103 protein-coding genes and 1 pseudogene (2 of these 104 running past the window's edge) are annotated in these 114,485 nt (G+C 66.1%); 62 read left to right on the forward strand and 42 right to left on the reverse strand.

The window, feature by feature from the left end:
- The 7 genes from AB4Y79_RS09920 to AB4Y79_RS09950 all read left to right on the forward strand — a co-directional run.
- A protein-coding gene (locus AB4Y79_RS09920) for a sugar phosphate isomerase/epimerase family protein (protein ID WP_441860886.1) crosses the window boundary here: on the forward strand, positions 1–480 show its final stretch. It extends 519 nt beyond the left edge of the window; only the last 480 of its 999 coding nucleotides appear in the window; its start codon lies off the left edge, out of view; it ends in the stop codon at positions 478–480.
- A gap of 46 nt (positions 481–526) precedes the next feature.
- Positions 527–2,248, forward strand: a complete 1,722-nt coding sequence (dhaL, locus tag AB4Y79_RS09925; RefSeq protein WP_441860889.1) for a dihydroxyacetone kinase subunit DhaL — start codon at positions 527–529, stop codon at positions 2,246–2,248.
- 10 nt (positions 2,249–2,258) lie between these two features.
- Complete coding sequence (locus AB4Y79_RS09930; RefSeq protein ID WP_441860892.1) at positions 2,259–2,753, forward strand: ribose-5-phosphate isomerase; 495 nt, start codon at positions 2,259–2,261, stop codon at positions 2,751–2,753.
- A complete protein-coding gene (locus AB4Y79_RS09935) occupies positions 2,750–3,703 on the forward strand; it encodes a 3-hydroxyacyl-CoA dehydrogenase family protein (protein WP_441860895.1) in 954 nt (317 codons plus the stop codon). Before AB4Y79_RS09930 ends, AB4Y79_RS09935 begins: the two co-directional genes overlap by 4 nt.
- A 33-nt stretch (positions 3,704–3,736) precedes the next feature.
- A complete protein-coding gene (locus tag AB4Y79_RS09940; RefSeq protein WP_441860898.1) occupies positions 3,737–4,504 on the forward strand; it encodes an SDR family NAD(P)-dependent oxidoreductase in 768 nt (255 codons plus the stop codon).
- 99 nt (positions 4,505–4,603) lie between these two features.
- Positions 4,604–5,950 (forward strand): MFS transporter, encoded by a 1,347-nt coding sequence (locus AB4Y79_RS09945; RefSeq protein WP_441860901.1) that lies wholly within the window; start codon positions 4,604–4,606, stop codon positions 5,948–5,950.
- Positions 5,951–5,993: 43 nt separating this feature from the next.
- Positions 5,994–6,809 carry a triose-phosphate isomerase family protein gene (locus AB4Y79_RS09950; RefSeq protein WP_441860903.1) on the forward strand — a complete coding sequence of 272 codons (816 nt, stop codon included), beginning with the start codon at positions 5,994–5,996 and terminating at the stop codon, positions 6,807–6,809.
- On the opposite strand, the gene AB4Y79_RS09955 is transcribed toward AB4Y79_RS09950, so the two are convergent.
- A complete protein-coding gene (locus AB4Y79_RS09955) occupies positions 6,761–7,249 on the reverse strand; it encodes an SRPBCC family protein (RefSeq protein ID WP_441860906.1) in 489 nt (162 codons plus the stop codon). The genes AB4Y79_RS09950 and AB4Y79_RS09955 overlap by 49 nt on opposite strands.
- Entirely contained in the window at positions 7,249–7,629 is a 381-nt protein-coding gene (locus AB4Y79_RS09960) for an ArsR/SmtB family transcription factor (protein ID WP_441860909.1), read from the reverse strand. Before AB4Y79_RS09960 ends, AB4Y79_RS09955 begins: the two co-directional genes overlap by 1 nt.
- Before the next feature lie 358 nt (positions 7,630–7,987).
- Here AB4Y79_RS09960 and iolC point away from each other — a divergent pair, with 358 nt between their 5' ends.
- From iolC to AB4Y79_RS09990, 6 genes are all read left to right on the forward strand, one after another.
- Positions 7,988–9,046 (forward strand): 5-dehydro-2-deoxygluconokinase, encoded by a 1,059-nt coding sequence (iolC, locus tag AB4Y79_RS09965; RefSeq protein ID WP_441860912.1) that lies wholly within the window; start codon positions 7,988–7,990, stop codon positions 9,044–9,046.
- Entirely contained in the window at positions 9,043–9,978 is a 936-nt protein-coding gene (locus AB4Y79_RS09970) for a Cgl0159 family (beta/alpha)8-fold protein (protein WP_441860915.1), read from the forward strand. Before iolC ends, AB4Y79_RS09970 begins: the two co-directional genes overlap by 4 nt.
- Before the next feature lie 29 nt (positions 9,979–10,007).
- On the forward strand, positions 10,008–11,960 hold the full coding sequence (gene iolD, locus AB4Y79_RS09975) for a 3D-(3,5/4)-trihydroxycyclohexane-1,2-dione acylhydrolase (decyclizing) (RefSeq protein ID WP_441861183.1): 1,953 nt from the start codon (positions 10,008–10,010) through the stop codon (positions 11,958–11,960).
- 31 nt (positions 11,961–11,991) lie between these two features.
- Positions 11,992–13,521 (forward strand): CoA-acylating methylmalonate-semialdehyde dehydrogenase, encoded by a 1,530-nt coding sequence (locus tag AB4Y79_RS09980; RefSeq protein WP_441860917.1) that lies wholly within the window; start codon positions 11,992–11,994, stop codon positions 13,519–13,521.
- Positions 13,522–13,607: 86 nt separating this feature from the next.
- On the forward strand, positions 13,608–14,519 hold the full coding sequence (locus AB4Y79_RS09985; RefSeq protein WP_441860920.1) for a sugar phosphate isomerase/epimerase family protein: 912 nt from the start codon (positions 13,608–13,610) through the stop codon (positions 14,517–14,519).
- 30 nt (positions 14,520–14,549) lie between these two features.
- On the forward strand, positions 14,550–15,563 hold the full coding sequence (locus AB4Y79_RS09990) for a Gfo/Idh/MocA family protein (RefSeq protein ID WP_441860923.1): 1,014 nt from the start codon (positions 14,550–14,552) through the stop codon (positions 15,561–15,563).
- A gap of 225 nt (positions 15,564–15,788) precedes the next feature.
- Here AB4Y79_RS09990 and AB4Y79_RS09995 read toward each other — a convergent pair whose 3' ends face one another.
- Positions 15,789–16,238, reverse strand: coding sequence for a MarR family winged helix-turn-helix transcriptional regulator (locus AB4Y79_RS09995; protein ID WP_441860926.1), 450 nt, complete (start codon positions 16,236–16,238; stop codon positions 15,789–15,791).
- A gap of 172 nt (positions 16,239–16,410) precedes the next feature.
- On the opposite strand from AB4Y79_RS09995, the gene AB4Y79_RS10000 reads away from it, so the two are divergent.
- Positions 16,411–17,613 (forward strand): MFS transporter, encoded by a 1,203-nt coding sequence (locus AB4Y79_RS10000; protein WP_441860929.1) that lies wholly within the window; start codon positions 16,411–16,413, stop codon positions 17,611–17,613.
- Between the two features lie 36 nt (positions 17,614–17,649).
- On the opposite strand, the gene iolB is transcribed toward AB4Y79_RS10000, so the two are convergent.
- On the reverse strand, positions 17,650–18,543 hold the full coding sequence (gene iolB, locus AB4Y79_RS10005) for a 5-deoxy-glucuronate isomerase (RefSeq protein ID WP_441860931.1): 894 nt from the start codon (positions 18,541–18,543) through the stop codon (positions 17,650–17,652).
- Positions 18,544–18,560: 17 nt separating this feature from the next.
- Complete coding sequence (locus tag AB4Y79_RS10010; protein WP_441860934.1) at positions 18,561–19,301, reverse strand: GntR family transcriptional regulator; 741 nt, start codon at positions 19,299–19,301, stop codon at positions 18,561–18,563.
- Positions 19,302–19,572: 271 nt separating this feature from the next.
- On the opposite strand from AB4Y79_RS10010, the gene AB4Y79_RS10015 reads away from it, so the two are divergent.
- Positions 19,573–20,709 carry an LOG family protein gene (locus AB4Y79_RS10015; RefSeq protein ID WP_441860937.1) on the forward strand — a complete coding sequence of 379 codons (1,137 nt, stop codon included), beginning with the start codon at positions 19,573–19,575 and terminating at the stop codon, positions 20,707–20,709.
- A gap of 41 nt (positions 20,710–20,750) precedes the next feature.
- On the opposite strand, the gene AB4Y79_RS10020 is transcribed toward AB4Y79_RS10015, so the two are convergent.
- Entirely contained in the window at positions 20,751–21,893 is a 1,143-nt protein-coding gene (locus AB4Y79_RS10020) for a VIT1/CCC1 transporter family protein (protein WP_308931966.1), read from the reverse strand.
- A 266-nt stretch (positions 21,894–22,159) separates the two neighbouring features.
- Between AB4Y79_RS10020 and AB4Y79_RS10025 the strand changes: the two genes are divergently transcribed.
- Positions 22,160–22,387 (forward strand): hypothetical protein, encoded by a 228-nt coding sequence (locus tag AB4Y79_RS10025; RefSeq protein WP_308931965.1) that lies wholly within the window; start codon positions 22,160–22,162, stop codon positions 22,385–22,387.
- A 77-nt stretch (positions 22,388–22,464) separates the two neighbouring features.
- On the opposite strand, the gene AB4Y79_RS10030 is transcribed toward AB4Y79_RS10025, so the two are convergent.
- Positions 22,465–23,985 carry a sodium:solute symporter gene (locus AB4Y79_RS10030; RefSeq protein WP_441860940.1) on the reverse strand — a complete coding sequence of 507 codons (1,521 nt, stop codon included), beginning with the start codon at positions 23,983–23,985 and terminating at the stop codon, positions 22,465–22,467.
- A 261-nt stretch (positions 23,986–24,246) separates the two neighbouring features.
- Between AB4Y79_RS10030 and AB4Y79_RS10035 the strand changes: the two genes are divergently transcribed.
- The 11 genes from AB4Y79_RS10035 (at position 24,247) to AB4Y79_RS10085 (ending at position 39,014) form a co-directional block, all read left to right on the forward strand.
- Positions 24,247–24,822: a helix-turn-helix domain-containing protein gene (locus AB4Y79_RS10035; RefSeq protein WP_308931963.1), complete on the forward strand. Its 576-nt coding sequence runs from the start codon at positions 24,247–24,249 to the stop codon at positions 24,820–24,822.
- 249 nt (positions 24,823–25,071) lie between these two features.
- Entirely contained in the window at positions 25,072–26,136 is a 1,065-nt protein-coding gene (gene speB / locus AB4Y79_RS10040) for an agmatinase (RefSeq protein WP_441860943.1), read from the forward strand.
- 4 nt (positions 26,137–26,140) lie between these two features.
- Positions 26,141–27,844, forward strand: coding sequence for a thiamine pyrophosphate-binding protein (locus AB4Y79_RS10045; protein WP_441860946.1), 1,704 nt, complete (start codon positions 26,141–26,143; stop codon positions 27,842–27,844).
- 159 nt (positions 27,845–28,003) lie between these two features.
- On the forward strand, positions 28,004–28,486 hold the full coding sequence (locus AB4Y79_RS10050; protein ID WP_441860949.1) for a MarR family winged helix-turn-helix transcriptional regulator: 483 nt from the start codon (positions 28,004–28,006) through the stop codon (positions 28,484–28,486).
- Positions 28,487–30,694 carry an MDR family MFS transporter gene (locus AB4Y79_RS10055; protein WP_441860952.1) on the forward strand — a complete coding sequence of 736 codons (2,208 nt, stop codon included), beginning with the start codon at positions 28,487–28,489 and terminating at the stop codon, positions 30,692–30,694.
- Positions 30,695–30,872: 178 nt separating this feature from the next.
- Entirely contained in the window at positions 30,873–32,606 is a 1,734-nt protein-coding gene (locus tag AB4Y79_RS10060) for an ABC transporter ATP-binding protein (protein ID WP_441860955.1), read from the forward strand.
- Entirely contained in the window at positions 32,603–34,684 is a 2,082-nt protein-coding gene (locus tag AB4Y79_RS10065; protein WP_441860958.1) for an ABC transporter ATP-binding protein, read from the forward strand. The genes AB4Y79_RS10060 and AB4Y79_RS10065 overlap by 4 nt, the downstream gene beginning before the upstream one ends.
- Before the next feature lie 38 nt (positions 34,685–34,722).
- Entirely contained in the window at positions 34,723–35,139 is a 417-nt protein-coding gene (locus AB4Y79_RS10070) for an acyl-CoA thioesterase (protein WP_441860961.1), read from the forward strand.
- An 84-nt stretch (positions 35,140–35,223) separates the two neighbouring features.
- Positions 35,224–35,481, forward strand: coding sequence for a PLD nuclease N-terminal domain-containing protein (locus tag AB4Y79_RS10075; RefSeq protein ID WP_308931955.1), 258 nt, complete (start codon positions 35,224–35,226; stop codon positions 35,479–35,481).
- A gap of 70 nt (positions 35,482–35,551) precedes the next feature.
- Positions 35,552–37,783 carry an McrB family protein gene (locus AB4Y79_RS10080; protein ID WP_441860964.1) on the forward strand — a complete coding sequence of 744 codons (2,232 nt, stop codon included), beginning with the start codon at positions 35,552–35,554 and terminating at the stop codon, positions 37,781–37,783.
- A complete protein-coding gene (locus AB4Y79_RS10085; protein WP_441860966.1) occupies positions 37,770–39,014 on the forward strand; it encodes a 5-methylcytosine restriction system specificity protein McrC in 1,245 nt (414 codons plus the stop codon). The genes AB4Y79_RS10080 and AB4Y79_RS10085 overlap by 14 nt, the downstream gene beginning before the upstream one ends.
- Here AB4Y79_RS10085 and AB4Y79_RS10090 read toward each other — a convergent pair.
- Positions 38,992–40,647 carry a sensor histidine kinase gene (locus tag AB4Y79_RS10090; protein WP_441860969.1) on the reverse strand — a complete coding sequence of 552 codons (1,656 nt, stop codon included), beginning with the start codon at positions 40,645–40,647 and terminating at the stop codon, positions 38,992–38,994. The two genes, AB4Y79_RS10085 and AB4Y79_RS10090, sit on opposite strands and share 23 nt — an antisense overlap.
- 94 nt (positions 40,648–40,741) lie before the next feature.
- Here AB4Y79_RS10090 and AB4Y79_RS10095 point away from each other — a divergent pair, with 94 nt between their 5' ends.
- On the forward strand, positions 40,742–41,506 hold the full coding sequence (locus AB4Y79_RS10095; protein ID WP_441860971.1) for a response regulator transcription factor: 765 nt from the start codon (positions 40,742–40,744) through the stop codon (positions 41,504–41,506).
- On the opposite strand, the gene AB4Y79_RS10100 is transcribed toward AB4Y79_RS10095, so the two are convergent.
- Positions 41,479–41,889 (reverse strand): Hpt domain-containing protein, encoded by a 411-nt coding sequence (locus AB4Y79_RS10100; RefSeq protein ID WP_441860974.1) that lies wholly within the window; start codon positions 41,887–41,889, stop codon positions 41,479–41,481. The genes AB4Y79_RS10095 and AB4Y79_RS10100 overlap by 28 nt on opposite strands.
- A 222-nt stretch (positions 41,890–42,111) precedes the next feature.
- Here AB4Y79_RS10100 and AB4Y79_RS10105 point away from each other — a divergent pair, with 222 nt between their 5' ends.
- A complete protein-coding gene (locus AB4Y79_RS10105) occupies positions 42,112–43,335 on the forward strand; it encodes a glycosyl hydrolase (RefSeq protein ID WP_441860977.1) in 1,224 nt (407 codons plus the stop codon).
- 27 nt (positions 43,336–43,362) lie between these two features.
- On the opposite strand, the gene AB4Y79_RS10110 is transcribed toward AB4Y79_RS10105, so the two are convergent.
- Genes AB4Y79_RS10110 through bioB form a run of 4 tightly spaced genes read right to left on the reverse strand, consistent with a single transcriptional unit; the run spans position 43,363 to position 45,618 of the window.
- A complete protein-coding gene (locus AB4Y79_RS10110) occupies positions 43,363–43,821 on the reverse strand; it encodes a very short patch repair endonuclease (RefSeq protein ID WP_441860980.1) in 459 nt (152 codons plus the stop codon).
- Positions 43,822–43,840: 19 nt separating this feature from the next.
- On the reverse strand, positions 43,841–44,275 hold the full coding sequence (locus AB4Y79_RS10115) for a pyridoxamine 5'-phosphate oxidase family protein (protein WP_441860983.1): 435 nt from the start codon (positions 44,273–44,275) through the stop codon (positions 43,841–43,843).
- A 51-nt stretch (positions 44,276–44,326) separates the two neighbouring features.
- Positions 44,327–44,602 carry a biotin synthase auxiliary protein BsaP gene (gene bsaP / locus AB4Y79_RS10120; RefSeq protein WP_441860985.1) on the reverse strand — a complete coding sequence of 92 codons (276 nt, stop codon included), beginning with the start codon at positions 44,600–44,602 and terminating at the stop codon, positions 44,327–44,329.
- Positions 44,599–45,618, reverse strand: coding sequence for a biotin synthase BioB (bioB, locus tag AB4Y79_RS10125; protein ID WP_441860987.1), 1,020 nt, complete (start codon positions 45,616–45,618; stop codon positions 44,599–44,601). Before bioB ends, bsaP begins: the two co-directional genes overlap by 4 nt.
- A 213-nt stretch (positions 45,619–45,831) precedes the next feature.
- Between bioB and AB4Y79_RS10130 the strand changes: the two genes are divergently transcribed.
- The 4 genes from AB4Y79_RS10130 to AB4Y79_RS10145 all read left to right on the forward strand — a co-directional run bounded on the left by AB4Y79_RS10130 (position 45,832) and on the right by AB4Y79_RS10145 (position 50,569).
- Positions 45,832–47,559, forward strand: a complete 1,728-nt coding sequence (locus tag AB4Y79_RS10130; protein WP_441860990.1) for a purine-cytosine permease family protein — start codon at positions 45,832–45,834, stop codon at positions 47,557–47,559.
- A 204-nt stretch (positions 47,560–47,763) separates the two neighbouring features.
- A complete protein-coding gene (locus tag AB4Y79_RS10135; protein WP_441860993.1) occupies positions 47,764–48,432 on the forward strand; it encodes a DUF6318 family protein in 669 nt (222 codons plus the stop codon).
- A gap of 68 nt (positions 48,433–48,500) precedes the next feature.
- Positions 48,501–49,382 carry a hypothetical protein gene (locus AB4Y79_RS10140; protein WP_441860996.1) on the forward strand — a complete coding sequence of 294 codons (882 nt, stop codon included), beginning with the start codon at positions 48,501–48,503 and terminating at the stop codon, positions 49,380–49,382.
- A 116-nt stretch (positions 49,383–49,498) separates the two neighbouring features.
- Positions 49,499–50,569 (forward strand): alkene reductase, encoded by a 1,071-nt coding sequence (locus AB4Y79_RS10145; RefSeq protein WP_441860998.1) that lies wholly within the window; start codon positions 49,499–49,501, stop codon positions 50,567–50,569.
- A gap of 233 nt (positions 50,570–50,802) precedes the next feature.
- Here the strand turns inward: AB4Y79_RS10145 and AB4Y79_RS10150 are convergent, their stop codons facing one another.
- Positions 50,803–51,120, reverse strand: a complete 318-nt coding sequence (locus AB4Y79_RS10150; RefSeq protein ID WP_441861001.1) for a hypothetical protein — start codon at positions 51,118–51,120, stop codon at positions 50,803–50,805.
- A gap of 128 nt (positions 51,121–51,248) precedes the next feature.
- Between AB4Y79_RS10150 and AB4Y79_RS10155 the strand changes: the two genes are divergently transcribed.
- Positions 51,249–53,678, forward strand: coding sequence for a Tex family protein (locus AB4Y79_RS10155; protein ID WP_441861004.1), 2,430 nt, complete (start codon positions 51,249–51,251; stop codon positions 53,676–53,678).
- Positions 53,679–53,702: 24 nt separating this feature from the next.
- On the opposite strand, the gene AB4Y79_RS10160 is transcribed toward AB4Y79_RS10155, so the two are convergent.
- From AB4Y79_RS10160 to AB4Y79_RS10185, 6 genes are all read right to left on the reverse strand, one after another.
- Entirely contained in the window at positions 53,703–54,518 is an 816-nt protein-coding gene (locus AB4Y79_RS10160) for a YqjF family protein (RefSeq protein ID WP_441861007.1), read from the reverse strand.
- A 52-nt stretch (positions 54,519–54,570) separates the two neighbouring features.
- A complete protein-coding gene (locus AB4Y79_RS10165) occupies positions 54,571–55,350 on the reverse strand; it encodes an isocitrate lyase/PEP mutase family protein (protein WP_441861010.1) in 780 nt (259 codons plus the stop codon).
- Positions 55,351–55,371: 21 nt separating this feature from the next.
- Positions 55,372–57,144, reverse strand: coding sequence for a DUF222 domain-containing protein (locus tag AB4Y79_RS10170; protein WP_441861013.1), 1,773 nt, complete (start codon positions 57,142–57,144; stop codon positions 55,372–55,374).
- 74 nt (positions 57,145–57,218) lie between these two features.
- Positions 57,219–57,614 (reverse strand): DUF1622 domain-containing protein, encoded by a 396-nt coding sequence (locus AB4Y79_RS10175; RefSeq protein WP_441861016.1) that lies wholly within the window; start codon positions 57,612–57,614, stop codon positions 57,219–57,221.
- 69 nt (positions 57,615–57,683) lie between these two features.
- Positions 57,684–58,541, reverse strand: coding sequence for an SDR family oxidoreductase (locus tag AB4Y79_RS10180; protein WP_441861018.1), 858 nt, complete (start codon positions 58,539–58,541; stop codon positions 57,684–57,686).
- 3 nt (positions 58,542–58,544) lie between these two features.
- Positions 58,545–59,459 (reverse strand): MSMEG_6728 family protein, encoded by a 915-nt coding sequence (locus AB4Y79_RS10185; protein WP_441861021.1) that lies wholly within the window; start codon positions 59,457–59,459, stop codon positions 58,545–58,547.
- Between the two features lie 182 nt (positions 59,460–59,641).
- Here AB4Y79_RS10185 and AB4Y79_RS10190 point away from each other — a divergent pair, with 182 nt between their 5' ends.
- Complete coding sequence (locus tag AB4Y79_RS10190; protein WP_441861024.1) at positions 59,642–60,229, forward strand: hypothetical protein; 588 nt, start codon at positions 59,642–59,644, stop codon at positions 60,227–60,229.
- A 161-nt stretch (positions 60,230–60,390) separates the two neighbouring features.
- On the opposite strand, the gene AB4Y79_RS10195 is transcribed toward AB4Y79_RS10190, so the two are convergent.
- Complete coding sequence (locus AB4Y79_RS10195) at positions 60,391–61,020, reverse strand: transglycosylase family protein (protein WP_441861026.1); 630 nt, start codon at positions 61,018–61,020, stop codon at positions 60,391–60,393.
- A gap of 168 nt (positions 61,021–61,188) precedes the next feature.
- Positions 61,189–63,765 carry an excinuclease ABC subunit UvrA gene (gene uvrA / locus AB4Y79_RS10200; protein WP_441861029.1) on the reverse strand — a complete coding sequence of 859 codons (2,577 nt, stop codon included), beginning with the start codon at positions 63,763–63,765 and terminating at the stop codon, positions 61,189–61,191.
- A 48-nt stretch (positions 63,766–63,813) separates the two neighbouring features.
- Between uvrA and AB4Y79_RS10205 the strand changes: the two genes are divergently transcribed.
- From AB4Y79_RS10205 to AB4Y79_RS10215, 3 genes are all read left to right on the forward strand, one after another.
- Entirely contained in the window at positions 63,814–64,875 is a 1,062-nt protein-coding gene (locus tag AB4Y79_RS10205) for an adenosine deaminase (RefSeq protein ID WP_441861032.1), read from the forward strand.
- 262 nt (positions 64,876–65,137) lie between these two features.
- Complete coding sequence (locus tag AB4Y79_RS10210; RefSeq protein ID WP_441861034.1) at positions 65,138–66,070, forward strand: pullulanase X25 domain-containing protein; 933 nt, start codon at positions 65,138–65,140, stop codon at positions 66,068–66,070.
- A gap of 103 nt (positions 66,071–66,173) precedes the next feature.
- Positions 66,174–66,488, forward strand: a complete 315-nt coding sequence (locus AB4Y79_RS10215; protein ID WP_441861037.1) for an acylphosphatase — start codon at positions 66,174–66,176, stop codon at positions 66,486–66,488.
- Positions 66,489–66,567: 79 nt separating this feature from the next.
- Here AB4Y79_RS10215 and AB4Y79_RS10220 read toward each other — a convergent pair whose 3' ends face one another.
- On the reverse strand, positions 66,568–70,227 hold the full coding sequence (locus tag AB4Y79_RS10220) for a TM0106 family RecB-like putative nuclease (protein WP_441861040.1): 3,660 nt from the start codon (positions 70,225–70,227) through the stop codon (positions 66,568–66,570).
- A gap of 125 nt (positions 70,228–70,352) precedes the next feature.
- Positions 70,353–71,078, reverse strand: coding sequence for a GntR family transcriptional regulator (locus AB4Y79_RS10225; RefSeq protein ID WP_441861042.1), 726 nt, complete (start codon positions 71,076–71,078; stop codon positions 70,353–70,355).
- 184 nt (positions 71,079–71,262) lie between these two features.
- Between AB4Y79_RS10225 and AB4Y79_RS10230 the strand changes: the two genes are divergently transcribed.
- The 6 genes from AB4Y79_RS10230 (at position 71,263) to eda (ending at position 78,002) form a co-directional block, all read left to right on the forward strand.
- Positions 71,263–72,636, forward strand: a complete 1,374-nt coding sequence (locus tag AB4Y79_RS10230) for an MFS transporter (protein WP_441861045.1) — start codon at positions 71,263–71,265, stop codon at positions 72,634–72,636.
- Positions 72,633–73,661 (forward strand): L-idonate 5-dehydrogenase, encoded by a 1,029-nt coding sequence (locus AB4Y79_RS10235; RefSeq protein WP_441861047.1) that lies wholly within the window; start codon positions 72,633–72,635, stop codon positions 73,659–73,661. Before AB4Y79_RS10230 ends, AB4Y79_RS10235 begins: the two co-directional genes overlap by 4 nt.
- A 94-nt stretch (positions 73,662–73,755) precedes the next feature.
- A complete protein-coding gene (manD, locus tag AB4Y79_RS10240; RefSeq protein WP_441861050.1) occupies positions 73,756–74,967 on the forward strand; it encodes a D-mannonate dehydratase ManD in 1,212 nt (403 codons plus the stop codon).
- Entirely contained in the window at positions 74,964–75,929 is a 966-nt protein-coding gene (locus AB4Y79_RS10245) for a PfkB family carbohydrate kinase (protein ID WP_441861053.1), read from the forward strand. The genes manD and AB4Y79_RS10245 overlap by 4 nt, the downstream gene beginning before the upstream one ends.
- Positions 75,930–75,934: 5 nt before the next feature.
- Positions 75,935–77,383 (forward strand): mannitol dehydrogenase family protein, encoded by a 1,449-nt coding sequence (locus tag AB4Y79_RS10250; protein ID WP_441861055.1) that lies wholly within the window; start codon positions 75,935–75,937, stop codon positions 77,381–77,383.
- On the forward strand, positions 77,376–78,002 hold the full coding sequence (eda, locus tag AB4Y79_RS10255) for a bifunctional 4-hydroxy-2-oxoglutarate aldolase/2-dehydro-3-deoxy-phosphogluconate aldolase (protein WP_441861058.1): 627 nt from the start codon (positions 77,376–77,378) through the stop codon (positions 78,000–78,002). The genes AB4Y79_RS10250 and eda overlap by 8 nt, the downstream gene beginning before the upstream one ends.
- A 1-nt stretch (position 78,003) precedes the next feature.
- Here the strand turns inward: eda and AB4Y79_RS10260 are convergent, their stop codons facing one another.
- Together AB4Y79_RS10260 and AB4Y79_RS10265 are read right to left on the reverse strand one after the other, a co-directional pair.
- A complete protein-coding gene (locus tag AB4Y79_RS10260) occupies positions 78,004–79,206 on the reverse strand; it encodes a TerC family protein (protein ID WP_441861061.1) in 1,203 nt (400 codons plus the stop codon).
- A gap of 36 nt (positions 79,207–79,242) precedes the next feature.
- Positions 79,243–80,925: a RecQ family ATP-dependent DNA helicase gene (locus AB4Y79_RS10265; protein WP_441861063.1), complete on the reverse strand. Its 1,683-nt coding sequence runs from the start codon at positions 80,923–80,925 to the stop codon at positions 79,243–79,245.
- Positions 80,926–81,093: 168 nt separating this feature from the next.
- Between AB4Y79_RS10265 and AB4Y79_RS10270 the strand changes: the two genes are divergently transcribed.
- A complete protein-coding gene (locus tag AB4Y79_RS10270) occupies positions 81,094–83,421 on the forward strand; it encodes an FdhF/YdeP family oxidoreductase (RefSeq protein ID WP_441861066.1) in 2,328 nt (775 codons plus the stop codon).
- Between the two features lie 139 nt (positions 83,422–83,560).
- On the opposite strand, the gene AB4Y79_RS10275 is transcribed toward AB4Y79_RS10270, so the two are convergent.
- Both AB4Y79_RS10275 and AB4Y79_RS10280 read right to left on the reverse strand, forming a co-directional pair.
- Positions 83,561–83,890, reverse strand: a complete 330-nt coding sequence (locus AB4Y79_RS10275; protein ID WP_441861068.1) for a DUF6457 domain-containing protein — start codon at positions 83,888–83,890, stop codon at positions 83,561–83,563.
- 28 nt (positions 83,891–83,918) lie between these two features.
- Positions 83,919–84,893 (reverse strand): aldo/keto reductase, encoded by a 975-nt coding sequence (locus tag AB4Y79_RS10280; RefSeq protein WP_441861070.1) that lies wholly within the window; start codon positions 84,891–84,893, stop codon positions 83,919–83,921.
- A gap of 320 nt (positions 84,894–85,213) precedes the next feature.
- Between AB4Y79_RS10280 and AB4Y79_RS10285 the strand changes: the two are divergent.
- The 4 genes and pseudogenes from AB4Y79_RS10285 to AB4Y79_RS10300 form a co-directional block, all read left to right on the forward strand.
- Positions 85,214–85,336, forward strand: a pseudogene (locus tag AB4Y79_RS10285) (formaldehyde dehydrogenase, glutathione-independent); the annotation flags it as partial.
- Positions 85,337–85,429: 93 nt separating this feature from the next.
- Positions 85,430–85,783, forward strand: coding sequence for a GNAT family N-acetyltransferase (locus AB4Y79_RS10290; RefSeq protein WP_441861185.1), 354 nt, complete (start codon positions 85,430–85,432; stop codon positions 85,781–85,783).
- 310 nt (positions 85,784–86,093) lie between these two features.
- Positions 86,094–87,026 carry a serine hydrolase gene (locus AB4Y79_RS10295; RefSeq protein WP_441861073.1) on the forward strand — a complete coding sequence of 311 codons (933 nt, stop codon included), beginning with the start codon at positions 86,094–86,096 and terminating at the stop codon, positions 87,024–87,026.
- A 68-nt stretch (positions 87,027–87,094) separates the two neighbouring features.
- Positions 87,095–88,456: an MFS transporter gene (locus AB4Y79_RS10300; RefSeq protein ID WP_441861076.1), complete on the forward strand. Its 1,362-nt coding sequence runs from the start codon at positions 87,095–87,097 to the stop codon at positions 88,454–88,456.
- 8 nt (positions 88,457–88,464) lie between these two features.
- On the opposite strand, the gene AB4Y79_RS10305 is transcribed toward AB4Y79_RS10300, so the two are convergent.
- The 3 genes from AB4Y79_RS10305 to AB4Y79_RS10315 form a co-directional block, all read right to left on the reverse strand.
- A complete protein-coding gene (locus AB4Y79_RS10305; protein ID WP_441861079.1) occupies positions 88,465–89,769 on the reverse strand; it encodes a hemolysin family protein in 1,305 nt (434 codons plus the stop codon).
- A gap of 75 nt (positions 89,770–89,844) precedes the next feature.
- Complete coding sequence (locus tag AB4Y79_RS10310; protein ID WP_441861081.1) at positions 89,845–90,597, reverse strand: ArsR/SmtB family transcription factor; 753 nt, start codon at positions 90,595–90,597, stop codon at positions 89,845–89,847.
- Between the two features lie 55 nt (positions 90,598–90,652).
- Complete coding sequence (locus AB4Y79_RS10315) at positions 90,653–91,888, reverse strand: mechanosensitive ion channel family protein (protein ID WP_441861084.1); 1,236 nt, start codon at positions 91,886–91,888, stop codon at positions 90,653–90,655.
- Positions 91,889–92,008: 120 nt separating this feature from the next.
- Between AB4Y79_RS10315 and AB4Y79_RS10320 the strand changes: the two genes are divergently transcribed.
- Complete coding sequence (locus tag AB4Y79_RS10320; RefSeq protein WP_441861087.1) at positions 92,009–92,344, forward strand: cupin domain-containing protein; 336 nt, start codon at positions 92,009–92,011, stop codon at positions 92,342–92,344.
- Positions 92,345–92,415: 71 nt separating this feature from the next.
- On the opposite strand, the gene AB4Y79_RS10325 is transcribed toward AB4Y79_RS10320, so the two are convergent.
- The 9 genes from AB4Y79_RS10325 to AB4Y79_RS10365 form a co-directional block, all read right to left on the reverse strand.
- Positions 92,416–93,657 (reverse strand): MFS transporter, encoded by a 1,242-nt coding sequence (locus AB4Y79_RS10325; RefSeq protein WP_441861089.1) that lies wholly within the window; start codon positions 93,655–93,657, stop codon positions 92,416–92,418.
- 100 nt (positions 93,658–93,757) lie between these two features.
- A complete protein-coding gene (locus tag AB4Y79_RS10330; RefSeq protein WP_441861092.1) occupies positions 93,758–95,005 on the reverse strand; it encodes an AGE family epimerase/isomerase in 1,248 nt (415 codons plus the stop codon).
- 42 nt (positions 95,006–95,047) lie between these two features.
- Complete coding sequence (locus AB4Y79_RS10335; protein ID WP_441861094.1) at positions 95,048–95,791, reverse strand: sulfite exporter TauE/SafE family protein; 744 nt, start codon at positions 95,789–95,791, stop codon at positions 95,048–95,050.
- Entirely contained in the window at positions 95,792–97,231 is a 1,440-nt protein-coding gene (locus AB4Y79_RS10340) for an NAD-dependent succinate-semialdehyde dehydrogenase (protein WP_441861097.1), read from the reverse strand.
- A 59-nt stretch (positions 97,232–97,290) separates the two neighbouring features.
- Positions 97,291–98,106: a carbohydrate ABC transporter permease gene (locus AB4Y79_RS10345; RefSeq protein WP_441861100.1), complete on the reverse strand. Its 816-nt coding sequence runs from the start codon at positions 98,104–98,106 to the stop codon at positions 97,291–97,293.
- A 4-nt stretch (positions 98,107–98,110) separates the two neighbouring features.
- Positions 98,111–99,067, reverse strand: coding sequence for a carbohydrate ABC transporter permease (locus tag AB4Y79_RS10350; RefSeq protein ID WP_441861103.1), 957 nt, complete (start codon positions 99,065–99,067; stop codon positions 98,111–98,113).
- A complete protein-coding gene (locus AB4Y79_RS10355) occupies positions 99,064–100,353 on the reverse strand; it encodes an ABC transporter substrate-binding protein (protein ID WP_441861106.1) in 1,290 nt (429 codons plus the stop codon). The genes AB4Y79_RS10350 and AB4Y79_RS10355 overlap by 4 nt, the downstream gene beginning before the upstream one ends.
- 95 nt (positions 100,354–100,448) lie before the next feature.
- Entirely contained in the window at positions 100,449–101,333 is an 885-nt protein-coding gene (locus AB4Y79_RS10360; RefSeq protein ID WP_441861108.1) for an aldolase, read from the reverse strand.
- Between the two features lie 12 nt (positions 101,334–101,345).
- A complete protein-coding gene (locus AB4Y79_RS10365) occupies positions 101,346–102,266 on the reverse strand; it encodes a PfkB family carbohydrate kinase (RefSeq protein ID WP_441861111.1) in 921 nt (306 codons plus the stop codon).
- A gap of 138 nt (positions 102,267–102,404) precedes the next feature.
- Between AB4Y79_RS10365 and AB4Y79_RS10370 the strand changes: the two genes are divergently transcribed.
- The 8 genes from AB4Y79_RS10370 (at position 102,405) to AB4Y79_RS10405 (ending at position 107,671) form a co-directional block, all read left to right on the forward strand.
- Positions 102,405–103,547: a Gfo/Idh/MocA family protein gene (locus AB4Y79_RS10370; protein ID WP_441861114.1), complete on the forward strand. Its 1,143-nt coding sequence runs from the start codon at positions 102,405–102,407 to the stop codon at positions 103,545–103,547.
- Positions 103,548–103,617: 70 nt separating this feature from the next.
- Entirely contained in the window at positions 103,618–104,400 is a 783-nt protein-coding gene (locus AB4Y79_RS10375) for a DeoR/GlpR family DNA-binding transcription regulator (protein WP_441861116.1), read from the forward strand.
- Positions 104,397–105,314: a 2-hydroxyacid dehydrogenase gene (locus AB4Y79_RS10380; protein ID WP_441861119.1), complete on the forward strand. Its 918-nt coding sequence runs from the start codon at positions 104,397–104,399 to the stop codon at positions 105,312–105,314. The genes AB4Y79_RS10375 and AB4Y79_RS10380 overlap by 4 nt, the downstream gene beginning before the upstream one ends.
- Positions 105,315–105,345: 31 nt before the next feature.
- The gene (locus tag AB4Y79_RS10385) at positions 105,346–105,813 is read left to right on the forward strand and encodes an SRPBCC family protein (protein ID WP_441861121.1); all 468 of its coding nucleotides are present in this window, start codon (positions 105,346–105,348) and stop codon (positions 105,811–105,813) included.
- Positions 105,814–105,819: 6 nt separating this feature from the next.
- On the forward strand, positions 105,820–106,164 hold the full coding sequence (locus AB4Y79_RS10390) for an iron chaperone (RefSeq protein ID WP_441861124.1): 345 nt from the start codon (positions 105,820–105,822) through the stop codon (positions 106,162–106,164).
- 62 nt (positions 106,165–106,226) lie between these two features.
- Complete coding sequence (locus AB4Y79_RS10395) at positions 106,227–106,550, forward strand: hypothetical protein (RefSeq protein WP_441861126.1); 324 nt, start codon at positions 106,227–106,229, stop codon at positions 106,548–106,550.
- Between the two features lie 246 nt (positions 106,551–106,796).
- Positions 106,797–107,183 (forward strand): VOC family protein, encoded by a 387-nt coding sequence (locus tag AB4Y79_RS10400; RefSeq protein ID WP_441861129.1) that lies wholly within the window; start codon positions 106,797–106,799, stop codon positions 107,181–107,183.
- Between the two features lie 137 nt (positions 107,184–107,320).
- Positions 107,321–107,671, forward strand: a complete 351-nt coding sequence (locus tag AB4Y79_RS10405) for a cupin domain-containing protein (protein WP_441861131.1) — start codon at positions 107,321–107,323, stop codon at positions 107,669–107,671.
- A gap of 59 nt (positions 107,672–107,730) precedes the next feature.
- On the opposite strand, the gene AB4Y79_RS10410 is transcribed toward AB4Y79_RS10405, so the two are convergent.
- Both AB4Y79_RS10410 and AB4Y79_RS10415 read right to left on the reverse strand, forming a co-directional pair.
- Positions 107,731–108,987 (reverse strand): MFS transporter, encoded by a 1,257-nt coding sequence (locus tag AB4Y79_RS10410; RefSeq protein ID WP_441861133.1) that lies wholly within the window; start codon positions 108,985–108,987, stop codon positions 107,731–107,733.
- Positions 108,984–109,445 carry a MarR family winged helix-turn-helix transcriptional regulator gene (locus AB4Y79_RS10415; protein ID WP_441861136.1) on the reverse strand — a complete coding sequence of 154 codons (462 nt, stop codon included), beginning with the start codon at positions 109,443–109,445 and terminating at the stop codon, positions 108,984–108,986. Before AB4Y79_RS10415 ends, AB4Y79_RS10410 begins: the two co-directional genes overlap by 4 nt.
- A 186-nt stretch (positions 109,446–109,631) precedes the next feature.
- Here AB4Y79_RS10415 and AB4Y79_RS10420 point away from each other — a divergent pair, with 186 nt between their 5' ends.
- The 4 genes from AB4Y79_RS10420 to AB4Y79_RS10435 form a co-directional block, all read left to right on the forward strand.
- Complete coding sequence (locus AB4Y79_RS10420; protein WP_441861139.1) at positions 109,632–110,210, forward strand: SOUL family heme-binding protein; 579 nt, start codon at positions 109,632–109,634, stop codon at positions 110,208–110,210.
- Between the two features lie 308 nt (positions 110,211–110,518).
- The gene (locus AB4Y79_RS10425) at positions 110,519–112,597 is read left to right on the forward strand and encodes a beta-galactosidase (protein WP_441861141.1); all 2,079 of its coding nucleotides are present in this window, start codon (positions 110,519–110,521) and stop codon (positions 112,595–112,597) included.
- 9 nt (positions 112,598–112,606) lie between these two features.
- Positions 112,607–113,587: an ABC transporter permease gene (locus tag AB4Y79_RS10430; protein ID WP_441861143.1), complete on the forward strand. Its 981-nt coding sequence runs from the start codon at positions 112,607–112,609 to the stop codon at positions 113,585–113,587.
- Between the two features lie 92 nt (positions 113,588–113,679).
- Positions 113,680–114,485, forward strand: the 5' portion of a protein-coding gene (locus tag AB4Y79_RS10435) for a carbohydrate ABC transporter permease (RefSeq protein WP_441861187.1). The gene runs 64 nt beyond the window's last position; 806 of the gene's 870 nt are visible here — the first part of the coding sequence; the start codon lies at positions 113,680–113,682; its stop codon lies off the right edge, out of view.

Raw genomic sequence — 114,485 nt, forward strand, 5'->3', positions numbered from 1 at the left:
GTCTCGCTGGAAATGTACGAGGACACCTACCTTGGCACCGCAGACTCCTCCGTCCAGCTGGTCCAGGACATCGACCTGCCCAACGTCGGCCTGAATCCTGACCTGGGCAACCTGATCCGCCTGCACCGCCCCATCGAGGACTGGCGCGAACTGGTGCACAAGACCCTGCCGTACTCCAACTACTGGCACGTCAAGAACTACATCCGTGATGAGGACCAGGCCCGGGACCACTACGTCGCCATGCCGGCACCCATGGAATCCGGACTCATCAGCTACCGCGAAGCTTTCCAGTTCGCCATCTCCGTGGGCTTCCAGGGCATCATCTGCACCGAGCACTACGGCGGCGACGGCCTGAGCGTCACCGCCGCCAACCAGGACTACCTGCGCCGCCAGGTCTTGCCCAAGCGCGACGGCTATGCACTGGGCACCAGTTTGGTGGCCCAGGGGCGGCAAACCCCGGCAGCGGTCCCGGCACGATAGGCAGCGGCAGGCATCCCAACCGACTCAACCGGTTCAACGAGGAATCATGACAAAGATATTTGACGACCCAGCGCAGTTCGCCGACGACGCCCTCGACGGCTTCGTTGCGGCCAACCGCCAGTATGTGGCGCGTGTTGACGGCGGCGTTGTCCGTTCCACCGAATCACCCGAGGGCCAGGTGGCGGTGGTCATTGGCGGCGGTTCCGGCCACTACCCGGCCTTCGCCGGGCTGGTGGGCGCCGGGCTTGCCACCGGAAGCGCCTGCGGCAACATGTTTGCTTCCCCCTCCGGCGGGCAGGTGTACCGGGTAGCCAAGGCATCCCACACCGGCGGCGGCGTCCTCCTCAGCTACGGCAACTACGCAGGCGACGTCCTCCACTTTGGCCAGGCACAGGAGAAGCTGAACGCTGAAGGCATCGAAACCCGCACCGTGCTGGTGACCGACGACGTCGCCAGCGCGCCCCTTGCGGAGATCGGCAAACGCCGCGGCATCGCCGGCGACCTCACCGTCTTCAAGGTTGCCGGCGCGGCCGCAGAGGCCGGGCTGGACCTGGACGGGGTGGAACGGCTTGCCATCAAGGCCAACCACCACACCCGCTCGCTCGGCGTGGCCTTCGCCGGCTGCACCCTCCCCGGCGCAGCCGAGCCCCTCTTCACCGTGCCGGAAGGCATGATGTCCGTGGGACTGGGCATTCACGGCGAACCGGGCATCTCCGAGCAGCCGCTGCCAACCGCCAGCGAACTGGCCAAGCTGCTGGTGGACGGCCTGCTCCAGGACAAACCGGAAACAGCAGGCACCCGTGTCGTGCCCATCCTCAACGGCCTGGGCACGGTCAAGTATGACGAACTGTTCCTGCTGTTCGGCAAGGTCGAGGCCCTGCTCACCGCCGCCGGACTTGAGATAATTGAGCCCGAATGCGGTGAACTGGTCACCAGCCTGGACATGTCAGGCCTGTCCCTGACGCTGTTCTGGCTGGATGAGGAACTGGAGAAGTTCTGGGCCGCCCCGGCCGACACCCCCGCTTTCCGCAAGGGCAACCTGGCGCCGCGCAAGGCACGGTCCGTTGAGGCACTGGCCCAGGCGGTCACGACGCCGGCGCTGGCCTCCACCCCGGCGTCCACCGCCCTGGCCGCCACGGCAGTGGACGCGCTGAAGGAGGCGCGCGCCGTCGTCGTCGAACATGAAGACGCCCTGGGAAAGCTGGACGCCATCGCCGGGGACGGCGACCACGGCATCGGCATGCGGCGCGGCGTGGATGCTGCCGTCGCCGCTGCGGAGAAGTCGCACGCCGGCGGCGCCGGCCTGGAGGAAGTCCTTGCGGCGGCGGGGGAGCAGTGGGCCGAGCGTGCCGGCGGCACCTCCGGGGCCTTGTGGGGTGCGGCCGTTTCCGCTGTGGGCAGGACCCTCGGCAGCAAGGAAACATATACGGCGGCAGACGCGGCCGCAGCGGTCAATGCACTTGTTGACGCCATCATCACCCTGGGCAAGGCCGAAGCGGGAGACAAGACCATGGTGGACGCGCTCCTTCCATTCGCTGACGCCTTCACCAAGGCAATTGACGACGGCGGCAGCGTGGCCGGCAGCCTCCACGCGGCAGCGGAGGCGGCCGCCAAAGCCGCCGACGCGACCGCAGAACTCAGCCCGAAGAAAGGCCGTGCCCGGCCGTTGGCCGAAAAGAGCCTGGGGCACCCTGATCCCGGCGCCGTCTCATTCGGCCTTATCGCCCGCAGGGTGGCCGATTACGCCGAAACCATCGAAAGCCATTAAGGAGAACCGCATGACCGAGCACACCCAGCCAGGCTGGCGCATCGTCGTCGGCAATGACGAAGCAGGCGTCGAATACAAGAACGCCCTGCGCGAGATGCTGGAGGCAGACCCCCGGGTCGCGTCGGTGGAGGACGTCGGCGTGGGCGCTGACGACACCACCGCCTATCCACACCTGGCCGTCGCCGCAGCGCGCAAGGTGGCCGCCGGGGAAGCGGACCGCGCCCTGCTGATCTGCGGAACCGGCCTCGGCGTCGCCATTTCAGCCAACAAGGTTCCAGGCATCAGGGCCGTCACGGCACACGACAGCTACTCCGTGGAGCGTTCCGTTCTGTCCAACAACGCCCAGGTGCTGACCTTGGGCCAGCGTGTCATCGGCCTGGAACTGGCCAAGAAACTCGTGGGCGAGTGGCTGGACCACCGCTTCGATGAAACCTCCGCATCCGCGGCCAAAGTAGACGCCATTTCCTCCTACGAGGACGCGTCGGAAGGACTTGAGGACAAATGACCACTCGCAACATCGCCGTCGTCGGCTCAGGCTACATGGGCGGCGGAATCGCCCAGGTCCTGGCGCTCGCCGGGGCCCGCGTCGCACTGGCCGACGTCTCCGCCGAAATCGCCCAAAACAACTACGAGCGCCTGCTGAAGGAGTCTGACGAGTTCGTCGCGGCCGGCCTGTTCCCGGCCAACGCCACTGACCTGCTCAAGGAAAACCTGTGGCCGGCCAAGGACATCGAAGAAGCCGTGGCCGGCGCCGAGTACATCGAGGAGGCAGTGCCGGAGGTCCTGGAGATCAAGCACGCCACCCTGGCCAGGATCAGCGCCGCCGCCCGGCCCGATGCCATCATCGGGTCCAACACCTCCACCATCTCCATCGCAAAGCTCGCCGAGGTGGTGGACAACCCGGAACGCTTCCTGGGCGTCCACTTCTCCAACCCGGCCCCGTTCATCCCCGGCGTGGAAGTCATCCCGCACGAAGGCACCTCCGCGGCCACCGTCCAGGCTGCCCGCACCATCGTCGGGGAGACCGGCAAGGAAACGGCCACCGTCAAGGACGTGACCGGCTTCGTGCTGAACCGGCTCCAGTACGCCCTCTTCCACGAGGCCGCCCAGGTGGTGGAGGAAGGCATCGCCACCGCGGAGGATGTGGACACGCTGGTGCGCACCACCTTCGGCTTCCGGCTGCCGTTCTTCGGGCCGTTCGCGATCGCCGACATGGCCGGCCTGGACGTTTACGCCTTCTGCTACAAGTCCCTGCAGACGGGCTTCCCGGAGCGGTTCGCCACCCCGCAGATCCTGCAGGAAAAGGTGGACGCCGGCCAACTGGGCACCAAGACCGGTTCCGGATTCCTGGACGTCCCCGCGGACCGGACTGCAGCCCTTGTTGCCTACCGGAACAAGGCCTACGTCGCCATGCAGAAGCTCATTGAAGAGCTGGGCCCGGCACCCCTGTCCTAGGCCGTCCAGACACTCCACAAGAAGGAAACAACCATGACTTCATTTCCCCCGGAACGCACGGTGATCGTTACCGGCGCCGTGTCCGAACGCGGCATCGGCCGGGCCACCGCGGAATACCTGGCCGAACGCGGCTGGAACATCGGTGTGATCGACCTTGACGATGCCGCCAGCAAGAACCTGGCCCGGGACCTCGCAGAAAAGCATGGCGTCAAGGCCCACGGTGCCGGCGCCAATATTGGCGACGAGGCCTCGGTACGCGCGGCCATCGACGAAATCGAGGCCGAACTTCCCCAGCTGGTGGCCTTGGCGAACATCGCCGGGGTCAGCTCCCCGGTTCCCTATCTCGAACTCGACGGCGCCGAATGGGACCGCGTGCTCAACATCAACATGAACGGCGTGCATTACGCTACCCGCCGGGCGGCCGAATCGATGGCCAGGAACCGGCTGGGGCGGATCGTCAACATTTCTTCCGTCTCCGCCCAGCGCGGCGGTGGAACCTTCAGCAAGACCCCTTACTCCGTGGCCAAGGCCGGCGTCATCGGCTTGACCCGCGCCACCGCCCGGGAACTGGGGGAGTACGACATCACCGTCAACGCCATCTCACCGGGCCCGATCGATACCGACATCATGGGCGGCACCCTCACCGAGGAACGCAAGGATGAACTCGTCAAGGACCTGGTGGTGAACCGGGTGGGCACCACCCGCGATGTCGCGGCAGCCATCTCTTTCCTGATTGGCGAGGACGCCGGGTACATCTCCGGCCAGACGCTGAACGTGGACGGCGGCCTGTACATGCACTGACGGCGCCCTTCCCGCCATCACAACGCGGGGTGCCACCACAAGCCCTGCGGGCCGCCGGCCCGCAGGCCCACAATCGTCACCCACTCGAAGGAGAGTGCTGTGTCTGAAACCACCGCAACATCCAAGGAACTCCTGGCCCGTCCGGTCCTGAAGTCCGCGATCTTCAAGGCGGCCCGCCGGCTCATGCCGATGCTGGTCATCCTGTACGTCGTTTCGTTCCTGGACCGCACCAACGTCGGCTTTGCCGAGGCGGCCCTGGGAGCGGACAAGGGGGTGTCCGCCGCGGCCTTCGCCCTGGGCGCGGGCATCTTCTTCATTGGCTACGCGATCTTCGAGATCCCCAGCAACCTGCTGCTCAAGAAGGTTGGCGCCAAGATCTGGCTGGCGCGCATCGCCATCACCTGGGGCATCGTTTCGGCGTGCTTCGCCTTCGTCCAGGGCGAAACCTCATTCGTGATCCTGCGGTTCCTCCTCGGCGTGACCGAGGCCGGGCTGTTCCCGGGCGTGATCATGTACCTGGCCGAATGGTTCCCCAACAAGGTGCGCGTCCAGATGTTTGCCATCTTCTACCTGGCCCAGCCGTTCTCCCAAATGATCGGCAACCCGCTCTCCGGCTGGCTGATCAACATCGGCGACCAGGTGCCCGGCCTGCGCGGCTGGCAGGTCATGTTCTTCGTCGAGGGCCTGCTCGCAGTCCTGGCCGGCATCGCCGCCTTCTTCTTCCTGATCAATGGCCCGGAAAAGGCCAAGTTCCTCAACAGCGAGGAAAAGTACGCGCTGAAGGAAGTCATGGCCCTCGAGGACACCATCAAGGACGAGACCGGCCCCCGGGGCATCCTCGCCGCGATGCGCAACGGCAGGGTCTGGTACTTCACTGCCATCTACTTCTGCCTGCAGATCGCCGTCTACGGCGTGACGTTCTTCCTACCGCAGCAGGTGTCGTCCCTGACCGGGCAGAAGGTGGGCCTTGCCGTCGGCCTGCTGATCGCCGTTCCGTGGTTCTTCGGCATCTTCTCCTGCTACTTCATCGGCAAGGCCGCCGACACGGTGGCCAAGCGGCGTAAGTTCGGCACCATTTTGTTCATCTCCACCGGCCTGTGCATCTTCGGCTCCGCGTGGGCGGGGACCAACCACCAGCCGGTCCTGGGCATGATCTTCATAACCCTGGCAGTCTGCAGCTTCCTGGCCGTGGGCCCCGTGGTCTGGGCCTATCCCACCGCCTTCCTCGCCGGGTCCGCGGCCGCGGCCGGCATCGGCCTGATCAATTCCCTGGGCAACCTGGGCGGGTTCGTGGCACCGATCCTGCGGACCGCGGTCAACGAGGCAACGCAGTCGCCCACCGGATCCATGGGCGTGTACGCCCTGGGCGTCCTGCCGTTCGTGGCCGCAGCAATGATGTATGCCACCAAGCGGTTCAAGAACAAGGCCGACGAGCTGCTCGACTGAGCGCTTGGCAACGCAACCCGCCGGCACCAACCCAAGGAAAACCATGAGCACCTCCGGCAGCAGCACAGGCAACGGCGCCCTCTACATCGGCGTCAGCACCAAAATGTACCTGGGCTACCAGGCAAGCCTGCGCTGGCTGTCGGAGGTGCGCTCCATCGTCGATGACAGGCCCGGACTGGCCGCACAGGATTCCCCGGTCCGGGTCTTCGTCATCCCTTCCTTCCCGGTACTCGAGCCGGCCGCGCGGATCCTGGCCGGCTCGCCCGTGCTGCTCGGGGCGCAGAACTGCGCCTGGGGAGACGGGCCGCTGACCGGGGAGGTCAGCCCGGGCATGCTGGCCGAGCTCGGCGTCACGTTCGTTGAAATCGGCCACGCGGAACGCCGCCGGTTGTTCGCCGAAGACGACGCCGTGGTGGCCCGCAAGGTGCGCGCCGCCGTCGGCCATTCCCTCACGCCGTTGCTGTGCATCGGTGAGCCGGACAGGCTCGACGCCGCGGCTGCCGCCGACTTCTGCGTGGGTCAGGTCCTGGCCGCCACGGGCGGCGACCCGGCGCTGCTGCCCCGACTGGTCCTTGCCTATGAACCTGTGTGGGCTATCGGCGCTGACCAGCCCGCCCCAGCCACGCATGTGAACGCCGTCCTCACACTGATTCGGGCCGCGCTGGGCCCGCGCTGCCCCCTTATTTACGGCGGCAGCGCAGGTCCCGGACTGCTGCCGCAACTGGCAGCCGCGGACGGGCTCTTCCTGGGTCGGTTCGCCCACGACGCCGCGAACCTGGGCCGCGTCCTGGACGAAGCGATGCTTTTGCGTCAGGCAGGAGCCGGCGCCCCGGCCAGCAGTTCTTCCAGCCGCTCATAGCCTTCGGACATGCCGCCCTCCATACCGGACTGGGCCATACCATCGCGCGCTTCCTGGCTGGGGTAGACAGAGTGTCCCCGCAGGCGGGTCCGTCCGTTGCCGAGGTCCTCAAATGTCATGAACTCAAGGCTCACGACATCCGGATATCCGCCGAACTCAAAGGTCTGGATGGCGAATTCGTTGTCCCGGACAGTGTGGAAGATGCCTTTGAACTCGTAGGCAACGCCGTCCCGTCCGGTATGCAGGTAGCTGTAGCTGCCCCCGGTGCGGAAATCGTAGTGGTCAATGTTCATCTTCATGCCCCGCGGGCCAAGCCACTGGACAATGAGGTCTGGTTCTTTATGCGCGCGGAACACGTCCGCGACCGGGAAATCGAACTCGCGCTCGTAATCGATGAAGGGGACGCCCTCGGGAACGCTGAGTTTCAGGGAATTGCTCATCATGACTCCTTGGTGGATTGGCTGCCATTGGATGGGTCGCCGCTGTGTGCGGCGCTTGATCGAAGAACGGCGTCGAGGCTCCGGAACTGGCCTTCGCGGACCAGCCGGTATTGGTCGATCCATGCGGTCAGTGCCTCAAGCCGCGCCGGGTTCAGATGGACGGGGCGGCGCTGCGCGTCCCTGGTTCGGGTCACCAGTTCCGCCTGCTCGAGCACCTGGATATGTTTTGAAACCGCCTGCTTGGAGATTTCGAAAGGTTCTGCCAATTCGTTCACTGTTGCCGGGCCCCTGCTGAGCCGGGCGATGATGCTGCGACGGACGGGATCGGCCAGGGCCATGAAGGCCCCGTCCAGCGCCATGTCATCGGAGATCACTGTCATTCTTCACCTAATCAACCTATATGTTTATCAATCTATCGGTTGATTAATGGTAGCCACTCCGGCGCGCCCTGCGCAAGGGTTGTTTCCTTCTCTCGGACTTTGTTAGTACGTCAGGGCAAATTGAGGAAGAGAGCGATCACGCCCCTGGTCCGGGCGGTCACCAAGCGGTAGCTTCCGGCCTGGGTGGGAGTGCAGTGAAGTGGATCAAGGATGTTGTAAGTATGTCATTACAAACTTTTGACAGGACATCTGATCTAGGGAAGAGTAGTGCCTGTGGCCCACGCCACGGCCCGCCAGTTCCGGAGCTCCCGCCCCTGCAAAGGATTGGAGTTCCACACCAGAAAGGTCCACGATTTCCGTGACCCACGAGCTTCTTACGATCGGGCGCATCAGCGTTGATATCTACCCGAACGACATCGGGGTTGGCCTGGAGGACGTTAACTCCTTCGGCAAATACCTGGGTGGTTCACCGTCCAATGTGGCTGTTGCTGCCGCCCGCCACGGCCGCCGGACCGGCGTCATCTCCCGGACCGGGGACGACCCGTTCGGCACCTACCTCCACCGCGAACTGCACAAGTTCAACGTCGATGACACCTTCGTCACGCCGGTAAAGGATTTGCCTACCGCGGTCACTTTTTGCGCGATCAAGCCCGCCACTGATGAGTTCCCGCTGTACTTCTACGGCCGGTTTCCGACGGCACCGGACCTGCAGATCAAGGCTGAAGAGCTGGACCTGGACGCCGTCCGGGAGGCCGGGATCTTCTGGTCCACCGTGACCGGCCTGTGCCAGGAACCGTCCCGCAGTGCCCACATCACCGCCCACCAGGCCCGCCCCCGTACCGGCCTTGCCCCCGGGCAGTTCACCATTCTGGACCTGGATTACCGGCCGATGTTCTGGGCTTCGGAAGAAGAGGCCCGCGCCGAGGTGGCCAGGATCCTGCCGCACGTCACCGTTGCCATCGGCAATGACAAGGAATGCGCCGTCGCGGTGGGCGAGGGCACCCCGGATGAGCAGGCGGACCGGTTGCTGGCCGCGGGTGTGGAGATCGCCGTCGTGAAGCTTGGTGCCGAGGGCGTGATGGCCAAGACCCGGACCGAGCGGGTGGTCTCCGCTCCTGTCCCGGTGGAGACCCTGAACGGCCTGGGTGCCGGGGACTCCTTTGGTGGCGCTTTCTGCCACGGTCTGCTTTCCGGCTGGCCGCTGACCCAGGTTTTGGATTACGCCAATGCCGCCGGCGCGATTGTGGCTTCCCGGCTGTCCTGCGCAGATGCGATGCCGACACCGGACGAGGTCACCTCGCTGCTGGCCGAACGCGGCCGCCCGGTTCCCGGCATTGGTGTTCCCGGCATTGGTGTTTTCGGCACTGGTTTTTCCGGTGCGAATGCGCAGCTTGCCAGCGAAGGAGCAGCACTGTGACCCTCACCCCGATTGCCTCGAACCACGCCGTGGATGATGATCCGCGCCGTTACGAACACCTGAGCACCATCCGGCTGGAAGACCCGGATGCCGTGGCCCGCGCGGCCAAGTCCCGCCGTCGCCATCCGGGCCTGAAGTCCGGACGGCAGAACTTCATTGTCGCCGCAGACCACCCCGCCCGTGGTGCCCTGGCCGTCGGCAGCGATCCGGTGGCCATGGCTGACCGCCGGCAGCTGCTGGACCGTTTGCAGATCGCCTTGGCCAATCCTGCCGTCGACGGCGTCCTGGCCTCCCCGGACATCATGGACGACCTGCTGCTGCTCGGCGCCCTGGACGGGAAACTCGTGTTCGGTTCGATGAACCGCGGCGGGCTGGCCGGGCTGGTCAACGAGATCGATGACCGGTTCACGGGCCACACGGCCGCTGCCCTGGAAGCCCTCGGGGCCGACGGCGGGAAGATGCTGACCCGCATCTGCCTGGGCGACCCGGACACCGTGGCCACCCTGGAGGCGACCGCTCACGCGATCGATTCGCTGGCCGGGCGGAAGCTGATCGCCATGGTGGAGCCCTTCCTGTCGGTCCGTGAGAACGGCCGGGTCCGCAACGACCTGTCCACCAACGCCGTGATCAAGTCCATCGCGATCGCCGAGGGCCTCGGTTCCACCAGCGCCTACACCTGGATGAAGCTGCCGGTGGTGGCGGAGATGGAACGCGTCATGGCGGCCACCACCATGCCCACGGTCCTGCTGGGCGGGGACCCGGACGGCACCCAGGATGAGGTTTTCGCCACCTGGGAAGCCGCACTGGCCCTTCCGGGCGTCCAGGGCCTCACGGTTGGGCGCACCCTTCTCTATCCCGCAGATGGGGACGTCGCCGGCGCCGTCGCTACCGCCGCCTCGCTGCTGCACCACACCACGGAAGCATCGGAGTAGTCCCCATGGGCACAACAGGAACGCGCAGGATGACGGTGGCCCAGGCCGTCGTCGGGTACCTTTCCAAGCAGTACACCGTCGACATGGTGGGCGGTGTTCAATACCGGGAGCGGCTCATCCCGGGGACGTTCGGAATTTTCGGGCACGGCAACGTTGCCGGTGTGGGCCAGGCGCTGAAGCAGTACCAGCAGCTGGATCCGGCCATCATGCCGTACTACCAGGGCCGGAACGAGCAGGCGCAGGTCCACCAGGCCGTCGGCTACGCCCGGCATACCCGCCGCCGCCAGACTTTCGCGATCAGCACCTCGATCGGCCCGGGGTCCTCGAACCTGCTCACCGGCGCGGCGCTGGCCACCGCCAACCGGCTGCCCGTCCTGCTGCTGCCGTCCGACACTTTCGCGACCCGCGCCGCTGACCCGGTGCTGCAGCAGCTCGAACAGCCCTATGCCTACGACCTCACCGTCAACGACGCGTTCCGGCCGCTGTCCAAGTTCTTCGACCGGGTCAACCGGCCCGAGCAGCTGTTCTCCGCGTTCCACCACGGCCTGCGCGTGTTGACCGACCCGGCCGAGACCGGGGCGGTGACCATATCGCTGCCGCAGGACGTCCAGGCCGAGGCCTTCGACGTCCCCGAGGAATTCCTGGCCGAACGGGAGTGGCGGATCCGCCGCCCCGAGGCCGACGACGACGACATCGCCCGCGCCGCGGCTGCCATCCGGGCTGCGAAGCGGCCGCTGGTCATTGCAGGCGGCGGCGTCCTCTACGCCTACGCCAACGACGAACTCGCAAAGTTCGCCGAGCTGACCGGCATCCCGGTAGGCAACACCCAGGCCGGCGTCGGCGTCCTGCCCTGGGACCACAAGTTCAGCCTGGGTGCCATCGGTTCCACCGGCACGACGGCGGCCAACGCCATCGCGGCCGAGGCGGACCTGATCATCGGCATCGGCACGCGCTACGAGGACTTCACCACCGCATCCCGGACCGCGTTCCAGAACCCCGACGTGAAATTCATCAACATTAACGTCGCCCCGCTCGACGCGTACAAGCACGGCACCAGCCTCCCGATCGTCGCGGACGCCCGCAAGGCGCTGGTGAAGCTCAACGCAGCGCTGGGCGGCTACCGGGTGGGCGCCGACCTGGAGCAAAAGGTCGCGGCCGAGAAAAAGCGCTGGAACGCTACCGTGGACGAGGCTTTCGACACCCGGTACACGCCGCTGCCGGCGCAGAATGAGATCATCGGCGCCACCAACCGGGCCATGGATGCCCGCGACGTGGTGATCTGCGCGGCCGGGTCTTTGCCCGGTGACCTGCACAAGATGTGGCGCGTCCGGGACCCGTTCGGCTACCACGTCGAATATGCCTACTCCTGCATGGGCTACGAAATCCCCGGCGGCCTCGGCGTCAAGCGCGCAGCGCTTGCTGAAGCCGCGGCGAGTACGACGGCGGCAGGCCGCTCACGCGCGGAGGCGCGGGACGTCGTCGTGATGGTGGGGGACGGTTCCTACCTGATGATGCACACCGAACTGGTCACAGCCGTGGCCGAACGCATCAAGCTGATCGTGGTCCTGATACAGAACCACGGCTACGCCTCCATCGGCTCCCTCTCCGAATCCCTCGGATCCCAGCGCTTCGGCACCCGGTACCGGGCACTGAACGAAGAGGCGCACAGCTTCGACGACGGCGAGACCCTGCCCGTGGACCTGGCCCTGAACGCCGAATCCCTGGGCGTGAAGGTCATCCGGATCGAACCGGGGGAGAAGGTCATCGCCGAACTTGAGCAGGCCATCCGCGATGCCAAGGCAGCTCCCGAGGGCAGCGGACCCATCCTGATCCACGTCGAATCCGATCCGCTCCTGGACGCACCGTCCTCAGAGTCCTGGTGGGACGTCCCCGTCTCCCAGGTCTCCGAACTGGACTCCACCAAGCAGGCCTTCCAGACCTACGCCGACCACAAGTCACGCCAGCGCAAACTGCTCGGCTAACCACACGTTCCACTACTCAAGGAAGAGTCCCATGACTGCCACCACCACCCAGACCACCGATACACAGACAACCGTTATCAACCACTTCCTCAACGGCGCCGAAACCGCCGGCGAGGGCGACCGCACCACGAACGTGTACAACCCGGCCACCGGCGCTGTCTCCGGTGAACTCCGCCTGGCCAACCGGACCGACCTGGACACTGCCGTCGCTGCCGCCCGCAAAGCCGCCGACACCTGGGGCGACATCTCCCTGGCCAAGCGCACCGCTGTCCTGTTCAAGTTCCGCGAACTCGTCGCCGCCCATGTTGACGACCTCGCGGCCCTGGTGACCGCCGAACACGGCAAGGTCCTCTCCGACGCCAAGGGCGAAATCGGCCGCGGCCTCGAAGTCGTCGAGTACGCCTGCGGGATCCCCACCCTGCTCAAGGGTGACTACTCGGACCAGGTCTCCACCGGCATCGACGTCTTCTCCTTCCGTGAGCCCCTCGGCGTGGTTGCCGGCATCACCCCGTTCAACTTCCCCGTCATGGTGCCGCTGTGGATGGCCCCGATGGCGATCGCCACCGGCAACGCCTTCATCCTCAAGCCCTCCGAACGCGACCCTTCCGCCTCCCTGCTGCTGGCCAAGCTCTGGAAGGAAGCCGGCCTGCCCGACGGCGTCTTCCAGGTCCTGCACGGCGACAAGGAAACCGTTGACGGCCTCCTGACCCACCCGGACGTGGACGGCATCTCCTTCGTCGGCTCCACCCCGATCGCCCAGTACGTCCACGAAACCGCCACCAAGCACGGCAAACGCGTCCAGGCCCTGGGCGGAGCGAAGAACCACGCCATCATCCTGCCCGACGCCGACCTCGACAACGCCGCCGACCACCTCGCCGCCGCTGCCTTCGGCTCCGCCGGGGAACGCTGCATGGCCATCTCCGTCGCCGTCGCCGTCGGGGACGCCGCCGACCTGCTGGTCAAAAAGGTCGAGGAGCGCGCCCTGGCCGTGAAGGTCAACAACGGCACCGCCCCCGGCGCCGAAATGGGCCCGGTGATCACCCCCGCCTCCAAGGAACGCATCGTCAGGATCGTCACCGAAGCCGAAACCGCCGGCGCCGCCATGGTGGTGGACGGCCGCGACCTCGTGGTCCCCGGCCACGAAAACGGCTTCTGGGTGGGTCCCACCGTCCTGGACCACGTCAAGACCGAAATGACCGCCTACAAGGAGGAAATCTTCGGACCCGTCCTCGTCGTGGTCCGCGTCGACACCCTCGAAGAGGGCATCAAGCTCATCAACGCCAACCCCTACGGCAACGGCACCGCCATCTTCACCTCCTCCGGAGCAGCCGCCCGCACGTTCCAGCGCTCCGTGACCGTCGGCATGATCGGCATCAACGTGCCCCTCCCGGTCCCGGTGGCCTACCACTCCTTCGGCGGCTGGAAAGCCTCACTCTTCGGCGACAAGCACATCTACGGCCCCGAAGGCGTCAGCTTCTACACCCGCGGCAAGGTGGTCACCTCCCGCTGGCCCGAAACCCACCACGCCTCCGGCGCCTCCTACAACTTCCCGTCGAACTAGAAACCATCACCATCGATTGCTCCGTACATGTCGTTTTGAACGACCAAAACGACAACTGCGGAGCAGTCGATGCAAAGGAACAGACAATGACTGAGAACAAACTGATCATCGGCACGGCGCCGGACTCCTGGGGCGTGTGGTTCGCGGACGACCCCAAACAGACCCCCTGGGAACGCTTCCTCGACGAGGTGGCCGAATCCGGCTACAAGTGGATCGAACTGGGCCCCTACGGCTACCTGCCCAACGATCCCGCCCGCCTGGCGGAGGAACTGAGGCAGCGCGATCTCAAAGTCACCGCAGGCACCGTCTTCACCGCTTTCCACCGTGGGCTGGACCAGTGGGAGACCGCGTGGGAGCCGGCCCGCAAGGTAGCCGAGCTCACCGCGGCCATGGGCGGCGAGCACATCGTGGTCATCCCGGCCATGTGGCGCGACGACGTCACCGGCGAGGCCGTGGAAAGCGGCACCTTGAGCGAGAAGGCATGGAGCGACTTGTTCGCCGGCCATAACCGCCTGGGCAAGACCCTGCTGGAGGACTTCGGCCTGCAGCAGCAATTCCACTCCCACGCAGACTCCCACGTGGGAGCCCAGGAGGACATTGAAACCCTTCTCGCAGCCACGGACCCGAAATACCTCAACCTGTGCCTGGACACCGGGCACGCCGAATACTGCGGCGCCTCCAGCCTGGACCTGATCAAGAACTACCCGGACAGGATCGGCTACCTGCACCTGAAGCAGGTCAATCCGGAGATCCTGAAGAAGGTCAATGAAGAGAACATGACGTGGGCTGCCGCCAACCTGGCCGGCGTCATGACCGAACCGCCCAACGGGCTGCCGGACCTCCGGGCTGTCATCGAGGCAGTGGAAGCCCTGAACCGGCCCATCTTCGGCATCGTGGAGCAGGACATGTACCCCGTTGCCTTCGATGTGCCCATGCCGATCGCCAAGCGCACCCGAAACTATCTGCTGTCCTGCGGCTCCCGCACCAGCATCAGCTAACCCACCCTGGACACCACAAAGGAGAGAACAATGACTGAAACCCTCCGCGTCGCCGTCATCGGTGCAGGCCGCATGGGCGCAGACCACATCCAGCGCCTGAACAAGCGCATCCATGGAGCAGAAGTTGCCGCCGTCGTCGACGTCGACCTTGCCCGCGCCCAGGCCGCCATCGAAGGCATTCCGGGCGCCGTTGCCCTCACGGACGCTGAGGAAGCCCTCAACAACGGTGGCGTCAACGCGGTCCTGATCGCCACACCCGGCTTCCTGCACCAGGACATCCTGCTCAAGGCGCTCGCCAAGGACATCCCGATCCTCTGCGAAAAGCCGCTCACCCCGGACGCCGAGTCGTCCTGGAAGATCGTCGAAGCGGAGGTCGCGCTGGGCCGCCAGCGTATCCAGGTGGGTTTCATGCGCCGGTTCGACGCCGAATACGCGGCGCTGGGCTCGATCATCAGGAACCAGGAACTAGGTGAACTGCTGATGCTCCACCACCAGCACCGCAACCCCACCACTCCCGAGGGCTTCACCAACGAGATGCTCATCAACGATTCCGTGGTCCACGAGTTCGATGCCATCCGCTACTTCACCGGCGAGGAAATCACCAGCGTCCAGGTCCGCCTGGGCAAGGCAACCAGGACAGCGCCCAACGGCCAGCACGATCCCCAGCACGTCCTGATTGAAACCGAGTCAGGCGTCCTGGCCGACGTCGAAATCTACGTCAATGCCAAGTTCGGCTACGAAGTGGCTACCCAGGCCACCTTCGAGGACGGCATCGTCAGCATCGGCGGGGACACCGGCCCCTACACGCGCAGCGCCGGCCGTTGGGGCGGCAACGTCACTCCCGGGTTCGAGGAGCGTTTCGGAGCCGCGTACGACGTCGAAATCCAGTCATGGGTGGACGCGGCACTTAAGGGCGGGATCGGCGGCCCCTCCGCCTGGGACGGGTACGCCACCGCCGCGTGCTGTGAAGCCGGCGTTGAAGCCCAGAAGAACGGCGAAAAGGTTGCCGTAAAGCTGGCGGCAAAGCCCGACCTCTACAAGTAGGACAGGAGGAGGGGGCGGAGCCATCCGTCCCCTGCTGTTCGGTTGGGCCTTCGGTGCATTGTGCCGGCGACCGAGGACAAGAGCCTGGAGGACCTGGAGCACTACTTCAAAAGCGTCGCCGGCGGCCAAACCACGGAAGCAGCAGCAACGATCCCCTGACCGGCCTCGACCGTTCCCGCGCACAAAGCAGCAACCCCCATGAAGATCCTTCCTGGGGTTGCTGCTTTATGCCGGCGCGTGCAACCGCGGCAGGGCGTCCACCAGCGGCGCCAGCTCCGGGACCGCTTGGGCCTCGTCCAACGCACGCTCCAGGGTGGCGTCGTGGACCGGCCGAGCCTTCGTTAGCAGGCTGATGCCGCTGGCGGTCAGCTCGGTGTAGATGCCGCGGCGGTCGTCGTCGCACAGGATCCGGGTCAGGAGGCCGCGGTCCTCCAGCCGGTTTACCAGCCGCGTGGTGGCGCTGGGGCTGAGCGCCGTGGCGCGGGCCAGTTGCTGCATCCGCATATGCCACCCGTCCTGCCGGCTGAGCGCATCCAGCACGGTGTACTCCACCACGGACAGCTTTGACTCGGCCTGCAGGGAACGTTCCAGCTCGCCTTCGATCAAGCCATGCAGGGCCGCCAACGTACGCCATCCCTGGGCGCGTACCTCAACGGCGTCGTCCTTGATGCCCATGGTTGCTCCTTCACCAAAATGGCGCCGAACGGGCGGCCATCGATCATTGAACATAGATAGTTGCTTGCGCGGTATATTTGCATGTGCAACAATAAATACCGCGCCTGCAACTATCTTAGGCGCCTTCCCTTCCGGGGAACAACCAACCACTTCAACTCGAAGGAGCTTTCCCATGCCTGTTGGCCTGATAGCCCTCGCCCTCGGCGGCTTCGGAATAGGACTCACCGAATTTGTCATCGCCGGACTGCTGCCTGAGGTGGCAGCGGATTTCGGCGTCAGCGAGGCTTCCGCCGGATGGTTCATTTCCGGTTACGCGCTCTCGGTCGTGGTGGGCGCACTCGGCCTCACGGCGGCCGTGACGAGGTTCGAGCGCAAGCCGGTGCTTGCGGCCCTGCTGGTCCTGTTCATCGCAGGAAACCTGATCTCCGCCACCGCGGGCGCCTACTGGCCCATGATGCTGGGCCGGATCATCGCAGCCCTTTCGCACGGCGCCTTCTTCGGAATCGGAGCGGTGGTGGCCGCGGGCATGGTCCCACCCAGCAAGAAGGCCGGTGCCATCGCGCTGATGTTCACCGGACTCACTGCCGCCAATGTCCTGGGGGTCCCGTTCGGCACACTGCTGGGCCAGGCCGCCGGGTGGCGGACCACCTTCTGGGCCATCACCGTTATCGGGGTGGCCGCGCTCGCCGGGATCCTTGCGCTGGTGCCCCGGCAGGCCGGTGAAGCCGACACAGCGGGAAGCCTTCGCTCCGAGCTGCGCGCCTTCCGCTCCGGGCAGGTGTGGCTGTCCATCGTGGTGACCATCCTTGGCTTCGGCGGCATGTTCGGCGCCTTCACCTACATCGCTTACACCCTGACGGAGGTGTCCGGCTTTGCTGCCTCCACCGTGCCGTGGCTGCTCATTGTCTTTGGCGTGGGCCTTTTCGCCGGCAACACGCTGGGCGGAAAAGCTGCCGACCGCAACGTTGACCGGACGTTGCTGGTGGTGCTCGTCATCCTGTCCGTAGTCCTGGTGGCCTTCGCCGTCACGGCCGCCAACCCGGTGCTCACCGTCATCTCACTGGTCCTGATGGGCGGCTTCGGCTTCGCCACCGTTCCCGGACTGCAGATGCGCGTCATGAAGTATGCCCCTGGAGCTCCCACACTTGCCTCCGGCGCGAACATTGGTGCCTTCAACGTGGGCAATGCCCTGGGCGCCTGGTTGGGCGGGGTCACCATTACCGCTGGATTCGGTTACACGTCGCCCATCTGGGCGGGGGCGGTCATCACCCTGGCGGGCGTGGCGGTCATGGCGTTCGCCGCGGCGGCCGCCAAGCGACGCGAACAGCGGCCGGGCAACGGGGTGCAGACGGCGGAAGAGGTTGCCGTCCGCTAGCGGCTGGGCCAGAGGGCGGCGCACCGTGGGCTCGCGTCAGGCTCCGAAAGGCAGCCGGGGATCGATGTTCTGGCTCTCCCAGGTCTGCCGGACCCAACCGTGGTGCGGGTCGTCGCTGATCAGCCATTCGCGCACCGGACCCGGGCCCGCCATGACGTTCAGGTAGTAGAGGTCGTACCCCGGGGCAGCCATGGCAGGGCCGTGCCAGCCGTAGGGCACCAGGACAACGTCGCCGGTGCGGACTTCGGCGGAGATGTCGATGGGCCGCTCGTCCGAGGCGTAGACGCGCTGGTAGCCAATGGCATCCGCATCGTCCGGTGCCGAAACCCCGGCCGCTACCTGCGTTTCGAAGTAGTAGATCTCCTCGAGGGACGTCTCGCCGTCCTTCTCCTCGTCATGCTTGTGCGGAGGGTAGGAGGACCAGTTGCCGGCCGGGGTGAGGACCTCGCAGACGATGAAGCGGTCGGCCTCAAGGGCTGCCGGCGTGCCGAAGTTGTGGACCTGGCGCGAGCAATTGCCCGCCCCGCGCAGTTCCACCGGGGTCTCGGCAGCCGGCACCAGCCGGGTGGGATAGGAGGTCCGTGCCGGGGCAGTGGCAATGGCCACCCGACCGCCGTCGGCTGATCTGATGCTGACGGCGCGTCCGGTGCCGGAATAGAGCACGTCGGCGGGGCCGGAGAAAACGGACGGGCGCCCGCCCAGCGGGTATTCGGTGCCGTCCACGGTCACGGTGAACGACCCGTTGAGTGGCACCACGATCCGTTCCTCGTCTGCGGCGGGAAGGTCGACGGCGGCGCCCGCCGGCAAGGTGGCCACCTTCAGTCCGGTGTGTGCCCAGCCGTCGACGGAGAGGGAGGAATCGGAGGTACCGATCGAAACGTCCCATTTCCCATCCCTGGCTGTGCCCAGGGGATAGACCCAGTTGGTCATGGAAGTGTTCCTTTGCGCTAGCGCTGTACGAGGGTCATTTCGAAGCTGTAGGAATCGGCCCGGTAGACGTGGTGGCCGGTCTCCACGCGCCTGCCGGTATCGTCCACGGCGGTGCGTTCCATGGTGACCAGGGCGGACCCTGCGGCAGTGTCCAGCATCGAAGCCTGGTAGTCGTTGGCGTTCACGGCACCAATGCGCTGGTTGGCCAGCCGGAAGTTCACGCCGCCGCGGCGCAGGATCGAGTAGAGGCCCTCGGCTACAAGCATGGCTTCGTCCATGTCGGCAATGTCGTCGCGCACCCAGTTCTCCATCAGGGCCAGCGGCTTGCCGCCCACCTTCCGAAGCCGGGTGAAGTGGTAGACCTTGGAGCCCGCGGGAAGCTGCAGCGTGGAGAGTGTGGCGTCGTCAGCTTCCACATGCGAAAAGCTGAGGACCTCGGTGGTGGGCTTCTTGCCGTTGTTGGTGAGGTCGTCGTAGAGGCTGGAGAGCTCCAACGGGCGGCGCACCTGGCTGGAGACCACCTGGGTCCCTACGCCACGCTTGCGCACCAGGAGGCCCGACCGCACCAGTTCGTCCATCGCCTTGCGCATGGTGGGCCGGGAGAGGTTGAGCTGGGCGGCCAGGTCGATTTCATTGTCCAGCCGGCTGCCGGGTTCGAGCACCCCGCTGTAGATCGCGGCTTCGATGCCCTGGACTACTTGGTGGTACAGGGGCACGGGGGAGGAGCGGTCGATGCTGAGTCCCAGGTTGTTCGCCACGGTGCGTTCCCTCGTCTTCGGTAACTGCGCAGCCGTCCGGTCCGGACAGGCGTGCCGGGGGACCGATTGCCGCTATATGTTCTCTTGATAGGACATACTTTCTTGCTCGATCGTAGCAGGCGGGTTCCCGGGGTCAAGGGACGTTGCGCCTGATGACCGACGGGACATCCCTGGCGCCCCACGCCGGGATGGCGTCTCGTACGGGATGGCCCCACCATCTACCTGCGGTGCCCTAGGCTGGCTCCATGACCAGGACCGGAGGGCTGCAGCCGTGAATTTCGCCGGAAGCCTGGGCCCCCGTCCACGCACCCTCGAAGTCCAGGACCTGGCCAGTTTCGACCGGCTGGTTGCCGGCGGCGCCGTCAATCTGCATGGCTGGCACGCCCAGTCGCTGGACCTCCGTGGGCGGACTCCGGCCCTGAAGAGAGTTGACGTTGAGGGCGCCATGTTCCTCGGCTGCCTCTTCGACGACGGCATGGAGGCCAACCTCCGCAGCCGCGGTGCCCTGATCTTTCCCCGGCTCGAAGGCGTCCCGTTCGATCCCTACCGCGCCACCCTGTACACCCCGGCGGAGCTCTACGCCGGGCTGGCGGGCTCCTCCTACGAAGAACTGCCGGACGCCCGCATCTACCACTGGAGCATCCAGCCCGGCCAGCGCCACCGTGTGGACGCGACCCTGGCCTCCGCCCTGCACGATCACGCCATCGGCGATGCCCTCGATGAACTCACCCGCTCCGCACCCTGGAACCGCCGGTCCATCGTCGGCGTCATGGGCGGCCATGCGGCGCCGCGCGGCAGCCGGGAGTTTGCAGACGCGGCCCGGCTGGGCAGGCTGCTTGCGCAGGCCGGCCATGTGGTCGCCACCGGGGGCGGACCTGGCGCCATGGAAGCGGCGAACCTGGGTGCATACCTGAGCGGGGCGTCCGACGGCGATGTGCAGTGGGCGCTCGCGGCGCTCGCCGCCGTTCCCGGGTTCCGGCCCTCGGTGTCGGCGTGGGCACGCGCGGCCGCCGCCGTCGTCGACCGCCATCCGGGCGGGACGCCGTCACTGGGGATCCCCACCTGGTTCTACGGGCATGAGCCGCCCAACTACTTCGCCACGCACATTGCGAAATACTTCGCCAACGCCATCCGCGAAGCCATCCTCCTGCAACTGTGCCACGGCGGCATCGTGTTCCTGCCGGGAGCCGCTGGCACGGTGCAGGAGATCTTCCAGGATGCCTGCGAGAACTACTACGGCGCCCGGGAAACGGTGGCTCCCATGGTGCTGGTGGGGCGCCGGCACTGGGAGCAGGAATACCCGGCATGGCCCATGCTGGCCAGCCTTGCCGCCGGGCGCACCATGGCGGATTACATCTTCCTGGTGGACACGGTGGACGAAGCGGTGGAGATCCTCCGGGAGCGCTGAGCGGCGCAGGAGAACCTCCACACGGGTTGAGCCGGCGGTGGCTAGCCCACCGCGGTGCCGAACAGCAGGCCCAGCAGGTACGTGATGACGGCGGCGCCGAGGCCGATGGCCAGCTGGCGCAGGCCGCGGGTCAGCGGGGACGTGCCGGACAGCAGGCCAACAGCAGCGCCGGTGGCCAGGAGGGAAATGCCCACCAAAGCCCCGGCCACCACGAGCGCGGTCACGCCAGTCAGGCCGAACAGGAACGGCAGGATGGGAACGATGGCGCCGGAGGCGAAGAAGCAGAAGCTGGAGAGCGCGGCACCCCACGCGGTGCCCACAGCCTCATGCTGGTCCGCTTCCTCGGGCAGTTCCGGCTGCAGCGACAGGCTCGGGTCGCAGTCGCAGGACAGCAGGCCGGTACGCTCGGCCACCCGGTGTTCGGCAGCCTCCCGGGACATCCCGCGGGCCAGGTACACCAGCAGGAGTTCGTTGTGTTCGAGGTCCAGCTTGGGCGCGACCGCCAGGGTGACCTGGGTGGGGCGCGTGGCTGCCAGCAGCTCCCGCTGGGACCGGACGGAGATGAACTCGCCGGCTCCCATGGACATGGCGCCGGCCAGGAGCCCGGCGACGCCGCTGAGCAGCACCACGCTGCTGGCCACGCCGGAGGCCGCCATGCCCATCACCAGGGAGAGGTTGCTCACCAGGCCGTCGTTGGCGCCGAAGACGGCGGCGCGGAACGTGCCGGCCAGGCGGTTGCGGCCGCGGGTTGCCAGCCCCCGGACCACTTCCTCATGGATCTGTTCATCGGCCGCCATGGCGTCAGTGGCGTTGGGGTCCTTGGCGTAGGGGGAGCGGCCTTCCGCGCGCTGGGCCAGGGCCAACACAAATACGGAGCCGAAGTGCCGGGCCAGGAACCCCAGGAAGCGGCTCCGGGCGGACGCCCTTTTTGGCTTGCCCGCGTGATCGCCCAGCAGGGCGAGCCAGTGCGCCTCGTGCCGGCCTTCGGCTTCGGCCAGCGCCAGCAGGATGGCCCGCTCTTCCCCCTCGCGGTTCTGGGCCAGGTCGCGGTAGACGGCGGCTTCCGCGCGCTCGTCCGCCAGGTACTGGCGCCATCTTTTGATGTTCGACGGCGAGGGCTGGCTTTGCGGGGTTGGGGCGGCCTCCGGGACGGTGTGGGGTTCGGGCTGGGCGTGCTGCGACACTGGTACTCCTGGGCTTGGAAAGGGCATGGTTACGGCGCCTTTGCCCTGCCAGCCTACTGCGGATTTCCGCGGTTTTTTGGCTGGCAAACCTCGCTGGGGAGTTTCGGTTGACCTTAAAACCGCACCCCGCCCTTCCTTAATTTCCGGCCCCCAACAGTCCCGCCCCGGCCCTTGACCCGTCTGCCCGGCCGGTGCTGTGATGAAGGTGTGGCGCGGCCTGCGCCCTACCTGAAAGAGCACGTCAGGCGAACAACGGAGGTTGAATCATGAGCACCACCGGACAGCACCCGGACATGCCGCACCTGGACGCCGTCGAAGCGGACCCCGCCTACGATTACGCCGAGGATGCACCGGTAGACGATGCGGACTGGGACGCGGAGGACGAATTTCTTGACGAGGAGGAGCCGGTGGTCCAGCCGCCGCCGGTGGTCATCGATGCCGAGGACCGCGAGGTCCCGCTGGATGACGACGAGCCCCGCGACACAGGGGAGTAGGACTTACGACGACGGCGCCTCCCTTCGCCTGGAAGCGAAAGGAGGCGCCGTCGTCGTGCGTTAAAGCAGGTGTCCGGTCAGCGTGCGGCGAGGATTTCCTCCGGAGCGTCCTCCGGTTCCTGCCCGGCCACGCGGCGCTGCCAGGCCCGCATGACCCGGGGGTCGGTGGGGCGGGTGAGCAGCGAAGCCGCGATGTAGACGACGGCTGAGGCGATCAGGCCGTAGTAGATGGGCTCATTCGCGTAGATGCCGTCCAGCGGGGCCTTGGCGTTGACTTCCAGGATGATCATGGTGCCCAGCGTCACCACCGACCCGACTGCCATGGATGCCGCGGCTGCCAGGCCGGTGCCGCGCTTCCAGACCAGGCCGCCCAGGATGGCCACCAGGAGGCCGCCCACCAGGATGTCATAGGCAATGGTCAGGGCCGCAACAACGTCCTTGGTGATGATGGCGATGACAATGGCCACGATGCCCAGTGCGAGGACCCATACCCGGTTGGCCTTGACATCGTGCTCCGGGTTCTCGGAATCGCCGGTGGAGACCTCCTTGCCGAACCAGCCGGCAACGAAGGGCAGGACATCCGCCCTTGCCACGGTGGCGGCGGCGATCAGCGCGCCGGAAGCGGTGGACATCATGGCGGCGACGGCGGCGGCCAGGACCAGGCCGCCAATGCCGATGGGCAGCAGGTTCTGGGCCACCTCGGCGTAGACGTCGTCCTTGGCGGCGATCTTGACGTTGGACAAAGCCACGTTGGCGGCCATGCCGATCAGCGCACCGGCCACGCCGTACAGGATGCAGTAGATACCGGCAGTGGCGCCGCCCCAACGGGCCACTGTGGGCGTCTTGGCGGTGAATACGCGCTGCCAGATGTCCTGGCCGATCAGCAGGCCCAGGGTGTAGACCACGAAGTAGGTGATGATCGTCTGGACGCCGATTCCGTCGATCTGGAAGAAGCTGGCATCAACGCGGCTGCGGATGCCGTCGAGGCCGCCGGCGGCGTTGAGGGTGAAGGGGAGCATGAGGAAGAAGATGCCCACGGTTTTGATGACGAACTGGACCTGGTCCGCCAGCGTGATGGACCACATGCCGCCGATGGTGGAGTACACCAGCACGATGGCTCCGCCGATGGCGATGGCCAGGGCGCGGTCAAGGCCGAAGAGGACGACGAAGATCGTCGCATACGCGCCGGTGGACGTAGCGCAGAGCATCAGGGTGTAGGCGAGCATGACGATGCCCGAGGCCTCCGTTGCCCGGCTCCCGTACCGGAGGGTGAGCATCTGGGACACGGTGTAGATCTTCAGCTTTTGGATGGTGCCGGCGAAGAGCAGGCTCAGGAGCAGGACGCCGGCGCCGATGGCCACCACGAGCCACATTCCGGAGATGCCGAACTTGTAGCCAAGTCCCACGCCGCCAACGGTGGACGCGCCGCCCAGGACCACCGCGGCCATGGTGCCGGTGTAGAGGAAGGGGCCCAGCCGGCGGCCGGCAACCAGGAAGTCGCTGTTGTTCTTGGTGCGGGATTTGCCCCACCAGCCGAAGGCCAGCATTGCGAGCAGGTACACCACCACGATGGCGATGTTGATGGCACGTGCATCCATATGAGGGGCTCCTTGGAGCTGTTGGGTGCCGGGTGTGGGCCCGGGGGCGACGGCGCCCGGAACCGCCGCGGACGAACGGAGAGGATCCAACTATTGCCCTATAGGCAACAGGAGTTTTCAAAGCCTAGGATGTGACGGCCGCAACAGTCAAGAACGATCGGCGCCGCGCGGCCTGTGTGTGGCATGCGCGCGTCACAAAAGCGCCGCGGATTAGGATGGCTCGAGAGCGGAGCCGGGCTGCCGGCCATGAAAGGTTCGTAGATGAAGGCACTGCCAGTTGAGCCGAGCAACGTCCCGGTTGCCATCGGTTCCAGGATCCGGGCCGCCCGGCAGTCCCAGCGGCTCACCATCGAGCAGGTTGCGGACGCCACCGGGCTGACCAAGGGGTTCCTCAGCCGAGTTGAGCGGGACCTGACCTCACCGTCAGTGGCCTCGTTGGTGACGCTCTGCCAGGTGCTCTCGATCTCCATCGGCGAGCTCTTTGCCGCACCGGAAACCCACCTCACCAAGCGGAATGACGGGCCGCGTATCTCGCTCGGCGGCCAAGGCATTGTGGAGCGGTTGCTGACCGCCCGTTCGGAACGCCGGGTCCAGATCATCCAGGCCGTCATCGAGCCGCACGGCCGCGGCGAGTCCGAACTTTACGCCGTGGACTGCGACGTGGACGTGCTGCACGTGATCAAGGGGTCCATCAGGCTGATCCTCACCAATGAGGAATACGACCTCAGCACCGGCGATACGGTGACGTTCCCGGGCCGCGAACCGCACACCTGGGTCAATCCCACGGACAAGCCCGTCGAGGTGCTCTGGGTCCTGGTGCCCGCCGCCAGCCGCTGACTCGGTTCGGCGTGTTCATTCCCGCCCGGTTGGCCCGGCGTCACGCGGAGCGGCTTTTGGGCGGCTGCCGGCAGGCGGCTCCCTGAAAACATGCGCTTCCGGCCGCTTTCGGCTGCCCAAAACGTGCCGTGCGTGACGCGGCATGCCACCGGCGACCAGTCCAAAGTAAACATCTGATGCTCATTGGAAAACTACGGTGTATGATGGCAGTCACACAGTCCCCTCAACTCCTCGAAGGAGAGGCCTCCATTGGAAGAGCTGCGCATCGAAGCCAACGGCAACCTTGGCCCCATTGATTCATCCCGGATCCCGCGCTACGCCGGAGCCGCCACCTATGCCCGGCTGCCCCGCCTGGAACAGGTGGCCAAGGCCGACGTCACGGTGGTGGGTGTCCCCTTCGATTCCGGAGTTTCCTACCGGCCCGGCGCCCGCTTCGGCGCCAACCACGTCCGCGAGGCCAGCCGGCTGCTGCGTCCGTATAACCCGGCCTGGGACGTCAGCCCGTTCGAGAACATCCAGGTGGCAGATGCCGGGGATATGGCGGTCAACCCCTTCAACATCAACGAGGCCATCGAAACCGTCCAGCAGAACGCCCTGGACCTGACTGCGGCCGGCAGCAAACTGCTGACCCTTGGCGGCGACCACACCATCGCCCTGCCGCTGCTCCGTGCCGCCGCAGAGCGGGCCGGCGAACCTATTGCCATGCTCCACTTCGACGCCCACCTGGACACCTGGGACACCTACTTCGGTGCCGAATACACCCACGGCACGCCATTCCGCCGGGCGGTGGAGGAGGGCATCCTGGATACCGAGGCCATCAGCCACATCGGCACCCGCGGCCCGTTGTACGGCAAGAAGGATCTCGACGACGACCACCGCTTCGGGTTCGGCATCGTCACCTCTGCGGACGTCTACTACCAGGGCGTCCTGGAAACTGTGGCCAAGGTCCGCGACCGGATCGGCAACCGCCCGCTCTACATCTCCGTGGATATTGACGTCCTGGATCCGGCCCACGCGCCGGGTACCGGCACCCCCGAGGCCGGTGGCATCACCAGCCGCGAACTCCTGGAAATCATCCGCGGCTTCCGCGGCATGAACCTGGTGGGGGCCGACGTCGTCGAGGTCTCCCCGGCCTACGACCATGCCGAGATCACCGGCGTCGCCGCCAGCCATGTCGCCTATGAACTGGTGACCCTGATGGCGGACAATGCCGTACCGGGGGACCGGTTCGGAGCGGCAACCGGCTACGAGGCCCAGGCCCTGGGCCGGGAAATCCACCGGCCCGCCGGTTTCGCTGCCGCCGCCAAGGAGTAACGCCGTGACCGAACCTGCACCCGCCACTCCCGCCGCCACGCAAGGGGGAGGTGCCCGCAACGGCGGGGACCTCGTCGTCGAAACCCTTGAAGCGCTGGGCGCCAAGACGGTGTTCGGCATCCCTGGCCAGCACGCCCTGGGACTCTTTGATGCGATGGGCCGCGGCAACCTGCACTTCGTCTCCTCAAGAGTGGAGAACAACAGTGCGTTCGCCGCGGACGGCTATTCCCGCGCCACGGGCGAGGTGGGCGTGCTGTTCCTCTCCACCGGCCCTGGCGCGCTTACGTCCCTGGCCGGCCTGCAGGAGGCGTATGCCACCGGTGTCCCCATGGTGGTGGTGGCCAGCCAGATTCCGCTCGAGGGCCTCGGGGCGCGCCGCAAGGGCATGCTGCACCAGCTTGATGACCAGAAAGCTTCCGCCGCGAACGTCACCAAGAGCCAGCGGCTGATCCAGCACGCCTCCGGCATCCCTTCCGCCATCCAGGACGCCTGGACCGAAGCCATCTCCTCCCCGCAGGGACCCGTGTGGCTGGAAATCCCGCAGAATGTCCTGCTGGATCCCATCATGGTGCCGCCGGTGGAGGATGCGCTCGCCGAAGCCGCTGACAACCCGCCGCGCGTTGAACTGGTCCGCGAGGCGGTGACCTGGCTTTCGGAGGCGAAACGCCCGGCGATCATCGCCGGCGGCGGCACCAGGCGCGGCAAGGCGGAGAAATCGTTGTTGTCCCTGGCTGAGAAGCTGCGCGCCCCGGTCATCGGCACGCCCGGTGGCAACGGCGCGTTCCCCTGGAACCATGAGCTCTCGCTCCAGTCCTGGATCGAGGACCAGTACATGACGGAGCTGCTCGAGGATGCCGACGTACTGGTGGTCATCGGCTCCTCGCTCGGCGAAGTGACCTCCAACTACTTCACTTTCGAGCCGCGCGGCAGGATCATCCAGATCGACGCCGAACCCCGGGTCCTGGAGTCCAACCGGCCCGGCCTGGGCATCCGCGCCGACGCCGGCCAGGCACTGGCGGCGCTCGACGCCGCCCTGATGGAGCCGCATGGCGAACAGGCGGACTGGCACGGCACCTCGCCCGAGGACCTGGTCAAGGACACCCTCGCCAAGGTGAAGGCCCGGCTGGAATCGCAGGACCTGGCCAAGGAACTGCGCTTCATGGCGGACATCCGTGAGGCGGTCCCTGCGGACATGCAGACGTTCTGGGATATGACCATCAGCGCCTACTGGGGCTGGTCCTGCTGGGATGCCCGACAGGGCCAGTTCCACTCGGCCCAGGGTGCCGGCGGCCTCGGCTTCGGCTTCCCGGCGGCAATCGGCGGTGCGGTGGGCCTGGAAACCACCGGCAAGGGCGGCAACGCCGCCCGGGTGCTGGCCGTGTCCGGCGACGGTTCGGCGATGTACTCCATCGCCGAGCTCGCCACGGCCAGGCAGCACAATGTGCCGGTCACGTGGCTGATCGTGGACGACGGCGGCTACGGCATCCTGCGCGAGTACATGGTGGGCTCGTTCGGCAAGGCCACGGCCACCGAACTGGCCCGTCCCGACTTCGTGAAACTCGCCGAATCCTTCGGCGTGCCGGCCACCCGGGTGGCCCCGGAGGATGTGGGGGACGCGCTCCAGGCCGCGTTCACCGCGGACGGACCCAACGTCGTCGTGGTTGAAACACTCCTGAAGATGTTCGCGCCCACCCATCTGGATCTCTGACCGCGCAGGCTTCTGCGCAAGCGCTCCCTCACGTGCCGGCAAAGCAACGGCTGCGTGGGGGAGTGCCGTCGTTAACAGGGCTACCGCTTACACTTCGTTTCCCTAAGCAACCTTTTTCTGATACAGTTGCTTGCAGCAACTAATTCTTTAGGGAGGATCATGTCTGTCGCACCGGCCACCGCAGCCGACCTCGTCAGCCATATCTATGACCTCCAGCGCGCACTGCGCTGCGTCACCATGGTCAACGTCAAAGGTCAGGACACGGGCATCGCACTCCAAGGGGTGCTCAAGTTCATTGGCGAAGGGGAAACCCGGGCCGCGCACCTCGCCGAACGGCTCGGGGTCAGCGCGCCGGTACTCAGCCGGCACATCGCGGAACTGGCGGACGCCGGCCTGGTGCTTCGCACACAGGACCCCGACGACGGCAGGGCCCAACTGCTGGCCCTTTCACCCAGGGGAAAGGAAAAGCTCGCTGAGCTGGTCCGCCACCGGGCAGAAACCCTGCAGGGCTACCTCGCCGACTGGAACGAGGACGACGCCGCTGCAACCGCGGCGATGCTGAGCAAGCTGACCGCATCCCTGAAGAATTCCATCCGGGCAAGGGCGGCCGGAACCACCAACGAACACGCAGGAGTCAACTAGATGGCCAACGTCACCGCCGCCGCGGACCAGGAGCAGGAGCGCCAGCGCCAGCGCTCCGCCAAGCAGGAATCGCGGCAATCCAAGCGCCACGAGCCGGGCGCGCCCATGAACCACCGCCAGATCATGGAGGCCCTGACCGGCCTCCTTGCCGCTTTCTTCACCGCGATCCTCAGCAGCACTATCGTGGCAAACGCGCTGCCAACCATCATGTCCGAGCTCAAGGGCACGCAGACCGACTTCGCCTGGGTCATCACAGCCGCCCTGCTGGCCAACGCAGCCACCACCCCCATCTGGGGCAAGCTCGCCGACCTCTTCGACAAGAAGGTCCTGGTCCAGCTCAGCATCGTGATCTTCGTTGCCGGCTCGGTCATGGCAGGTTTCTCCGAGAACATCCCATTCCTGCTCACCGCCCGCGTGATCCAGGGCATCGCCATGGGTGGCCTCACCGCCCTGGCGCAGGCCATCATCGGATCCATCATCCCGCCGCGCGAACGCGGCAAGTACTCCGGCTACATGGGCGCCGTCATGGCTGTCGGCACCGCCGGCGGCCCGCTGCTGGGCGGCTTCATCGTGGACAGCTCCCTTGGCTGGCGCTGGACGTTCTTCGTCTGCGTGCCGCTCGCCGTCGTCGCCCTGATCCTGCTCCAGGTGACGCTGAAGATCCCGCACGTCCGGCGTCCTGCCAAGATCGACTGGTTCGGTGCGGTGCTGCTGACCTCCGGCGTGAGCCTGCTCCTCATCTGGGTCTCCTTCGCCGGCCAGCCCGACTACTACGACTGGTGGTCCTGGCAGTCCGCAGTAATGGTGGGCGCCGGCGTCCTCCTGCTCGCGCTGCTGGTGCTGGTGGAATCCAAGGTGTCCCAGCCGATCATCCCGCTCAAGATCATCTCCGAGCGCACCACCGCACTGGCCATCGTTGCGTCCGTGGCCGTTGGCGTGGCCATGTTCGGTTCCTCCACGTTCCTGGGCCAGTACTACCAGGTGGCCCGCGGCGCCACGCCCACCGAGGCCGGCCTGCTGACGCTGCCCATGATCGCCGGCAACCTGGTCGGTTCGGTGGTGTCCGGCCAGCTCATCAGCCGCTACGGCAAGTGGAAGCGGTTCCTGATCGGCGGCACCATCCTCCTGATCGGCGGCCTGGCGCTGGCCGGAACCATGGACCACACCACCGAACTCTGGCTGACCGGCCTTTACACCGGTATCTTCGGCATCGGACTGGGCATGCTGATGCAGAACCTGGTCCTTGCCGTCCAGAACACCGTCCAGGCCAAGGACATCGGCTCGGCCAGCGCCTCCGTTGCGTTCTTCCGCTCGGTGGGCGGCGCGATCGGGGTGTCCGTCCTGGGCGCCATCATGGCCAACCACGTCAAGGACCTGGCTACCGACGGGCTCACGAAGCTGGGCGTCCAGGCCACCGGAGACGGCGGCGCCAGCATGGACCTCAAGGATCTGCCTGCCCCGATCGCGGACATCATGCGTGCTGCCTACGGTGACGCCACAGCCGGCATCTTCATGATCTCCGCCATCGTCAGCGCGGTTGCCCTCATCGCCGTGATCTTCATCAAGGAAGTGCCGTTGCGCAAGACCGTTGACATCACCCCCGAGTCCACGCTGCAGGCCAACGCCGCCGGCGAAGCCGGGATGACCGCCATGACCGGGCAGTTGCCCCTGGTATCCGCCGCCACGCCGGAACGCGTTCCCGCCGGGCCAGGAACCGCGGCACGGAGCTCGGCGCATGCGGGTTCCGGAGCTGCCCCGGCCAAGATGTACGACGGCGGAGCTGCCGCTGCGGCAGCGGCGACCGGCAGGGTTGCCACGGAGGACTTCGAGGAAGCCTTTGCCCGGAGTTTCCGCTCCGAGGGGCTGGACCTCCGGTCCGCCGACAGCGTCGACAAAGCTGCGGACGCCGTGGCCAGCGCCGCTGACACGCTCCGGAAGCTGCAGGACACCCAACAGCTGCTGGCCCGCCAGCAGGTGGAACTGGGCGGACTGGTGCTGGACGTCCAGGAGCAGCTCCGCTCCCAGCGGGAGGTCGCAGCCAGGCAGGCGGCCACGGCCGCAGAGCTCAGCAGGCTCCAACGCAAGCTCCTGAAGGAACGCAAGCTCCAGGCTGCGGCCGCGCTGTACTTGGCAGGCCACGGCAAGCACAGTGCCGCCGCCCCCGCACAGTCTCGGGCGGATGGTTCGGAGCCCGTAGAGGGACCGTAGGCCGTCCCCGGCGGACCAGCCACGGCCTCCGCGCCCGCGATCCAACATGCCGCAGCCCGCGCCCGGAAGATTCTCCTGGTGCGGGCTGCGGCATTTCCCCATGCTCCACCGCCACAATTTCGGCAGAAAATGCGCCCCGTCCGGCCTCAATGTCAGTGGGCCTCGCTAGAGTGAAACCATGCTCCTGACCCTTATTCGGCGCTACTCCAAACCGTATTCGCCGTACATCCTGGCTGTCATCGTTTTCCAGCTCGCATCCACCATCGCCGCCCTGTACCTTCCCAGCCTGAATGCGCAGATCATCGATGAAGGGGTGGCGCGCGGAGACACCGATTTCATCTGGCGTACCGGTGCCATGATGCTCCTCGTGGCCTTCGCCCAGGTCGCTGCAGCAATTGCCGGCGTGTATTTCGGCTCCCGCACGGCCATGGCGGTAGGCAGGGACCTGCGGCGCGCTGTGTTCCGGAAGGTCACCAGTTTCTCTGCCAAGGACGTCAACGGCTTCGGAGCTCCAACGTTGATCACCCGCGGCACCAACGATGTCCAGCAGGTGCAGATGCTCCTGCTGATGGGACTGAACTTCATGGTTGCCACCCCCATCATGTGCATCGGCGGCATCATCATGGCACTGCGCGAGGACCTTAACCTGTCCTGGCTGGTCTGGGTGTCTGTCCCGCTGCTGGCGGTGGTGGTGGGCTACCTGGTGGTCCGGCTCATGCCGCTGTTCCGCACCATGCAGCGGAAAATCGACCGGATCAACGCCGTGCTCCGCGAACAGATCATCGGTATCCGGGTGGTCCGGGCCTTCGTGCGTGAACCGTACGAAACGGAACGTTTCGGTGGCGCCAACAAGGAACTTACTGACGTTTCGCTTCGAATCGGGGCACTGTTTGTCCTGATGTTCCCGGCCATCAGCATGATCCTGCACCTGTCCACCGCCGCCGTGCTCTGGTTTGGCGGCCAGCGCGTGGACGCCGGGGCCATGCAGGTGGGATCGCTGACGGCGTTCCTGCAGTACCTGCTCCAGATCCTGATGGCCGTCATGATGGGCACCTTCATGGCCATGATGATCCCGCGCGCCTCCGTCTGCGCTGACCGCATCGGCGAAGTGCTCGGTGTGGAGCCCTCCATCCACGATCCCCAAAGCCCGCAGGCCCCGGCCTCGCTGGCCGGCGTGGTGGAGTACCGCAACGTCACCTTCGCCTACCCGGGAGCCGAGTCCCCGGTGCTCAGTAACATCAGCTTCACGGCCCGGCCCGGACAGACCGTCGCGATCATCGGTTCCACGGGTGCCGGCAAGACCTCGCTGCTGTCCCTCCTCCCTAGGCTGTACGACCCCGTGGACGGCCAAGTGCTGCTGGACGGCGTTCCGGTGGACCGCATGGACCGTGCCGACATCACCAAACGCGTGGCCCTGGTGCCGCAGCGTCCCTACCTCTTCTCAGGCACCATCGAGCACAACCTCCGGTTCGGGAAAACCGAAGCCACGGACCAGGAGCTGTGGGACGCCCTCCGCGTCGCCCAGGGAGAGTCCTTTGTCCGGGAGAAGAAGAACGGGCTGGACTCGCGGATCGCACAGGGGGGAACCAACGTATCGGGCGGCCAGCGCCAGCGTCTCTGCATTGCCCGTGCGCTGGTGACAAAACCGCGGGTCTACCTTTTCGACGACTCCTTCTCGGCCCTGGATGTGGCCACTGACGCCCGGCTCCGGGCCGCCCTCAAGGGCACAACCTCGGACGCCACCGTGATCATCGTGGCCCAGCGCATCTCCACCATTACCGACGCCGACCAGATCCTGGTGCTGGACAATGGCCGGATCGTGGACCGGGGCACCCACGAGGAACTGTTGGAAACCTCGCCCACGTACCAGGAAATCGTCGAATCCCAGCTGAGCGTGGAGGAAGTGGCATGAGCGCCCCGAAGAATGACTCCAGCCCGGTGGAAGAAAGCCCGCTGACCGAGCAGCCCGCGCCCGACGCCGGTCAGGTCCCTGCCGCGCAGCCCGCGGACGACGATTTTGTTGAGGAGGAGTTCACACCCACCGAAGCCGACGGCGGCATGTTCGGTGCAATGCCCGCCAAGAAGGCCGAACACTTCTGGCCCTCTGCCAAACGGCTCATGGGCCTGCTGAAGCCCGAAGCCGGTGGCATCTACGCCGTGGTGGGCCTGGTGGTGGTCTCCGTGGTCCTGAACGTCATCGCCCCCAAGATCCTCGGCCAGGCCATGGACGTGATCTTCGCGGGGGTAGTGGGCAAGCAGCTGCCCGCCGGGGCCAGCAAGGAGCAGTTCGTCGCCGGCCTGCGCCAGCAGGGCCAGGACAACTTGGCGGACATGCTGTCGCGGATGGAGCTGGTACCGGGCACCGGCATCAACTTCGACAAGCTCACCACACTGATCGCCGTCGTCCTGCTCATGTACTTCGTCGCCAACATCTTCATGTGGCTGCAGGGGTACGTGCTGAACCGCATTGTCATGAAGGTCATCCGGCGGCTGCGTGACGATACCGAGAGCAAGCTGAACCGCCTTCCGCTGAACTACTTTGACACCCGGCAGCGCGGCGACGTGCTGTCCCGGGTGACCAACGACGTCGACAACATCCAGCAGGCACTCCAGCAGGCCTTCGCACAGCTGGTCAACTCAGTGCTGACGGTGGTGGGCATTGTGATCATGATGTTCATCGTTTCCTGGCAGCTGGCCCTGATCGCCCTCATTGCCCTCCCGCTGTCCGGTGTGGCCGCCGGCATGATCGGGGTCCGGAGCCAGAAACTCTTCGCGGCGCAGTGGAAGAACACCGGCACCCTGAACGGCCAGATCGAGGAATCCTTCTCCGGACACGACCTCGTCCGCGTGTTTGGCCGCGACGCGGACATGCTGGAGCGGTTCGAGGAACGCAACGAGGCACTCTACAAAGCGAGCTTCGGGGCGCAGTTCGTTTCCGGAATCATCTTCCCCGTCATGCAGTTCGTGTCCTACCTCAGCTACGTGGGCATCGCTGTGGTCGGCGGCCTGCGGGTGGCTTCCGGTGCCATGTCCCTGGGCGATGCGACGGCGTTCATCCAGTACTCCCGCGAGTTCACCCAGCCGCTGGGGCAAATGGCCGGCATGGCCAACATGCTCCAGTCGGGCGTGGCGTCCTCCGAGCGCGTCTTCGAGTTCCTTGACGCCGACGAAGAGGAAGCGGAAACCGCCACAGAGCACCTGCCCGCCAAGACCGACGGGCACGTGGACTTCAAGAACGTCACCTTCAGCTACACCCCCGACAAGCAGCTCATCGAGAACCTGTCCTTCACCGCCGAGCCAGGAAACACCGTCGCGATCGTGGGTCCCACCGGTGCAGGCAAGACCACCCTCGTCAACCTGGTCATGCGCTTCTACGAGCTCAACTCGGGCTCCATCATGCTCGACGGCGTGGACGTGACCCACCTCAGCCGCTCGGAGCTGCGCTCCAAGGTGGGCATGGTTCTCCAGGACGCCTGGCTGTTCGGCGGGTCCATTTATGACAACATCCGGTACGGCAATCTCGACGCCTCCGAGGAACAGGTCATGGCCGCTGCGAAGGCGACCTTCGTGGACCGCTTCGTCCGGGCCCTCCCCGAGGGCTACGACACCGTGATCGACGAAGAGGGCAACAACGTCAGCGCCGGCGAGAAGCAGCTGATCACCATCGCCCGTGCCTTCGTGGCCAACCCTTCGTTGCTGATCCTGGATGAGGCCACCAGTTCCGTGGACACCCGGACCGAACTGCTGGTGCAGAAGGCCATGGCGGCACTGCGCAGCGACCGCACCAGCTTCGTGATCGCGCACAGGCTCTCCACCATCCGTGATGCGGATACCATCCTGGTCATGGAGAACGGACGAATCGTGGAACAGGGCAACCATCAGGTGCTGCTCGCGGCCGGTGGCGCCTACCACCGCCTGTACATGTCCCAGTTTGCCGGTGCGGACGCAGGCGAGATGCCGGTGGATGATTCGACGGCGGTGCACAGCTGAGCGCGCACGGCGGCGGCCGGATCGAGGTCCTGGTGCCCATGCGGTGGGGTGACATGGACGCCTATGGCCACATCAACAACGTCCAGATCGTGCGAATGCTGGAGGAGGCGAGGATCGCGGCCTTCGGACCGCCCCGGGGCGCAGGCCTGCCCGGCATCGAACCGCACGTGTCCCTCTTCAACGACGTGCCGGCCGGCACCCTGGCCCTGGTGGTGGACCACAAGATCCGCTACGTCAGGACCCTGGAGTACCGCAACGTCCCGGCTGTGGTGCAGGTATGGATCGGCGCCGTCAAGGGTGCCAGCTTTGACATCCACTACCTGCTCCAGGACCCTGTCAGCAGGGAGGATTGCGTGAAAGCCAGCAGCCACCTGGCGTTCGTGGACGAAGCCACCGGCCGGGTGCTGAGACTCACCCAGGAGCAAAAGGACCGGATGGCCCCCTACAGGCACTAAGCCCCTGTACAAGGCCGGCCGGACCTACTGGACTGGACCTACGAGTTGGACTGGACCTACGAGAAACAGCGAAAGGAAGCCCCGATGGCCACGAACAAGAACCGCGCCGCGCGGAAGAAGAAGACATGGAAGGAGATGTCCCCTTCCGGCAAGGCGGGCACTATCCTGACGGCGATCGTGCAGGTGTCCCTGCTCATTGCCGCCCAGCGGGATATCTCCCGCAGGCCCGCTGAGCTCATCAACGGGCCGAAGGCTGCATGGCGGGCGGCATCCTTCGTCAATTTCATCGGACCCGTGGGGTACTTCGTCTTTGGCCGGAAGCGGTCTGCCACCGGCGCATAACCCCGCGAGCAGGGACAGCGGCCAAGCGGCGTGCAGCGGCCGCCCAGCTTGACCCTGTAAATTTGAGGGCATGACCCCCACCGCCACTGTTGCCATGACCCGCGCCCTCGGCATCTCCAAGGAGATCGAGGACGCAGCGTGGTTCGTACTGGGCCCGGGCCTGCAAGGGAAGGCGTCGCCGCTGGATGGGCGCACCCGGACGTGGTCGGTTGCGGCGGCCTCGGAACTGCTGGACCGCCTGGATCGGGGCATTCCGGATCCCAAGGCCCCGATGATGACCAACCTCCGCGAGAACCTTGACGGCGCCACCCGCGGCGCCAAGCAGCTGGCAGTGGAACTGCTCTTCCTGCAGTCCCTTCCGCTGGCCCACGAAGTGAAGTCCCTCAAGGTCAAGCGCGCCCGGGTGGCCGAGGCCGCCGGCTGGCTGGAGCCGCCGCTGGAGCTTCCCGAAGAGCTGTACGCGGGCATGACGGACCACGGAGTGATCCGCGACCGGACGGCCGAATTCAACTGGACCATCTGGGACCACCTCAAGTGGCTTTGCAGGTTCGTCCGGAATGTCGCGCAGCGGCCGGCCGCCGTGGTGCAGGCCGCCATCAAGGATCCGCTGCAGTTCCACCGCCTGGCAGCATCCACACCGGATGACCAGCCCGCCATCCGCCGCAGCATCGAATTCCTGGCGTGGCCCAGCTACTTCGAACCGGTAGTCGCGGACGTGGAACGGCAGGAAATCCGGGACGCTTTCGCCTCGCTCGTGGGCGGGGCCAAGGGCGACAGCGAAGAGGACATCACCGCGGACATCCACCGCATCCGCCTGCACCTCGACGAGCAGGCGGGCCAGCGCATCGACTGGTACTCCCGGCAACTGGTCAGCCAGTGGCGCAAAGTGGGCGACCCCGGACGTCGGGCCTGGCTGCTCCGGACCCACGGTGACCACACCGAGCTGCTCGCGGCCTGGCACGCCGAGGAGAAGGTGACCCTCGACGTCGAACATCTCCGGCCCCTGGAGCCCGGGGTCGCCGCCGGGGTGGTCCAACACGCCGTGGACGAGGATTACAAGCACCTGGGCTACGTGGAGCGCGAGGACACCAAGACCGCCGTCCTGGCCTTCCTCACCGTCATGAAGCCCGGCGACCTGGTGCTCTACCAGCACGCCGGCACGGTGCGGCTGGGCGGCGTGCTGGGCGAGCCGGAGTACAACGACGACAACCGCCGGCTGCGGCGCAAGGTGCGCTGGTTCGACGACGGCCACACCACCACCAGCCTTCCCCGCCACGTCCAGCGCCAGCTCAGCACCCCCGGCATCGTGGTGGACGCCACCAAGGTGGTGCAGGAACTGCAGGCGCTGCTGCCCGCCGAGGCGGAAACCGAGCCCGACGCCGACACGGACGGCGCCGCCGTCGTCCCTCCTGTCCAGGAAGGCTTCCGCCCGCTGACGCCCGAATTCGCGGCGTCCCTGCACATGGAGCTGGAACCGCTCCAGGAGATTGCCGAGCTGCTCGAGGAAAACCGCCAGCTGGTCCTCTACGGTCCGCCCGGCACCGGCAAGACCTACCTGGCCAAGCATCTCGCCGCGGAGCTTGCGGATGACACCACGGACGAACGCGTCAAACTGGTGCAGTTCCACCCGTCCTACGCCTACGAGGATTTCTTCGAGGGCTACCGGCCGGACAAGACGGACGAAGGCCAGGTGTCCTTCAAACTGGTGGCCGGCCCCCTGCGGCGGCTGGCGGAAGAAGCTGCGAAGCCCGGCAACGAGAGGAAGCCGTACTTCCTGATCATCGATGAGATGAACCGCGCCAACCTGGCCAAGGTCTTCGGCGAGCTGTACTTCCTGCTGGAGTACCGCGATGACCGGATCTACCTCCAGTACAGCCCCAACGAGCCCTTCACGCTGCCGGACAACCTGTACATCATCGGCACCATGAACACCGCGGACCGGTCCATTGCGATGATGGATGCCGCCATCCGCCGCCGTTTCTCCTTCATTGAGCTGCACCCGCAGACCGAGCCGGTGAAGGGCTCCCTGCTCCGGTTCCTGGAGGCCCGGCAGCTGGACACCACTCCTGCTCTGTTGCTGGACGCGCTGAACGGGGCCATTGACGAGTGGGACCGGGACCTGATGATCGGGCCGTCCTACTTCATGAAGCCGGCGGCCCAGAACCCGGCCGGGCTGCGCCGGATCTGGAAATACGAGCTGATGCCGCTGCTGGAGGAGCACTACCACGGCCAGCTGACCAGGGCCCAGTTGGAGGAACGCTTCGGACTGGACCAGTTGCTGGGACGCATTGCAGCGCGCTGACCCCCGGGTGTCCGTGCGGCACCTGGTCCTGGACGAGCTCTCCGGCGGCATGGTGGAACGGCTGGACGCGCCAAGCGCTTCCTTCCTGAACTCCAGTGGGCTGGCCAAGGCTTCCCCCATGGGCCTGGGGTTGTACCGGATCGAGCCGGTGGGCAAGGTGGGCTCCGTGCGGACCTCTACCGTCCAGCTCGACGTCCGGCCCAAGGACCGGCTGGGGCTGGGCAGGCTCCTGTTCCTGCTCAGCTACGCGGGGGAGCAGGGCTTCCGGCCGGACGCGGTGGCCGCTGATGAGGAACGGGAACTCTGGAGCGCGCTGGCGGAGTCCTTGGCGCAATTGGCCGAACGCGCTCTGGGCCGCGGCGTCCTGCAAGGCTATCTCACCGTGGACGAGTCCTTGCGGACCGTGAAGGGGCGGATCCGGATTTCGGACCAGATTTCCCGCCGCCCCGGAATGCTGGTCCCGTTGGAGGTCTCCTACGACGAGTTCACCGAAGACATCGCCGAAAACAGGATCCTGCGTGCGGCCTTGGAACGGATGGGGAAGGTACCCGGCGTGCGGCCGGAGGTGCTTGGCAGGCTGCGCCAGCTGAAGGGAAAGCTCGACGCCGTCACCCGCCTTCCAGCCGGCAGCCCGGGGCCGCCGTGGAAACCCACCCGGATGAACCTGCGCTACCACGCCGTGCTGCGCCTGGCTGAGCTGATCCTCCGGAACGCATCCGCGGAAGCCGGCGAGGGCAAGCAGCAGACCGCGTCGTTCGTGGTGGACATGGCCCAGGTGTTCGAAGACTTTGTGGGAACCGCGCTGCGCTCGGCGATGGCGGCGTACCCGGGGGAGTTGCGGCTGCGCTACAACGCCCTCCTCAGCGAGGCGGTACGCGATTCGGACCGGCTGTCCGTCCGCCCGGACGCTGTCCATATGCTGGGTGGACGCCCGGTGGTGGCCTATAACGCGAAATACCGGGCAGCTTCCGACGCCGGTGCTTCCCTGACCGCCGACCATTACCAAATGCTGGCCCACTGCACCGCGCTTGCGGTCCCCACCGCCTGGCTCGTCTACGCCGGAAAGGGCGAGGTCAAACTCCGCCGGATCCTGAACACGGACATCGATATTGTGGAGTTCCCGCTGGACCTCAGCCAGCCGCCGTCTGACATCCTGGGCTCCATCCGGGAACTCGCCCGGCAGTCTTGGGGCGAAGTAGTCCGCACCGCTAGACGGGCACCCGGAACGTAAACGTCGTCCCCTTGCCAAGCGTGCTGTCGACGTCGATGGTCCCGCCGTGGGCCTCGACGATCGCCTTGCTGATGGGCAGGCCCAGCCCCACCCCGGGAATGGCCGTGCGCCGGACGTTGCTGGTGCGGAAGAACTTGGCGAAGACCTCGGAGACGTCCTCCGGGCTCATGCCCATGCCCGTGTCGGCCACGCGGCAGGCCAGGTGTCCGTCCTCCTGTGCCAGCGTCACCACCACCTCGCCGCCGTCGGGGGAGTACTTGATGGCGTTGGACACCAGGTTGTCCAGCACCTGGGAGATCCGGGCGCTATCCACGTGCGCCTCGAGCTGCGGCGGCGTTTCGGCACGCAATTCCACACCGGCGGCGGCAGCCCGCGGCATCGCCGAGGACACACTGCTTTGCACCAGCTCGGCCACGTCCACAGTGTGGGGCGTGACGATCAGCTGGCCGTTCCGGCTGGCCAGCAGGTCCGAGACCAGGGTCAGCAGCCGCTCGGAATTGCGGTGGATGATCTCCAGCATTTCGCGCTGTGACTGGTCCGGTTCGTCGGCGAGGAGGATTTCCACGTACCCCAGGATGGACGTCAGCGGGGTGCGGAACTCGTGGGAGACACTGGAGACGAAGTCGTCCTTGGCGGCGAGGGCGTTTACCAGGTCCGTTACGTCGCTGAAGACGATCACGGAGCCGGCAAAGCGGCCGTCGGAATCCTTCATGGCGCGCGCTGTGGTCACCAGGGCCCGTTGCCGGCTTCCCTCACCCAGCCACACCAGGTAGTCCGTGAACGTTTCCCCCAGGACGGCGCGGCGGACCGGACGCTCCTCCACGGGGACCAGGGTCTTCCGGTCCGGGCCGAAGACCAGGAGCTGCGACTCGTTGGGGTCCGCAATGTCCTTTGGCCGGGCGAGCTCATGGTTGGCCCGCTGCTTCCGGTTCATCAGCACGTCATGGCCGTCGGCGTCCACCGCCAGCACACCCAGGTGGACGGTATCCAGGATGGTGTTCAGCAGCGCCTCCTGCCGCTTGCTGGTATGGAGGCTGGCCCGCAGTTGTTCGTCCTTTTCCTCCAATTGGTTTTGCTGGCGCATCATGCTCAGGGTCAGGACGCTCACGGAAACGCCGATGCCCAGCATCATGACGGGCAGCAGGAGGGACCGGGCGTAGTCCTGCGGGGTGTCGTTGCCTTCCAGGAACAGGGGCACCCAGATGATGGCCAGCGGACCCAGGAAGGAGAACCACAGGGCCGCCTTGGGGTAATACCCCGAAGCGCAGAGCCAGATGACCGGAAATACGGCCAGCAGGCTGATGCCGGTGAGGCTTTCCTGGCCACCTTCGCGGCCTGCGCCGATGGAGATGAAGTCCAGCACGGGAATGGCCAGGAAGCTGGTGTAGGGCAGCCGGTCCCATGGAACGGCGTAGCAAAGCCCCATCAGGACCAGCTGGGAAATGAGGAACGTGACAAACAGGGGGTCGTCCATCGTGTCCGGGAAAAACGCCCACACCAGGAACGCCGTAAGGATGGTGGTCACGAACAGTGGCATCTGGCTCAGGGCCACCCGGTCCGTCAGCCGGTATTCATGGAAGGGCCGCTTGAAAAACCGCAGCCGACCCGAGGACCAGGCCGTGGGGTTGCTCATCGTTCGGTAGACGCAGAAGTCGGGGTGTTCGAGACCATACCAGCAGGATATCCGCAGCCAGCTATACTTCTGACGTTGGCACTGAGGGGGCTCTATGAGTGAGGCACGTGTGGGTCTGGTCATCGAAGATGACCACGACATTCGGGAACTGGTTCGCACTGTGCTGACCCAGGCTGGATTTGACGTTACCGTCGCCAGCGGCGGCGCTGAAGGCGTGCTGATGGCCAAGAGCCTGAATCCTGACGTTATTACGCTGGATTTGGGACTGCCGGACATTGACGGCTTTGAAGTTTCCCGGCAGATCCGGGAGTTTTCGGACGCGTACATCGTGATGCTGACGGCGCGTACCGAGGAACTGGACACGTTGATCGGGCTCGAATCGGGGGCGGACGACTACCTCACCAAACCCTTCCGCCCACGGGAGCTCCGTGCCCGGGTCGCGGCCATGATGCGACGCCCACGGTCCGTCCCGGACCCCGGCGAGGTCGCGGTGGATCCGTCGGCCGACGGCGCTGCCCACCCCGAGCGTGGAAACTTCAGCCACAACGGCCTTGAGTTGAGCTACGCGTCCCGCACCGTGACCGTCGACGGCAAGGAAATGAACCTGACCCGCACCGAATTCGAGCTCCTGTATGCGCTCCTTGAGGCGGGCCGCACGGTCCGGACCAAGTCGGACCTGGTGCGCAGGCTCCGGGACGAGGATTACGACGTCGGCAGTTACATCAGCGAGGCTGACGAACGTTCCGTCGAAGTCCACATGGGAAACCTGCGCAAGAAGCTGGGTGACTCGCCACAGCAGCCGCGGTGGCTGCAGACGGTCCGCGGCGTTGGTTACCGTTTGGCGCCGGGACAGCACTGAGCCTGCAGCCGGTGGATGGTCTGCCTGCTGCACTGGGTGATGGGCCGCAGGAACGTAGCCGCCAGCCGCGGCAATGCCACCGACATGTCGGCGTGGCGCGCTTCTGCCCTGATCTCGGCTTCCAGGTCCTGGGCCATGCCCGCCAGGCGTTCAGCGCCAACCATTTGGCTTGCCGTCTTCAGGCTTAAGACCGCGTCCATGGAACCCTCCAGGTCACCGGTGGTGAGGGCGAGCCGCAGCTTGTCCAGCCGCTCCGGCAGGTAGTCGATGAAGTTCGCCACGAAGACCCGGCTGTAGCCCTCTTCTTCCTCAAGTTCCTCCCGCAGCCGGTCCAGGACCGAGGGGTCCACCAGCGGTCTGGGTGCATCATCTGGTGTGCTCATGACACTCCTTTCGGCTGAACGTGCGGACCATGGAACCAGCCGGATACGCGAGGGAACCGGTATTTGTTCAGGTTAGGTCTGTTCCCGTACGGCTTCCGTGGTTGGGAATTTAATTGCGGGTTTCTTGATGAGATTGCGGTTTTTGGCCCTATCATCAAGCCAGTGCTTTTTGCGCTACCACACCAGCGGCCTGGCCGCCTTCAAATCTGGGGATAGATTGCCGTGTTTCGTTCGCTGAAGACCCTTGTCCTTGCTTTGTTGGTGGCTTCCGGATTGGTCTTTTCCGTTGTCCAACCAGCCAGCGCGGCCACATCGCCGCAAATCACGCTCAACCCTGCGTCCGGTCCGGCCGGTTCCGCAGTGACGGTCGCCGGAACCGGGTTCAAAGCGTCCACCACCGGGACAGTAATTGTGGGTTCGGCAACGTTCCCGTTCCAGACCACATCAACCGGGGCGTTCAGCACCGGCATCACCATTCCGGCCGCGTCCACCGGAAGCATCGGCATTACCACCAAGACCTCATCCATCAAGGCATCAGCCACTTTCGTGGTGGAGGCGGCCCCGGCTCCGGCTCCTCCCGCCGTCAGTACCGCGGCCTTGCGCTTTGGCGTTGCCAACCCCGGGGGCCCCTTGGCCAGCACCGAGTTGGACGAGGTGGCCACCCTTGCCGGTGAAAGTCCGTCCATCCTGATGATCTACAAGGACTTCCTGCAAGCGCCGCCGGTGGCTGAGATGGACGCCGCCCGCTCGCGGGGCGCCACCCCCTTGGTCACGTGGGAGCCGTGGGCGTGGGGCGGTGGCGTGGATCAGCCTGCTTACGCCCTGGACCGGGTGGCCGCCGGCGATTTCGACGGGACCATCACCCAGTGGGGGCAGTCAATCGCTGCGTGGGGCAAACCGGTCATGTTGCGTTTCGCCCATGAAATGAACGGCAACTGGTACCCGTGGGCGGAGGGCGTCAACGGAAACCAGTCCGGCGACTACGTCGCCGCCTGGCGGCATGTGCACGACGTCGTTGCCGCCACAGGTGCCGTCAACGTCCAATGGGTGTGGTCGCCAAACGTGCCCTACTGGGGGTCGACCGACCTGGCAGGCTTGTTCCCCGGCGCAGGGTACGTCGACGTTGTGGCACTGGACGGCTACAACTGGGGCACGTCGCAAACCTGGAGCAGCTGGATTTCCCCGGTTGACCTTTTTGCCCCTGGAATCTCCCAGCTCCGCACCCTGGCCCCGGGAAAACCGGTCCTGATCGCCGAGACCGCGTCCAGCGAGCTGGGCGGTTCCAAAGCGACATGGAACACGGACCTCGTGTCCTACCTGGCCGCCCAACCTGACGTCATGGGCTTCGTCTGGTTCCATATGCAGAAGGAAACCGACTGGCGCATCAACAGCAGTGCGTCGTCGGCCGCCGCCTTCAAGTCAGCCCTGTTGGCCCGGAGGAGCTAGGGGATAGGGGTTGCTGCTCCAATACCGTCAGGGGCGTGCCTCCAGGAAGTGGAGGAGGTGGGCTTCGAGGGCTGAGGGGTCCTTCATTTCGCACTCCCAGACGGTCAGGACCTTCCAGCCGGCGTCTTCCAACCGGCGGAGTTGTTCGGCGTCGCGTTCCCGGGTGCGGGTGCGTTTTGCCTCCCAAAAGTCAGCATTGGCCTTGGGCGCATGCTGACCCACCCGGCAGTCATGGAAATGCCAGAAGCAGCCATGCACGAAGATCACCTTGTGGCGGCCGGCGAAAACGAGGTCCGGATTGCCGGGGAGCCTGGAGCCGCCCGACGTGCCGTGGAGGCGGTACCTGTAGCCCTTGGCATGCAGGAGCCGCCGCACCAGCAACTCCGGTTTGGTGTCCTTGCCGCGGATCCGGGACATGTTCCAGCTGCGCCGCTCGGGGGTGAGTTTGTCCGCAGTGGGTTTGGCTTCGCTGGAAGTGTCCGGCATCTTTCCAGTCTAGGAGTGCCTAGATCTCCCGTTCCGGCTGTTCGCCGAATACGAAGTGCCGGCCGCTGACGGAGGTGGGGTCGATTTCCACGTAGAAGTCCTTGAGCGTGGGAACCCAGGTCTTCAGGCCGAGCTCTTCAATGGCGGCGAGCTCGTCCGAGTTGCTCAGCACCCGCGCTGTTCCCCGCAGCACAACGGACCACGCTTCCGTGGAAAGGATGCCATCGGTCTCAAAAAGGACCCGGGCATTGATGGTCAGCTGCGCGAGTTTGTTCCCCGGCGCCGTGCGGAGGTAAATCTTCCGGTTCGACGTCACGTAATTCACCGGGAAAATGTCGGGTTCGCCCGCAACGGAAACCACCAGCCGGCCGTGTTGCGTTGCCGCCAGAAGCCGCCAGGACTGCTCACCGTCGAGTTCCAGGACGGGATTGCCGTCCGCATGTTCAAACATCATGCCGCCATTGTTCTCGTCCGGGTAGGAACGCGCCAGGGTCCGGAGTCCCCTTTACGAAGCGTGCAATCCGTGCCGGGAGCACGTGGCCCACCAGCCCTGCGGGGAAACCTGGACCTTGAGCCTGCGGCCGCAGGACGCGCAGAAGCGCGGCGGTTCCAGCTGGAGAAGGACCGCGCACCTGGCGTGGTGGTACGACGGCGGTGCGTCGCCGCCGTCGTACTCCTCCTCGGTGGGCGCGACCCCTTGCAGGGAATGAGCCTGCAGCGGAAGTCCGCAGAGTTCGCAGTAGGGCGTTTCAGCCGGCGGGAGCAGGTCCGGGCTGCTCATAGGGTTTTCTGCAATTCCTTGATGGGCATATTCAGCTCCACCAGGAGGTTGAGGTCGGCGGTGGCCGGGCGCCCCAGGGTTGTGAGGTAGTTGCCGAGGATGACGGCGTTGATGCCGCCCAGGAGACCGTCACGGGTGCCGAGGTCGCCGAGTGTGAGTTCGCGGCCGCCGGCGTAGCGCAGCACGGTGCCGGGCATGGCCAACCGGAAGGCCGCAATTGCGCGCAGGGCGTCTTTTCCGTCCATGAGCGGCTGGTCCTGGAGGGGTGTGCCCGGCCTGGGGTTGAGGAAGTTGAGCGGAACCTCGTGTGGTTGAAGGGCCGCCAGTTGCGCGGCAAGTTCGGCGCGCTGCTCAAGGGTTTCGCCCATCCCGATCAACGCCCCGCAGCACAGTTCCATGCCGGCATCCTTGACCATGGCGCAGGTTTCCAGTCGCTCCTCGTAGGTGTGGGTGGTGACCACTTGCGGGAAGTAGCTGCGGGCGGTTTCCAGGTTGTGGTTGTAGCGGTGGACACCCCAGCCGGCCAGTTGGTCCACCTGCCGCCGGGTCAGCATGCCCAGGGAGCAGGCGATATTGATGTCCACTTCCTGCTTGATGCGGTCGATGGCGAACTTGACCTGGTTCATGAGCTTGATGTCGGGGCCGCGGACGGCAGCCACGATGCAGAATTCCGTAGCGCCGGTGGCGGCGGTTTCCTTCGCGGCCTTGACCAGTTCCGGAATGTCCAGCCACACGCCGCGGACCGGGGAATCGAACAGCCCGGACTGGCTGCAGAAATGGCAGTCCTCGGGGCAGCCGCCGGTCTTGATGGAGATGATGCCCTCCACTTCCACCTCCTCACCGCAATGCCGCAGCCGGACTTGGTGGGCCAGGTCCAGGAGTGCCGGGAGTGCGTCGTCAGGGAGGCGGAGGACGTCCAGCAGTTGTGCCTGGTCGAGGCCGATGCCCTGCTCCAGGACCTGCCTCCTGGCTGTTTCCAGAATGGAGTGGTCCTGCAGTGGAGGGGAATTCGTCATCGCTGTCCTTTGGCTCGCCGGTATGTCCCTTCGACGCTAGTTCCGTGCGCGGTTGCCATTTTTGTGGACTGCCCACAAGGCCGGAACACGGACTTTGTTGACACCTTCAGTCAATACTTAACGCCGCCGAAACAGTTCCGTGACCGCCCTGTCGTTTCGGCTGGATAGCGTCGCTTCGAGACATGACCCTCCCATCGGAAGAGACAGGCATACATGAGCCAGGACCTGGATACCCAGCAGTTGCTGGAACCCGCGGCACCCGCGGGGGCCGCCGTCGTCGGACATCCTCCGGCAACCCCGACGGCGGGCAACACCGCCGCCCTCAATGCCACCAAGGAAAGCCTGGAAGACTACACGCTCCGGTTCGCACCGCGCTCATACCGCAAGTGGAGCGCCGGGGTGGTGGCAACCAGCGCGCTGGGCGGCATCGCGTACCTGGCGGACTTCTCGATCGGTGCCAACATCGGCATTTCGTACGGCACCGTCAACGCGATCCTGGGAATCGTGGTGGCGGCAGTGATCATCTTCGCCACCGGATTCCCGCTGGCGTACTACGCTGCCCGCTACAACATCGACCTGGACCTGATCACCCGCGGCTCCGGCTTCGGGTACTACGGGTCCGTGGTCACCAACGTCATCTTTGCCACGTTCACTTTCATTTTCTTTGCCCTGGAAGGCTCCATCATGGCCCAGGGCCTGGAGCTGGGGCTCGGTATTCCGCAGTGGATGGGCTACGCCGCGTCCACAATCATCATCATTCCGCTGGTGATTTACGGCATGAACACCCTTGCCAAGCTGCAGGTGTGGACCACCCCGCTCTGGCTGCTCCTGATGGTGGTCCCGGTGGGGTATCTGCTGATCTCCCACCCCGAGAGCATTGACAGCTTCTTTACGTACACGGGGGCGACCGGTGACGGCGGGCCGAACCTCGCGTCAGTCATGCTTGCCGCCGGGGTGTGCCTGTCGTTGATGGCGCAGATCGCCGAGCAGATCGACTACCTCCGGTTCATGCCGCCGCGTACGGACGCCAACAGGGGAGCCTGGTGGCGGGCTGTAATCCTGGCTGGGCCGGGCTGGGTGATCTTCGGTGCCATCAAGCAGACCGTGGGGCTATTCATCGCCATCTACCTGATCGCCACGCTTGACCCGGCCGCTTCAGCCACCGCCAACGAGCCGGTGCACCAGTTCCTGGGCGTCTACCAGGAGATGATGCCGGCTTGGCTGGCCATGACCCTGGCGGTGGTGCTGGTGGTCATCTCACAGATCAAGATCAACGTAACGAACGCGTACTCCGGCTCGCTGGCGTGGACCAACTCCTTCACCCGGATCACCAAGACCTACCCGGGCCGGATGGTGTTCGTGGTGGTGAACCTGCTGATCGCCCTGGTGCTGATGGAAGCGAACATGTTCGATTTCCTGAACACCATCCTTGGGTTCTACGCCAACTGCGCCATGGCCTGGGTGGTTACGGTGGCGTCGGACATCGCCATCAACAAGTACCTGCTCAAGATCTCGCCCAAGGTGCCGGAGTTTCGGCGCGGCATGCTGTACGCCGTGAACCCGGTTGGATTCGTGTCCATGCTGGTGTCCGCGGGTGTTTCCATTGCGGTATTTTTTGGCGCGTTTGGTTCGGCGATCCAGCCGTACTCGCCGATCTTCGCGGTGGGCCTGGCGCTGATCCTTCCTCCCGTCCTGGCGCTGCTGACCCGCGGGCGGTACTACCTGCGGCGCACGGGCGACGGGATTGACCTGCCCATGTTCGACGCCGACGGCAACCCCAGCGATGCCAAGCTTCTTTGCCACGTGACCGGGATGGAATTCGAACGGCCGGACATGGTGCGCTCAGCACAGGACGCGCCCGACGGCGGCCCGCAGTATGTTTCGTCGCTCGCCTTGTCCACCGACAAGACAGGGGAATTGGTACTTCCGGCCGGGAAATAGCGAGGTTTCTTTATTTGGGTCTTTTCTAAAGGAAGCCGGTGCCAGCGGGCACCGGCTTCCTTTATGACTTTTTTGCCGTGCGCGGCGGTGGTAAAACCGTTGGCGAGCCTGTGGATAAGTCTTAGCGCCACATTGTGACCTGAGCTACCCTTAAGTCACTGTTCGGAGCAAGCCGTCTTGAAACTATTGGGGGAATAGCGGCCCATGACATTACAGAACCTCTTTACGCGGCGCGCTTTTTGGTCCCGTCCGCAGCGGCTCAGCGCGGGAGCCGTTGTGGTCGCGGGCTCGCTCCTGCTGGCCGGCTGCGCGGGCTCGTCACCTGCAGATCCAGGCACAACCTCCCCGGCGGCATCAGAGAGCGGCACATCGAGCGCCTCGGCCAATCCAACGCCCACGCCCAGCGCCGTCTACAAGCCGGCCGACGCATCCGGCCCCGCCCAGAACGTCCCCGTCCCCGTGCTTCCGGAGGTGGCGAAGACTGAGACGAAGGAAGGCGCGGAAGCCTTTACCAAATATTGGTTCTCGGTTCTTAGCTATGCGTACGAGACCGGTGACACTGCTTCGCTATCGAAGTTTTCGAAAGCCGAGTGCTCATTTTGTCAAGGACTTGTCAACGACATCGGAGCTGCTTGGGCTGAAGGCAAGTGGATCTCTGGCGGGCAAATCGAAATTCCGGCCGCAACCGCCAAACCTGCCACCGACGGTTCTATGCAAGTGATTCTGCAGGTACTGCAAAAAGAATTGGTCATCCGTAACCAAGACGGAAGCCCGTATCAAGAGAAGACAGCGGCAACGAATACGGGAAGCGTCGCGATGGTGAGGTTTGGCGATGCGGGGTGGGTAGTCGACGACCTAGGGTTGATCCGGTAGCCATGGGTTACATGGGCAGGGCCCTCGCAATCTTCGCCAGCTGTGGACTGTTACTGAGTACGTCAACTATGACTGCCTTGGGAGAAGACGGGTCGAACTCAAAGCCGCGGATCGGTGGTGGGTTTGTAGATAGTGGGCTTCGGATAGGAGCCGACAACTGGGTACCTGATCCTGATACAGGAGAATTCAGCCGCGCGGAGCCGGTTTCTGTTAGCACTGACCCCAACGAGTACAAGTACGAGCTCCAGTGCCACCTTGGCGGCGGTGACTTCGACACTCCGTGCCTTGGCCGCCAGCTCGACTGCAAGGACCGTGCGGACGGTGCCAAAGGTATTCCCGTCATGTGGCTCTCGCGGCCTCGAGGTGTTCCTGGTGCAGTCTGGGCACACCACTCAGGCCCCACCTGCCTTTACGACCCCAAACCCGAGAACCTCCTGCCACGGATCGCCGCCGATATTCAGCGGCAATTCCAGAACCTGCCCGTGAGTGCCGGGAGTGTGGTGGCTCAGCCGAGCCCCAACACGCTGCGTGGCGCCGAAACCAACTTCTACGCCGAAGCAGCTGAGCAACAGTTCGACGTCACCATGTTCGGCCAGCAGGTCCACGTCGTCGCAACACCGGTCCAGTACACCTGGAACTACGGTGACGGGACTGTCTTCGGCCCCCAGCCGTCAATGGGCGGCCCGCTGCCGCAGGACCGTTGGGGAGAGAAAACCCGCACCAGCCACGCCTACGGCGCCACGGGAGACTTCCAAGTAGTGCTGACAACGTCGTTCCAGGGCACCTACTCGGTGAATTCCGGCCCACCGCTGCCCATCCCCGGCCAAGGCCAGTTCAGCACCCCACCGCAAGGCATCAGCGTATGGCGCTCGCTCACCCGAAACTACGCCGACGACTGCAACACCAACCCCCAGGGCCAAGGCTGCCCGGGTGCGGTGACGCCGCGTTGAGCCAGCCAGCGGTATGGGATGGCGGGGGTGTGTGATCCCCGTCCCATCAGGAATAGTTGCACGCGCCCCACAGTTGGCATGGACAGTACGTCTCCAGCCTTCGAAAGGAACTGCGCATGCTGTTTTCCCCACTCACCCTCGGCGAACTTGAACTTCCCAACCGTCTGGTGATGGCACCCCTGACCCGCCTCCGTGCGGGCGAAAAGGGCGTCCCGGGCCCGCTGCTGGCCGAACACTACCGCCAGCGCGCTTCCCTTGGCCTCATCGTCAGCGAGGGCACTTACCCCACCCCCGCCGGTCAGGCTTACCCCGGCCAGCCGGGAATCGTCACTGAAGAGCAGGTTGCCGGGTGGAAGAAGGTTACGGACGCGGTGCACGCCGAAGGCGGCCACATGTTCGCCCAGATCATGCACGGTGGCCGGGTTTCCCATTCGGACATCACCGGTGGCGTGGAAATCGTCGCCCCCAGTGCCGTAGCCATTGACGGCGTCGTCCGGACTCCGGCCGGCAAGAAGCCGTACCCTGTGCCGCACGCCCTGACCACCGACGAACTCCCCCTGGTCATTCAGGAAATCGTCAACGCCTCGCTGAACGCCATCGAGGCAGGGTTCGACGGCGTGGAACTGCACTCGGCCAACGGTTACCTCCTGCACGAGTTCCTGGCTCCCAACTCCAACGTCAGGACGGACAGCTACGGCGGATTGCCCGAGAATCGCGCCCGCTTCGTCATCGAAACCGTCAATGCCGTAGTGGCAGCCCTCGGCGCCAACCGGGTGGGCCTGCGCATTTCCCCCGAGCACAACGTCCAGGGCATCGCGGAGACGGACGCAGCGGACGTCCGCGCCACCTACGAGGTCCTCGTGGACAGCATTGCCCCGCTCAACCTGGCGTACCTGAGCATCCTGCACCACGAGCCCACCGGCGAACTGGTGCAGGACCTCCGCGAACGCTTCGGCGGCCCCTTCCTGGTCAACACCGGCTTCGGCGTGATCACCACGAAGGAAGAAGCCGTGACCCTGGTGGCCGACGGCCACGCTGACGCCGTCGTGGTGGGCCGCCCCGCGATCGCCAACCCGGACCTCGCCCGCCGCTGGAAGGAAAGCCTTCCGCTGAATGAACCGGACCCCTCCACCTTCTACGCAGAAGGCGCCACCGGCTACACGGATTACCCGGCGTACCAGGCCTAGGCATTTCCCGGCCAACCCGAACCAAAACGACGACGGCGGCACCCAGCGTGGGTGCCGCCGTCGTTGGCTGTCAGGGGTGCTGGTCCCGGGCAGCAGTGCCGTCAGGCCATCCGACGGCCTTCGGCTGAGATTCTATGTGGCCCGCCGGACTCCCTCGGGAAGCCGGCGGTGATCAGATGATACTCCAACGAATGGACTCTTACCAGAGCCAGGTTGAGGGCCGAACACCCTGCTCACAACACAGCCTCGCGGCCGGTGCCTTCCCTCATCAGCAGCGTGCCGTCCTCGATGGAGACCAGCACGCTCTTGGGCCTGCCGCTGACCTTTGTGATGGCTTTGAGCCCGCGATTGGTGACCTCAACTCCCACTTGTGCGCCCTTCGCCGGAAGCTCCACGGAAACTTCCGACGCGATGCCGAGCAGCGGATTGGTGGAAACGTCCAGGTCCCTGCGCACGACTTTCCCGTTGACCGTCACGGTGATGTTGGCCTCGTCGAACCCCTCCTGAAACACGACAAGCAGTTCCCGCATGGTGGCCTCTTCCTCGAGCATGGTGCCAGTGACTGCAAGTCCACTACAGCACGTTGCGGGCCCCAGCGGAATACTCCCTTTTACCCGGCCCATACCCATCAGCGCAGGCCGCGGTGGAGCCATGCTGGCCGGTAGGGCAAGATGTTCTGGTGACCCAACTGCCTGTGCCTCCTCCCGCTTCCACCCCCTCCGGCGCGTCAGCCGAAGACCCCATCTTCGGCCAGATCGCCGATGAACTGGGGGTCAAGGCCTGGCAGGTGAAGGCGGCAGTAGGACTGCTCGACGGCGGGTCAACCGTTCCTTTCATCGCCAGGTACCGGAAGGAAGCCACAGGGACGCTGGACGACACCCAACTCCGCGACCTCGACGAACGTCTCCGCTACCTCCGCGAACTCTCCGACCGGCGTCGTAGTGTCCTTGAAGCGGTTGAGGCGCAAGGCCAGTTGACGCCCGAACTCCTTAAAGCGATCCTTGCGGCTGACACCAAGTCCAGGCTTGAGGACATCTACCTGCCGTTCAAGTCCAAGCGCCGCACCAAGGCCCAAATCGCCAGGGAAGCCGGGCTGGAGCCGCTCGCAGATACACTGCTGAAGCGGCCGGACCTCCACCCTGAACAGGAGGCCACGAAGTACCTCAGCGGCGAGCACTCCATTGGCGATGCCGCCGCTGCACTCGCCGGCGCCCGGGCCATCCTGGTGGAGCGCGTCGCCCAGGATCCTGACCTCGCCGCGACCCTGAGGGACCGTCTGTGGACCCAGGGCCGGATGGTGTCCCGCGTCAAAAAGGGCAAGGAAACCGAAGGCCAGAAGTTCTCTGACTACTTCGAGTTTGCGCAGGCGCCGGACCGGATGCCGTCCCACCGGGTGCTGGCGCTGCTCCGCGGCGAAAAGGACGGCATCCTGGACCTGGACCTCGCCGAGGCCGATCCTTCGGACGACGCCGGACTGGCCGCCGCCCGAGTACGGTACGAGTCCGCGGTGGCCAGGTTCCTCGGCGTCGCCGACCGCGGCCGTCCCGCTGACGCCTGGCTGATGCAGACCGCCCAGGTGGCGTGGCGTTCCCGAGTCCTTGCCCGACTCACCGCTGACCTGCGAGGCCGGATGTTTGCCGCTGCGGAGGACGAGGCCGTTCGGGTGTTTGCAGCAAACCTGCGCGATGTCCTGCTGGCTGCGCCCGCCGGCAACCGTGCCACGCTGGGACTCGACCCCGGGCTGCGGACCGGAGTGAAAGTCGCGGTAGTGGATGGTACCGGCAAGGTGGTGGCCACGGACACGGTGTACCCGCACGCTCCGGCGCGAAAGTGGGACGAAGCCCTGTCCACCCTGGTGCAATTGGCGCGCCGGCATTCGGTCGAACTCGTGGCGATCGGCAACGGGACAGCGTCGCGCGAGACGGACAAACTCGCCGCGGAACTGATCAAGTTGCTGCCGGATGTCGACCGCAAACCACAGAAACTCGTGGTGTCAGAGGCCGGTGCGTCGGTCTACTCCGCCTCGGCGCTCGCCGCCGCCGAACTCCCGGGGATGGACGTTTCGCTCCGCGGTGCCGTGTCCATTGCCCGGCGTTTGCAGGATCCGCTCGCCGAACTCGTCAAGATCGATCCCAAGTCCATCGGCGTGGGCCAATACCAGCACGACGTGACAGCGTCCAAACTGGACCGGAGCCTCGACGCCGTGGTGGAGGACTGCGTGAACGCCGTGGGCGTGGACGTCAACACAGCCTCACCCGCGCTGCTGAGCCGGGTGGCCGGCGTCGGACCCTTGCTGAGTGAAAACATCGTGGCTTTCCGCAACGAACACGGACCTTTCGCCAAACGGACCGACCTGAAGAAAGTCCCGCGGCTTGGCGCAAAGGCCTTTGAGCAGTGTGCCGGCTTCCTGCGGATCACCGGGGGAGCGGAGCCGCTCGATGCCTCGAGCGTGCATCCGGAATCCTACGCCGTGGCGAGGAAGATCCTGGTGGCCGCGGGGTCGGCGCCGGCGTCATCCTTGGACCCGCGGAATTTCGTTGACGATACCTTCGGCCTTCCCACGGTTAAGGACATCCTCGCCGAGTTGGACAAACCCGGCCGGGACCCACGTCCCGCATTCGCGGCGGCTACGTTCTCGGAGGGGATCGAGAAGATCTCAGACCTAAAGCCCGGCATGGTGTTGGAAGGAACCGTGACGAATGTTGCGGCCTTCGGGGCATTCGTGGACGTCGGCGTGCATCAGGACGGGCTGGTGCACGTTTCGGCGCTGGCCAACCGATTCGTGTCCGATCCCCGCGAGGTGGTCAAGTCCGGCCAGGTAGTCCGGGTCAAAGTCCTGGAGGCCGATCCGGAACGGAAGCGGATCTCGTTAACGCTCCGGCTCGACGACGAACCAACCGGCGGCGGTACATCTTCCGGGCGTCGCGGCCCGGGCGCCGGAAAGTCGGAGGGTAGCGGAAAGCCTGAGCGCAGTGGACGCCCCGATCGCCAGCAGCCAAAGCAACAGTCGGGCACTCCCGGGAGTGGCATCCGGTCAACTCCCAAACCGCAGCCCGGCGGCAACACGGCAATGGCCGAGGCGCTCCGGAAAGCCGGCCTGGCCAAGTAGCCTGCGGGGTGCCGGGACAGGCTTCTATCCGGGAGTACCGATTACGCGTGGCCGTCCGAATCTGGTCCGGACTCCCGGCGAATAGAGCACTGACTCGGGCGGCCCGTCGACGCTGATCCCGGCAGCTCCGATCAATCCGTCGCTGAGTTGCCGGACGTCCGCGTGGAACAGCGGCCAAGCCTGGTGGGTGTTCGGCACATAGGCGGTCTTTCCAAAAAAGCGGCCGTGCATGCCGAACCTGGCAGTCAGGAACACAGACAGAGGATCAGTGGCGGGCTCCCGCAGCTTGGGGACCACCGTAAAGTCGCTGCGTGCCCCGGTGCTGCCAAACCTTCGAACGGAATAGCCCACAGGAAATTCATCCGTGGAGCCGGCAGTTGCGGTCCCGTCGGCGGGAAGCTGCGTTCGGCCCTTGCTGCCAAGAAAAGGCGGCTGCTGCCGGATACGCGACCATACGTACGGGATTCCTGCAGCCCTTGTTGCCAGAACAACAGGCAGGCGGTCTGCATCCAGGCTCAGGAACACCACCCCGCGGGTCCCATCCGGCTCGCGGGAGTAGAGCCGAACGTTCACCTCGTTGAAGCTTCCCAGGTAGGGAATGCCGGGGCCGCGTCCAAGCGCGGCTTGCTCCATGCGAAAGCCGATCAATCCCACCCAGGAACTGCCGTCGAACACATCCGGCCGGATTCCCTCGGGCATGAACGTGGCTGCCCCCTCCTCCGGGATGCGCCAATGAAGGAAGACGGCGTCCAGCCAGCGTTGGTCAGAGAACACCGGCGCGGGCAGTTCCGGCGGCCGTGGCCACGCTGCCGCGGCAGTTATATTTCCGATCAAGGTCATTCACCTCCTTCGTTGGGCCCGCCCGCGGACGCGCCACGTCAAGCAGGAACTCCTAGTTCAGGGGACGGGTGCCTTCCGGAAGCTGCCCGCCGGCGAGGAGATTGGCCGCGGTGTCAGCCAATGCGGTCAGCGCCGCGCGCTGTGTCCACGGACCGTAGGAGATGCGGGCGACGCCCAGATCCTGCAGCTTGGCCGGGGGAAGGGAACCGGGGACGTTGATGACAGAGATCTTGTTCCAGCCAATGCCTTCCACCAGTGCGGTGACCGTGGGTTCATCCAATAGACCAGGCACAAAGACGGTAGTGGCACCCACGTCCAGGAACGCCCTGCCGCGGGCGATGGCATCCGCCAGCACCTCCGCCGGATCACGGTCCTTCCCCTTGAGGAAGGCGTCGGTCCGGGCATTGAGGACGAAATCGATTCCTTCGGTCGAAGCGGCGTGAACCACGGCTGACATTTGGTTGACCGCTTCGGTCAGCGGCCGCATCTGGTCCTCGATATTGGCCCCCACGATGCCGACGCCGATGGCCTTGCGGGTGGTCTCCCCGGGATTGCCGTAGCCGGACTCAAGATCGGCACTGACGGGCAATTGCGTGGCCGCGGCGATGCGGCCGACGACGTTGATCATCTCGTCGACGGGAATGTTCTCGCCGTCTTCATAGCCCAGGGAAGCGGCGATGGAATGGCTTGCCGTGGCGAGGGCGGTGGTGCCCGGGACCTCCGCTATGACTTTGGCGGTGACGGCATCCCACACGTTGACCACCTGAAGGATCTCCGGAGCCTGATGGAGACGGAGCAGTTCGGACGCTTTGGTGCGAATGGTTTCAGTCATGGCTGAAGCCTAACGGACGTTTCAGGGGCAAGCCCGGGTAGTGGGGCGTACTACTTCTGCTGGGCTGGGACTGCCGCCTGCCCGCGACAGAACCGGTTGCGGGGCTTCGTGTTTTGCCTGTTGGTGGGGTGGGGGCGGGGGTTTGAAGTAGTGGTTTTGCTGGGGTGTTTGGGTGGGATCGATGTGGGGTGGGGGGATGAATTTTGGGGTGTTGTGGGTGGTGGTGATGGTCCAGTTTTCTTTGTGGATGAGGTGGTGGTGGCTGCAGAGGAGGACGCCGTTGTTGGTGGTGGTGGGTCCGTGGCGTGACCAGTAGGTGATGTGGTGGGCTTCGCACCAGGGGGCGGGGATGGTGCAGTTGGGGAAGGCGCAGCCTTGGTCGCGGGCGGTGAGGGCGGTGCGTTGGGCGGGGGTGAAGAGGCGGGTTTTGCGGCCGAGGTCGAGGATTTCGCCGTGGGTGCCCAGGAGTGCGGGGATGATGTCGGCGTCGCAGGCGATTTTGCGGAGGGTGGCGGCGGCGACGGGGCCGGTAAAAGCGAACGTCCCGGTCCCTGCTGGTGTCCCGTGCTCTGTGCCTGTGCCTGTGCCGTTGGTTGTGGCTGGTTCGGTGGTGGTTGGTTCCGTGTGCGGGGCTGTGTTGTCCCCGGGGTTGTGGGTGGGGAAGAGGTCTTGGTAGTAGATGGTGGCGATGATTTGGGGCCGGTTGCCGCCGGTGGTGGGCAGGGTGTTGGTGGCGAGGGCGGTTTTGGCGGCGGTGATGAGGCCGTCGAGTTGTTTTTGGGCGCGGGTGCGCCGGTCCAGGTCTGTTCCGGATGTGGCCGTGCGGGGGTTGGTGGCGGTGTTCATGACGGTGAGGAGGTGTTCGTATTGGTCGGTGGTGGCGAAGATTTCGAGGTGGTGCAGTCCGTGCCGTGGTTTGCGGATGAAGGCGCCTTGGGTGTGGCGGAGGGCTTCTTCGGTGGGTTCGGTGCCGTTGGCGTCGATGGTGTCGGTCCAGCGTTGGGCCAGGCGTGCAAGGAAGTCTGGGTCGGTAGTGGCTGCTGCGGCGGTGAGGTGGTGCTCGATCCGGCGGAGGGTTTCGGGGCTGGTGTGGTGTTGGAGCCGGTCCAGGGTGACGGTAATGAGCGTCGCGGCGCAGGACGACAAGGCTGGTGGCTTCACGTGGGTGTTTTGATGGGCGTCACCGCTTGGTAGGGGTTCCGTAGCGGGTGTGAGGGCCGTGGCAAGGTGGGGCCGGGCTGGTGGGAGCGGTTGGCCGGTGAGGGTGGTGCCGGGGAGGGTGTTCTGGGCGAGGGTGAGGCGTCGGCGGGCTTCGCGGATGGGGATGCGGAGCCGGAGGCGGAGGAACTCTGCGGTGTTCCGGCAGCCGTCATCGGCCGGGGAGAACACCACAGGTGCCGGGCACGCCCGGGCCGCCCTGGCTGTGGCTGTGGCGGTGTCGGTGGTGGCTTGGGCGCGGGTCCGGTCCAGGGCGCCGGCGCAGAGGATTTGGAGGTACTCCACGGTCCGGGACAGGTCCTCGACCCCGTCCGCGAAATCGGCCGCCTCCGCATAAGTGGCGCCGGCCAGCAGGTCGGGGGCGGCCACGGCAGTCCCGGCCAGTTCTGCGGCCAGCTTCCGGGCAAGCTCGTTGAGCGCCACTGACGCGCCGGGCGTGGGTGGAAGCGGAGGCCGCGGATCAGTGCCCGCACCGCCGGGGACCGTGTGCAGCCGGCCCGGGCGCGGCAGCCGGCCGCCGGCGTCGTCAGCGATCCCGCCGAACGCCTCACCGAACTGCTCCCCAGTAGCCTCCATAAACCCACTCTGCCAGCCACCACTGACAGTAAAGAGCCCCCAAAACCCCTATGTGGAAAACTGGTGGGGCGCCCTTACCCGGCGGGGGCGTGGGCGCCGGAGCGGGCTGCCGCCGGGTCCTTTTGCCATGGCCAGCGCCCCGTGATCTCCAGCTCGAGGGAGAAGCTGAGGAACGTCCTGATCAGCACGATAATGGCCAACACCCCGACGCTTTCGAACGTCGGCGTGACAGCAACAGTGCGGATGATGTCCGCAGCGACGAGCAATTCAAGGCCCAGAAGGATCGAGCGGCCCAGCGACTGGCGGTACGAGCGGTAGAAGCTCAATCTCTCCGCGCCGGCCGGGAGCTGCCGCGGCTGGTACCCCCGGATTGCCAGCGGGAGTGACACCAATGCCCCGATCACCATGACCGCGACCCCTGCGAAGTCGACCAGCTGACCGGTCGCTTCAATGATCTGCCTGAATTCCATTCCCTGCCTTACTTTGGGCCAGGCATGTGCCGCCCGGCGTGGAACCGCCTGGGGTACGGGGGTCCCTGCTTACGGATGGCGGCTGCCGTTCCCCGCGATGACGTCCCTGTACCCTTCCCTGAACGTGGGAAACGTGAAGCTGACCCCGGTGCTTCGCAGCAGGTTGTTCCGGCAGCGCTTGTTGCCGCCGCGGGCGGGACCGGCATCGCCCACACGGGGCTGGGGCAGCCCAAGTTCGGACGCCAGGAAGCGCAGTACGGCGCCGAGATCCGCCGGCTCGTCGTCCACGCCGATGTAAACCGGAGCGGGAGCATCCGCCATGGTGGCAAGGTGCACGATCGCCGCCGCGGCGTCATCCCGATGGATCCTGTTGGTATAGCGCACGTCTTCCGGAATGACGGCGGAGCCGCTCCGCACCTGGTCGATCAGCCTGGTCCGGCCCGGCCCGTAGATGCCGCCCAACCGAAGGGACGTGGTGGTGCTTGTTCCGGAAAGCCGGCTGCGCAGGAGATCCTCCGCCTCCACCAGCACCTTCCCCGAGAAACCACCGGGATTTGGTTCCGTAGCCTCATCCACCCAGCCGCCGGCGGCGTCGCCGTAGACAGCCGTGGAAGAAACAAAGAGGACGCGTTCCGGGGTTACGCCATCCCGTTCCAGTGCATCCAGGACATGTGCCACTCCGCGTACATACGCGGCACGGTATGCCTCCTCCGAGGGGGCATCGGCTGCTACAGCTATGACGACGGCGGTGGTATCCGCCGGGATCAGCGGCAGGTCGGGGGATCCCAGGTCTGCCGCGGTGCCTTCGATGGCCGCCGGCAGTTTTTCGGGGGACCGCCGCCACCCTATGACCCGGTGGCCAAGGGCAGCGAACCGCAGTCCCGCCTCGGTGCCCAAGTCGCCGCACCCCGCCAGGAGAATCGTCATGGCCTACGGGGCCTCGACGGGGAAGAACACGCGCGGGTCCTGCAGCAGGGCCGGGTAAGCGAATGCTGAACGGTCAATGACCTCCAGGACCTCGAAGTTCCTGCCGAAGCGGCCGTCATCGAGCGTGATGGGACGGCCCGCCACGTGGCCCACCGCGAACTTTGCGCCGTGTTCGAACGGCACAGCAACAGGGGTCTTACCCGGAAGGGTCCGGAATGCCTCCTCCTGCGCTTGGCGTTTGCGGGTGGGCTTCTTCACCTGGGGCTTGGGGGGCGCCTTCTTCGGGGCGCGGGACGGCCGTCGGGAGCCGTCCTCAACATAGACAGGGCTGTAATCGTCGTCCCCGGCGGGCGCCGCGGCCGAAGCGTTCCGGTTCACTGCCGGTAGTGCCACTGTGGTGAGCGATTGCGGGTCGACGTCGTCGTGCGGATCCCGGAGGATCCACAACAGGTCGCCTTCCGGCTCCTGCGGCAGGAATTCGTGCCGCGGCTCGGGCCAGACGTAGTCCATCCCCGCTATGGCGTCCGGGAAAACGGAAGTGTAGAACTTCGGTTCCTTGTGTACCAGCTTGGACCGGTGGCTCAGGTGGAAGTCGGGGTCCCCGAGCCACGGCGGCATGATGATCTTGGCGGCGTAGTCCGGGTGGGCTGCCTGCGGCGCGAACTCGGCAATGTTGGCCCGTGTATTGTCCGGGTGGCCCCGCTCCACCCACTCGTCCACCATGGCGAGCCCGTACATGGTGAGGGCAGGTACGTGGCCCATCCACATCCTGATCGCCGGGTGGGTCTGCCAGCCGTACTCGGGAATCACCAGGGCACGAAGGGTTTGCAGCGCTTCAACCCGCTGCTTGCCCAGCCGCGCGGTGTCCAGGGCTGCGGCGCTTTGGCGGAAGTCAGGGTACGGGAGGAAAGTTTGCATCCATTCAGTCTGACGGCAGCCGGCGGAAGTGCCAATTGCTGTGCCGGCGGCCACATCCGGCGCCTGGCTGCCGGCATGATCTTTGCCGGGATGTATGTCCAAATAGTGGACGCATACATACGGCTCCCAGGTTAAACCACTAAGATCTCGGCAACCACCCCCCGCGTTTTGGAAGCTCACTCATGACATCTACAGCTGAAAAGTCCACCGCCGACGCCCGCACCTCGCTGCCCCGCTACGGACAGATGCTCGGCCCCGAGGCCCGGGGCATCCTGGTCCTCGACGAGTTCACCATCGATCCTGCGGCCGCACGGAAGGACCAGCACCGTTTCCGCGACGGAATGGCCGCCGTTGCCCGGACCGTCCGCAGGATCTCCGCCCTGCGCGTGGTGATCGCGCTCGTCGCGATCGGAAACCTGCCGCTGTTCCTGCTCTCGAGCGGCTGGTGGATCTACGGCGTCTCACTCACCCTCGTGGTCGCAGTGCACAGCGCCGTCACCCTGCTGAACCGGCACGAGCCCCGGCTCAAGCAGCGCTCGGCACTGGAGTTGCACATGCACCGCGAACGCAGCGCCAACTACCGCAAAGTGCGCGACGCAGTGAAGTACATGATCGACACCCCCAGCCGCATGAACGAGCACCTCTACCTGGAGCTGCTCGCCGCCAAGCGGGTCGCCCTTAACCTCGCGCACGGCACGGTGGCGCTGCTGGACACCAGCGACGAGTCCGCGTGGAAGGTGCAGATCGTCCGCGAGCTGCCCGTCAGCTGACCGGCCGTTCCCTACTGGCCGCGGCGGCAGCACTGACTTAAAAGAACGACGCCGGCACATCCCTTGTGGGGTGTGCCGGCGTCGTCTTTGGTCAACGGAATTTGTCTATCGCCGACCTGTCTGTGGCGCCTTGGGAGGCGGAGCGGCCAGGGCCGCTGCTGCTAAGCGGGGAGCTGGATGACCTGTCCTTCGAACACCAGGTTCGGATCGGAAACGGTATCCAGGTTGGCGTCGGCAAGATGCTGCCAGCCGCCCTGGATCCCCAGCTTCTGGGCAACGATGCTCAGGGTGTCGCCGGCCTGCAGGGTGTACGTTTCACCGCTGAGGGGAACGGAGGTTGCATGCCGCGGTGCGGGCGCCTGCTGGACAGGCGCGCTTTGGACTTGGGTGGCCTGCTTGGCCGGGGCACTTTGGACGGGTGCGCTCTGCACCGGTGCTCCACCACCGCCGCTCAGGCCGAGCTGCGACGCGCAGGAGGGCCAGGCGCCCCAGCCCTGGGAGGCCTGGACCCGTTCGGCTACCGCGATCTGCTGTTCGCGGCTTGCATCTGCGGGCGAGCCGGTGCCGCCGTAGGCAGCCCACGTGCCGGACGTGAACTGCAGGCCGCCGGAGAAACCGTTGCCGGTGTTGGTGGACCAGTTGCCGCCGCTCTCACACTGCGCCAGGGAGTCCCAGGTGGAGGTAGGGGTGGCCGCGTTGGCTGCCGTGGCCGAGAGGGCCAGTCCTGCTGCTGAGACGGCGGCCAGGGTGACTCCGCGGCGTGCGGCAGTACGGAATTTGGTGTTTTTCATGATGTGATGCTCCCGAGGGCCACCAGCGCTGGTTCCGTCCCCGGAGATCGTCGCGCTACTGCCCACCCCTGACAAATAGAGGTCAACGTCGGTGGCTGCCGCTGGGCAGTTCTGGTGGAGGCAGCACCGGGCAATCAAAAAGCCCGCCGTGCGGGCATGTATTTCACGCTAGGACATCGCCTTGGTGTTATCAAATCGGGACTTGCCCGGGTGTTGGCTGGCGGTTGCCTGACCGAGCGCGGCCGCCAGGTATGGAGCGGTCCGGCTCCCGGCGGACATGGCGACGACGGCGGGTGTCCCGGCGGCCATGACGGCGCCGCCTTTGTCCCCTCCCGATGGCCCGAGATCAATGACCCAGTCGGCTCCGGCAACAACGGCCATATCGTGTTCAACCACCACCACGGAGTTACCGGCGTCCACCAGGCCATGGAGCTGCGCCATCAGCAGCTGGACGTCTGCAGGGTGCAGGCCGGTGGTGGGTTCATCGAGCAGGTAGAGGGTGTGGCCACGTTGCGCCCGCTGGAGCTCTGTGGCGAGTTTGATGCGCTGCGCCTCGCCGCCCGAAAGTTCTGTGGCAGGCTGTCCCAGCCGCAGGTAGCCCAGGCCAACGTCGCGCAGGCTCTTGAGGCTCCTCGCCGCGGCGGGCACGTCGGCCAGGAATTCGGAGGCGGCGTCCACCGTCATGGCCAGGACCTGGGCCACGTTCAGGCCGCGGTACTCCACCTCGAGGGTTTCAGGGTTGTACCGGGACCCGCCGCATTCCGGACACGGGCCATAGCTGCCGGGCAGGAAGAGCAGTTCCACTGCCACGAAGCCCTCGCCCTGGCAGGTCTCGCAGCGTCCGCCGGCCACGTTGAAGGAGAACCGCCCCGCACCGAAACCGCGGGCCCTGGCTTGCTCCGTGGCGGCAAATTCCCTGCGGACGGCATCGAAGAGCCCCGTGTAGGTGGCCAGGTTGGAACGCGGCGTGCGGCCGATGGGTTTCTGGTCCACGGTCACCAGCCGGTCGATGCGGTGGCTGCCCGCCACGGTTCCCGGCCCGGGGGCTTCCGACGGTTCGTCCTGCCCCGCCTGGGCCTGGAGGCCGGAGCCCACCAGCCCGCCGAGCACCCCACCCACAAGGGTGGATTTTCCGGAGCCCGAAACGCCGGTGACCGCCGTCAGCACGCCCAAGGGAAACCGGACGTCCAGGCCGCGAAGGTTGTGCCGGGTGATGCCGCTCATCTCCAGCCACTCCGTCGCATCCCTGGCCGGGCCGGTACCGGCACGGCCGCGCGGGGGCTGCACGCCGTCGTCGAACAGGTACGGCCTGGTGACTGACTCCTCAACCTCTGCGAGGCCGTCCACCGGGCCGCTGTAGAGCACCTCGCCGCCGCCTTCCCCGGCGCGGGGTCCCACGTCCACCAGCCAATCCGCCTGGCGGACAACGTCCATATTGTGCTCCACCACGAACACTGAGTTGCCGGACGATTTCAGCTGCTCCAGGACCGCCAGCAGGGGCTCGGCGTCGGCCGGGTGCAGCCCGGCGGAGGGCTCGTCCAGGACATAGATCACACCGAACAGGCCGGACCGCAGCTGGGTGGCGATCCGCAGCCGCTGCATCTCGCCGGGGGAGAGCGTAGGGGTGGAGCGGCCCAAGGCCAAATAGCCCAGCCCCAGGTCCAACAGCACGGTAACGCGGTGCAGCAGGTCGCGGGTGATGGCGACGGCCACCTCGTTGGACTCGCCGGAGGACTGCTTCCGGGACGCCGTCCCGGCTGAGCTCAGCTCGGTGGTGGGACGGATGATTTCCGCCAGCTCGGTCATCGGAACGGCATTGAGCTCAGCGATCGTGCGCCCCGCGAAGGTCACAGCCAGGGCCTCCGGGCGCAGGCCGCTGCCGCCGCAGCGGGGGCAAGGGCCGGATTCCATGTACGCGAGCACGCGGTTGCGCATGGAAGCGCTCTGCGAATCGGCCAGCGTGTGGAGGACGTAGCTGCGGGCGCTCCAGAACCGGCCCTTGTACGGCTTGGCCACACGGTCGCGCTGCGGAGTGACTTCAACCACCGGCTGTTCCTCGGTGAAGAGGATCCAGTCCCGGTGCTTCTTCGGGAGCTTCCGCCAGGGGATGTCGACGTCGTAGCCCAGGTGGGTGAGGATGTCCCGCAGGTTCTTTCCCTGCCAGGCGCCGGGCCAGGCGGCGATGGCGCCGTCGCGGATGCTCAGCGACGGGTCCGGGACCAGCGAGGATTCGGTCACGGTATGCGCGACGCCCAGGCCGTGGCATTCCGGGCAGGCGCCTGCGGCCGTATTGGGGGAGAAGGCGTCCGAGTCCAGCTGCGTGCTGCCTTCAGGGTAGGTGCCCGCGCGCGAGAAGAGCATGCGCAGCGAGTTGGAGAGCGTGGTGACCGTCCCCACCGTTGACCTGCTGCTGGGTGCGCCGCGGCGTTGCTGGAGCGCGACGGCGGGTGGCAGCCCGCTGATCAGCTCCACCTTGGGGTTGTGGCCCTGCTGGATGAGGCGGCGGGCGTACGGGGCGACGGATTCGAAGTAGCGCCGCTGCGCCTCGGCGTAGATGGTGCCAAACGCCAGGGACGACTTGCCCGAGCCCGAGACGCCCGTGAACGCCACGATCGCATCACGGGGGACATCCACATCGACATTCCGGAGATTGTTCTCGCGCGCTCCCCGGACCCGGACAAAACCGTCCGCAGCGGGGGTGGGAGCCGGGTCCTGCAGGTCATCAGTGTGCTTGGCATTCCGCATTGGTTCGACTCTAGTGGTGATTCGGCCGCCGGGCATTATCCTGTCCGGATGGAAACCTACGCCGGTGGCAGCACCATGCCCGAATCCGAAGCGGACACCACGGAACCCGCGGTCCCCGCCAAGCCCCTCCCGGTGGCCGAACTGCACCTCCACATCGAAGGTACGCTTCAGCCCGAACTCATCTTTGCCCTGGCCGAGCGCAACGGCGTTGTCCTGCCGTACTCCGGGTTGGAAGAACTCCGGGAAAAGTATGAGTTCACGGACCTGCAGTCTTTCCTGGACCTCTACTACGCCAACATGGGCGTCCTGCAAACCGAGCAGGACTTCGCGGACATGACCCGTGCCTACCTTGAGCGGGCAGCTGCCGCCGGCGTCCGGCACGCCGAAATCATGATGGACCCCCAGGCGCACTTGTCCCGCGGGGTCCCGCTGGAAGCATGCGTCAATGGTGTGGCTTCCGTCCTGGCCACGTCCCGGGAGGTGTACGGCATCTCCACCGTCCTCATCGCGGCCTTCCTGCGGGACCTTCCGGAAGACTCAGCCCTGGAAGTCCTGGACCGGCTGCTGGCCATGAACGCGCCCATCGGAGCCATCGGCCTGGACTCGGCCGAGGTTGGAAACCCGCCTTCGAAGTTCGAGCGGCTCTATGCGAAGGCCCGCGAGGCCGGACTGCGGCTGACGGCGCACGCAGGGGAGGAGGGCCCGGCGTCGTACATCATCGAGGCCCTGGACCTCCTGGGCGTGGAGCGCATCGACCACGGAATCCGCTGCATGGATGACCCGGACCTGGTAGAGCGCCTCGTCGACGCCCGGGTTCCCCTCACCGTCTGCCCGTTGTCCAACGTCCGGTTGCGTGCGGTGGACACCTTGGCTGACCATCCGTTGCCTGCCATGCTGGCCGCGGGACTGAACGTCTCGGTCAATTCGGACGACCCTGCCTACTTCGGCGGCTACGTGGATGACAACTTTGCGCAACTGACAGCCGTGTTTGAGCTGTCCGACTTTGACAGGGCCCGCCTGGCTGCCAACTCCATCCACTCTTCCTTCGCATCGGAGGAACGGAAAGCCGAGCTCCTGGAAGAATTGAACGGCCGGGAAGTCACCGCCTGAGTACCCCCTGTGTCAGGGGCAACAGCGCGGCTCCCGGGCCGGTAAACTGGGAGCCGCAGGCGTGTCTGGGGAGTGCAGGGCAGCACCCATGTCGGCGCTTGGGGGTTATGCAGCCGGCCCTTACCCGAGACCTCCGCCTCACTTGGGGCACGATCCGCTTCATAGTCGGTCACGACACGCAGAGTTAACCAATTAAAGTCGCGCGATTTAATAGGCAGTTGGCAAGATGCCTAAGACCGATCGCTTTTATATAAGGGGAATCATGGCCAAGTCCACCGCAGAAAACACCTATCTTCGTCTCAAGACCGTCCTGGATGTCCTGACCGAAGGCGTGTGGTCCGGCGATGCACTGAATGCTGGCCAGGTCCTGGCGGAAGCGACAGCCCGCGTGCCGTTCAACGAACACGAGGCCGAGCTCCTCAGCGGCGGCATTCCCCGCGGCCACAAGACCCTTACCTCGGCGACCGCCAAGCTGGTCAAGGCCGGCTGGCTGGTCAAGGGCCGCACCGGCTGGACCATTACCGAGGACGGGATGCGTGCCACAGTCGCCTTCCCCGACGCGGTTTCGTTCGCATCAGCGCTCGACGCCGGCACGCCCGTTCCTGCCGACACCCCGGTCCCCACGGCTCCCGAAGGCTTTGTCCGCCCGGTCTCCGCCGCCGCCTCCGTCCTGGAGGTCCCGGCCAAGGATGACGCCACGGCAGCGAAGAAGGCTCCTGCGAGGAAAGCGCCGGCAAAGAAGGCGGCCGCCGCGGTGGGCAAGGCAGCCAAGGCCATCGAAGACGCCGTCGAACCGGTGGTGAAGGCTGTCCGGAAGAAGGCCCCAGCGAAGGCCAAGGCCGAAACCGCCGGGCCTGCAACCGAGCCGTTCGAAGGTCCGGACGTCGAAACCCTCCCGCAGCCGGAGGCCGTGGCCTTGGCCGGCGACTTCAACACCATCCTGGGTGCCCCCGAGAACTGGGCGCCGCAGTACGACGAAGCGCAGATGGAGTTCGATTTCCTGGACCAGCTGTGGAAGAAGAGCGCCGAGCTTCCTGCCGGCTACTACACCTTCAAGATCGCCCTGAACCGCTCCTGGGACGAAAACTACGGCGCCTTCGGGGCATTCGATGGCCCCAACCACGAACTGCACCACGCCGGCGGTACGGTGACCATCCGCTACAACCACGCCACCCGCGACATCACCATCAACTAGCTGGTACCTCCTCCCGGCCGGGGCACGCAGCGTTAGGAACCGCGGTTTCAGTACGTGCGTGCCGCCCGGCCGGGAGGGGTTGCCGGTCCCGAGGAGGAACGCCATGGGCAGGCACGCAGGTTCACCGCAGGACGGTTCGGCGCAGGATGCCGTGCGGCTGGACGCGCGGGTGTTCGGCATGGTCCAAGGTGTGGGCTTCCGGTACTGGACCATGGCCAAAGCGGAGGAGCTGGGGTTGTCCGGTGAGGTGACAAACCTCGACGACGGTTCAGTGTCAGTCCTTGCCGAAGGCCCCGAGTCCAAGGTTCGGCAGCTCCTGGAATGGCTCAACTCCGGCAGCACTCCCGGCCGGGTGGAGCGGGTGGACGGGGCGACGTCACAAGCCGGGGGACACTTCCGCGGTTTCCGGGCACACTGACCGTCCAACAGACAGGCCCGCTGCTGAAAAAACAGACAGCGCTGGACAAGCAGGATGCACTGGACAAAAAACGCCGGGCCTACTCCCGCGGGCTGAGGCCGATGAATGCGCCCAGCTCCTCCAGTGCCGCCGGTTTGTGCGGCATATAACTGGTGAGTTCGGGGGAGCGGATGATGACGGCCCGCCATTGACCGCGTGACACTGCCACGTTGATCCGGTTCCGGTTCAGCAGGAATTCCGCGCCGCGTGGAGCCTCCGCTACTGCCGAACAGGCCATGGAGACGAACACCACCGGCGCTTCCTGGCCTTGGAACTTGTCCACGGTGCCCACCCGTACCTTCGGCAGCCCGGCTTCCGCCAACGCTTTCCGGACCAGGTGCACCTGGGCGTTGTAGGCGGCCACCACCAGCAGGTCCTGTTGCTCAAGCGGACGGGACCCTGAATCCGGGCCGCACGTCCACTTCAGGCCGAGATGGCGTCGGGCCTGGCGCACCACCTCCTCTGCTTCCTCCTTGGAAGCAGTAGCGTTGCCGCTGTGGTTGACGAACACCGTCTCCACCCCGGGCGGCAGCCCGTCGAGTTCACGCAGGCCCGCGGCCGGTGCGGACTGCAGCTTTCCGTCGTAGCTGAGGTTCGATACCGCCCTGCACAGCTCCGGGTGCATTCGCCAGGTATCGGCGAGGAAGTAGCCCAGGCTCGCGGGAAGCGTTGCATGCCCGGCCGCGAGCCAGCCCAGGGCAGACTCGTCCACCGGCTCCGGATGAGCCCCCTGGGTGACCTGCGGCAGCTGCTGGGGATCACCCAACAGGAGCAGCCGGTTTGCAGCGCGGGACACGGCGAGCGTGTTGGCCAGCGAGAACTGCCCGGCCTCGTCGATCACCAGCAGGTCCAAGGACCCTGCGGGGACTTCCTTGCCGGTCATGGTCCACGCGGTGCCGCCCACCAGGCAGCCGCCCGGTGTGGCCAGCAGGCGGCCGACGTCGCTATCGTCCGTTGCTGCCCACGGGACCGGGTGGGGCGCGGCGAGCTTCTTGGCAACAACGCAAGGGTCGACTCCGCCGGCCTCGATGGCGCGGCAGAGCAGGTTTTCAACCACGTTGTGCGACTGCGCGACCACGCCTACCTTCCATCCCTCCCGCACCAACTGGCCGATCACGTGCGCACCGATGTGGGTCTTGCCTGTACCCGGCGGCCCCTGGACAGCCAGATACGAAGCATCGAGGTCCCGCAGGGATTCGGCAATGGCCGCGGCATAGTCGGCCGCCCCGTCCTCCCGGTGGCGGACTTCAGCGGGGGCGCCCAAGCTGCCGAACCGCGGGGGCACCTTGCGCAGGATGTCCAGGCCCGGCTGTGCGGGCAGGCCCGGCACGGTGGATCCGACGGACCGGGCAAGTTCCGCGATGGCGGCCTCGATGTTGTCTGTTGGTATGGGCGTATCCTCGGTCAGCGCTATCGGGAGGTGTGGGTAGGCCGCGACCTTCCTGGATTCCCGCTCAGAGATGGTGATGATGGTGTGTTCCGGGTTGTCCGGAGCCGCCGTGAGATCGTGGATGCGGGTCTTGAAGGCATACGCCCGGGCCTGTGGAGCCGCGTTTGGGGCAGCCATGCCCTCGGGGCCCGGAGCGTCATAGAGCCGGCACCAGGTGGAATCGACACGGAAATCGGAGCCTTCCGTCATGGTTCCGCGGAGCTTCAGGACCCGGGTGCGCATCCGTTCGCGTGGTTTGGCCAGGGCCCAGTCGGACATGACTTCCGCCGATGACACCACGAACACGTTCCGCTGGTCCGACCAGTTCTCCACGGGCGCTTCGACGCGGTCGAAGTGCTGCCACCAGAACTGTTTCCGTTCGCGCCGGTGGTACCCGGTGGCCGCTGCAACCATGGCGATGGCCCGCTCGTCAGCGGTCCAGGGCCGGTCATCAGGGAGGCCCCCCAGGTACTCGCGCAGCTGCACTTCCTCCGGGGTTTCGTCCGGCGGATGCGGGCGGTCGTCGTCGGCGGGAGGTCCGGCCGGCGCCGCCGTGGCCACCGGCAGTCCAGCGGCGTTCGCCGGCTGCCCGGCGGATCCGGTGTCCTTCAATGCTTGGGGGGCGATTTCCAGCAGCCAGTCCCGGAGCCGAAGGGTGGAAAGGCAGTCGTACTGGTTGTAGTCCGAAATGGAAGCCAGGATCGCGTCGGCTTCCTCGTGTCGGCCGGCATCTCGGGCGGCACAGTAGGCGGCATAGGCCACCACGGAGGCGCCGGCGTCCTTGACGTCCCCGGACCGCAGGTTGTCTCCCATGTACAGCGGTTCCAGTTTCTTGATGGAATACGAGGCCTCGGAGATCCGGATGGAATGCCGAACGGTGGCGTACAGGTCCACCAGCAGTCCCTGCCGGAGCCAGTGGTCCACCGTGTCCTCGCCGGCCTGGTGCACGAGCGAAAGGTTCCGCAGGGCTGTTTTTTCGTAGGCCGCGTAGTGATAGACGTGCATTTCCGGGTACTGGGCGCGCCGCTTCTCCACATATTCCAGGAACTCCAGGAAGGCGCGGCGTTCACCGGATCGGGAATGCGCCCAGAACGGACGGAATACCGGCGCTCTTCCGGTGTCCGCCGCAGGGGCCTCGACGACGCCGAAAAGGTATTCGATGCCCCACGCGCCGGTGGCTGGATCCTGCCAGAGCGGATCGCCTTCGAAGTCGAAGAAGATGTCTCCGGCGCTCGGAGCGGGAAGCGAACCGATCGCGTTGTCCGCAAGGACTGTGTAGGAGACCGTGTGGGGCTGCCCGTCCTTGGTGAACGTGCGGGACCCGGCGGCGGTGTCCATGCCCAGCTGCATCCGGGCCTGCGCACGGAGGCGGGCCAGTGAGCCTTGTGCATCCGGGGCGGGCATCGCCGCAAGCTGGTCGATTGTGGTGATGTTGGCGGCGTGAAGTTTGCGTCGTTGCACAACGGACATCCCCGCCACCATCAGCAGGTCCCGGTGGAGCGTCACCTGCTCGGCGCAGTAGTCGCAGCGGCCGCAATGCACGACGCCGGGCTGTTGCCACTGCGCGGGGGCGTCTGCGGCGCGGTGGCCGGCCGTAAGGTGCCGGAAACGGCGGCGCCGCTCACGGAAGACGGGAAGCAGGTCCGGCAGGGAATGGCTGCTTCGGAGCCAGTCCTCGCCCACCTTGGTGCCGAGCACCAGTGTGACAACGGGCGAGGGTTCCAGCCCCATTCCCAGCAGTTGGTCGCCGTATGCGGCGAGTTGCAGCAGCGCTCCTACCTTGGCGTGGCGGGCAAGTTTGGTGTCCCATACCTCATAGCGGCCCGGGTTTCCGGTGCCCGCGGCCTCGTTCACCAGGAAGTCCGCGTAGCCCAGGAACTCGCCGTCGAAGAAGGTTGCCTGGAACACCACGTCTGCGCCGGAGCGGAGGGCAAGTTCGGTTTCCGCGTGCTTTGCCTGCAGCTCACCGCGGAGGTTCTGGCCGCGCTCCAGGGAGTAGACACCCGCTCCGCGGCTGGCATCCCACTGGCCATACTTGGCCAGCAGGCTCGCAAGTACGGTCTGCTCATGCTGGTCGCCCAACCGGCCTGCCCGCTGCTGCATCTCGTCAGCAGGGAACTCCGCTTTGGCTGCGCGGCCGAGTTTTTCGTCCAGCACGCGGAGCGTGCGGTACTCGCATTCGCTGGCGGCCACGAGGTCGCTGGCTGAAAAGACCAGGTCCGGGGCCACGCGGGAACCGCCGTCAACACCGGCAGCTTCAAGCAGGAACACAGTGCCTCCCCATCGATGGCCTGGGCAGGGAACGCTTTCCTGGCCAAGTTTGAACCTGCTCCAAACGTAGCAAGAGGGTCGGACAAACGGGCACTACCAGCTTGCCGGACCTCCCCCAAAGGAGGTTAAGCCAGCCGTGCCACGCTGCGCCGGGACGGACGGCGTGCCTCGCCGTCGGAAAACAGCTCCGGTGTGGCTTCCTGGATCCGCTGGACGTCCTCGAAGACTGCGCGGAGATGGAGGCGCAGGCTGCTGTCCGCATCCCGGAGGTTGTTGGCCTCCAACGCGTCGACCACGGCGGTGTGCTGCTCGATCAAGGTGGACACCGGCCGTGTATCCAGCAGGCTCATCCGGCGCGCACGGTCCAGGTGCGCCTTGGCGGAGTTGACGGCGGCCCAGGCTGATTCGTGTCCCGCAAGGCGCAGGAGCTCGCGGTGGAAATCTTCGTCCAAACGGAAGAATTCCTCCACGTCGTCCTTGGCGTCGGCCTCGGACTGTGCCTGCAGGATGGTCCGCAGTCCAGCGATGCCGTCACTGTCAACAGCGAGGTCCCGCAGGGAGGCGCACTCGATGGCCTCCCTGACGAACTGCGCTTCCGAGACACGCCCCAAGTCGACCAGGGAGACGAACGAACCGATCTGGGGGAACACCTGAACGAGCCCTTCCTCACGAAGGAGGATGAGGCTTTCGCGGACCGGAGTGCGGCTGACGCCCAGCTCCTGGGCCAGTTCGTTCTCGGACAACGGCTCGCCAGGGGGCAACTGCAGCGAAATGATCCTGCGTCGGAGCGTTTCAAGGGTTTGGTCGCGCACCGAAAGCCGGGGGGTAGCGCCTCGTTTATCCGTTGCCATGCATTCAGTCTAGCCCGTTGACACACTAGAATGGTAGTGCTTGTATGGTAGTAGAAATCGTCCGGCTGCCGGTCCCTGTTGTCCGCACTCAGCGGCGCCGGATACGGCAGCCCCAGCTACCCCGGTAACGCTTCATCCCCATCCACAGCATCACCTGCAAAGGAGCAACTGATGACCGAAAGCATTGCGCCTCCCACCTCCCGCCAGGGCGGAGGCCGCACGCACCCGCGACCTCGCCAAAGTCGCCGTCTCCGGCTGGCTTGGCACGGCCATGGAGTTCATGGACTTCCAGCTGTACTCCCTGGCGGCCGCCATCGTCTTCAACAAGATCTTCTTCCCGGACGTCAGCCCCGTCATCGGCTTGATTGCCGCCATGGCCACCTACGGCGTCGGCTATGTTGCCCGCCTGTTCGGGGCCGTGTACTTCGGTCGCATGGGTGACCGGATCGGCCGCAAGAAGGTCCTCTACATCACCATCGCCTTGATGGGCGCCTCCACCACCCTCATCGGCGTGCTGCCCACCTACGCCATGGTCGGCATCTGGGCCCCCATCCTCCTGGTGGCCCTGCGCCTCATCCAGGGCTTTGGTGCGGGCGCGGAAATCGCAGGTGCCACGGTCATGCTCGCGGAATTCGCCTCCGCCCGCCGCCGCGGCATCATCTCCTCGCTGGTCTGCCTGGGCACCAACTCCGGAACCCTCGGCGCCTCCGCCCTGTGGGCCATCCTGGTGTCATCGCTGTCCCAGGACCAGCTCCTGAGCTGGGGCTGGCGCATCCCGTTCCTGGCCAGTTTCGTCATCATGCTGTTCGCCATCTGGATCCGGCGCTCCATCAAGGAAAGCCCGGTCTTCGAAGAGCGCGTTGACGTAGTGGACGGCGTTGCACTGTCCAAGCGCGAAATCGCCGCGGCAGAGGAACTCGCCAAGACAAGCACCATCGAAGCGGCCCTGCACCAGAAGAAGGGCAAGGCGTTCCTGATTGCCTTGGGCCTGCGCTTCGGCCAGGCCGGCAACTCCGGACTGGTGCAGACCTTCCTGGTGGGCTACCTGGCCACGGTCTTGCTGGCAGACAAGAGCGTGGGCACCAACGCGATCATGTATGGCTCGCTCCTCGGCTTCGTCACCATCCCCTTGGTAGGCCTTCTTGGAGACCGTTTCGGCCGCCGCCCGCTGTACCTGGTGCTCAGCGCCCTCACCGTCGTCTACGCCATCCCCATGATGCTCATGATCACCAGCGGGAACAACGCACTGATCACCATTGCGATGGTGGTCGGACTGAACCTTGGCGTCCTGGGCCTGTTCGCCATGGAAAGCGTGACCATGGCCGAATTCTTCGGAGCCCGCACCCGTTTCACCCAGCTTGCCCTGGCCAAGGAAATCGGCGGCATCCTGGCCACCGCCATCGGTCCGTTGCTGGCAGCCACCCTCACCGCAGTCACCGGACACTGGTGGCCGCTCGCCGCGATGCTCATCGGCTACTCGCTGATCACCCTGGTTTCCGCCGCCGTCGGCCCGGAGGTCCGTGGCCGCGACATGGTCCGGCTTGAGGACGCAGTATGAAGGCGGTCGTCGTCCACGGCGCCAACGACCTGCGCATCGATGACCGGCCGGAACCGGTTGCCGGGCCGGGGGAAGTAGTGCTCGACGTCGAATGGGGCGGCATCTGCGGAAGTGACCTTTCGTACTGGCGCCACGGAGCATCCGGGACGGCGGCGCTGAAGTCACCGCTCGTCCTGGGCCACGAGGTTGCCGGCCGGATCGCCCAGCTGGGCGCCGGCGTCGACCATCTCGAGGTGGGCCAGCCCGTCACGGTGCACCCGGCCGAACTGGTGGGGGACGGCACCATGCCGGAACGCCTGCGCGGCCGGACCAACCTGTACCCGCAGATCCGGTACTTCGGCTCGGCGGCATTCGATCCGCACACGGACGGCGGCTTCAGCGAACGGAAGCTCGCCAAGGCGTTCCAGGTCCGTGCCCTGCCCGACGGAGTGGACACCCTCCGCGGTGCCCTGGCGGAACCACTCGCCGTCGCCATGCATGCCGTCAGCCGTGCGGGCAATCTCCAAGGGCGCGACGTGCTGGTCAACGGCGCTGGACCCATCGGATCGCTCGTGGCCGCGGCCGCCAAGTACGCCGGGGCCCGGACCGTGACCGCTACCGACATCAGCGACGCGTCGCTGCGGATTGCCAAGGCCATGGGTGCAGATGAGGTCCTCAATGTCTCCGGCAATCCGCTGCCGGCCGACGTGGAAATCGTCTTCGAAGCCACTGGCCTCCCGGCAGTTCTGGGCGGGGTCCTTCGCGCCACCGCCCGCGGCGGGACGGTCATCCAGGTGGGCAACCTGCCAGGCACGCCGGCGCCGGCGGCGCTGGGCGACCTGGTCACCCGGGAGATCACCTGGATCGGGTCCTACCGGTTCGTGGACGAAATCACCGACGCCCTGCACGCCATGGCAAACGGGCTGGACGTCTCGCCCGTCATTACCCACAAATTCGGCATCGACGAGGCACAGCAGGCCATGCAAACCGCCGCGGACCCCGCCGCGGGCAGCAGCAAGGTCATGCTCCACCTCGGCGGATCCTGAACCACCACCCACCCCGCAGCCGTTGCCGTCCCGGTCCGCCGGAACGGCAACGGCCGCGATCCAGCTTGCCCAACCACCACCTGAAGGACTCCCAGTGAAGATCACCGACGCACGGGTTGTGGTTTCGTCACCCGGACGGAACTACGTCACGCTCGTTATCGAAACCGAGGACGGCGTCACCGGCGTCGGCGACGCCACCCTCAACGGCCGCGAGCTGGCAGTAGCCTCCTACCTCTCCGAACACCTGTGCCCGCTGTTGATCGGCCGCGACGCCCGCCGGATCGAAGATGCCTGGCAGTACTTCTACAAGGGCGCCTACTGGCGCCGCGGTCCGGTGACCATGACCGCCATCGCCGCGATCGACGTCGCGCTCTGGGACATCAAGGGCAAAGCGGCCGGCATGCCGGTCTACGAACTCCTGGGCGGGGCCGCGCGGGAGGGCGTGATGGTGTACGGCCACGCCAGTGGCACAACCCTGGAGGACCTCAGCGCCGACTTCCAGCACCACCTGGACCTTGGCTACAAGGCGATCCGCGCCCAGGCAGCCGTGCCGGGCCTGGACAAGACCTACGGCATCGCCCCGGTGGACGGCAAACTGTACGAACCGGCCAGCGGCAACGTGCCGCAGGAAGACACCTGGGAAACCACTGCCTACCTGGACTTCGCGCCGAAGATGATGGCGCACGTCCGCGACCAGTTCGGCTACGGCGTCCACGTCCTGCACGACGTACACCACCGGCTGACCCCCATCGAAGCCGGCCGGCTGGGCGCCTCGCTGGAGCAGTACCGGCCGTTCTGGATCGAGGATCCGACGCCGGCCGAGGACCAGTCGGCGTTCCGCCTGATCCGCCAGCACACCACCACGCCGGTTGCCGTCGGCGAAGTGTTCAACTCCATCTGGGACTGCCAGCAGCTCATCACCGAACGCCTGATCGACTACATCCGCACCTCCGTCTCGCACGCCGGCGGCATCACGCACCTGCGCCGGATCTTCTCCCTCGCCGACCTCTACGGTGTCCGTTCCGGCTCGCACGGTGCCGGCGATCTGTCCCCGGTGTCCTTCGCCGCCGCGCTGCACGTGGACATGTCCATCCCGAACTTCGGCATCCAGGAATACATGGGCCATCGCGACCCCGCAGGCGACGTCTTCAAGACCTCGTACACCTTCGCGGACGGCTACATGCATCCGGGCGACGCCCCCGGGCTGGGCGTAGAGTTCAACGAGGAAGCCGCCGCGCGGTTCCCCTTCGACCCCAAGTACCTGCCGGTCAACCGGCGCCTGGACGGATCGGTGCACGACTGGTGAACACTGCAGCCCACGAATCCTATGACGTGGTGGTGATGGGGGAGATCCTCATCGAAGTCGCCACCGACCAGCCCTTCGGCCATGGCGTTCCAGCCCGGCTGGGCATCTCCGGAGACGCCCTCAACGTTGCCGCGGCGGCCGCTGCCGCGGGTGCCAGGGTGGGCCTGCTGTCCGTGCTCACCGACGACGACCTGGGGCAGGCCATCGCAGCCCGGATCGCCGAGTTGGGCATCTCCACCGATCTGTTGACGTACCGGCGTGGGCAACAAGGCGTCTACCTGGTGCACAGCGACCCCGACGGCGAGCGCGAATTCTCCTACGCCCGCAGCGGCAGCGTCGGCTCCAGCTTGGGACCGGACGACGTCGACCCGGACGTTTTCGCCGCGGCCGGCGCGGTGGTGGCTGGCGGCATTGCCTGCGCCATTTCGACGACGGCACGCGCCGCCGTCGTCAAGGCCGCCTCCGTGGCCACACGCTTTGTCTACGATCCCAACTTCCGGCCCCGGCTCACCACCGTGGCGGACGCGGCGGCGGCACTGACCGAACTTGCCCCGCAGGCCTTCCTGGTGACGCCCTCGTTCCCGGGCGAGACGGCTGCCCTGCTGGGGGTGTCCACTCCCCAGGAAGCCGTGGCCAGACTGCGCTCGCTGGGCGCCAACGCGGTGGCCGTCACCTGCGGTGCCAAGGGGGTCCAGCTCGACTCCGGCGTGGACTCCGTATGGGTGCCGGCGATTCCGGCGCCCGCGGTGGTGGACCAGACCGGCGCCGGAGACGCGTTCGTGGGCACGCTCACCGCACGCCTGGTGCTGGGAGACGACTTCCCGACGGCGGCACGGTACGGTGCTGCCGCCTCCTCGCTGGTGGTGGGGGGCAAGGGCGGCACGGGCTTCATCCCCACGTTCGAGCAGACCCGTGCGCACGCCGCGGCCTCCTCAAAGGGGGCCGTGTCATCGAACGCCTGACCAACTTGTCACTGGCGGCCAGCGGCCGGAAACCTGCCCTGGAGAGGAACCGGCTGGAACCCGGGATCGTCCACCTCGGCCTGGGCGCCTTCGCCCGCGCCCACACCGCCGTCTTCACCGAGGACGCGATGCTGGCTGCCCACGATCCCCGGTGGGGGATCGTGGGCGTCACCCAGCGCTCGGATACCGTGGCCCGCCAGTTGACACCGCAGGATGGCCTCTTCACCGTGGCCGAACGCGGCGAAGGCGCCGCCCCGCTGCGGGTGGTCTCCACCATCGTCGAAGCCATCTCCGGCCGGGACAACCCGGAACTGGTCGTGGAGCGCATCGGCACCCCTGCCACGAAGATCGTCACCCTCACCATCACCGAGAAGGGCTACCGGTTCGATCCGCAAACGCGGACGCTCGACCTGAACGATCCCGACGTCCAAGCCGACCTGGCCGGCCGGCCGCCGGTGACCGCCATCGGGCAGATCGTCCGCGGCCTCCAGCGGCGGGCAACCACCGGCGCCGGACCCGTCACGGTGCTCTCCTGCGACAACCTCCCGGCCAACGGGGAACTGACGGAAACCCTCGCCACGGACTTTGCGGCGGCCCTGCCCGCGACTGAAAGCGGGTCTCTTCTGGCCTGGATGCGGCAAAACGTGGCGTTCCCGTCCACCATGGTGGACCGGATGGTGCCCGCCAGCACGGAAGGCGACCTGACCGCCGTCGAACATCAACTCGGTGTAAGGGACGAGGCCGCCGTGGTGGCCGAACCCTTCAAACAATGGGTCATGGAGGACAACTTCCCCGCAGGCCGCCCGCGCTGGGAGGTTGCCGGCGCCCTGTTCAGCGACGACGTTGCCGCCTGGGAATCAGCCAAACTGCGGCTGCTCAACGCCAGCCATTCGATGCTGGCCTACCTCGGCCTCCTCGCCGGCAAGGACACCATCAGCGATGCCGTGGCCGTGGCGCCGTTCCGTACCGCCTGCCGGCGCATGATGCTGGAGGAAGCCCTGCCCGGCATCACCCTCCCGGCGGGGCTCGACGGGGAGCAGTACTGCGATGAGGTGCTCCGCCGGTTCGCCAACCCGGCGCTGGGCCACACCACGGCCAAGGTGGGCAGCGACGGCTCACAGAAAGTCGGACTGCGGCTGCTCACCACTGTCCGGGGAACGCTCGACGCCGGCCGCGCACCACGGTGGGCAGCGCTCGCCGTTGCCGCGTGGATGCACCACGTGGCCGGCACTCCGGCAGCAGACCTGAACGATCCCCTGGCGCAGGAGCTGCAGGCCGCGCTCCCCGAGGACCGCACCGCGGACACCGTGGTGCCGGCACTGCTGGGGTTCCGGCCCGTCGTCGACCCTGCCCTCGCGGGGAACAAGGACTTCCGGGACCTGCTGCTGCACTGGTACCGCATCATCGAAACCAACGGGCCGGACGGCCTGGGAAATGAGATCAACCATGGCTGACGCATCAGGTGTCCTCAGCGTTTCACCGGTCATCCCGGTGGTCACCATCGACGACCCGCAGGACGCGGTGCCCCTGGCACGGGCGCTGGTGGACGGCGGGGTGAAGATCATCGAGCTGACCCTGCGGACCGAGTCCGCCCTGACCTCGCTGAAACTGATCGCCGGCGAGGTCCCGGACATCCTGGTTGGTGCCGGCACCATCCTCACGCCCGCCCAGGCCGATGCCGCAGTGCAGGCGGGCGCCAAATTCCTGGTCAGCCCCGGCATCACCCCCGCGCTGCTCACCCACATGCTGTTGCTGGACGTCCCGGTGCTGCCCGGCGTCGCCACCGTTGGCGAAGTCCTGGCCGTCCTGGAAGCCGGACTGGACGCGATGAAGTTCTTCCCCGCCGGGCCGGCAGGCGGTCCGCCCTACCTGGCCGCCATCGGCGCGCCCATCCCGCACGTCCAGTTCTGCCCCACCGGCGGCATCAGCCTGGCCACCGCTCCGGACTACCTCAAGCTGGCCAACGTGGCCTGCGTGGGCGGCAGCTGGCTGACCCCGGCAGACGCCGTCGCGGCCAAGGACTGGGGCCGGATCACCGGCCTGGCCAGGGGCGCTGCCGCCCTCACTCCGTAGGTCAGCCCTCGGCCGCGGCAGCCCGCACCTGGGCCTTGTCGTGCTCGTCATGAGCGTTCCGCAGCAGCTCCAGAAACTCGGTTTCATTGCGGACCAACCGCTTGTACTTCTCGGGAAGCTTGCGGATCTGGTCTTCTTCGCGGCACATCTTGGCGAAAATCTTGTCCCGTTCCGCCATGTCCGTCTCATAGTTGAGGTCAAGGTACTCGACGGCGTGCCGCCTGGCCCCGGAGACGGCGTTCTTGGCGTTGCCCTTGGGGCTGAAGATGGATGCCAGGATGGTCACCACCAAAACGCCCAGGATCACGCCCAGCGACACGGCGGTGCTGACTTCCACCACGTTGACGTGCTTGCCGTCGTTGATGAACGGCAGGGTGTTCTCGTGCAGGGCGTGCAGGATCAGCTTCACGCCGATGAAGCCCAGGATGACCGCCAGCCCGTAGGAGAGGAAGATCAGCCGGTCCAGCAGGCCGTCGATCAGGAAAAACAGCTGGCGCAGGCCCATCAGCGAGAACGCCGTGGCGGTGAAAACGACGAATACGTTCTGGGTCAGGCCGAAGATCGCCGGAATGGAATCCAGGGCGAACAGGATGTCCGTACCGCCGATCGCCACCATCACCAGCAGCATGGGCGTCAGGACCCGTTTGCCGTTCTCCAGCGTGAACAGCTTGTCGCCGTCATAGTGTTCCGACGCCGGCAGGAACTTCCTGGCGAGCCGCACCACCAGGCCGTCGGAGTCGTCGTCGTGGCTGTCCGGCTTGAGCAGGTTGCCGGCCGTGACCAGCAGGATGAGCCCGAAGATGTAGAAGACCCAGGCGAAACTGTTGATCAGCGCAGCGCCCAGGAAAATGAACGCGGTGCGGGCGATCAAGGAGAAGATGATGCCGAACAGCAGCACCTTCTGCTGGTCCGCGCGGGGCACCTTGAAGCTGGCCATGATGATCAGGAACACGAAGAGGTTGTCCACTGACAACGCCTTTTCCGTCACATAGCCTGCGAAGTATTCGGTGCCCATGTCCGGCCCGCCGAAGACCAGGACCGCAAGCCCGAACACCACCGCGATGCTCACATAGATTGCGGACCAGACGGCTGATTCCTTCAGCGACGGGGTGTGGGCCTTCCGGACGTGGAAGAAGAAATCAAAGGCCAGCAGCCCTGCGATGAGCACAAGGGTCAGGATCCAGGCGTAAGCAGGGGTTTCCACGCGGCGGGCCTTTCGTCGGAGGTTACCCCAGCCTACCTAAGCGGGCTTCAGGAGTTCGTGCTCCACGACGGCGGACCGCGACAACGTTTTGTACCCCTCCTGCTCGAAAAGCACCGTCATCACGTCACCCTCGTGCCGCATCACCAGGCCGTGGCCCCACTCCTTGTGGACCACTGCGGACTGTGGGGGGAACGGGCCGTTGGCGCTGGAAGCCGGGCCGCCGTCGTCGTCCTCGTCCTTGCCGGCGGCGTGCGCGCCTGCGTGGGGGGCAGCCGCCGTGCACGCGTCGCAGTTTCCGCACGGCTCCGGCAGGTCCTCACCGAAGTAGCCCAGCAGGAACTGCCGCCGGCAGCCGTCCGCCTCGGCGTAGGCACGTATCATGTCCAGCCGCGACTGGTCCACGCGTTGCCGGGCCTCGGCGAGTTCCACGGCGTCCTGCACCAGCGCGGGCAGCTTGGCTTTGGACATCAGCCTGATTCCCCGCTTGCCGCTGCTGACGGCACCGATCTCTTCCAACTGGTTGACCAGCCCGGTGATGCGCCGCGGCGGGAGGCCCGTCAGTTCCGCCAGGGATGACTTTGGCGCGGGAGCCTTGGCTGATTTGAGGACCTTCAGGACGGCCAGCAGGGAACCGGGATCCGGGGATCGGGTGCTGAAGAATTTCCGCAGCCCCAGGTCCTCCGAGCGGTAATGCAGCACGGCGGACGCGGGATCTCCGTCCCGGCCGGCCCGGCCAATCTCCTGGTAGTAGGCGTCAATCGACTCCGGAATGTCGGCATGGACCACGAAGCGGACATTCGGCTTGTCGATGCCCATGCCGAAGGCCGTGGTGGCAACCACCACATCCAGTTGGTCGTCCAGGAACAGCTCATGGACGCGTTCCCGGTCCGCGGCACGGCGGCCGGCGTGGTAGGCCTCGGCGCGCAGCCCCTTCGTGGCCAGTTTGGCCGCGTACTCTTCGGTGTCTTTCCGGGTTGCGGCGTACAGGAGGCCTTTTCCTGTCCGGGCCAGGTCCGCCACCTGCCCCAGCACCGCCCGGCGTTTGTCCCCGTCCTTGTGGTGGCGGATCACGGCAAGGTTGATGTTGGGCCGGTCGAAGCCGTGGACCAGGACCAGGGGGTTCCTCATGGCCAGCCGCTCCACGATCTCATCGCGGACTGGCGGGGAGGCGGTGGCGGTCAGCGCGGCCACGGGCGGGTTGCCCAGTTGCTCCCGGACACTGCCCAGGCCCAGGTAGTCCGGACGGAAGTCATGGCCCCAGGAGGAGACACAGTGTGCTTCGTCCACCACGAACAGGGAGATGTCCAGGGCTTTGATCCGGTCCACCGTTGACTGCTTGGCAAGCTGTTCGGGGGCCAGGAACACGAACACGGCCCTGCCGTCCGCCACGGCCTGCCAGGACGCCTCGACGTCGGCATCGCTGTGTGCGGCGTTGACGGCAACCGCCGCGCCTGGACCGAGGACCTGGGACAGCCCGTCCAACTGGTCCTCCTGCAGGGCGATCAGCGGGGACACCACGACGGCGGGACGCCCGGTTCGTTTGTGCAGGTGCAGGGCTGCGACCTGGTAGATGGCGGATTTGCCGTACCCCGTGGGCATTACGGCCAGGACGTCGCGGCCATCGGCGAGGGCGGCCATGCCGGCCAGCTGGCCGTCCCGGAGGTCCTTCAGGGAGAAGGACGAGGCCGCAAGGGCGCGAAGGGCAGGTTCGTCGGACATGGAAAGGGCTCCGCGCGGAAAGAAACAATGGCCGCCTGCTTCAGCCGTGGGAACCAGCCTACGCCAGTGCCGGGGTGCTTGACTTCACGGGCATGCTCAACAACTGTGGAGTGACAGATCCGCCAATGCGGCCGGCCCTTCCGGGGCCCGGCGAACAAGGAGAATGTTGTGGCGCGCGAAAACCCGAAGGTCGAAGAACCAGAGGAGTCCGATCTCGAGGTGACCGGCCACCCCAAGACGTGGGCCGCCGGCGTTCCGGGCGTCTACCACTCCATGCAACCTGCGCTGAAGAACATGGGCGTGGAACGGTCACGGAAGACCCTGCTGGCACTGAACCAGAAGGACGGCTTCGACTGCATGAGCTGCGCGTGGCCGGATCCCGGGCACCGCAAGACGTTCGAGTTCTGCGAAAACGGGGCCAAGGCCGTCACCTGGGAGGCCACCCCCGTGGTGATCGGCAGCGACTTCTGGGCAGAGCATCCGGTCAGCGAACTCCGGAAGCGGTCCGAGTACTGGTTGGGCATGCAGGGCCGCCTCACCGAACCCGTTTACAAGGCCGCGGGGGAGGACCACTACCGCCCGGTCAGTTGGGAACGCGCCGTCGGGATCGTGGCGGACAAGTTGAAGTCCCTGCCGGACCCCAACCAGGCCACGTTCTACACCAGCGGCCGGACTTCCAATGAGGCCGCGTTCCTGTACCAGCTGTTTATCCGCGCCTACGGCACCAACAACCTGCCCGACTGCTCCAACATGTGCCACGAATCATCAGGGTGGGGCATGGGACAGACCATCGGCGTGGGCAAGGCCACCGTGTCCTACGATGACTTCGGCAAGGCCGACTTGATCATCGTGATGGGCCAGAACCCGGGTACCAACCACCCGCGCATGCTGACTGCACTGGAGGAAGCCAAGGAAGCCGGCGGCCACATCGTGGCCGTCAACCCGCTTCCAGAGGCCGGCCTCATGCGGTACAAGAACCCCCAAAAGGTCAAGGGCATCATCGGCCGCGGCACCGACCTCGCCGACCAATTCCTGCAGGTCCGCATCGGTGGAGACATGGCGTTGCTCCAGGCGGTGTCCAAGCGCGTGCTCGACGCCGAGGCCGCCAACCCGGGCAAGGTCCTGGACCACGCATTCCTTGCCGAACACTGCGACGGCCTGGAAGAACTGCGGGCGCACCTGGCCAGCCTGGATGAGGCCGCGGTGCTGGAGGCCACCGGCCTGCGTACAGAGGAAATCGATGAACTGGCAGCCCGCTACATTGCCGCGGACAAGGTGATCATCACCTGGGCCATGGGCATCACCCAGCAGAAGAAGGGTGTGGCCACCATCAAGGAGATCATCAACCTGCTCCTGCTGCGCGGCAATATCGGCAAGCCCGGGGCCGGCGCCTCGCCCATCCGCGGCCACAGCAACGTCCAGGGCGACCGGACCATGGGGATCTGGGAACAGATGCCGCCGGCCTTCCTTGACAGCCTGGGCCAGGAGTTCGATTTCGCGCCGCCGCGGGACCACGGCCTGGATGCGGTCCAGACCGTCCGTGGGATGCGCGACGGCGGCGTCAAGGTTTTCGTCGGGCTTGGCGGCAACTTCGTGGGCGCCATTTCAGACACCGCGGCCGCCGAAGCGGCCATGGAGAACACCGAACTGTCGGTCCAGATCTCCACGAAGCTCAACCACTCCCACGCCGTGACCGGAGCCGAGGCGCTGATCCTCCCCACCCTGGGCCGGACGGAGATCGACCGGCAGGCCTCTGGCCCGCAGTTCGTCTCGGTGGAGGACACCGTCTGCGCCGTCCATGCGTCCCACGGCACCGTGGAGCCGGTGGCCCCCGGGTTGCTCTCCGAGGTTGCTATCGTGAGCAGGCTTGCCGCCGCCACGGTGGGGGACCGGACGTCCGCGGACTGGGCCGGGTTCGAAAAGGGCTACGACCTGATCCGGGACCACATCTCCCGCGTGGTGGTCGGCTGCGAAGACTACAACCGCAAGATCAGGCAAAAAGGCGGGTTCGTGCTGCCCAACGGCCCGCGCGATTCCCGCACCTTCAACACCCCCACCGGCAAGGCCATGCTCACCGTCAACGAACTCGAGCACGTGGACCGGCCCGCCGGCACCCTCATCCTGCAGACCATGCGTTCGCACGACCAGTTCAACACCACCATCTATGGCAACAACGACCGCTACCGGGGCATTAAGAAAGGCCGCGAGGTGGTGTTCGTGAATCCCGCGGACCTTGCCGAGCTGGGCCTCGCCGACGGGCAGCACGTCGACATCCACGGCGTGTACAAGGACAACGTGGCTCGCGTGCTCCGCAACTACCGGGTGGTGTCCTACCCGTCTGCCAAGGGCTGCGCCGCAGCGTACTACCCGGAGGCCAACGTCCTGGTCCCGTTGGAGAGCGTGGCGGAGGGCAGCCAGACCCCGGCGTCCAAGGCCGTCATCGTCCGACTCGAGCCCGTGAAAGTCCTGGAAGAGGAGGCCACCGCCGCCGGCTGACCGGTGGCCGAGCCCGTCGGTGGGTGAGCCAGTCGAAACCGCGGTGGCCGTTCGCTCGCACCGGCGGTAACTCCCCGCCTGATGGACGAATCCCCTCGGTACGCGACGGGGATTTGTCCATCAGGCGGGGATTTGCCTGCTATTGCCCGGTGTCTGCCCAGCCGCGGCCGGCAGGCCCGCCGTGGGCGCCGTCGTCGACCAGCCCCAAGGCGACCCTGGCCGCCTTGGCCACGGCAGCGGACGCCGCCTCCCGGCTCCCGGCGCTGCCCGTCCCTGCGTCCAGCGCCGCCGCGTACCCCACCAGGAACGTGGTGATGGGCGCGGCGGCATGGATCACGTTGTCCGCAGATTTGCGGGCGAGGTCCAGGAGCAGCTCCTGGTCCACGTCCAGGTCAAGGATCTGCAGTGCCTGAGCCAGCCGCTGGGTCCATTGATCCAGCATCTGGGCTTCGTCGTCGTTGACTGTCATGGTTTCTCCTTTGCAGAGGCCGGATGGGTCAGGTGTCGATAGTGGACATGTTCGGGTAACGGGCGCCTGCTGTCGAGCCCGCCGGGGCCAAGTCGTCCAGCAACTGCAGCTCATCGGCGCTGAGCTCAACGTCCACAGCGCCCAGGTTCTCGCGCAGCCGTTCGCGCTTCTTGGTGCCTGGAATCGGGACGATATGGTCGCCCTGCGCCAGCAGCCAAGCAAGGGCCAACTGGCCGGGAGTGCAATGTTTCCGGTCGGCCAGTTCTTTCACCCGGTCCACGAGTACAAGGTTCCGGGTGAAGTTGTCGCCCTGGAACCGCGGGGAGTGCCGGCGGAAGTCGTCGTCGGCGAAGTCGTCCACGCTGCGGATCTGTCCCGTCAGGAAGCCGCGGCCCAGCGGGCTGTAAGGCACGAACCCGATTCCCAGCTCCGCGAGCACGGGGAACACCTTGGTTTCCGGTTCCCTCTCCCAGAGCGAATACTCGGTTTGCAGCGCAGTGATGGGGTGCACTGCGTGGGCGCGGCGGATGGTGTCTGCTGACGCCTCGGACAATCCGATGTGCCGGACCTTTCCGGCCTGGACCAGTTCCGCCATGGCGCCGACCGTGTCCTCGATGGGCACCGTCTTGTCCACCCTGTGCTGGTAGTAGAGGTCGATGTGGTCCACGCCCAGCCGCTGCAGGCTGGCATCGCAGGCCGACCTGACGTACTCGGGGCGGCCGTTGATGCCCACCCAGGAACCGTCCTCGCGGCGTTCGTTGCCGAACTTGGTGGCGAGCACAACGTCATCGCGTCGGCCGGCGACGGCACGGCCCACCAACTTTTCGTTGGTGAAGGGCCCGTACATGTCCGCTGTGTCCAGCAGAGATCCGCCGGCGTCCAGGAACTCGTGGATCGTGGCGATCGACTCCTGCTCGTCGCCATCGCCGTAGAACTCGCTCATGCCCATGCAGCCAAGGCCCAGGGCGGAAACAGTCAGTTGTCCAATGGTGCGTGTCTTCATGCCGTTCTCCTCAACGGTAGAACTTGCCTGGGGACCGGCTTGCCTGCGTGCGCGGAAGCCGGTGGGTGCAGCGTACGCCACTATAGGCGCTTCCCCGGGGCCGTGCCTGGATAAACATCGGCCCCGCTAAACATGGGGCGCCTACCCTTGGACCGCTCCCGGGTGCCTGCCTGGACTGGGCGGACCCCCAAGCCGGGAACCTGTGCCTGATACTCATCCGGAATCGCCAGTGGAGCAGGGCGGGTCCCTCATTTCGGGGTTTCTCAACCTACCCGGATCACTGCCGTCCCACCGGACGGACCTGACTACAGGGGCGAAAGATGACAGGGAACAAAGCCGTTGCCTACAAGGAACCCGGCAAGGTCGAATTAATCGATATTGATTATCCAACGTTCGAGCTCAGGGACGGCCCCGGCGTCAACCCCGCGAACGTGGGGCGCGCCCGGTCCACCACGGGGTTCGCATGCGGAAATAAGTGCGGCCCGGGCCGGGTTAGGCTTTGCACGGGCAGCACGACCGCAACGAAGGAGTTCCCCTTGAGTGACATCACCGTCCGCCACAACGCCGAGCGCGACCGCTTCGAGATCCTCGACCGTGGGAACGTGATCGGCAAAGCCGCCTACAAGGATTACGACGGCGGCGCGTCACCACAGCGGATTTTCTACCACACGGTGATCAACGAGGAATACGGCGGGCAGGGCTTGGCCGGGAAGCTCGCCGCGGTTGCCCTGGACGCGACGGTGGAGGCCGGGGCCGGCATTGTCCCGGTGTGCCCGTTCATCAAGAAGTTTGTGGCCAAGCACCCGGAGTACTCGGACAGCGTGGTGGCCGTGGCCCCGGCGCACCTGGAATTCCTGGAGACCGCTCTCTCGGCCCGCGCCCGCGCCTAGCCAGGGCTCCCGGACATATTCCCGATACGCAACGCCATCGCCGACGCGCGAAATGATTTCCGCCGCGCGACGGGTTTTCCGACGCGCAAAATCACCTCCGACGGGCAACCGGATTAGCGCGGGCCACGTCCGGTCCGCGCCAGGTAATGTGCGCGTCGCCACCGATTTTGTGCCGCGTGGGCGGTCCCGCGGAACACACCGCAAGTCTTCAGGAAGCTCCCAAATTCCGGTGATTTAATCGCAGTGTCAGCGCGGCTCAACGCCGCGCTGACGTTGTTTGTGATTGCCGAGGCGGGACAGGAGCCCTTGTATGTCCGAGCACCCCCAGGTGCCCACACCAGGCCGCGATGCTCCGCCAAAGCCCGACAGGCCTGTCCCGGGCAGGAGCCGCGGCCTCCGGCGGCTCGTCATCCTGGCCATTGCCGTGGTGCTGGTTATCGCCGGGACGGTCGCATTGGCCGTGGCCCGGTCCGAGCCCCCGACCGGTTCGGTGGCCCCCACCCAGCCCGTTGCGCCACCGGCACCCGTGGCGGCAGCCCCGGAGTCACTGCAGGACAGCGTGGACAACATCCTCAGCGAAGCGGACCAGTACCGGATCGGGCTGGCGCTCGCGGATGTGTCCGGCGGCGCTGAACGCACATTCGGCGACGCTGACGCTTTCACGGCAGCCAGCACGGCGAAGATCCTGACTGCCGCGGCGTACTATCACCTGGTGGAAAAAGGAGAAGCCACCCTTGATGAGCCCATGGGCGACTACGACGCCGCTTTCCAGCTCAAAGCCATGGTCAATGACAGCAACAACGACTCCTGGCAGCTGCTGATGGACGCCGTCGGCTACCCACAGCTGATTGCCTACGCGGACTCCATCGGTGTTACCTACGACCCCGAGAAGAACTTGCTGACCGCTGCGGACATGGCCCTGATCCTGAAGAAGCTGTACGCGGGGGAGCTGCTCAACGCTGACAACACCGCCCAGCTGCTCAGCTACATGCAGGACACCAACAACGAAGACCTCATTCCCGCCGGCTCGAGGGCAGGAATCGACGTCCACCACAAATACGGGGAGCTCTCCGGCGAACTGCATGATGCCGCGCTCCTGAGCTATGGCGGCTCGACGTTCGCGCTGGTGATCTACACCGAAAACCCGGAAGGCGTTGCGGATGACGGCCAGGTTGAGGTGATCAGGGACCTGACCCGGGCCGTTGAGGACGCACTGTTCCCGGTCGGGGTGGCGGGCAGGTAGCCAACGCCACACCCGCGCAGCGGTCCGCCGGCTCGCCCTCCGTGAGCGCTTTGGGTCAGACTGTTACCGTGAGCAACAACCCCCGGACTGCCTTGGCCGTCGCAGGCCTAAGCCTGGGCACGGCACTGAACCCGCTGAACTCCTCCATGATCGCCGTGGCCCTGGTGGTGCTGCGTGCCGATTTCGGGCTCGACGTCGCCGCCGTCACCTGGGTGGTCACGTCCTTCTACCTCGCCTCTGCGGCCGGCCAGCCGGTAATGGGCAGGCTGGCGGACCGGTTTGGACCGCGACGGATGTTCATGCTGGGCATGGGGCTGGTCGCAATCACCTGCGCCCTGGCGCCGCTGGCCCCGAACTTTGCCCTGCTCTGCGTGGCCCGGGCGGTCATGGCATTGGGTACAGCTACCGCGTATCCCAGCGCCGTGGTGATGGTGGGGGCGATTGCACACCGGGCCAAGGTCGATCCCGCCCGGCCCCTGGGCCGGCTTCAGATGGCGAACACATCGGCTGCTGCCGTGGGTCCCGTCGTTGGAGGTTTGCTGGTGGGCTTTGTGGGCTGGCAGTCGCTGTTCCTGATCAACGTTCCGCTGGCGGTGGCGGCGTTGCTGATCGTCCGGCAGGCCGCGCCGGCGGACCAGGTCCGGGAGCGCGGCAGCGTGGCGCAACTGGTGCGGGACTCGGATGTTCCGGGCATTATCGGGTTTATCGGTGCACTGTTGTTGGTCATGATGGCCGCGCTGAACGTGGCGCCGGACTACCGCTGGTGGATGCTGGCCGCCGGAACCGTCGTGGCAGCGCTGTTCGCCTGGCGGGAGCTGCGGTTCGCCAAGCCATTCCTGGACCTGCGCCTGCTGGGCCGCAACAGGCCCCTCATGCTCGTGTACCTGGCGTTCGCGGTGTTCAGCAGCGTCTATTACTTCGTCTTTTTCGGCCTTCCGCAGCTGCTGCAGGAGGCAGGCGGCTACGATCCCGGCGTCGTGGGCCTGCTGATGCTGCCCCTGGCGGGCATGTCCGTGGTGGCGACCCCCTGGGCAGTCTCCGCGATGGGACGGTTCGGTGTGCGCCGGGTGCTGCTCGCCGGCGTCGTCCTCCTGACGGTCGTGGCGGCGCTGATGTGGCTGCTGACCGGAACGCTGGCCATCCCGTTCGTGGTGGTGCTGACCGCGCTGATGGGGATTCCCTACGGAACCGTCAGCATCGCCTCCAACCAGGGGATGTTCGTCTCCACCCGGCCGCAGGACCGCGGCGTTGCTGCAGGGATCTACCAGACGTGCCGCTACGTGGGCGCGATCACCGCCACAGTCATGATCGGAGTGTTCGCGTCCGGCGGCGTGCACCAGGACAGCTGGATGCGGATGGTGATTGCCATGCTGGTGCTCTGCGTCGTGACGTTTGGGATCTCCGTGCTGTGGCGGCAGCAGAAGGCTTAGCTCCTTCCTTATCTGGAGGTACTCGAAGGAGGCGCTGCCGGGGTGACCCGGACCCGTGCAATCCGCAGCTTGTCCATGCTGAGGACCGTGAGCATGTACCCCGGGATCTGTACTCGGTCGCCCGCCTGCGCCAGGCGGCCCAGGCGGGACATCACAAAGCCTGCCACCGTTTCGTAGCGGCCCTCGGGCAGCACGATTCCGGAGGCTGAGGTGAACTCCTGCAGGATCAGGCCGCCGTCGACCTCGATGGAGCCATTGGTGACGGTGACGCGGTCTTCGTGCTCGGCGCCGGTGTCGTACTCGTCGTAGATCTCGCCTACGAGTTCTTCCACGAGGTCTTCGAGTGTGACCACGCCGTCCGTGCCGCCGTATTCGTCCACCACCAGGACAATGTGCTGGTTGGTCTTGCGCATCCGGGAGAGCGACGGGAGGACCCTGTTGGTGCCGGGCATGGCCAGGATCGTCCGGGCAATGTCTTTCACCGGTGCCTGCTCCTGTGTCTCGTCTCCGGGCATCAGGTCGCGGATATGGACAAAGCCCAGGACGTCGTCCGGGGTCCTGCCAATGACCGGAAACCGCGAGTAGGGGCCGTCCCTGACCATCTCTCGGGCGGCCGCGATGGTTGTGGTCCCGTCGATGAAGGTTACTTCCGTGCGGGGCCGCATGACCTCCTGCAGTGTTCGGTCCCCGGCGCCGAACACATCGGCCAGGATGTGCCGGTTGCTTTCTTCAAGGGCCTCGCTTGCCGCCACCATGTCCCACAGCTCCTCGGAACTGATGCCGGCACGCTTGGCATGCGGGTCGCCGCCGAAGAGCCGGACCACCGCGTCGGTGGACGCGGAGAGGAGCCAGATGACCGGCCGCATGACCTTGGAAAGGGTGATCAGCGGCGGAGCCAGGGTCCTGGTGATGGCGACGGGGTTTTGCAGGGCCAGCCTCTTGGGCGCCAGTTCGCCCAGGACCAGGGAAAGGTAGGCCACCAGCAGTGTCATGCCGACGAAGGACACGAGCCCGGCGGCCGCCCCGAGCCCCAGGGCTTGCAGGAGGGGCACGACGACGGGTGCGATCGCCGAGGCGCCGTACGCCGCCGAGAAGAACCCGGCCAGGGTGACGCCGATTTGGACCGTGGAGAGGAACCGGTTGGGGTTCCGTGCCAGGTCTGCGGTCCGGGCCCCGGAGTCGCCGGACTTTTCGATGCGGCGGATCTGGCCTTCGTGCAGGGACACCAGGGCCATTTCAGCTGCGGCGAACACTCCGCCCAGCAGAACGAAGCAGAGAACCAGAGCGATGTTGACCAGGGTGCCGCTGTCCATGACATGACCTTAGACCCGCGGGTGGCCCGGTGTGGCCGCCGCCGTGCTTGAATCCGCAGCGGTCGTTGCGGTGTCTTAGGTGTACATCAGGGATCCGGGGGTGGTGAGTTTCTCGCCGGTCTCCAGCCAGGTCTTCAGGCCGGAGAGGATCATGGGCCAGCCGCCGTAGAGCTGTTCATTGGCACCTTCGCGCAGGTCGCTGTGGGTGACGGTCAGGTGGCATGAATCGCCCACCGGCTCGATCTCCCAGGTGACCTTGGACGTGCCCTCGGCCTTGACGTCCTCGCCCCAGAGGGCGCGCATGGTCTGGACCAGGCGGCGCGGCGGATCCACCTCCAGGTTCTCGCCTTCGCCCAGGGCTTCCCCGGCCTTGGGGTTGCCCATCACGAACTTGCCGCCGGGTGTCCAGTCGGACTCCAAGGTATTTCCGAACTGGTACTTGCTGCGGATATCGCTGTCGGTAATGGCTTCCCAAAGCCGTTCCGGCGTGGTCTTGATGTAAATCTCGAAGATCTTTTCCACGGGACTTTCCAATCTGGATTTGAGGTCGCTGAGGGCAGCGGCCCATGGTTCTGCGTATTTGCTGACCCAGCGGTCGTGGACCAGGCGGATGGGCACCGGGTTGAGGAAGTGCAGCTTTTCCCGGCCCCGACGGCGGGTGGCCACCAGGCCTGCGTCCTCCAGGATGCGCAGGTGCTTGGCGATGCCGAAGCGGGTCATGCTGAACCGCGCCTCGAGCGCACTCAGGGTCTGGCCGTCCTCGCGGAACAGCTCATCGAGCAGGTCCCGGCGGGTGGGGTCGGAGAGTGCTTTGAACACGTCGTCCATACCGCCAATGATAGGTGACTAAATGGTCACCTATCAAGGGTTTTGTCGCGTTGAATCAGTTGCGGGAGGCCAGGTTCCGGTCTCGCTCCTCAAAAACTTCCTCGCCGGGCCCCGTGAAGGCCCTCGAGCGCTCCACCGCCTCGATGGAGCCAGTGAACAGCTGCGATTCATGCGGATCAGCCGGGGGACGGGCGCCGCCGGAGCCGGGCGAACCCAGCCCTCGCAGTGGTGCCCTGCGCCGGGTGACCGTGCCGCCGTCGTCCATTGCCTGCTCCCAGCGCTGGTGCGGCAGCGCGGCCGGGTGGTTCTGCTGCAGGAACGTCACCATTGTTTCGCGGACCAGGCAACGCAGGTCGAAGAGCGCGGCACTGTCCGCAGCGCTGACCAGGATCCGGACCCGGACAAAGCCGCCGGTGGCGTCGGTAATTTGCAGGACTCCGACGCGCTCATCCCACAGTTCGGTCTGGGCCAGGACCCGGCGCAGCTCAGTGCGCATGTCCTCCACGGGGGCGCGCCAGTCGAGATCGAACTCCACGGTGCCCATCACCTCGGACTGGCGGCGGGTCCAGTTCTCGAATGGAGTGGTGGTGAAGTACGTGGAGGGCAGGATCAGGCGGCGGTCGTCCCAGAGATGGACCACCACGTAGGTGAGGGTGATCTCCTCGATTCGGCCCCACTCCTTCTGGACCACCACCACATCGTCCACGCGGATGGCGTCCGTGAAGGCCAGTTGCATCCCGGCGAAGACGTTGACCAGCGATGTCTGCGCTGCCAGGCCGGCCACGATGGAGATCACGCCGGCGGAGGCAAGCAGCCCCGCCCCGAGAGCCTGGATGGCGGGGAACGTCAGCATGGCGGTGCCGACGGCGAGCACCACCACCAGTGCAACGGCGATCCGCCGGGCGAGGATCATCTGCGTCCGCAGCCGCCGGGCACGCCGGTTGTCCGCCACGTCCACGCTGTGCCGGGTCAGCACCACGGCTTCGACGATGAGCAGCACCGCAATGGCGAGCCACGCCACCGCGCCGATGAGGGCGATGAGGAGGAGATGGTCGACGCCGGCATGCCAGTTTTCGTTTCCGGCGGTGAGGCCCAGCGCGGCGCGGACGCCCACCAGGCACAGTGCCAGCCGCAGCGGCTGCCGGGCCACCCGGGAGGTGGCCTGCAGCTCCGGGCGTTTCCGGTTCAGCTTCAGGACGATCTTGCGGAGCAGCCAGGACAAGGCCAGTCCGGCCACCACCGCCAGCGCTGTGGCAATGAAGGGCAGTGCGGGATTCAGGACGTCTAGCATCGTTTAACCTCTATCAAGCCTTCGGCCGCCTCTGAAATCGGGGTGGCCTGTGGCGTGTCTGCCGATCCTGTGCCTTCCAACGGGTCGCCACGCTTACCAGCACTGGGTAGCGTTGGGCGCATGCAGAAGATATCGGTCGACGCCCTGGCCCGCCAGCAGCTCGAAGCAGCGCTCGCATCCCCCAACGGCCGTGCCGCCGACACCGTTTACGGCGGACACGAAAAAGTCCTCCGGCAGTCCGTGATGGCCATGGCGGCCGGAACCCAGCTGAGCGAACACAAGAACCCCGGCGATGCCACGGTTTTCGTGATCCGCGGCTGCGTCAGGCTGACCGCCGGCGAGGACTCCTGGCAGGGCAAGGCGGGGGATTTGCTGATCGTCCCGCCCGGCCTGCACAGCCTGACGGCCGAGGAGGACTCCACTTTCCTGTTCACGGTGGCCAAGCACCGCGAATGACCCATCGATTGCTCCGCAGGTGTCGCTCTGGGTGCTGAAAACGACAGGTACGGAGCACTCGATGCAGGTTGTCAGGCCCTGTCTGTGACGCTTTCCTTCACCGGGCGGGGCTCCAACCAGATCCGCTCCCGCGGGCCCGGCGGGTAGGCGTACCTCTTCCCGGCGATGGTGATCACCAGCGCGGCAACCACCGGGATGGCCGCTGCAACCGGAACCAGCAACGGACCGCCCACCACCAGTGCCGCAGAACCGTACAGTGCGCCGACGGTGATGCCCAGCTGGATGGTCAGGACCGTGAGTCCGTTGGCCGCCTCGCTGAACTCACCACCGGCCCGGAGGATCGCCGACTGGTTGTAGATGCCGATCGCGCCCAGTCCTGCGCCCCAAACGGTCATCAGCGCCAAGGCGACGGGGAGGTTCCCCGCCGCCAGGGGGAGGAGGAACATCGATGCGGCGATGGCCGCCGTCGTCATGATCAGGGAACGGCGCGGGCGCGAATCCACGGTGAGTCCGGCAATCCAGATGCCCAGCAGGCCGGAGCCGCCCAGTACGGTGAGGGAGAGGGTGATGGCGTAGTCGGGCAGGTGCGCCTCGCGGATGAAGGGTGCGATGTAGGTGAACAGCGCAAAGTGCGCCAGGACCAGCAGGGGCCAGGCGATGGCCACGGACTTCACGCCGGGCTGGCCAATGGCCTTACGGAGCGACGGCCGGGCGGCGTCGGTGATGCGCCGGACGCGGGGGAGCAGCCAGAACGCGAGGGCGGTGAGGACCACGCCAAAACCGGCAAGAACCAGGAACGCGGCCCGCCACCCCAGGAATCCACCCAGGGCGGTCCCTACCGGCGCCCCAATGGCCAGGCCCAGGCTGTTGCCGCTGAACACGATGGCCAGGGCCTTGCCCACCTTGTCCGCCGGGACCACCCGGGACACGAACGGCGCCATGGTGGTCCAGAGCAGCCCGTGCGCCAGCCCGCCCACCAACCTGGCGATCATCGCCGAGGTGAAGTCCGGCGCCAGTCCCACCAAGGCGTTGCTGAGCGCGAACGTCAGGACCAGCGCCACGAGGAGGGCGTGCCGGGGAATCTTTCCCAGCAGGCGGGCAGCCGGAACCACCGTGACAACGATGACGGCGGCGTAGGCGGCAGCAAGGTAGCCGGCCACGGGCTCGGAGACGCCCAACCCGGCGCTGATCTGGGGGAGCAGGCCGGACGGCAGGAGTTCGGTGGTGATGGCGGTGAAGGCAATGGTGGCAAGGACCACCATTGCCGCATAGGGAAAACGGGCAGGTTCCGGCGCAGGGATCGCGGAAGACATGGGGGAGCGTCCATTCAAGGGGGAGGGGTGGAATGCGGCGCTGCTCGCCTGACAATTCCTCCCTTAAATTTACAGGATTAAACCCCCTGCTTCGTGCCGGTTACGGCGTGTTCAGGCGCGCGTCCAGCAAGCCGGCAGCGACCGCGGGAGCCAGTCCGGGCGCCAGCGGGAGGCGCGGGACCACCAGGCAGTGCCAGAGGTGGTAGATGTCCGCCTTTCCGGACCACACGGTGGAGCTGACGTTGCCGTTCTCGTCGAGTTCCTGCTTCCACGACCCGTGCTCGTAGTCGATGAACCAGTCACGGGCGTGGTCCCAGATTCGCTCGTACCAGTCCGCATACTGCTGGTCCCCGGTGGCGATGTAGAGAGCGGCCGCGCCGCCGATTGCCTCTGCGGGGACCCAGCGGATGCGCGTGGTGACCACGGGCTTGCCTTCCCAATCCACCGTGTACACGAATCCCGGATGGCCGTCCGGTTCCCAGGCGTCGCGAAGCGCGGCGTCGAAGAGTCCACGTGCGTCTTCGAGCAGCCAGTCCGGTACGTCCAGGTTCCCGGCCTCAAGCCCGGCCCGGAGGTGGAGGAGCAGGCGGGCCCACTCCACCCAGTGGCCGGGAGTCCCGCCATATGCCCGGAACTGGCTGGCCCGGTCGTCCGTGTTGTACTCCGGCATCGGGTTCCACTCGGGATCGAAGTGCTCGAACACCCGGTAGTTGTTGTTACGCGCAAACTGATGGATGAGCACCTCGGCGATATGAAGGGCCCGTTCCAGCCAGCGGTTTTCCCCGGTCACGTCAGCGACGATGAGGTATGCCTCCACCGAGTGCATGCTGGCGTTGCCGCCGCGGTATGCCTCGGTTTCCGTGAAGTCGCGGTTCCACGAGTCGAAGCACATGTTGGCCTCGTGGTCCCAGAATTTCGTGTCGGCTATACGCAGCGCCTCATCCAGCAGTTCCCGTGCTCCCGGGCGCCCTGCGGCAACTGCGCTCGCGGCAGCCAGGAGCACGAAGGAGTGCTGGTAGCCGGACTTGGTGTCGTTCACGGGCCCGTTCCCGTCCACCTCGGCGTACCAGCCGCCGAACTTATCATCGTGGAGGGGGCCGTTAAGCGCCGCGATGCCGTGGTCCACCAACGTCCCGGCACCCGGCCGTCCCATCAGCGCTGCGACGGCGAAACTGTGGGTCATCCGTGCGGTGATCCAGAGGTGGGTCGGCTTGTCGGCGAACACCTTGCCGTAGTTGTCGAGCCAGCCGAATCCGGTGGCGACCTTGGACGCCTCGGCGAACTGGATCAGCCGGTCCGTCTCCGCCTCAAGCCATCGCGCGTGGGCGGCACTGTTCAGCCACGTCATGTTAGTTCCTCTCTCAATTGCAGATTTAAACAAAGAATTGGGTCAACCGACGGCATCGGACACGCCGCGGATGATGGTGGCGGCCGCCCCCAGGTAGGCCAGGACGATCAGGAGAATCTGCGCGGCCCGGGCGGGGACGTGCTTTGAGGCGAGGTCGCCGAGCACCAGGCCGGCCAGGCAGGCGACGGCGACGGCAACCCACATGCCTGCGGGCAGTACGGGGAAGGTCGCCGGAGCCGTGATGGCCTTCGAGACCAGCGAGAACGTGCCGATGGTGAAGAAGTAGGGCTGCATGGTGGCCGCGAAGGACTTGTGCTGCCACCGTGTGGCGATGGAGTACATGCTGACTGCCGGTCCGCCCACGCCGGCCGCCGTGTTCATGAACCCGCTGAGGCTGCCGGCGGTCAACAGGTAACGGCGGCGCTGCGGCAGGGTGGCGGACTTCAAGACCAGGAGGACGGTCAGCCCGATGGCCAGGATCACCCCGATAGAGATCTCCAGGACAGGTGCCGGAATGAGCCGGATCAGGAGAGCTGCCGGAATGATGCCCAGCAGCGCCGAGGCGGCCAGGGCTGCGTAGCGCTTCCAGTCGATGTCCTTCACCACGCGGAAGATGATGGCCCCCGCAGTCACGGCCCCGCACACGTTCACCAGCACCACGCCTTCCACCGGGCCCAGGAGCAGGACCAGGAAAGGCGCGGCGACAAGCGCGAACCCCATGCCGGTGACGCGCTGCATGCCGGCGCCCATGACGACGGCTCCGAGTACCAGCCCGGTGGTCAGCATTTACGGCCTCCAGGCCACGTACTGGACCTCCTCGAACTCTTCGAGGCCCAGGCTTGATCCTTCCCGGCCCAGGCCCGATTGCTTCGCGCCGCCCATAGGGGCGAAGGCAACCGAAGGAAGGGGGTCGTTCACGCCGACGATGCCGGCCTCGAGCTGCTCCGGGATCTCCCAGCCGCGCTTCGGGCTGCCGCTCCACACGTAGGCGGCCAGTCCCATCTCCGTGGCGTTTGCCTTACGGATGGCGTCGTCCTCCGAGGAGAAAGTGACGACGCCGGCCGCCGGGCCGAACACTTCCTCGGTCACCAGGGGTGCGTCGTCGGGGACGTCCGCGAGGAGCGTGGGTGCCATGAAGGCACCATGGTCCGGTACGGATGTCCGTTGGGTGACGCGGCGGGCGCCGCGCTCCAGGGCGTCGTCCACCAGTGCCTGCACCGCGGACACCCTGTCAGCGTCGATGACCGGGCCCAAGTCCGGGACCTGCGCGCCGCCGTCGGGAACGCCGTGGCCGATGCTCATGGCATCAAAACGGGCGCCCAGCTTCTGTGCGAACTCGTCAGCGACGCTGTCCTGGACCAGGAACCGGTTGGCTGCCACGCAGGACTGGCCGGTATTGCGAAGCCGGCCCAGGACGGCGCCTTCGACGGCGGCATCCAGGTCCGCGTCCTCGAAGACGATGAAAGGTGCGTTGCCGCCCAGTTCCAGCAGGGGCCGGACCACTCGCTCGGAGGCTGACGCCATGATCTGCCGGCCCACGCCGGTGGAACCGGTGAAACTGACGGCCCGGACCGCCGGGTGGGACATCAACGCCGCGGTGATTTCACGGGAAGGGCCGTGGACCAGGTTCACCACACCGGCGGGAAAACCCGCGTCATGCAGGACCTCGAACAGTCCGGTGGCGGCCAGCGGGGCCTTCTCCGACACCCTACCCACCACGGTGCAGCCGGCAGCAAGCATCGCCGCGAGCTTCCTGGCCTGGATGGACACGGGGAAGTTCCAGGGGGTGAGACTGAGGGCCACGCCGATGGGCTTGCGGCTGCTCAAGTGGCGGCGGCCCTGCAGTTCAGGCGGGCTGACGGTGCCGGTGGCGCGGCGCGCTTCCTCGGCAAACCAGCGGAAGTACTCCACCGAGAAGTCCACCTCGCCCTGCGCCTCGGGGAGCCGCTTGCCCGCTTCGAGCGCCAGGGTGTGGGCGAGTTCATCGCGGCGTTCGGCCAGGAGGCCGGCGGCGTTGCGGAGCAGGTCGGCCCGGTGGCGGGCGGTGGTGCGGGACCAGGTGCCGAACGCTTCGGCGGCGGCGTCGGCGGCCCTGGTGGCATCCGCGGCGGAGCCCCAGGCGACCTCGCCCACGGTGCTGCCGTTGCCCGGATCAGTCACGTCCTTGGCGGATCCGGCGGTATGCCAGGAGCCGTTAACAAGGTGCCGGGCTGATGTGAGGTTCATGGATATTGCCTTTCGTTGGACCGGGAGGGCACCGCCGGTGCCGCCCGTCGTCGTCGTACTCATCCTTTGCTTGCGCCCGCCGTAATGCCGGCAACGAAGTAGCGCTGCAGGAAGACGTATGCCACCACGACGGGAAGGGAGGCCAGGATCACGCCGGCGAACAGCAGCGGGTAGTTGGTCTGGAACTCGCCCTGGAAGCTGAGCAGTGCCAGGGGCAGGGTCCGGTTTCCGGGGGTCTGAATGAACAGCAGCGGGTACAGCAGTTCGTTCCAGTGGATGACGAACAGGAAGATGGCGGCGGCGGCGATCGAGGGCGCGGAGAGCGGCAGGGCGATGGAGGAGTAGGTTTTCCACGGCCCGCTGCCGTCGATGGAGGAGGCTTCATAGAGTTCCTTGGGCAGGGTGCGCATGAACCCGCCCAGGATGAAAACGGCGATGGGAAGCGTGGACACCACGTTGGCCAGGATCAGGCCGGCCAGGTTGTCCAGCAGGCCCAGCCTGCCGAAGAGGACGTAGAGCGGCACCATGTTGGCTTGTGCCGGGATAGCCATGCCCAGGACCAGGAATCCGAAGATGGCCCAGGACATGAACCCCTTCAACCGGGACACGGCGTAGCCGGCCAGGCTGGCCACGAACAGGGTCAGCGGCACCGAAATGCCGGTAACGATCACGCTGTTCATGAAGGACGAACCCAGGTTCTGGCCGCCCACCACCTCGACGAAATTATCCGGTGCGAGGGAATGCGGAAGGCTGAACGGGCCGGCGAACAGTTCCTGGGTGGACTTGAAACTGCCGAATGCCACCACGGTCAGCGGAACGATGATGATGACCGCGTAAATGGCCAGGATGGCGCGGCGGCTTAGTGTTGCGAGCATGCTGCTAGTCCCCCTTCGGGGTCAGCCGGAGCAACCGGCGCTGGAGCCACGTGACCAGGGCGATCATCGCCATGAAGATGATCGACTGGGCGGCGGCGTAGCCGAACTCCGAGTTGGCAAAGGTGCTGTAAATGCGGGTGGAGAGGATGTCCAAGGCGGCCTTGGGCGGGTTGCCCGCGATGCCGAGGATCAGGTCGAAGGCCTTGAATGACTGCACGGTGGTGTAGGCCACCACAATGGAGGTGGCCGGTGCCACGAACGGCCAGGTAATGGACTTGAACTGCTGCCATCTGTTGGCCCCGTCCATTTCAGCCGCTTCGTAGAGTTCCCTGGGGATGGCCTGCAGCCCGGCAATGTAGACCACCATCATCTGGCCCGAATGGAACCAGACCTGGGTGACGGCTACCCAGTACAAAGCCTGGGCATCGTTGCCGAGGTAGGCTCCGCCATCCACCCCCACGGTTCGGAGGACCGTGTTGGCCAGGCCGAAGTTGGGGTCGTAGATGAACTTCCAGATGAAGGCCACCGACACGGAGGACAGGATGGTGGGGAAGAAGAACAGGGCGCGGAGCAGGATGCTGCCCCGCGAGTTCTTGGTGAGGAGCAGCGCCAGGACCAGCGAGAACGCTGTCTGGGCGATCACCACCAACAGCACGAACTTCAGGTTGTTCGTCAGCGCGTTCGTGAACAGCGAGTCCTTGGTGAACGCCCGGACGAAGTTGTCCACACCCACGTAATTGAACGCCGCGGAGAAACCGTTCCAGTCCGTAATGGCGTACTGGAACGCCTGCAGCGTGGGCATCACCAGGAAGAAGGCCACGACGGCGACGGCGGGCAGCGGGAAGAGGTACAGGGCCGGATTCACCCGCGTGGGAGAGCGGCGGCGCACCTTGGCAGGGTTTGCGGGGGTATGGCTGTCCGGCGCTTTGCGCTTGGCAGCCGTTCCGGGATGGATGCTCATAGCCGTTCGTCAACAATCTTCTGGGCGGCAGCGGCTGCCTGCTCCGGGCTGGTGCCGGAGATGACGGCCGTGGCGCTGGCCTCCACCGCGTTGCGGACATCGAGGTTATTGAACTGGAAACGGGCGGCCAGCGCCGTCTTCTTTTGCAGCCAGGGGCTCAGCCGCTTCAGGTCGGGGTTGGTGTACTCCACCTTGTCCACGGACACATGCTGGGCGGTCTGGTTGGCGTAGTACCCGGCGTTCTCGGGCTCGGAGAGGAAATCGATCCATGCCGCAGCGGCCGCCTGGTTCTTGCTGGCCGAGTTGACGCCCAGGATGAAGGTGGCGTTGTAGGCGCCCTCCCATTTTCCGTTGCCGTCGGAGCTGGTGTTGGGGAACACCAGGTCGATCGGGAACTTGGCACCCAGGCCGCGGACGGCTGCGAGGTGGTACGAGCCGGTGGCAAGCATGGCGGCCTTGCCCTGGGAGAACAGGTTCTGGGCCGGTTCGACGGCGGTCCCGGTGGCGTTGGGCTGCACGAAGGGCTTCAGGTCCTTGTACTGGTTGAGCATCTTGATGAACCAGTCGTCGGTGCACTTGAGCTTGCCCTGTTCGATCTGGGCGCACATGTCGTCCACGGGGGCGTTGTTGGCAATCATGCAGTTGAACAGCTGGCCGCCGTTTCCAACATCGCCGCCCGGCCAGGAGATGGGGATGACGCCGGCAGCGGCGAGTTTTTCGCACATGCCCAGGAAGGCGTCCCAGTTCTTCGGGGCGGTCTCGGCGCCGGCCTTGTCGAAGAGGTCCAGGTTGGCCATGGGCATGGGGAACACCACCTGGTAGGGCAGGCCCAGCTGGTTGTCGCCACTCTGCCCGGCGGACAGGAGCCCCTTCTGGTAGTTGCCTGCGGCTTTGCTGCCCTTGAGGTCGGTGTAGATCCCGGCCTCGGTAAAGTTCTTGAACTGCGCGCCGCGGAAGGTGGCGAACGCGTCGCCGATGGAACCGCCGCGCAGCTTCTGCAGGGCCTGGGCGTTGTAGTCGTTGGAGGTGGAGATATCCTGGGCCACCTCGACGCCGTCGTGCTTTGCAGCGAAGCGCTTGATGAGTTCGTCGAACACGGCCTTGTCCTCGCCGCGCCAGTGGGCGAAGGACACCTTGCCGGTGACGGCTCCGGTGGCGGGTGCCGCCGGTCCGGTGGCCCCTCCCGGCTTGGTGGAACCGCCGGGCCCGGCGCAGGCTGCCGCGGCGGCGCCGAAGCCCATGGCCCCGAGAAGGGCGACTGCCTGCCTGCGTGAAATCTGACTCACAATAATCTCCTCGTTGAGTGTTTGCTGTGCCTTGTTTGCTTGCTGCTGAAAAAGGGGCCAGGCCCCGTGACGGTGCTGTGGTGTGGCAGGTGTGCCTAGGCGTTGGTCCTTTGGGCGGACACGACGTCGTCCACCACGGCGCAGAGACGCTGCAGCCGGCGGACGGCGTCGGTGGAGAGGGATGCGACGACGTCGGGGGCGCCGATGCAGGAGGCCCAGACGGCGCGTCCGGAGAGGAAGCCGCTGGCACCTTCGAGGCAGGCCCACCGGACGGCGTCGGGGAACACGTCCTCGGGAACGCCGGAGGACAGGACCACCCAGGGGCCGTCGATGGCCTTGGTCAGCTCGGCGCACGCGGCGCGGACTTCTTCCTCGGACGCCTGGCCCTTGAAGGGGACTTCGGCTTTGTACAGGTCCGCGCCCAGGCTGCCCAGTTCCTTGGCAGCGGCCAGGATGCCGGCGTTCCAGTCAAAGTCCCCGCCTGCCAGGGGCTTGCGGGAGACGGGTTCGATGATGCTGATCAGCCCTGCGGACCTGCAGCTCTCCACAAACTCCCGGACCATGGCCACGCGGCCCTCTGCGGGCTCGTCCGGGCGGTAGAGCACCAGCAGCTTGAGGGCCTTGACGCCCAGGGCTTTGTACTTGTGCGGGTCCACGAGGCGGTCGATGGTCACCTCGCCTACCAGCTCGCCGTGGGCGGACTCGAAGTGGTCTGCGGAGGCAATCAGCCCGCAGTCCGGGTCAACCACCCCCGTCTCGATGGCCTGGTCCAGGGCGAACTGGCGGTCGATGAGGACGCCGGATGCATGGGGGGTGAGGATCCTGGCGGCCTCGAGCTTGAAATCCCGGAGTTCCTGGTCCGTGACGGGCTGGTCGGTGTGCTCGGCGAACATGTTGCGCATGGCTTCACGCTGGTCAACGGCAAGCATGGCGAACGCGCCCGACGGGCGTTGGAGCGGGGAAAGGTCTGTGTGGCTCATGGGCTGCTTCTTTCAGGCGGTAAGGGACTGGGCAGGTTGGTTGGTTGCAGGTTCGGACCTGATGGACTGGTGCGGGATGGCAGAGCGGCCGTCCAGCCCGGCGCAGGACGCGGTGGCGGTGCGGCCGGCGAATGCGGCGGCTTCCACCAGCGGCAGCCCGCCGGCGACGGCGGCGAGGAGCGCTCCGTGGTAAACGTCGCCGGCGCCGAGGGTGGAGACGATGTCCGCCGGCGTGGCCGGCACGTGGACGGGGTCCCCGCCGCGTTCCAGGACCCAGGCGCCGTCTGAGCCGGCGGTGGCGACGACGGCGGAGGCGCCGTCGTCGAGCGCTTTGCCCAGGAGGGCCTCGGGGGAGTGGCCGGCGCCGTACTCTGCCTGGAGCCTTTCTATGGTGGGCACGTAGAGTGCGACGGCGCCCGGGCTGAAGGACGGGATGGGATTGCCGGCGTCCACGCTGATGTTCAGCGGTGCGGGGCGGGCACCTGAGACTGCATTCCACCCTAGGTGGTCGGCATGGACCCAGGCGGCGGATGCCAGCAGGTCAAAGAAACGGCTGCCCGCGGGGAAGCTGACCGGCGGCACGGGCCGGGTGACGATAGCCCGGCTCTCCGTGGCCTTGCTGACGATGATCACGCTGGCACCGGTCTTTACGCCGGGATCGCGGATCACGGCGGAGGTGTCTACGCCTTCGGCTTCAAGCCCGGCAATGATGCGGTCGCCTTCTTCATCGGTGCCGAGGACTCCGGCGAAGGCGGTGTCCGCACCGGCCCGTGCTGCTGCGACGGCTGCTGTGGCCGCCGGGCCGCCGCCCGCCGTCGCGAAATCCGTGGCGACGGTCCGGCTGTCCGCGGCGGGGTAGTCCTGCACCAGGGCAATGGAGTCAAGAGTGGCACAGCCTACGAAGAGCAGGGTTCCAGTTGACGGTTGGGGCACGTTCCACCTCGTTGTAGTTCCGGCTGGTATTGAAGAAATATACACACGCTATGTTGGAAAAACAACACTTTCTGTATAGTTGTGTTTGGGATGCAACGCCGCGGTCCCCCCACTCAACGTAGAGAAACGGAGCAGCTCATGTCATTGCCTACTGCGGAATCGGTCCGGACCATCCGGTACGGACTCATCGGTGCAGGCCACATGGCCCGCGAACATGTCAGGAACCTTGCACTGATCCCGGGGAGCCGGATCACCGCAGTGTCCGATCCCACGCCGTCATCCCTCGAGGAGACTGCCAGTGAGATCGGCTATGACGTACAGCTCTTTGCGTCCCACCAGGAACTGCTGGTCTCGGGGCTGGTGGACGCGCTGGTGATCGCCAGCCCCAACGACACCCACCTGGGCATCCTGAAGGACATCTTCGCCAGCGGCACCAACCTCCCCGTCCTGGTGGAAAAGCCGGTGTGCACCAGCGCTGAGCAGGCGGACGAACTCGAAGTGCTCGCCGCGGGCTACCCGGCACCGGTGTGGGTTGCCATGGAGTACCGGTACATGCCGCCGGTCCAGGAGGTCATCCAGGCGGCGCACAACGGAAAGCTCGGCAGCATCTACATGCTTTCCATCGTGGAACACCGCTTCCCGTTCCTGCACAAGGTGGATGCCTGGAACCGCTTCGCCGAGCGGACCGGCGGCACCCTGGTGGAGAAGTGCTGCCACTTCTTCGACCTGATGCGCCTGATCCTGCAGGATGAGCCCGTCCGGGTCTACGCCAGCGGCGGCCACGACGTAAACCACATGGACGAGGTATACGACGGCCGGGTTTCGGACATGGTGGACAACGCCTACGTGATTGTCGACTTCAAGGGCGGCCGCCGGGCCATGCTGGAGCTGTCCATGTTCGCGGAAGGGTCCAAGTTCCAGGAACGGATCTCCATTGTGGGCGACGCCGCCAAGATCGAAACCCTGATCCCGGTGGCTGCCAACCACTGGATCCCCGGCGACGAGGCCGAAGCGACGGTGGAATTCAGTCCGCGGTCCCCGCTCGGCCCGGAAAAGCATGAAGTGCCCGTGGATGAGGCCGTCCTCGCGGCCGGGGCCCATCACGGTTCCACCTACTACGAGCACCTTGGATACCGGAAGGCCATCCTGGGCGAAGGCCCTGTGGAGGTCACTGTTGCTGACGGCCTGCAGTCCGTGCGGATGGGCCTGGCGGCGGAACGTTCTATTACGGAAGGACGCCCCGTGGAGCTTGCGAATACTGTTTCCGGGGTACGTTCGTAAGAAGATTTGTGTTGGAAGTCCAACACGCCGCCAGGCTCTGCCCGGCGCATTGGGGAGGGAAGAGCAGCTTATGAGCACCGCACATGAAGAGGCGCCGCTGACGCCCCGACAGCTCACCATCCTTGATGAGCTGGGCCGGAAGGGCTTCATTTCCACCAACGATCTCGCGGGGACGTTTGCGGTCTCCGACATGACCGTGCGGCGGGACACCCGAGTGCTGGCCAAGCGCGGCCTGGTCCGGGTGGTCCATGGCGGGGTCAGTGCCGTGGAAGGGCACGGCCAGAACGCGAACTTCGCCGCCCGGGTCCGGGAGGACGCCGACGCCAAGCTGCGGGTGGCGCGTGCCTGCGTAGCAATGATCGGCGAGCGGGATGCCATCATCCTGGATGCCGGCACCACCACCTACCAGATCGCCCAGGAACTGCCGACGTCCTTCACGGGCACCATCATCACGCACTCCGCACCCGCCATCCAGCGCTGCCTGCAGCTCACGGCGGCGCGCACCATCTGCCTTGGCGGGGAGCTGTTGCTGGACAGCCAGGCGTTCAACGGTCCCATGACGGTCAGTGCGGCGGCCGGCCTGCGTGCCAAGACGGCGTTCATCGGGGTGAGCGGTATCCACGACGAGGCCTTCTACATCGAGCGGGACGTGGAGCGCGCCACTAAGATCGCCCTTATGAATTCAGCGGAACAGGTGGTGGTGGTGGCAACCCACCAGAAGATGCTCAGGTACGCGCTGGCGCGTCTGGCAGCCTTTGACGCAGTGGACATCCTGGTGACGGATGCCCCGCCGCCGCAGGAAATCGAGGATGCCTTGGGCGCCGCCAACGTCAAGCTGATGGTCGCCGCATGAGCGCCCGCCTGCGCGTATGCCTGGCCGCCCAAAACCTGCTGGACGCACTGGCGCCCCTTGACGGCGTCGACTTTGTGCTCTGGGACCTGGCCGGCCCTGCCCCGGAAGGCCGGCTGGACCTGCTGGTGCCGCCCTACATGGGCAAACCGTCCGCGCTCGCCGCGCTGGAGGGCGTAGACGTTGGCCTGGTGCAGAGCCAGTCCATCGGGTACGACGGCGTCGCCGCGGTTTTGCCTGACGGTGTCACCTTCGCCAACGCGGCCGGAGTCCATGAGACGTCGACGGCGGAGCTTGCCGTGGGCATGATGGTCGCCGCCCAGCGCGGCATCCCGGATTTCGTCCGGAACCAGGACAACGGCACGTGGGACAACAGCCAGCGCCCCAGCCTGGCGGACAGGCGCGTCCTGCTGGTGGGCTATGGGGGAGTAGGCAAGGCCATCGAGGCCCGGCTCCTCCCGTTCGAAACTGAGGTCACCCGCATGGCCAGCCGCGCGCGGGAGGACGATCGTGGAACCATCCACGGGATCGACTCGCTCTACGAACAGCTGCCGCTGCACGAGATCGTGGTGGTCAGTGTTCCCCTCAGCGGACAGACCGAGCAACTGGTGGACGCCAAGTTCCTGGCCGCCATGCCGGACGGCGCCCTGCTGGTGAACGTGGCCCGTGGTCCGGTAGCCGATACGGACGCCTTGCTCGCGGAGACGTCAATCGGCCGCCTCCGCGCTGCCCTGGACGTGACGGACCCTGAACCGTTGCCCGCCGGCCATCCGCTGTGGACCACCCGGGGCGTTCTCATCACCCCGCACGTCGGCGGTGCCAGCTCGGCCATGTTCCCCCGCATGGTGCGCCTGGTCAGGAAGCAGATCGGGCTGCTGCTTGAGGGCCGCGAACCGGTGAACGTGGTCCTCCCTTAACGCGGGCGGCCTGCGGCCCTATGCTTGGCCCATGTCTACTTTCGAGGTCCGCCGCAGCGCCGTCATCCCTGCCGCCGCCGAAGAAATTTTTCCGCTGGTGAACAACTTCCACGAATGGACCGCGTGGTCACCCTGGGAGGCGGTCGACCCGGGAATGAGCCGCCGCTACTTCGGCAGCGAATCAGGTACCGGTGCGGGCTACGAGTGGAACGGCAACCGGAAGGCCGGCAGCGGAACCATGGAGATCGTGGAGTCCGTTCCTTCGAGCCGCATCGGGATCCGGTTGCAGTTCACCAAGCCTTTCAAGGCACTGAACCCCACTACGTTCACGTTCAGCCCGGCGCCGGGCGGCACCGAGGTGACGTGGCTGATGACCGGGGAGAACAAGGGCATCGGCAAGGTGTTCGCCCTGTTCATGAACATGGACAAGCTGGTGGGCGGCGACTTCGAGCGTGGCCTGGCGGCACTGGCAACCACGGTTGCAGCCCGGAAGGGCTGACGCTCCTTGGGCGCCGTTGACGAAGCCCTGGCCGCGGCCGGCGAACCGGACCGCGGGTGCCTCCAGCATGTGGTGGAGATTGCCCGGTCCGTGGCCCCGGACGCCACGGAGGGGATGAGCTACGGGATGCCCGCCCTCAAAGTCGACGGAAAGCCGCTGCTTGCTGCCGTGGCCGCGGCCAGGCACCTTTCGATCTTTCCGTTCTCCTCCGCCGTCGTGGAGGCAGTGGCCGGCCGGCTGGAGGGCTATTCGCTGTCCAAAGGAACCATCCGCTTCAGCGCGGCCCGGCCGGTACCGGATGACGTCATAGCGGACATTGTCCGGCTGCGGCTGGCGGAAATCCGGCGGTAACAGCATGTTCGGCAGGACCTATGGACCTGCCTGTCAGCCGCCGTGGCGCCTATCCTGAACCCATGGCTGACACCTTCGCGTCCCTCGTTGACACCTTCAAGAACATGGGCGTGGCCCGCGCCTACGGCCCTCCGGTAAACCTGGGCGGGGAGGAGATCGTGCCCGTGGCGCTGGTGTCATTCGGCTTCGGCGGCGGCACGGAATCGGAGGAAGGGGCTTCGGGTGGAGGCGGCGGCGGGTTCGTCTTGCCCCTGGGGGTGTACCGGACGGTCAATGGCAGCCCGGCGTTCCGTCCCAACACCATCGCCGTCCTGGCATGCCTGGTTCCGTTGGTCGCGGTGGCAGGCAGGGCCACCCGCCGGGCCATCTCCGCTGCCCGGAAATAGCCGCGCAGCCACTGCCCCTGCCGGCTTTAAATACCCCTATTCCATGCGGGAACGAACAGTTCCATAATGGCCTCGTAGACTTCGGGAACCCCGTGCCGATGGTTTCTGCCATCGCGGATCAGGGAGCTCCAGGTGGCCGCCCCGGCATTCGGCGGGAAGGACGGCCACGAGGCCCGGCGGGGGACGTCCGGACCGATTCGGGGGAGAGCATCGCCATCGGGAAATGTGTCAAGGAGAGTTGTTGTCATGCTCAAGGATCTGGAAGTCATGGCTGTTTTGCCGGCGAAGGACGTTGACCGGGCGCGGGAGTTCTATCGGGACAAGCTGGGGCTGGAGCCCGAGCGGACCATGGCGGACGGCGGGCTTGTCTACCGGTGCGGGAAGGGTACGGCGTTCCTGATTTACCAAACGGACAATGCCGGTTCAGCCAAGAACACGCAGATTGGGTGGGGAACCGATGATGTGCGGCGTGACGTGGAAGAGCTCCGCGGCCGCGGCGTTGTTTTTGAAGAATACGACATGCCGGGCCTGAAGACCGAGAACGGCATCGCATCGATGGAAGGCATGGGCGAGGCAGCCTGGTTCCTGGACAGTGAGGGCAACATCCTGAACATTTCCTCGCTTCCACGTTGACCGCCGCGGCCTGCGGTAGCAGGCTGGGCACCACAAGAACGACGTCGGCACCTGCCGCCCGCAGCACCCGCACCCGGGTGCCCGGCAGCGGCAGGGGCCGGCACCGCCGTCGCGCCAGGCTGATGGAAGGGGACGCAATGAGCGGCGAGGAGGTGGCGCCGGACACCACCGGCGTTTCGGTGGAGTTGCTGGCAACGGTTGACCTTGCCGGCGAGATCGACGGGATGGAAGGGCGCCAGTTGCGGATGCGGATGGTGACCATCGCGCCCGGGGGCGTCTTTGGCCCCCTGCACGACCATGCCGGGCGGCCCGGCACCGTCTACATCCTGCAGGGGACCATCACTGACCACCGGGACGGCGTGGCCACGGAGTACGGGCCGGGAGTGGGCTGGCCGGAGGACCGGAACACAACGCACTGGCTGGAGAACCGGGGAGCGGTGCCGGCGGTCGAAATCTCGGTCGATATTGTCGCCACGCCCACGCCGTAAGGCTCCATCTCCCGCTCTGCTTCAGGTGCCGCCGTCGGCCGCTCCTGCCCAACGATTACTCAGACAGCAGGCTCCCGCCGGCCCAGCGCCATCCGGAGCGCGCCGCGGAAGGTGATCCGGTTCCGCCTGCTCACTGCCACCACGGCCGCAATACCGGCCAGGAGCACCACGATGCCGCCGGACGCCACGGACCAGCGGGCGCCGAACTGGCTGCCGATCCAGCCCACCAGCGGCGACCCCAGCGCGGTCCCGCCTTGCAGCACGGCCAGGTACAGCGCCAGGACACGGCCGCGGAACGGAGCCTCCACGGAGAGCTGGATGCTGGTGTTGCAGCTGTTCAGGAACGTGATGGAGGCCAGGCCCACCGGAATCAGGATGGCGGCGTAGGTCCAAAACGACGGAGCCAGGCTGCCCAGGATCGTAAAGAATCCCAAACCCAACGCCCCGCCCAGCAGGAAGCGCAGCCGCGGGCCGGACCGGCGCGCCGCCAGGAGGGCACCGGCCAGGGTACCCACTGCCATGATCGAGCCGAGGAGCCCGAATTCGCTGGGTCCCATGCTGAACTCGGTGGTGGCCATCAGCGAGTTGATGACCGGGAAGTTCATTCCGAACGCGCCCAGGATGCCCACCAGGACCATGATCAACATGAGGTCCGGCCGGCGGCGCACATACCGTATGCCCTCCACCACCTGGTGTTTGTTCCGCGTGCCTGTCACCGCCGGAGCGGCCTGGGTGGTGCGGATCCGGAAGAGGGAGACCAGCACCGCGGCAAAGCTGGCGGCGTTGAGCAGGAACACCGGCCCGGTACCCACCCAGGCGATGAGGACGCCGGCGATTGCGGGGCCGGTGAGCCGGGCGGTATTGAAGGATGCCGAGTTCAGGGCCACGGCGTTGGAGATGTTGTCTTGGCCAACCAGTTCGGACACGAAGGCCTGGCGGGCGGGGGCATCCACGGCGCTGGCAACACCCAGGCAGAACGCTGCCACGTAGGCGTGCCACAACTGTGCGGTGCCGGTGACCACGAGCATGCCGATCGCCAGGCCGGTGAAGCCCATGGCCAATTGCGTCCACATCAGGATGATGCGTTTGCGGTAGCGGTCCGCCAGCACTCCGCCGTAGGGGCCGAACAGCAGCATGGGCAGGAACTGCAGGCCGGTGGTGAGGCCTACGGCGGCACCGGAGTGGTCGGTCAGGACGGTCAGGACCAGCCAGTCCTGCGCCACCCGCTGCATCCAGGTGCCGATGTTGGACACGATCGCGCCACCGGCCCAGATGCGGTAGTTGGGGTTTTCGAGGGCTCGGAACATTGCGCTCATTTGCCGCTCATTTCCTGCATGATGCGGGCCGCGCGGCTGAGCGTGAGCCGGTCGTCCTCGCTGAGCCCGGCCACGCGCCGGGCCAGCCAGGCGGTCCGCTGCCGGCGTGCCTCTTCCAGGACCGTCCTGCCTGCTGCGGTGATGTCCACGCGGACCTGGCGGCCGTCGTCGGGATTGGCGGACCTTGTGACGAAGCCTTGGTCGGCGAGGGCGTTGACGATCCTGGTCATGGAAGGGGCCTGGACGTGTTCGCTCTCCGCCAGTGCGCGCAGCGTGCTGGGACCGCTGCCGTTGAGCAAGGCGAGGACGGTGTACTGGCCGGGGGTGATGATGTCGCCGGTCGCCTCGACGCGGAGCCGGCGCGAAGTGCGCATCACGGCGGTGCGGAGATCGATGGCGAGGGTGTCGGGAGCGGCGGGGTCTGCGGTTGCCTGGGGCTGGGTATGGGCGGGTGACATATAGGCGGGTGCGCCTCCTGCTGGCATTATTTAGCACTGCTAATTAGTTCTGCTAACTATTATGACCCGTCATGGTTGCCCCTGGCAACGGTCAGGTGTGTGGTTTTGCTGACAGGAGTGAGTCCGGGCTCCTGGAGACCGCGGGCTTGGCCGCCTTGGAGCCGCGAGCGTAGGCTCGGAGGCATCATGACTGAACAGCAGCCTTTTGAGGTGGTTCGCAGGTACCCGCACTTCGAGCTGCGCCGTTATCCCGACTATGTGGTGGCCGAGGTCAGGGTGACAGCGGACTTTGACCGCGCCGGAAATGCAGCGTTCCGTTACCTGTTCAATTACATCAGCGGCAACAACTCCGCCCGCCGCAAGCTGGCCATGACTGCTCCGGTCATCCAGGAACCGGCGTCCCAAAAGCTGGCGATGACGGCGCCCGTGCTGCAAAGCGGACCGCTGCCCGGTTCGGGCGGCCCTGGCGAATTCGTGGTGGCATTCGTGTTGCCGGCTGGGCTGGCCGTTGATGCGGCGCCTGTTCCCACCGACCCCAGGGTCACGGTGCGTGGAGTTCTCGGGTCCCTTGCGGCCGTCCAAGGCTTCTCAGGCAGCGGCTCCGCATCCTCCTTCGAGCGGCACACCAAGGGGCTGCAGGCGGCACTTACGCTGGCGGGCCTGGTGGCGGTTGGCCCTCCCAGGTTCGCCCGGTTCGACCCGCCCTTCAAGCCCTGGTTCCTGCGACGCAATGAAGTGCAGCAGGACATTAAGGAGCCAGGGTAGCGAGCGGCCCGGGGATGTGATCCTCACGAGCGCCAGTACGGTGGCCCGGCCCGGCGCTTGTTTCCGATAGTTTCTTTCCCGCCTGGAGAATCCTGAACCCAGCGCTCACCCCGATTAGCGGACTTTGCTGGCCGGGCCTGGGCGTACTGCCTTGTTAGCGTTCCCATCCGCAGCCCTGCGCCGAAGAGAAGCGCACTCCTACTTTTGCGCACTTGTTGTTATTGCTGAAACTTTACGATAGTTTCTCTTTGTGATGCAGGTCGCAATGGTGGGGAGCCCGCGGCCAACATGCCAACCAAAGGACAATGATGACCAGCGAGCAACACACCCATACTCCCGAACACCGGCTTAAGCGCCTGCATGAGCGGCTCGGCGGTATCGCGTACGGCGGGGATTACAATCCGGAACAGTGGCCGCGCGAGGTGTGGGACGAGGATGTCCGCCTCATGAAGGAAGCCGGGGTCAACCTGGTCACCCTGGCCGTCTTCTCCTGGAGCCGGCTCGAAACGGCAGACGGCGTCTACGACTTCGGCTGGCTGGACGAAATCATGGACCTGCTGCACGCGAACGGCATCGGCGTGGACCTGGCCACCCCGGATGCAGTCCCGCCCGCCTGGCTGGTTGCCCGGCACCCGGACATCCTTCCGGTCCTGGCGGACGGCAGCACCTTCGGCTTCGGCTCCCGCCAGCACTTCGACGTCTCCCACCCCGCCTACCGTGCAAAGTCCCTGGCGATGGCGGAAAAGATGGGGGAGCGGTACGCCGCCCATCCCGCCCTCTGCATGTGGCACGTCAACAACGAGTACGGCCCCGTCTCCTACGGCCCGCACGCGGACCGCGCCTTCCGGGAATGGCTCCAGGCCAAGTACGGCAGCCTGGAGGAACTGAACCGGGCCTGGAGCACCGACGTGTGGGGCCAGGTCTACTCCGACTGGGCCCAGGTCAACGCACCTGCCCAGCCCCGCCCCTGGTCCAACCCGTCCCGCCGCTTGGATTACCACCGGTTCACCTCGGCCAGCATGCTGGCGCACTACAAGGCCGAGCGGGACATCCTGCGCCGGCACACGCCGGACCTGCCCGTCGTCACCAACTTCATGCGCTTCTACAAGAACAACGATTATTGGGCCTGGGCCGCCGAGGAAGACGCCGCCGCGCTGGACATCTACCCTGACCCGCGCGAAGCCGACGCCCATGTTGCCGCCGCACTGAATTTCGACCTGATGCGCTCACTGCGGAAAGGCCAGCCGTGGCTGGTGATGGAACAAGCCACCGCTGCCGTCAACCAATGGTCAGTCAACGTCTCCAAGCTCCCCGGCAAGATGCGCCTGGGCTCCTACCAGGCGATCGCCCAGGGAGCCGATTCCATCCTCTTCTTCCAGTGGCGCCAGGCCAAGGGCGGCACTGAACGCTTCCATTCAGGCATGGTTAACCACGCCGGGCCGGACACCCGGGTGTTCCGCGAGGTCTGCGAGCTGGGCCGGGAACTGAAGAACCTGGCAGGCATCACCGGCACCCGCTCCACCGCCAAAGTGGCTCTTGTCTTCGACTGGGACTGCTGGTGGGCCCTGGAACTGGGCAACTCGCCCCGTTCGGACCTGAACTACGCGCAGGAAGTCCTCCGCCTGTACCGGCCCTTCTTCGACGCCAACATCACGGTGGACTTCGTGGACACCACCAGCGACCTCAGCCAATACAGCCTGGTGGTCCTTCCCGCCACCTACCTGCTCACCGACGACGCCGCCCGGCGCCTCGAGGACTACGTCTCCGGCGGCGGCCGCCTGGTGGCAAGCTACCTTTCCGGCATCGTGGACCAGGACAACACCATCCGGCTGGGCGGCTACCCGGGCGCCCTCCGCACCGTCCTGGGCGCGTGGAGCGAGGAGCTGCACCCGCTCGCCGGGGAGGGTGAGACCGTAAAGCTTTCAACGGCCGACGGCGGCACGGCCTCAGCGGATTATTGGACCGAGCACCTGCACACCACCTCCGCGGACGTGCTGGCCAGCTACGCCTCGGGCCGGCTGGCCGGCTCGCCGGCCGTCACCCGCAACAGCTTCGGCCGCGGCACCGCCGTCTACCTCTCGGCCAGGGTGGACGACACCTTCCTGGAGGAACTGCTCGACGCCGAACGGACCGCTGCGGGGATCCGCCCGGAACTGGAGGCGCCGCTGGGAGTGCAAGCCCGGCGTCGTACCGGCAACGGACGCAGCTACCTGCTGGTCCTCAACCACAATGACGCACCCGCCCGGGTGGACGTCGGGGCAGGCGGTACGGACGTGCTCACCGGCACCCACATCGCCGGGGCGGTGGAACTTGCCGCCAACGGGGTCCTGGTCCTGGAAGAGGCAGCTGAAGAACACGCCCGCACACACACAGAAACCGGCCGGTAGGAGGCAAACATGGCCATGCGATTGGAAGTACCTCCCGAGGCGGTCACCACAAACCCGCCCGGCAGCAAGGACAAACCCAGGAACAAGCCCGGCGGCTGGAAGCTGGCCATCAAGCGCGACTGGCGGCTCTACACGCTGGTGCTGCTGCCGTTGGCCTATTTCGCCATCTTCCGGTACCTGCCCATGGTTGGCAACGTCATAGCGTTCCGGCAGTTCCAGCCGGGCGGCAACATCTTCGGTGAGAAGTGGGTGGGGCTCAAGTACGTCACGCTGTTCATCAACGATCCCAGCTTCTGGCAGGCGTTCCAGAACACCGTCATCCTGGGCGTGCTCACGCTGTTGTTCTGCTTTCCCATGCCCATCATTTTTGCCTTGCTGCTGAACGAGCTGCGCTCGCAGAAGTTCAAGAAGCTCATCCGGACCGTGACGTACCTGCCGCACTTCATGTCAGTGGTGATCATCGCCGGCATGATCCTGCAGAACTTTTCCATGACCGGCACGGTGAACCAGATCGGCCATACCCTGTTCGGCACCACGGTGAACTTCACCCAGGAGGCCGCCTGGTTCCGGCCCATGTACATCAGCTCCGAGGTGTGGCAGACCATGGGCTGGGGTGCCATTCTCTACCTCGCCGCGCTGACCAGGGTGGACGAGTCGCTGTATGAGGCGGCCCGGATCGACGGGGCCAACCGCTGGCAGCAGACCTGGCACGTGACGCTGCCGGCCATCCGGCCCACCATCATCACGCTGCTGATCCTGAATATCGGCACGTTCATGGCCGTGGGCTTCGAGAAGATCCTCCTGATCTACAACCCGCTCAACTACCAGACCTCCGACGTCATTTCCACCTACCTGTACCGGGTGGGCCTGGAATCCTCCAACTTCAGCTACGCGGCCGCGATCGGGATGTTCGAATCCGTCATCGGCCTCACGCTGATCCTCTCCGCGAACGCCATATCCAAGCGCCTTGCCGGAACGAGCCTGTGGTGAAAGGGGCAACCGTGAAAGGGGCAACCGTGAAGGAAACCGCAGTGAAAGAGGCCAAGGCTTCGGCCGTGGCCAGTGGCGTCCTGGTCAAGGACATGAAGGTCTCGCGCGGCATGCGGGTTTTCCGGGCAGCCAACCTGGTGTTCCTGCTGGTTGTGGTGTTCCTTACTCTGTACCCGTTCCTGAACATTCTGGCCCAGAGCTTTTCCAGCGAAGGCTTCATCAATGCCGGGCAAGTCAACCTGTTCCCGATGGGCTTCAATATCGAGACCTACAAGTTGATCCTCGCTGATTCGACGTTCTGGCGTAACTACGGCAACACAGTCCTGTATACCGTGGTGGCCACGGCCATCTCCATGGTGCTCACCACGTCCTTCGCCTACGCCATCGCGAAGAAGGACCTGAAGGGCCGCAGCGTCTTCATCGGTCTCGCCGTGTTCACCATGTTCTTCAACGGCGGCCTGATCCCCAACTACGTGCTCATCAGCTCGCTGGGCCTGCGGGACACGCTGTGGGCCGTGGTGCTGCCGAACGCCATCAGCGTCTTCAACCTGCTCATCATGAAGTCGTTTTTCGAGAACATGCCGCGGGAGCTGGAGGAAGCCGCCGCCATCGACGGCCTCACCCAGTACGGGGTGCTGTTCAAGGTGGTCCTGCCGTTGAGCAAGGCCATCGTGGCCACCATGGTGCTCTTCTACGCCGTCGCCAACTGGAACTCCTGGTTCCAGGCGTTCCTCTACCTGGACAAGCCGGAAATGTTCCCGGTGACCATTTACCTGCGCAACATGATCGCCGGGGTCACCACGGCGGGCTCCGCCGGCGGCACCACGGAAAACATGGGCCAGATCGCCGCGAACATCCAGTCAGTGACCATAGTCCTCACCGTCATTCCCATCCTGTG

This window comes from Pseudarthrobacter sp. YAF2 (assembly GCF_052113345.1).
GTDB lineage: Bacteria > Actinomycetota > Actinomycetes > Actinomycetales > Micrococcaceae > Arthrobacter.

Bases quoted from the DNA above. Each gene is read 5' to 3' on its own strand.
- AB4Y79_RS10275 (WP_441861068.1), bottom strand. From the start codon at position 83,890: ATGACAGTCAACGACGACGAAGCCCAGATGCTGGATCAATGGACCCAG.
- AB4Y79_RS10430 (WP_441861143.1), top strand. From the start codon at position 112,607: ATGGCCATGCGATTGGAAGTACCTCCCGAGGCGGTCACCACAAACCCG.
- AB4Y79_RS10295 (WP_441861073.1), top strand. From the start codon at position 86,094: ATGTCCGAGCACCCCCAGGTGCCCACACCAGGCCGCGATGCTCCGCCA.
- AB4Y79_RS10400 (WP_441861129.1), top strand. From the start codon at position 106,797: ATGCTCAAGGATCTGGAAGTCATGGCTGTTTTGCCGGCGAAGGACGTT.
- AB4Y79_RS10190 (WP_441861024.1), top strand. From the start codon at position 59,642: ATGACATCTACAGCTGAAAAGTCCACCGCCGACGCCCGCACCTCGCTG.
- iolB (WP_441860931.1), bottom strand. From the start codon at position 18,543: ATGACCAACTGGGTCTATCCCCTGGGCACAGCCAGGGATGGGAAATGG.
- AB4Y79_RS10025 (WP_308931965.1), top strand. From the start codon at position 22,160: ATGAGCACCACCGGACAGCACCCGGACATGCCGCACCTGGACGCCGTC.
- AB4Y79_RS10055 (WP_441860952.1), top strand. From the start codon at position 28,487: ATGGCCAACGTCACCGCCGCCGCGGACCAGGAGCAGGAGCGCCAGCGC.
- AB4Y79_RS10330 (WP_441861092.1), bottom strand. From the start codon at position 95,005: ATGACGTGGCTGAACAGTGCCGCCCACGCGCGATGGCTTGAGGCGGAG.
- AB4Y79_RS10265 (WP_441861063.1), bottom strand. From the start codon at position 80,925: ATGTCCGACGAACCTGCCCTTCGCGCCCTTGCGGCCTCGTCCTTCTCC.
- AB4Y79_RS10070 (WP_441860961.1), top strand. From the start codon at position 34,723: ATGCGGTGGGGTGACATGGACGCCTATGGCCACATCAACAACGTCCAG.
- AB4Y79_RS10110 (WP_441860980.1), bottom strand. From the start codon at position 43,821: ATGCCGGACACTTCCAGCGAAGCCAAACCCACTGCGGACAAACTCACC.
- AB4Y79_RS10350 (WP_441861103.1), bottom strand. From the start codon at position 99,067: ATGAGCATCCATCCCGGAACGGCTGCCAAGCGCAAAGCGCCGGACAGC.
- AB4Y79_RS10075 (WP_308931955.1), top strand. From the start codon at position 35,224: ATGGCCACGAACAAGAACCGCGCCGCGCGGAAGAAGAAGACATGGAAG.
- AB4Y79_RS09990 (WP_441860923.1), top strand. From the start codon at position 14,550: ATGACTGAAACCCTCCGCGTCGCCGTCATCGGTGCAGGCCGCATGGGC.
- AB4Y79_RS10340 (WP_441861097.1), bottom strand. From the start codon at position 97,231: ATGAACCTCACATCAGCCCGGCACCTTGTTAACGGCTCCTGGCATACC.
- AB4Y79_RS10405 (WP_441861131.1), top strand. From the start codon at position 107,321: ATGAGCGGCGAGGAGGTGGCGCCGGACACCACCGGCGTTTCGGTGGAG.
- AB4Y79_RS10060 (WP_441860955.1), top strand. From the start codon at position 30,873: ATGCTCCTGACCCTTATTCGGCGCTACTCCAAACCGTATTCGCCGTAC.
- AB4Y79_RS09985 (WP_441860920.1), top strand. From the start codon at position 13,608: ATGACTGAGAACAAACTGATCATCGGCACGGCGCCGGACTCCTGGGGC.
- AB4Y79_RS09980 (WP_441860917.1), top strand. From the start codon at position 11,992: ATGACTGCCACCACCACCCAGACCACCGATACACAGACAACCGTTATC.
- AB4Y79_RS10310 (WP_441861081.1), bottom strand. From the start codon at position 90,597: ATGGACGACGTGTTCAAAGCACTCTCCGACCCCACCCGCCGGGACCTG.
- AB4Y79_RS10135 (WP_441860993.1), top strand. From the start codon at position 47,764: ATGACATTACAGAACCTCTTTACGCGGCGCGCTTTTTGGTCCCGTCCG.
- iolD (WP_441861183.1), top strand. From the start codon at position 10,008: ATGACGGTGGCCCAGGCCGTCGTCGGGTACCTTTCCAAGCAGTACACC.
- AB4Y79_RS10165 (WP_441861010.1), bottom strand. From the start codon at position 55,350: ATGACTGAAACCATTCGCACCAAAGCGTCCGAACTGCTCCGTCTCCAT.
- AB4Y79_RS10095 (WP_441860971.1), top strand. From the start codon at position 40,742: ATGAGTGAGGCACGTGTGGGTCTGGTCATCGAAGATGACCACGACATT.
- AB4Y79_RS10030 (WP_441860940.1), bottom strand. From the start codon at position 23,985: ATGGATGCACGTGCCATCAACATCGCCATCGTGGTGGTGTACCTGCTC.
- AB4Y79_RS10395 (WP_441861126.1), top strand. From the start codon at position 106,227: ATGGCTGACACCTTCGCGTCCCTCGTTGACACCTTCAAGAACATGGGC.
- AB4Y79_RS09935 (WP_441860895.1), top strand. From the start codon at position 2,750: ATGACCACTCGCAACATCGCCGTCGTCGGCTCAGGCTACATGGGCGGC.
- AB4Y79_RS10385 (WP_441861121.1), top strand. From the start codon at position 105,346: ATGTCTACTTTCGAGGTCCGCCGCAGCGCCGTCATCCCTGCCGCCGCC.
- AB4Y79_RS09940 (WP_441860898.1), top strand. From the start codon at position 3,737: ATGACTTCATTTCCCCCGGAACGCACGGTGATCGTTACCGGCGCCGTG.
- dhaL (WP_441860889.1), top strand. From the start codon at position 527: ATGACAAAGATATTTGACGACCCAGCGCAGTTCGCCGACGACGCCCTC.
- AB4Y79_RS10375 (WP_441861116.1), top strand. From the start codon at position 103,618: ATGAGCACCGCACATGAAGAGGCGCCGCTGACGCCCCGACAGCTCACC.
- AB4Y79_RS10035 (WP_308931963.1), top strand. From the start codon at position 24,247: ATGAAGGCACTGCCAGTTGAGCCGAGCAACGTCCCGGTTGCCATCGGT.
- AB4Y79_RS10000 (WP_441860929.1), top strand. From the start codon at position 16,411: ATGCCTGTTGGCCTGATAGCCCTCGCCCTCGGCGGCTTCGGAATAGGA.
- AB4Y79_RS10280 (WP_441861070.1), bottom strand. From the start codon at position 84,893: ATGAAGACACGCACCATTGGACAACTGACTGTTTCCGCCCTGGGCCTT.
- AB4Y79_RS10145 (WP_441860998.1), top strand. From the start codon at position 49,499: ATGCTGTTTTCCCCACTCACCCTCGGCGAACTTGAACTTCCCAACCGT.
- AB4Y79_RS10080 (WP_441860964.1), top strand. From the start codon at position 35,552: ATGACCCCCACCGCCACTGTTGCCATGACCCGCGCCCTCGGCATCTCC.
- AB4Y79_RS10090 (WP_441860969.1), bottom strand. From the start codon at position 40,647: ATGAGCAACCCCACGGCCTGGTCCTCGGGTCGGCTGCGGTTTTTCAAG.
- AB4Y79_RS10150 (WP_441861001.1), bottom strand. From the start codon at position 51,120: ATGCTCGAGGAAGAGGCCACCATGCGGGAACTGCTTGTCGTGTTTCAG.
- AB4Y79_RS10160 (WP_441861007.1), bottom strand. From the start codon at position 54,518: ATGACCTTGATCGGAAATATAACTGCCGCGGCAGCGTGGCCACGGCCG.
- AB4Y79_RS10370 (WP_441861114.1), top strand. From the start codon at position 102,405: ATGTCATTGCCTACTGCGGAATCGGTCCGGACCATCCGGTACGGACTC.
- AB4Y79_RS10185 (WP_441861021.1), bottom strand. From the start codon at position 59,459: ATGCAAACTTTCCTCCCGTACCCTGACTTCCGCCAAAGCGCCGCAGCC.
- bioB (WP_441860987.1), bottom strand. From the start codon at position 45,618: ATGACGAATTCCCCTCCACTGCAGGACCACTCCATTCTGGAAACAGCC.
- AB4Y79_RS10115 (WP_441860983.1), bottom strand. From the start codon at position 44,275: ATGATGTTTGAACATGCGGACGGCAATCCCGTCCTGGAACTCGACGGT.
- AB4Y79_RS10420 (WP_441861139.1), top strand. From the start codon at position 109,632: ATGACTGAACAGCAGCCTTTTGAGGTGGTTCGCAGGTACCCGCACTTC.
- AB4Y79_RS10320 (WP_441861087.1), top strand. From the start codon at position 92,009: ATGCAGAAGATATCGGTCGACGCCCTGGCCCGCCAGCAGCTCGAAGCA.
- uvrA (WP_441861029.1), bottom strand. From the start codon at position 63,765: ATGCGGAATGCCAAGCACACTGATGACCTGCAGGACCCGGCTCCCACC.
- AB4Y79_RS09960 (WP_441860909.1), bottom strand. From the start codon at position 7,629: ATGACAGTGATCTCCGATGACATGGCGCTGGACGGGGCCTTCATGGCC.
- eda (WP_441861058.1), top strand. From the start codon at position 77,376: ATGGCTGACGCATCAGGTGTCCTCAGCGTTTCACCGGTCATCCCGGTG.
- AB4Y79_RS10180 (WP_441861018.1), bottom strand. From the start codon at position 58,541: ATGACGATTCTCCTGGCGGGGTGCGGCGACTTGGGCACCGAGGCGGGA.
- AB4Y79_RS10225 (WP_441861042.1), bottom strand. From the start codon at position 71,078: ATGGCAACGGATAAACGAGGCGCTACCCCCCGGCTTTCGGTGCGCGAC.
- AB4Y79_RS10410 (WP_441861133.1), bottom strand. From the start codon at position 108,987: ATGAGCGCAATGTTCCGAGCCCTCGAAAACCCCAACTACCGCATCTGG.
- AB4Y79_RS10175 (WP_441861016.1), bottom strand. From the start codon at position 57,614: ATGGAATTCAGGCAGATCATTGAAGCGACCGGTCAGCTGGTCGACTTC.
- AB4Y79_RS10360 (WP_441861108.1), bottom strand. From the start codon at position 101,333: ATGAGCCACACAGACCTTTCCCCGCTCCAACGCCCGTCGGGCGCGTTC.
- AB4Y79_RS10215 (WP_441861037.1), top strand. From the start codon at position 66,174: ATGGGCAGGCACGCAGGTTCACCGCAGGACGGTTCGGCGCAGGATGCC.
- bsaP (WP_441860985.1), bottom strand. From the start codon at position 44,602: ATGAGCAGCCCGGACCTGCTCCCGCCGGCTGAAACGCCCTACTGCGAA.
- AB4Y79_RS10335 (WP_441861094.1), bottom strand. From the start codon at position 95,791: ATGCTGACCACCGGGCTGGTACTCGGAGCCGTCGTCATGGGCGCCGGC.
- AB4Y79_RS10425 (WP_441861141.1), top strand. From the start codon at position 110,519: ATGACCAGCGAGCAACACACCCATACTCCCGAACACCGGCTTAAGCGC.
- AB4Y79_RS10415 (WP_441861136.1), bottom strand. From the start codon at position 109,445: ATGTCACCCGCCCATACCCAGCCCCAGGCAACCGCAGACCCCGCCGCT.
- AB4Y79_RS09930 (WP_441860892.1), top strand. From the start codon at position 2,259: ATGACCGAGCACACCCAGCCAGGCTGGCGCATCGTCGTCGGCAATGAC.
- AB4Y79_RS10205 (WP_441861032.1), top strand. From the start codon at position 63,814: ATGGAAACCTACGCCGGTGGCAGCACCATGCCCGAATCCGAAGCGGAC.
- AB4Y79_RS09955 (WP_441860906.1), bottom strand. From the start codon at position 7,249: ATGAGCAATTCCCTGAAACTCAGCGTTCCCGAGGGCGTCCCCTTCATC.
- AB4Y79_RS09950 (WP_441860903.1), top strand. From the start codon at position 5,994: ATGAGCACCTCCGGCAGCAGCACAGGCAACGGCGCCCTCTACATCGGC.
- AB4Y79_RS10345 (WP_441861100.1), bottom strand. From the start codon at position 98,106: ATGCTCGCAACACTAAGCCGCCGCGCCATCCTGGCCATTTACGCGGTC.
- AB4Y79_RS10315 (WP_441861084.1), bottom strand. From the start codon at position 91,888: ATGCTAGACGTCCTGAATCCCGCACTGCCCTTCATTGCCACAGCGCTG.
- AB4Y79_RS10065 (WP_441860958.1), top strand. From the start codon at position 32,603: ATGAGCGCCCCGAAGAATGACTCCAGCCCGGTGGAAGAAAGCCCGCTG.
- AB4Y79_RS10050 (WP_441860949.1), top strand. From the start codon at position 28,004: ATGTCTGTCGCACCGGCCACCGCAGCCGACCTCGTCAGCCATATCTAT.
- AB4Y79_RS10140 (WP_441860996.1), top strand. From the start codon at position 48,501: ATGACTGCCTTGGGAGAAGACGGGTCGAACTCAAAGCCGCGGATCGGT.
- AB4Y79_RS10305 (WP_441861079.1), bottom strand. From the start codon at position 89,769: ATGGACAGCGGCACCCTGGTCAACATCGCTCTGGTTCTCTGCTTCGTT.
- AB4Y79_RS10210 (WP_441861034.1), top strand. From the start codon at position 65,138: ATGGCCAAGTCCACCGCAGAAAACACCTATCTTCGTCTCAAGACCGTC.
- AB4Y79_RS10170 (WP_441861013.1), bottom strand. From the start codon at position 57,144: ATGGAGGCTACTGGGGAGCAGTTCGGTGAGGCGTTCGGCGGGATCGCT.
- AB4Y79_RS09995 (WP_441860926.1), bottom strand. From the start codon at position 16,238: ATGGGCATCAAGGACGACGCCGTTGAGGTACGCGCCCAGGGATGGCGT.
- AB4Y79_RS10235 (WP_441861047.1), top strand. From the start codon at position 72,633: ATGAAGGCGGTCGTCGTCCACGGCGCCAACGACCTGCGCATCGATGAC.
- AB4Y79_RS10195 (WP_441861026.1), bottom strand. From the start codon at position 61,020: ATGAAAAACACCAAATTCCGTACTGCCGCACGCCGCGGAGTCACCCTG.
- AB4Y79_RS10380 (WP_441861119.1), top strand. From the start codon at position 104,397: ATGAGCGCCCGCCTGCGCGTATGCCTGGCCGCCCAAAACCTGCTGGAC.
- AB4Y79_RS10100 (WP_441860974.1), bottom strand. From the start codon at position 41,889: ATGAGCACACCAGATGATGCACCCAGACCGCTGGTGGACCCCTCGGTC.
- AB4Y79_RS10325 (WP_441861089.1), bottom strand. From the start codon at position 93,657: ATGTCTTCCGCGATCCCTGCGCCGGAACCTGCCCGTTTTCCCTATGCG.
- AB4Y79_RS10130 (WP_441860990.1), top strand. From the start codon at position 45,832: ATGAGCCAGGACCTGGATACCCAGCAGTTGCTGGAACCCGCGGCACCC.